The organism is Sporichthya brevicatena (genome assembly GCF_039525035.1).
Taxonomy (GTDB): Bacteria; Actinomycetota; Actinomycetes; order Sporichthyales; family Sporichthyaceae; genus Sporichthya; species Sporichthya brevicatena.
This window is the reverse complement of record NZ_BAAAHE010000008.1, coordinates 136,625-249,840: the sequence shown is the minus strand read 5'-3', so window position 1 is coordinate 249,840 and position 113,216 is coordinate 136,625. Positions and strand designations below refer to the sequence as shown.

Genomic DNA, 113,216 nt, shown 5'->3' with positions numbered 1-113,216 from the left:
AGCCGTTCCTCCGCACTGTCACTGCGGACGTCGAACCCGAAGCTGATGCCCGCGTGGCCCGGCATCGGCGCGACCTGATCCACGGCGGCGGACGGTCCGTAGTGTGCCTGCGCCCAGGAGGTCAGCAAGGCCGCGGTCCTCGTCAGGTCGGTGGCGCCCAGACAGTTGTTCATTCAGCCATCGCACCGCGCTCGGCCCCGGTGGTCAGCGGTAGCCGCTACTGCTGCCCCAGGGCACGGAACCCGTTCGAATGCGGGCATGGAATTTGTGATCATTCGACACGCCGAACCGGCAGCCATGCGTGTGGAGTCCGGCGCCGCGGATCCCGGCCTGACTCCACTGGGGCAGGCGCAGGCCGCGGCGCTGGCCATGTGCGCAGCGCTCGACAACGTTGCCGTCGTCGTGCAGAGCCCGTCCCGCCGCGCCATCGAGACTGCGCGGCCGATTGCCGAACGGTTCGGGCTCGACCCAGTCACCGTGCCTGAGCTGACCGAGTTCGATCACGGCGACGCCGAGTACGTCCCGGTCGAGCACCTGCGCAAGCTCCGGGACGGACGCTGGGACGCGATGGTGCGCGGCGAGGCCTACGGCAACGTCGACGTCCCGGCGTTCCGGGCCCGGGTCACGGAGGCTTTCGCCGTCCTGGCGGCTGCCCATCCCGGGCCACGACGCGTCGTCGTCGTCGCCCACGCAGGCGTGATCAATGCGTACACCGGCGACGTGATCGGCATGGAGAAGCTGCTGTGGTTCGCGCCCGCCTACTCCAGCATCAGCCGGGTGGCGGCCGCCCGCGACGGCCGGCGCGGAATCCTCTCGCTGAACGAGACGCCGCACCTGCTCGGCCTCGACCGCGCGACGACCGCTCTGGAACCCGCGTGAGCTTCCGGTTGGAGGGTCGGACCGCGCTGGTGGTCGGCGGGACAAGCGGTATCGGCCTGGGCATCGCGCGCCGCCTGGAGGCCGCCGGGTCCGAAGTCCATATCACCGGCACCCGGAATGTCGAGGACTACGGCGACGGGGTCACCGGGCTGACGTGTCACCGCCTCGACGTGGTCGACGACGCGGCCGTGGCGGAATTGGCCGGCCAGCTCGAGGTACTGGACATCCTCGTCTACAGCGCGGGCACGGTGGCGTACCGCCGGGCCGAGTACGACATCGCGACCTTCCGCCAGGTGGTCGAGGTGAACCTCATCGGCGCGATGTCGTGCTGCACGGCCTTCCATCGCACTCTCGCGCGGGCGGCCGACGCGGCCGTGCTGCTCGTGGGCTCCACGTCGAGTTTCATCGCCACCCCGGGACAGCCGGCCTACGGCGCCAGCAAGGGCGCTCTGGTTACCCTGGTCAAGTCGCTGGCCAAGGCGTGGGCGCACGACGGGATTCGTGTCAACGGTCTCGCTCCCGGTCTGGTGGACACGAAGCTGACTACCGCCAGTCGCGATAACGCCCGGGCCTACGCCGCCTCGCTGGAGCGGATCCCGCTCGGACGGTGGGGCACCCCGGAGGAGATGGGCGAGGCCGCCACGTTCCTGGTCTCGCCGCTGGCTTCCTACATCACCGGCCAGATGCTGCTGGTCGACGGCGGGACGACGCTGCTCTAGCGCCGTCCCGCCGGAGGTCTAACTGAGCGCCGCAGCGAGTTCTCGGACGCCTTCGCTCTCCTCGGCGCTCTCCGCCACCGGATCGAGCACCTCGATCTGACCAGTGTTGCCGTCGATCCGGATCCGGGCGCCGTCCGGGATCAGCGACAACGCACCTTCCAGCTGCACGGCTGGGAGCCCGTGTTCACGCGCCAGTGACGAGCAGTGCGAGAGCATGCCTCCGGTTTCGGCGACGATCGCGCTGACGAGCGCGAAGATCGGGGTCCACCCCGGGTCGGTGGCGTGGACGATGGCGATCTCGCCGCGATGCACCCGGCCGATTTCCCCCAGCTTCTTCACCAGGCGGGCCGTGCCCTCCATGACACCGCGGCTCGTCGGCATCCCCTGGTACCCGACCCGCCCGTCGCCGAGCTCGAACGAGTTCAACTGCCCGGCCTCGAAGTCGCCGCCGTGCTGCAGGAACTTCGGCAGCGCCACCTCACGGTTGAGGAAGGCCTCCCAGTTGGCGCGCCGGCCCGCCACCTTGGCCCGGATCAGCCTCGGGTTGTGCGTCCCGTCGAGGACCTCGTAGAGCTCCTCCTTGGCGAGGAACCAGAAGTCATCGTCCGCGTCCAGGAGCCCGCGCTCCCGGACCCGTCGGTTCATGTCGAGAAAGGCCCGCCGCAGCGAGTAGGTGCTCTGGTCAATGAACCAGCGCTCGTTGTCGCGGATCTCCAGGAACCGCAGGCTGTAGTCGAGCGCGAGCTTGAAAACCTCGACGCGCAGGAAGCCGAACGACTTCTTCCGCAGGTTCGCCATGATGTCCTCGGCGACCTCGGCGCGGCGGACGTTGTTCGCCTCGAGGTGTTCCATCGGGTCGTCGTCGACCTTGAGATGGACCGCCAGCGAGTCGTAGAGCAGGCGCCAATCGTCGGCGTAGCGCGGCCAGTAGATGTCACGGTCCGCATGGCCCCGGTGGCCGTTCTTGTCCACAAAAATTTGGCACTGCTCGATGAAGGCACGGCCGGACTCCAGCTCCCAGGCCTGCTCGAAGAACCTCTCGCGGCCTGTCTCCTGGAACATCCGCAGCAGGTCCGGCTCGCTCCGCAGCGCGAGAGTGAGCTGACGCAGCTCCACGTTCTCCCGCAGCGCCGCGGTGGGCTTCGGGGTGCCGGTGACGAGCTCGAGGAAGGCGTTGGGGTTGTCACCGTCGTACCAGGTCGCCACCAAATATGCGAGCATCGCCATCACGTCGCGCGAATAGATGAACCAGCCCGGCATGGTTGCGTAAGTGGCGTAGTCGGTCTCGAAGATCGTCAGCTGCTCGACGTAGGCCTTGAGCTCCGCGTCACCGAGCGAGGCAACCTGTTCCTCGGTGAGACCCCGAGCCTCGTCGTTGCGGTTGTCGATGTAGTCCTGCAGGGACTTGAAGTGGCCGAAGAACCCGCTGGCGTTGCCGACGTTACGCCCATCAACCTGCTTGCGGCCCATCATCGCGAACTTGCCGACCATCTTGAGGTACTCCAGCGCGCTCCACGGGCTGGCGAGGACCTCGTCCCAATCCTGTTTCGGGAGCCGGTTGACCACCATCGCCCGGGCCTGCTTCGGGCCGGCCAGGATGATCGCCTTCTCGTGTTCGACGTTGAGGTAGGCCTCGCCCTTGTGGTACTTGATGGCCCGTTGCGAGCGGAGGTCCTCCCGGCCGTAGAACGGCAGACCGTAGTGCCAGGCGGTGTTCCACATGTGGGCGCGGAACGAGTACATGAGCGGGGTGATCGCCCCGGTCCAGCCCTCGTCGGACACGACGCGGGTCCACACGGCGTCCTCGGTCTCGGTGACGGTCTGCCAGGCGTCGACGTCCTCGTCCCAGGCGAAGTTCACACCGGTGATCGGCCGTGACTGCAGCAGGTACAGCTCGCCGTCGGCGATCGCCCACTCGATGTCCTGCGGCAGGTCGTCGTAGTGCTTCTGGACGCGGTAGCCGAGCTCGGCCACCCGGAGCGCGTCGGCGTCGGAGAGCGAGAAGTCGGCCCGCTGCTCCTCGGACACCTCCTGAGCGACGGTGCCGGATCCCGTAACGGGGTCGCGGACGATCTTGTGCTCCTTCGAGCCGACCGTCTTCTCCTTGAGGCGGAGCGTCACCCCGAGCGAGCGGGTGGGCACGAGCGCGTAAGCGGACTGGTTGTTGGCGTAGACCTGCTGGTGCTTGAAGACGAAGTGGTCCGGGGTCACCGAGCCGGACACGACGGCCTCACCCAGACCCCAGCTGGCGTCGATGACCGACTCGGTCGTGTCGGCGGTCAACGGGTTGCCGGTGAAACCGACCCCGGACACGTCCGCCTCGACCATCGTCTGGACGACCACGGCCATGGCCGCTTCGAGGTGGTCGAACCCGCGGGTCTGGCGGTAGACGGCCGCGCGCGGCGTCCACAACGAGGCCCAGCAGTCACGGACGGCCGCTGCGACATTGGCCGGCACGACGTCCAGGAACGTGTCGTGCATACCGGCGAAGGAGGAATCGGCGAGGTCCTCCGCCGTCCCGGAGGAACGCACCGCCACGAATGGCGCGCCGAGTTCCGCCATGGCGGCGGCGAGATCGCGTTCGAGCACCTCGGGGAGCGGGGTGCCACAGATCAGCTGACGGATGTCGGCGGTCGCCCGCTCGACCCCCTCGTGGTCCGTCACGTCGATGTCGGCGACGATCTCGGCGATCTTGTCCCCCAGCGGCCCGGCGAGGAACGCGCGGTAGGCCTCGGTCGTGACCGTGAAACCCGGCGGGACGGGGAACCCGGCGCCGGCCAGCCGGCCGAGGTTCGCCCCCTTGCCTCCGACCAGGGCGTGCTCGGTGCCGCCGCTCTCACGAAACCCAACAATTGCGCTCACTTCAGAGCCTCCACTATCTGACGGACCTTCATTGATGTCGCTCACAGGGCGCTGCATCCGCCATCGACGGTGAGTACCGAACCGGTGGTCCAGCCGCTCTCGTCCGAGGCGAGGTGGACGTAGGCACCGGTGACGTCGTCGACGGTGCCCAGGCCGAGGGGATGGCGGACGGCCATGGCCGTCATCGCGTCGGCGCCGTTGCCGGCGTGGATCGCCGAGGGGAACACCCCCGGGCAGACGCAGTTGACGCGCACGCGCTCCTCGGCGTACTCGACTGCTGCCAGCTTGGTCAGCTGGATCACCGCGGCCTTGCTCACCCCGTACGGCGCGGCGAACGCCCAGGAGGTCAGGCCGGCCACCGATGCGGTGTTGACGATCGAGCCGTTCCGCTGGCGCCGCATGACCCGTAACGCGCTCTCGACGCCGTGCAACGTGCCGAAGAAGTTGATGTCGAGCACCCGCCGCCACTCCTCCGGGGCCTGCCGGTGCAGCCGGGCAGTGGTGCCCAGCACCCCGGCGTTGTTGACCATCACGTCGAGCACGCCGTGTTCGGCCACGGCCAGTTCGACGACAGCGTTCACCGCGTCCCGGTCGGTCACGTCCGCGACGAGCGCAGAGATCTTGGCGCCCGATCCCTGCACGGCGAGGGCGGCGGCCGCCAGCGCGTCCGGGTCGACGTCACTGAGCACGAGTCCAGCGGCGCCTTCGCCGACGAAGCGCCGGGTCAGCGCACGTCCGAGGTCACCGGCCGCCCCGGTGATCACCGCGGTCTTCCCGCTCAGTCGCATGACCTCATTCGAGGTCGTGCCATGCGTCACGGTCAGCGGTAGGCCCTACTGCGGAACAGCACCGCGAAGCGCAAGGGCGCAGGTGTGGTCGCGGGCTCCGGAGGTGCGTAGGGATTGCTGCTGACCCGGTCTCCACCCCTCGGCACGCTCAAGGGCATGTACTCGGTCGAGGTCCTCGATGCCGATCTGCGCCACCTCGCGGAGCCTGCGCACGGGCTCGGCCCGGGCGTCCATTGGCTCATCACCTTCCTGGACGCGACAGACGGCAGCATGGGCTGGATGCCGCGCCGTGCCTATCACCCGGGGGCGACGCGAAGCATCTACCTGCCCGAGGCCGCCACCGGATCGGACTTCGAACTGTCGCCCGCTGCGAAGCGCGCCTACGAAGGCCCGATCGAGCGCCGGAGCGGCCAGGACGGCCTCATGGTGACCGCTCCGGACGACTCCAGCCACCTCGCGGCTACGGCAAGCACGCTGCGTTGGACGGAGAGCGACCTGCTCGACGTCTCGGGGGACGCCGTCGGTCCCGCGTGCCGACTCCGGATGGACGACCCGGCCTTTCCGCTGCTCTACACCACCCGCCCGTACCGGGTGACCGGCTCGGTCCAAGGTGTCCCCGCCGATGGTGCCGTGCTCCTGGTGACCGTCCACCTGCGCGAGGGCGCCGAGCTCTTGACGAGCCCCTTGCTGCGCCGCCTGCAGATCGTGTGGACGGAGTTCGTGAACGTCGGAGCAGACGGGACGGTGGAGAGCGGGCTGCTCGTCTGGGGCCGGGAGGGCCTGGCCGGGATGGCCGTGAGCCGTTCGGACGGATCGGCGTTCGCGACCTCGGACATCGACGTGAGCATCGACAACGACGGCGGCGACCCGGAGTTCGCCCGGCGCATCGTCTTCCGCGGCGCCGGCGAGACGCTGACCTGGGACGCCTTGCCTCGCGGTGGCCGCTGGCCGGCACGCGACGACATCCCGGACGGCTACCGCTTCCGCCAAGGCACGGTCGACCGCGAGGGTGCCGGAGCGCCGGCGCTGTCGTACGCGTTCGCCGAGACCTTCCAGGACCGCATGTGAGCGCCGCGATCCGCATCCACGACTACCTGGAGCACTGGGCCCAGGCGGACCCGGCCCGCCGCTGCCTGACCGACGGGGAGCGGAGCTGGACCTACGCCGAGGTCGACGACTGGGCTAATCGAGTGGCGGCTGCTCTCGCGGACCGCGAGCTCGCCGACGGCGCCCGGGTCGGGATCCTGGCCCGGAACTGCCCGGACTGGGTGGCCCTGTACTACGGGGCCTTCAAGTGCGGGGCCGTGCCCGTGCCGCTGAACTTCCGCCTGCATCCGTCGGAGTGGGCGTATCTGCTCACCGACTCCGGCGCCGCCGCCGTCATCGCGCAGGAGGAGTTCGTCGGTCTGCTGGACGGCCTCGGCGAGGCGTTCCCTGCGGGCGTGACCACCAAGCTCGTGATCGACGGCGACCCTGACGAGGTGGCCGAGGGCTGGCACTCGCTGCCGGCCGTGCTCGCCGACGTCGCACCCCGGCCCCGGCCGTCCGACCGGCGCGCCGGGGACCAGGACCTGTGGCAGATGTACACCAGTGGCACCACCGGGCTCCCGAAAGGGGCAGTGGTCACGCACGCGTCGGTCAACGCCAACCAACTCCAGATGCGGACCTCCGCGCCCGTGCTCCCCTCGGACCATCGGCTCGTCGTGATGCCGCTCTACCACGCCGGGGCCGCGATGAGCATGATCCAGGTGATCGCTGCCGGAGCCTCCCTGCGCACCATGGCGAAGTTCGAGCCTGCGGAGTGCGTCCGGGTCATCGACGACGAGCAGGTCTCCCACCTCTCGCTCGTTCCGGCGATGATCCACGCAATGATCCGTCTACCGGATCTGACACACCGTCGGTTCGCGAGCCTGCGGACCATCTCCTACGGCGCTTCCCCCATCACCGAGGACACCTTGCGCACCGCCCTCGACATCTTCAACTGCGGCTTCCAGCAGGCGTTCGGGCAGACTGAGACCAGCGCCGCTCTGACGATGCTCGACGCCCGCGCCCACGAACGCGCCCTCGCCGGCGAACCGCACCTGCTCCGTTCCTGCGGGCGCGCCCTGGTCGGGACCGAGTTGGCCGTCGTGGACACCGATGGGAAACCGGTCGACGCCGGCGTCGTCGGCGAGGTGGTCGCCCGTGGGCCGCAGATGATGCGTGGGTACTGGAACCTGCCCGACGCCACCGCCGAGACGCTGGTCGACGGATGGTTACGCACCGGCGACGCGGGGTACCTCGACGAGGAGGGGTTCCTCTACCTGTCCGACCGGATGAAGGACCTCATCGTCTCCGGCGGAGAGAACATCTATCCCCGGGAGATCGAGGAGATTCTCGCTCGCATGCCCGGGGTGTCCGAGGCTGCCGTGATCGGCGTGCCCGACGCCCGGTGGGGCGAGAGCGTGAAGGCGTGCGTCGTGCTTGAGACCGGCGGTACCGCGAGCGAGGACGCCGTCATCTCCTGGTGCCGCGAGCATCTTGCCACCTACAAGGCCCCGCGGTCCGTCGACTTTCTCGAGGCCCTGCCCCGCAATCCCAGCGGAAAAGTCCTCAAGCGGGAGCTCCGCGCACCGTACTGGGCCGACCAGGCCCGCCAGGTCGGCTGACCACCATCAAGGAGACCGAGCATGCGCCAGAGCGTCACCCTCCCGCTGTCCAACAATTCCTTCGAGAGCATCGCGACACTCGCGGGCGCTGCCGACGCAGCCGGGTTCGACACGGCCTTCATCTACGAGGTGCTCCGTAACCCCTTCACCGCTCTCGCGCTGGCGGCCCGGGCCACGGACCGGATCCGGCTCGCAACGGGCATCGCCGCTGCCCCGACCCGGACCCCGTTCGGCATGGCCAACTCCGCGGCCGACATCGACGAGATCTCGGGCGGCCGCGCGGTGCTCGGTCTGGGGTCGGCGTCCGGGTTCACCGCCGCCTGCCACGGCACGACCTTCGACAAGCCCGTGACCCGCATGCGCGAGTACGTCACCGCTGTCCGAGCCGGCTGGGACTACCAGTACACGAAGGAACCCGCGACGGTCCCCGGCGAGTTCTACGGTTGTGAGTTCCCCGCGTCGCCCTGGCTCCGCGAGAACCCACGCCGGCAGATCCCGATCTACCTGACCGGCATCGGGCCGAAGATGGTGCAGCTCGGCGGCGAGATCGCCGACGGCGTCCTCGGGGCCTTCAAGACCGTCGAGTACATGAACGACGTCGTGATCCCCAACGTCAGGATCGGTGCGGAGCGGGGCGGCCGGAACCTGGAGGACGTCGACATCGCCTCGATGGTCATCACCTGCGTGCACCCGGACCGCAAGGAGGCGATCCGCCGGGCGCGGATCCAGGTCGGCGTGTACACCTGCTTCCCCCCCTGCGATCCAGTGATCAAGCATCACGGGCTGGAAAGGGAGAAGCAGGCCGTCCTCGACGCCGTCGCCGCCAAGGGCTTCGATGCGTTGCAAGACGTCACGGACGACAAGCTCGTCGATCTGTTCAGCATCGCCGGCACACCGGACGAGTGCCGGGCGAAGGCCAAGGAGTACGCGGACTCGCTCCCGCACATCATCTTCCACACGCCCTACGCGCCGCCGATGCTGCCGGAGGAGAGCGCGGAGAACGTCCTCAACCTCTGCGACACCTTCGGAAGCTGACCATGCCGACTCCCCCACTCCCAGAGCCGGACGAGGTCCGGGAATTGCGCGATTCCCTCGCCGAGGCCGAGCATTCCGTCGGCCGCCACGACCCCGAGACGGCCCAGGTCGCGTGGGCGCTCGGCCGCGCCCTTCGGCGGGCCCACCGGCATCCGGAAGCGCGCGAGCACTTCGAACGCGCCCTGGCGATCCTGACCAACGAACGGGGTCCCGGTCATCCGGAGACCGCTGCTCTGCACCACGACCTGGCAGAGCTTTCGTTCGCCGCGGGTTGGTTCGTCCAGGGCCAGCGCTCGGCGGAGCGCGCCTTGGACGCCTGGGCCGCTGCCGGCCAGGACGACGGGCAGGAGGCCTCCCTCGACCGTCTCCTGCTGGGATCGCTGTTGATCGCGCAGGGCTGCCACGACGAGGCGGAGCCGGTGCTGCGGCGGGCGCTGGACTTCTTCTCCTCGGCGGGCGACGTCGAGTCCGCCGAGGTCGCTGCCGGTCAGCTCCACCTCGCCAAGGTGTTAGGTGCGCAGGGGCGGGTGGACGAGGCGGCCGCCCGCTACCGGCGCGCGATCGAGATTCGACGACGGGTGCTCGGCGCCACCCACCCGGGGGTCGCCAGCGCGCTGCACGACCTCGGCGTGCTCTACGAGGCGGACGGCCGTTCCGCCGAGGCGCAGGACGTGTGGCGAGAAGCATCACGGATTCTGACGGGAGCGTCGTGACCACCTCGACGAACACCGGGGCAGCGCTACCGACGACCTGCGACGTTCTGATCGTCGGAGCCGGCTTCGGCGGGCTCTACATGCTCCACAAGCTGCGACAACTGGGCTTCGACGCACACGTGATCGAGGCTGCCGCCGGCGTTGGCGGAACCTGGTACTGGAACCGTTACCCGGGCGCACGCTGCGACATCGAGAGCATCCAGTACTCCTACTCCTTCGACGATGAGCTCCAGCAGGAGTGGAACTGGTCCGAGCGGTACGCCGCCCAGCCGGAGATCCTCGCCTACGCCGAGCACGTGGCCGACCGGTTCGGCCTGCGGTCGGGCATCACCTTCTCCACGCGGGTCACCGCCACCACGTACGACGCCGCCCGCAATCTCTGGATGATCGACACCGACCGCGGCGCCCAGGTCAACGCGCGGTTCTGCATCGCTGCGGTTGGGTGCCTCTCGACCCCGCAGGTCCCGAGCTGGCCCGGGGTCGAAAACTTCGCAGGCGAGATCTACCACCCCGGCGCATGGCCGCACGAGGGCGTGGACCTGCGCGGCAAGCGCGTGGCGGTGATCGGCACGGGCTCCTCCGGGATCCAGATCATCTCCGCCATCGCGGACGAGGTCGAGCACCTCACGGTCTTCCAACGCACTCCGACCTTCGCCTTCCCCGCCCATAACCGTCCCCTCTCCCCCGAGGACCTCGCTGCGGCCAAGGCCCGGTACAGCGAGATCCGGGAGGCCGCGCGGCGAGCCCCGCAGGGCCGCGCGTTCGCCACCGAGGGCCGCCCACTGCTGGGCGACACACCGGACCAACGCGACGAGGTGCTGCGGCGCTACTGGGCCATGGGCGGGCTCGACTTCACCAAGGCTTACGACGACATCTCCTCGGTTCTTGAAGCTGACGCGGTCGCTGCGGATTTCGTGCGTGACCGGATCAGCGAGGTGGTTCAGGACCCGGCCAAGCGGGAGGTCCTGCTCCCTCGCGGCCACCCGATCAGTGCCAAGCGCCCGTGCCTGGAGATCAACTACTTCGCCAGCTTCAATCGGCCTAACGTGGAGATCGTCGACGTTCGTGCCAACCCCATCGTCGAGGTGACGGCCACCGGTATCCGCACGACGGCCGCGACCCACGACGTCGACGTGATCATCGTCGCGACCGGCTACGACGCCATGACCGGGACGCTGCTACGGCTAGGCGTTGTCGGTCGCGACGGAGTAGCACTCACGGAGGCCTGGGCCGCAGGGCCACGCACCTACCTGGGCGTGCTGGTGGACGGCTTCCCGAACTTCTTCATCGTCGCCGGCCCGGGAAGCCCGTCGGTCTTCTCCAACGTCATCCTCGCCATCGAGCAGCACGTCGACTGGATCTCGGACCTGCTCACCTTCGCCCGGTCCGCCGAGGCCGACCTCGTCGAGGCCGACCCCGCAGCAGCGCAGGAGTGGACCGCACACGTTACCGACATCGGCGAGCGAACCTTCCTTTCACTGGGCAACTCCTGGTACCGGGGAGCCAATATCCCCGGGAAGCCGCAGGTGGTGATGCCCTACGTCGGGGGCACGCACGTGTACCGGGACAAGTGCGACGCAGTCGCCGCCGCCGGATATCCGGGCGTCTCGATCTCGCGGCACCGGGGCGCGACAGTTCTTCCCCAGACGTGACCCAGACGTGACAGCTACTGTCTCCCCGATGGAAGAGTGGCCGCTCGTCGGACGGGCCAGTGAGCTCCGGCGTCTGCAGCAGCTCCTCGCGGACCACACGGCCGCGGGGGTGGTCCTGGCCGGTCCGGTCGGGGCCGGGAAGACCCGCCTAGCCACAGAGATCCTTCGGCTCGCCGAGATGTCCGGCGCCGCGACCGCTCGAGCGACGGCCACACGCTCGGCTTCCACCGTCCCCTTCGGCGCGCTCGCCGCTCTTCTGATCCCGACCGACCAGCTCGCAGCCACGCCGGATCGCAGCCAGCTGCTCGGCCTGTTGACCGCCGAACTGGTACGCCAGTCCGGTGGTCGCCGACTGGTGCTCGTCGTGGACGACGCCCACCTCCTCGACGACGCCTCCGCGACGCTCATCCATCGCGTGGTCGAGACCCGGGCTGCCTTCGTCGTGATGATCGTTCGCTCCGGCGAAGCAGCGCCCGACGCTGTCGTCGCGCTCTGGAAGGACGGGCTCCTCGAACGCATCGAGATCGGGGGGCTCCAGACCGACGCCGTCCACCGCCTGCTCGAAGCCGCGTTCTCCGGCCCGGTCGACGGCGCGGCCGCCGCGTTCTTCGCGGTGCGCTGCGAGGGTAACGCGCTGTTCCTGCGAGAGCTGATCCTCGCCGCGCTGGAAGACGGCGCGCTGCAGAACGAAGAGGGCATCTGGCGCCTCACCCGCGAGCCCGCACCCTCGGACCGACTCATCGAGATCGTGGAGAACGGCCTGCGCGCCCTGCAACCCGCTGAGCGCACCGTGCTGGAGTACCTCGCCTTCGCCGAGCCCCTGGGCTCACTCGAATTGAACACCCTGCTGGACGCCGAGGCGGCCGAGCGACTGGAGAGCGACGGGCTGATCTGCTCCACGCTGGACGGCCGGCGCCTGCAGCTCCGACTGGCGCACCCGATCTACGGCGACGTGCTGCGCAGCCGGATGCCGATGTTGCGCCTGACCAAGATGGCGCGGGCCCTCGCCGACGTCGTCGAGGGCACCGGTGCGCGGCGACGCGAAGACACGCTGCGGGTGGCTACCTGGCGTCTGAGCGGAGGCGGCGGCAGTTCGCCGGAACTCATGCTCGCCGCAGCCGTCGCAGCGCGTCGCAGCTACGATTTCCCGCTCGCCGAACGCCTCGCGAGATTCGCGGCGCAGGCCGGCGCCGGATTCGAGGCCGAGTTGCTCGTGGCCCAACTCGCGGGACTGCTGGGCCGCGGCGAGGACGCCGAGAGCCGGCTGGGCGTCCTGGCCGGACAGGCCGCCGACGACGATCAGCGTTCCCGGGTTACGCTGACCCGCTTGGACAACGCCTACATGCATCTCCAGCCGGCGGTGCACCGCCGCATTGCCGACGACGCGACCGAATCGATCACCGACCCAGATCTGCGGGACATCGTCATCGCGCGACGATCGTGGCTCGCCCTGGTGACCGAGGGCCCCAAGGCCTCCGCAACTGACGCACAGTCAGTTCTCCAGCGTGCTCGAGGCCCGGCCCTGGTCATGGCATCCGTCTCGGCCGCGGTGGCCCTGGGCCGACTCGGGCAGGTCGACCGTGCGGTCGAGGCCGCGGACATCGGCGCGGCCGCCCACGGGGCGCTGTCCGCACCGCTGGAGTGGGACCCATGGGTCCATGTCTTCACCCGGAGCGAAGCGCTCGCGACGGCTGGCCGCTTCGACGAGGCCGAAGCACTGGCCACGGCTGAATACCGAATTGCGCTCGACGAACGGTCACCGCTGCGCCAGGCGTACATGGCCTGGACGCTCGCACGGGTCAACCTGGAGCAGGGCAAGGCGCGCACAGCGGCTCGTTTCGCCTCGGAGGCGGCCGCGCTGTTCCGTCAGATCGATCTCCCGGTCGGTGAACAGCACAGCCTCGTCTACGAGGTGCACGCCCATGCGTTGCGCGGCAACGTCGCTGGGGCCAATCAGGCCCTCCAACGTTTCGACGCACTGCCCACCGTCGACGCTATCCTCGCCGCCGACCTACTGCAGGCGAAGGCGTGGATCGCTGTGGCCGACGGCGACCTGCCTGCAGCCCGCGCCCTTCTGTTGGAGGCCGCGCAGGCCGGAGAGGACCGCGACGACCGCGTCGGCGCGTCCTCCGCCCTGCACGCGCTCGTCCGCCTCGATTACGCCAAGTTGGCGGTCGACCGTCTCGCGGCGCTCGCCGCGCAGATGGAGGGCGACCTCATCGCGATCAAGGCCGACCACGCCGCGGTCGCCCTCGGTGGGGAGCCGGAGGAGCTGGAGCGCATCGTCGCCCGCTTCGAGGCGATCGGCGCTCACCTGCTCGCCGCCGAGGCCGCGGCCGACGCTGCGACGTTGTGGCTCAAGGCCGGCAACAACCGCCGGGCGACCTTGACGCAACGGCGGGCCGTGACGTTGTTCGAGCAGTGCGAGGGGGCCACCAGCCGGCCGGCAGAATCGATCGAGACCCGCGCCCGCCTCACGCCCGCGGAACGTGAGACAGCGCTGCTGGCCAGCAGAGGCCGTTCGAACAAGCAGATCGCCGAGGAGCTGTCCGTCTCGGTGCGGACCGTGGAGAGCCGGTTGCTGCACGTGTACGAGAAGCTCGGCCTCTCCAAGCGCGACGAGCTGGCCGATGCGCTGTGACGGTAGCCGCCTGCGCCGCGCACAGTAGCGATCTCGCTCGTCGCCGCCGCCCGGACGGCGTTTCATGAGTGGCATGAAGACTTCACGGCTTGCCAAGGTCGGGGTCGCCGCGCTCGCCACCGCATTGATGGTGTCGGGATGCGGAAGCCGGGCATCCGACACCGAGATCGCCGAGGCACTACGGGGTCCGGCGAGCACCGCCGTCACCGATTCGACGGGAGCGGTCGCGCCCGGGACCGTCGGTGACGCGGCCGTCCCGGCGCAGGGCGGCACCGCCCCGGCCGCGGCCGACGGGGCGAAGCAGGCTCAACCCTCGACCAGCACGGCCAAGTCCGGGACCGGTTCGTCGGGCGACGCCTCGGCTCCCGGCTCCAAGCCGGGCGGCTCGGCCGGCACCCAGACCGCCGCCGCACCGACGGTGGCCGACAAGTCGCCCGTGAAGATCGGCCAGCTCGGCACGTTCTCGGGTGTGCTCGGCGCCGTGTCCTCCTCGGCCCCCAAGGTGCTCAGCGCCTGGATCTCCTACACCAACGCGCACGGAGGCCTCAACGGGCACCCGCTGCAGCTGGTCGTGGCCGACGACCAGGGCGACCCCTCCACGTCGCTGACCCTGGCCAAGCGCCTCGTCGAGAGCGACAAGGCGCTCATGATGGTCGGAAACTTCATGCCGTTCGGCTTCCCCCAGGTCGAACAGTACGTACGGTCCAAGGGCGTCCCCATGCTCGGCGACGGTGTGGATCCCGGGTGGTTCACCTCCCCGGTAGCCCACACGGTCGTGACGCCGGCAGCGGCTCAGATCGTCAAGGCCCTCCAGACATTCGTCGATGACGGCGCGAGCAAGATCGGCATCCTCTACTGCCTGGAGATCGCCCAGCTGTGCGGCTACCTGAACGACCAGGTCAGGAAGTCCGAGGTCGGCAAGTACGTCGTGGAGTCCTATCAGGTCTCGCTGGTCGCGCCGAGCTACACGAGCCAGTGCCTGCGTATGAAGCAGGCCGGTATCGAGGTTCTCTACCTGTTGTTGGAGAGCGCGGGAGCAGCGCGCGCCGCCAAGGACTGCGCCGCGCAGGGCTTCACCCCGCAACTCGTGCTGCTCAGTCTCGCCGCCACCGCGGACCTGCCCAAGCTTGCTGCCCTCAACGGCGCGGTCCTCCCCAGCGGGACGGTGTCCCCCGCGGCGACCGGGGTACCCGGACTGGAGAAGTACCGCCGGATCCTCGGCACCTACGCAGCCAGCCTCGGCGACAGCGGGATCGGTGTGTACGCCTTCGCCAGCGCCGAGATGCTCGGCGTGATCGGCAAGAACCTTCCGAATAACCCGACGTCTGCCGACTTCCTCGAGGGGATGTCCAAGGTCAAGAACGAGACCCTCGGCGGCCTGACCGTCCCGCTCACCTATCCCAAGGGCAAGGGCGTCTCCGTGAAACCGTGCGCCTTCATTTGGGGCCTGGAGAACGGTAGGTACACCGCGCCCAAGGGCAGCAAACCGATCTGCTGACAGGAGCCCGACCGTGACAAGATTTCTGATCGACGGCGAGCTCACCGGCGCACTGGCGGGGGAAGAGCTCCCGGTCGAAGACCCCTCGACCGGCGAGATCCTCCGGTCCGTGCCGCTGGGCCGCCCGGCCGACGCCGAGCTGGCGATCTCGGCCGCCCGCCGCGCCTTCGACTCGGGCCCGTGGCCGCAACTCTCCCCAGCCCAACGCGGTGCGGCGTTGCATCGCCTCGGGGAGCTGCTGGAGGCGAATCGCGCGGAGTTCGTCGCCTACGGCGAGGACGAGGTGGGCACGGCCCGCCGGCAGGCCGACGCGATCCACTACTCCCGTCCGATGGACGCCTTCCGTGATCTGCTACCCAAGGGGTCCCGCTCCCTCGACGTCGGGCTGCCGCAGTTGACCGGTGCGGTCCCCACCGAGCAACTGGTGACGCGGGAACCGCGCGGGGTGGTCGCTGTCATCACGCCGTGGAACTGCCCGCAGCTCTCCAACATCTGGAAGGTCGTCCCCGCGCTGCTCACCGGGAACACGGTCGTGCTCAAGCCGTCGCCGGAGGCGCCCGGCGCGGCCCTCGCCCTGGGCCGGCTCGCGCTGGAGGCCGGTCTGCCCCCAGGCGTCCTCAACGTCGTCACCGGAGGCGCGGACGTCGGCGAGGTGGTTTCTTCGCATCCCGGCGTCGACATGGTGAGCTTCACCGGCTCTGCCGAGGTGGGCAGGTTGATCATGGCCGCAGGCGCCCCGACCCTGAAGCGCCTCGCCCTCGAACTCGGCGGCAAGTCCGCGCTGCTGGCGTTGCCGGATGCCGACCCTGCCATGGTGGCGGCGCGGGCCCTGCGCGTGACGATGGGCTCGGGCCAGATCTGCGCGCTCGAATCTCGGCTGCTCCTGCCCGAGTCGCTCCACGACGACATCGTCGGACGGATCGTCGCCGCGATGGACGAGGTCGTGGTGGGCTCAGCCCACGACGACGCCACCACCATGGGACCACTGATCACCGCCGCACATCTGAGGCGCGTGCAGGGCTGGATCGAGTCTGGCGTCTCCTCGGGTGCGAAGATCGCCACCGGTGGCGGCGTTCCGTCCCGCATACCTGCTGGCGGGCACTACCTCGAACCCACACTGCTGGTCGACGTCACCAACGACATGCCGGTCGCGCGGGAGGAGATCTTCGGCCCAGTACTCGTGGTGATCCGCTACTCCGGCGACCTCAACGAAGGCGTCGCGATCGCCAACGACAGCCAGTACGGGCTCATCGGCTCGGTGTACGGAAGCCCGGAAAACGCTCTACGTGCCGCCCGGCAGATCCGGTCCGGTCGCGTCGCGGTCAACAACGCTGCTAGCACCAGCGATGGTCCCTTCGGTGGGTTCAAGCAGTCCGGCATCGGCCGCGAGCTCGGGACCTGGGGGCTGGAGGAGTTCACCGAGGTGCGGCACCTCGCGTGGCCGATCTGACGTGGACCGCGAGTTCGCCGCCCTGCTCGAATCGCTTCCATCGATGGATCTGGCTGACGTACCGGCGCTGCGCGCACTCCTGGCCAGGCGACCGCCGCGCGAACTGACCAGCCGACCCAACCTAGACATCCGCCACCTGACAGTGCCCGGCCGCGACGGCCCGCCGGTGCCCATCCGCCTGTACGTGCCACGGGACCGCGGCCACGCGTCCCCCGGTCTCGTGTACTGCCACGGCGGCGGCTTCGTCGTCGGCAACCTCGATAGCGACCACGAGCGTTGCGTGCGCCTGGCCGCGGAGGCCGGCGTCGTGGTCGTGTCTCCCGACTACCGACTGGCCCCCGAGCATCGTTATCCCGCCGCCCTGGACGATTGCACAGCGGCACTGACCTGGCTGGACGCGAGCGCCGCGGACCTGGCCGTGGACCGATCCCGCTTGGCTCTGGGGGGCACGAGTGCCGGCGGAGCGCTCGCCGCCGGTGTCGCGTTGCGTGCCCGCGACGACCAGGGCCCCGAGCTCGCTCTGCTCCTCCTCGCCTGCCCGGTGACCGACAGCAACCTGGCCGGTGCGTCCATCCGGGAGTTCTGGAACAGCCCTGGGTGGAACGGCGCTTCGACGATGCGGATGTGGGCGCACTACCTACCCACCGACGCAACCCCGGTGACGTACGCTGCCCCCGCTCTCGCGGCATCGCTGAGCGGCCTCCCGCCGACCGAGATCGTGGTCGCCGACCTCGATCCGCTGCGAGACGAGGGATTGCTACTCGGCCGGCGATTGGCGGCGGAGGGAGTATCGGTGACAGTGCATCAGTTCGCAGACGTGCCCCACGGGTTCGACACTTTGCTTCCCCGGGCCGAGACTTCGATGCGTTCCGTCGCAACGCAGGTTCGTGCGCTGTCGGCGCTGGCTACTCGAACGTGATCACGCCTCGGATGTTCCGGCCCGCGTGCATGTCGAGGTACGCATCGTTGATCTGATCGAGGGTGTAGGTGCGCGTGATGAGTTCGGACAGCTTGAGCTGTCCGGCCCGGTACATCCGCGTAAGCCGCGGGATGGCCACGTTGGGCGACAGACCGCCGTAGAGCACACCCTGGATGCGCTTCTGGTACATCGAGAGCTCGAACATGCTCGCCGGCGGCAGCGGCTCCGTGACACCGCTGATCCCGGTGACCGCGACCGTCCCGCCCTTACTGATGGCCGCGAAGGCCTGGCCCACGTGCTCGGAGCGTGTCAGCCCGACCGCGACGATGGCGTTGTCCGCGCCCTGCCACTCGGTGAGCTCCTTGGCCAGGTCGGTGGCCTCCCCGATGGAGGCGGCGACATCCGTGGCGCCGAGGGCGAGCGCGACCTCCCGCTTGAACTCGATGGGATCCACCGCGATCACCCGAGACGCACCCGCGTGGGCCGCGCCCTGCACGGCGTTCATCCCGATGCCCCCGAGGCCCATCACGATCGTGACGTCACCGGGCTGAACCCCTGCCGAGGTCACGGCCGACCCCCAACCGGTGGGCACACCGCACGCAAGCAGGCACATCTCCCGCAGCGGAAGATCTCGGTCGATCTTCACGAGATTGTCCCGGCGCACGACGGTGTGCTGCGCGAACGCACCCAGCCAGGCGAACTGCGCGATGTCCTCGTCGCCCGTGTGCATACGGAACGTGCCGTCGAGGAAGGCGTTGTTGGTCGTCAGGTGCGGCCCGACGTTGCACAGTGCCTGCCGCCCCGTGGCACACCACTTGCACCGGCCGCAGCTGGAAACGAACGAGAACACGACGTGGTCGCCCGGTGCGAGGTCATCGACCGCGGGCCCGACCGTCTCGACGACGCCTGCGCCCTCGTGCCCGCCGCACATCGGCAGATGGCGAGCAGGCATGTCGCCGGTCGCCACGTGGTCGTCCGAGTGGCACAGCCCGGTAGCCACCAGTCGCACCAGAACCTCGCCGCCCCGCGGCGGGTCCAGGTCGATCTCGGTGACTTCCCACTTACCGGGCTGGGACCAGAGGACGGCGGCCTGTGTCTTCATGACGACAGTCGACCGTCCAGGCCGAACGACTTCAGCCGTAGCGGCTACTACACCCCGTACGCGGTCAGCGAGAACCTTCTGCGTCGGTCGGCGGCTTCGGAAGCCAGTAGCTCCTACGGTGGGCACGGTCCTGTGCGCGCATGCACAGTCGGAATCGGCGGCTCGCCGGACCAACCGCGGTCGCTCCCCGCTCCCCTGAAAGGAAGTTCAGCAATGACTGAGGTCGTAGTCGCGGGGGTCGGCATGATTCCATTCGCGAAGCCGGGCGCATCCGATCCTTACGACGTGATGGGTGAGGCCGCGGCACGCGCGGCCCTGACCGACTCGGGTCTGGACTACAGCAAGATCCAGCAGGCCTACGTCGGCTACGTCTACGGTGACTCCACGTCAGGTCAGGCAGCACTCTACGGTCTCGGGCTGTCCGGCGTTCCGATCGTCAACGTGAACAACAACTGCTCGACCGGTTCCTCCGCGCTCTGGCTGGCGCGCCAGGCAGTGGCATCAGGGACGGCGGAGTGCGTCATCGCACTGGGCTTCGAGCAGATGCAGCGCGGTGCCTTGACCGCGGTATTCGACGACCGTCCCGACGCGATGGGGCGACTGAACGCCGCGATGGGCAGCCTCCAGCAGCGCACCGATGCCCCCGCCGCCGCGCAGATGTTCGGCGGAGCCGGCGCCGAGTACGCCCAACGCTACGGTGTCGACCCCGCGCTGTTCGCGAAGATCTCCGTCAAGGCCCGCCGACACGCGGCCAACAACCCCTACGCGGTGTTCCGCGACCTCGTCACCGAGGACGAGGTGCTCAACTCCCCTCACATCTACGGGCCGCTGACCCGCCTGCAGTGTTGCCCGCCCACGTGCGGGGCGGCCGCCGCCGTGGTCTGCAGCGCGGAGTTCGCGGCGCGTCACAGCGTCAGCAAACCCGTGCGCATCCGTGCGCAGGCCATGACCACCGACGTGGCCGGCACCTTCGACGACGGGACGTCGATGATGACTCTGGTCGGCTTCGAGATGGCCCGGCGGGCGGCGAACGAGGTCTACGAGGCATCCGGCGTCGACCCCCAGGACCTGCGCGTCGTCGAGCTCCACGACTGCTTCAGCACCAACGAGGTCCTCAGCTACGAGTCGCTGGGTCTCGTCGAGGAGGGCGGTGCCGAGAAGTTCGTCCTGGCCGGCGACAACACCTACGGCGGACGCGTGGTCACGAACCCGTCGGGCGGCTTGCTCTCCAAGGGGCACCCACTCGGTGCGACCGGGCTCGCCCAGTGCACCGAGCTGGTGTGGCAGCTCCGCGGTGAGGCCGGGGCCCGTCAGGTCGAGGGCGATCTCCCCCTCGCGCTTCAGCACAATCTCGGTCTCGGCGGAGCGTGCGTCGTGACGCTCTACGAACGGGCCGCTCGATGAGCTTCGCCCACGCCGTCGGCGCGAGCACTCCGCCGATTGCGATGACCATCGAACGCGGTCGACTGCGATTGTTTGCGCACTCGATCGGCGAGACGAACCCGGTGTACACCGACGTGGATGCGGCGCGCGCTGCCGGTTACCCCGATCTCCTCGTTCCGCCGACGTATTTGTTCGGGGTCGAGCTGGAGGGTGCCGAGCCGACCGGTTGGCTCGATGCTCTCGGCGTCGACCTGCGGGCACTGCTGCACGGCGAGCAGGAATTCACCTACGTGGCGCCCGTCTTCGCGGGGGAACTCGTGCAGGCCCGGAGCACCCTGGTCGACGCCTACGAGAAGAAGGGCGGCGCCCTACAGTTCTTGGTTCGCGAGACCGAGGTCACCCGAGCCGGGGATGTGGTGGCGCGTCTGCGCACGACACTCGTGGTCCGCCAGATCGCGACAGCCGGATCGGCGCCATGACCGCTCTGGAGCTGCCCCCGGGTACAGCACTGCCGTCGCTGTCGGGACCGGCCCTGACCCGGACGGTGCTCGCGCTGTTCGCCGGAGGTTCCGGCGACCTCAATCCGATCCACCTCGATCTTGACGTCGCCCGCTCAGCGGGACTCGACGACGTGTTCGCCCAGGGCATGCTCTCGATGGCCGTCCTCGGACGTCTGCTCACGGGGTGGACCGACCAGCGGAATCTTCGGTCCTTCCGCGTGCGATTCGCCACGATCACTCCAGTCAATGCCCAGCCGCGGTGCACCGGAACGGTGGTATCCGTCGACGAGGTTGACGGCGAACGCCGCGCCACGATCGACCTCACCGTGACGCTGGCCGACGGGACCGTCACTCTCACCGGCGACGCCGTCGTCGCCGTCTCCTGAACGCAAACGGACCAAGGAGCGATACGTGGGAAAGCTCGCCGGCAAGGTTGCCATCGTTTCTGGCTCGGGTCGCGGGATCGGCCGGGAGATCGCGCTGAAGCTTGCGTCTGACGGTGCGTCGGTCGTCGTCAATGACCTCGATGCCGAACCAGCCAAGGAGACGGTTGCCGCCATCGAGGCATCTGGCGGTCAGGCGGCGACGTGTGTGGGCAGCGTGACCGAGGCCGGGTTCGCCGACCGGTTCGTCCGGACCGCGGAGGAGTCGTTCGGCGGTCTGGACATCGTCGTGAACAACGCCGGGTACACCTGGGACTCGGTGATCCAGAAGATGACGGACGAGCAGTGGGACGCGATCCTGAATCTGCACCTCAAGGCGCCGTTCCAGATCCTGCGCGCCGCGCAGCCGGTGATCTCCCGCGCCGTCAAGAGGGCCCAGCAGGCCGGTGAGCAGGTCCCGTGCCGCAAGGTCGTCAACATCTCCTCAGTCGCGGGCCTGGGCGGAAACGTGGGCCAGAGCAACTACGCGGCCGCGAAGGCCGGGGTGGTCGGCCTAACCAAGACCCTGGCCAAGGAATGGGGTCGGTACAACGTGACGGTGAACGCCGTCGCGTTCGGCTTCATCCTGACCCGCCTGACCGAGGTCGCGGCCGGTGGCGCGACGCTGGAAGTCGATGGGCGCGAGCTCAAGGTCGGCGTCAACCCCGAATTCCTGGAGCAGGCCCGCCTGTCTATCCCTCTCGGACGCCCAGGCACCCCCGCCGAAGCAGCTGGGGCCGCCTACCTCTTCTGCCAGCCGGAGTCCGACTACGTCAGCGGCGAGGTTCTCCTCTGCGGCGGGGGCTACAGGATCTGACGAGGTGTGGGCTCGTCCTCTTGTTGCGCCAGAGGCGCCAGCCGACTTGTCCAGGCTAGGTGCCTGCCGTGGGCTCCTGCCGACGCGGCGCCCTCCGGCCGATCGCTCCTGCTCGTCCCCTCCACGCGGCGTGGAGCGGTGCTTCTCAGGTCGGCACCAGGAGCCAGCAGTCCAGGACGAGGCGTAGTCAGCGCCGGTGGGGGCGGCGTGCGCGAGGTCGAGCACGGTCTGCTCCGCGGTCGTGGCCAACGCAGGTCCGAGGTCGGTGCTGAGAGTTCGGCGTCAAGGCGGGTGACCTCGTCCGACGAAGCGCACTCGCGAGGGCGGTCAGCGAAGCGCAGAGGGCGGCGCGAGCCCGGGACCGCGACGAATTCCACCGCGATCGCCCGGGCCACACCCGGTGGACACGGGCAGCGCTGAGGCCGGTGAGCACCGGCACCCGGTCCCGTACAGCGGGGCCGCGATCCTGGCCGCCGCCTCGGCGCTGGGCGTCCACACCCCCGGATCGTGCTCGGGCGGGACCGCGCAGTAGAACCGTGCGCGACGCGGTGCAACAGTCCGCGCCCGCTGAGCGCCGAGCCTCCTGCCGGGGATGCATAGATCGCAGCCAGGCGACCCGGATCGTGCCCAGCGGCGCCCGAGGTCGCCCCGAGAGCGTCACGCCAGTTGGTCAGAGTGAGCGCAACCGCTCGACAGCGCCTGGGCATCCTTAACGTCATCGATGTCGCGAAACGGCGAGGATCGCGCGTTTTCGCAGCTCAGAAGAGCCGGCGGCCGGACTTGAACCGGCAACCTTTCGATTACAAGGCGCCGAGAAGCACCGCACCTCACCCCAGCGCGCCAGAGCCTCGGCTGGAGCCTCACAACCCCCTGGAACCACGCCGATCGCACCCTGCTTAACGTCATTCTTAACGTCATGGTGGCCTCCGATGCCCGGGCCGGCCGGCGCCAGTCGGGGGAGCAGATCAACCGTCCGAGGCGTCTGACGTATCGTCATTTTCTGTGCGGGATAGGGCTTTAGCCCATGCGTTCGCGAGGGCGGCCAGGGCGTCCGCGGCGGTGGTTTCGAGGCGGGTCTGGTGCGCGAGGGCTTGTTGCCAGGCAGCTTCGGTGGGTGGTCCGCCGAGGTCGCGGGGCGACGGCGGGCTGGACGCGGCACCGTAGCGGCGCAGGCACTGCACGGCGGTCGGGGTGATCAGGCTCCGGTGGGCGAGGGCGGCCAGGTCGTAGAGGTCACGGGGCGCGCGCCGGTCGAGCCACGCAACGATCTTGGCCGCAACGAACGCCTCGACGGTGAGCACGCGCAGGCGCGCCGGTGGTGCGTCGGAATAGCGCTGGTGCAACTCGACGATCTCGGTGGGCCAGTCTGGGTAGCCCGTCGAGGAAAGAACCTGGACCTGGATCGAGGTGCCGTCCACGACCTGCAGCAGCGCCGGTTCCGCGTAGCGGGTCCGGGTCAGCGGCGGCGTCCAGGTCGGGCGGCCATGACTGCGGCGCAGAGCGGTCGCCATTGCGCGCTCGATACGGGCGCAGATCTGGGCTCGATTGCCGCGGGCGATCAGGTCGATGTCCTCGCTCAGGCGCCCGTCGAGCAGGTAGGTGCGGGCCAGCGCGGTGCCACCGAAGAACACGATCTCCGCGTCGGGCAGGTGTTGGGAGAGCGCGGCCAGGACGTGGGAGATGAGGTGATCGCGGCGTACCTGAGCCAGGTCCACACCGAATTGGGCGGCGATCGCTTCCCATTCCCCCGGGACCGGAGCGCTCACCGGCGGGCACCGACCTGTTCGCGCACGCGGGCCAGGGTGGCGCGCATCCGCTGTGTGCCGGCGATCTGCTCGAGCACCTCGGCCTCGCAGCGGGCCCACAGCGCATCGATCGCCGCGACGGTGTCGGCGTCGGCGCCGGTGGGATCCGCGTGCGCGAGATCGAGCACCGTCTGCTCCGCGGTCGTGGCCAACGCCAGTCCGAGGTCGGTGCTGAGGAGTTCGGCGTCCAGGCGAGTGACGTCGCGCTCGACGAAGCGCACCACCCCAGGGCGGTCAGCGAAGCGCAACGGCCGGCGCGAACCCGGGACCGCGACGAACCCCACCGCGATCGCCCGCGGCAGCACCCGGTGGACCCGGGCGGCACTGAGGCCGGTGAGCACCGGCACCCGATCCCCGTACAGCGCGGTCGCGATCCCGGCCGCCGCCGCCTCGGTGCTCGGCTTCCACACTGCCGGATCATGCTCGGGCGGAACCGCGCAGTAGAAACCGTGGGCGAGGCGGTGCAACACTCCACGCCGCTCCAACGCCCGCGCCTCCTGCCGCGGATGCGCATAGATCGCAGCCAGATCCGCAACCCGGATCGTGCCCAGCGGCGCCCGCGCCGCCAACTGCCCGGCAGACATGTTCACTCTGCAAATAGTAGACCTCTGAACTACTTTACGCAGGGTAAAGTGCAACGCAGTTCGCCACCCGCCCTCGCCGAGAGGGTCACTCCAGGCGGTCGGAGTGAACCCAACCGCTCGACAGCGGTGGGCATTGTTAACGTCATCGATGTCGCAAAACGGCGAGGACTGCACGTTTCCGCAGGTCAGAAGAGCCGGCGGCCGGACTTGAACCGGCAACCTTTCGATTACAAGGCGACCGAGGACCACCGCACATCGCCCCACCAGCTGGCCGGAGTCGCGGCTGGAGCCTCCCAACCCCCTGGAACCACGCCGATCGCATCCTGCTTAACGTCATCCTTAACGTCACGCGGTTTCAGCGTCGCGCCCTGCGTGCATGCAAGGCCTCATCGCACCTGGGGTCTCGGACAACTCCTCCGATTGCTACCAACGCGTCGCTGACGAGCCGAGGCCGACGTCGGTCACCTGGCCGGTCATTACGCCGTCGAGGTCGCAGGCGTGGAACAGGACGGCCCGGCTGATGTGCTCGGAATCGAGGTACCGACGGCCGTTAAGGCCTGCGTTGTTCTGGACCAACCGGGCCTCGAAGTCTTCGCGCGTCGGGTTCGCGATGTCCGGGCAGAACAGGTCGAAGGTCGGCTGATTCAGGAACAGGTCGGTCCCCACCGCAGCAGGGCAGATCACGTTGATCGTGATTCCGTCGTTGGCAACTTCCAGCGCCGTCCCCTTGACCAGGCCGATGACGCCCCACTTCGCCGCGCCGTACGCCGGCAGGTTCGGATAGCCACCGCGCGCGCCAAATGACGCCGTGCAGACGATCCGCCCGTATCGCTGTGCCTTCATGTGCGGCAAGACTTCCCGCATCACTTTGAAATAGCCCGTCAGGTTGGTCTGAAGGACGGTCTCCCACATCTCGTCGGTGAAGGCGTCGAGCGGTCCGTAGTTCACCACGCCGTGGTTGGCGACGAGGATGTCGATCCGCCCGAAATCGGCGACCGTTCGGTCCACCACGCCTTTCACGCCGGCAGTGTCGCGCATGTCGGCCTGGAGACCGAGCGCTCGCCGGCCTTCCTTCTCCACCAGCGCGACCGTCTCGGCCAGATCGGCGGGTGTGGCGAGCGGGTAGTCGATGGTCGGGACATCGGCGGCGAGATCGGTCACCACCACGTCGGCTCCCTCGCGCGCGAGCGCGATCGCGTGGGCACGCCCCTGCCCGCGGGCGCCACCGGTGATCAGCGCGACCTGACCGTTCAGAAGACCCATGTCTGTCCTTTCTGCCGATGTGAGCGGCGTGCCCATGCCGATGCGCTGATTCGGCCCGCTGCGGTTTGTCCCGTTTCTCAGCCGGCGACGGCGTACTTCGTTGAGGCCTGCGCGAGAATGAACAGCGCGCCTTCCATGGGAGGGAACGTCGTTGGGTCGTAAGACCGCTTGTGGACTTTGGCGATTCGGGGACCGGCGTAGCGCACCAGTCCGAGCAGCGACGTCACCTGCCGATACCGGCTGCGTATCCGGCCGCGAACACGACCGGTCTGAAGGTCGTGCTTGATCATGCGGTTCGAGTTCTTGATGACGTACGTGAAGATGTGGATCAGGGAGTACCACAAGCCGTAGAGCCGGTACCAGTGTTCGTCGTAGAGCACCTTGTACGTCCCATTCACCACGGCGCGGTGCTCGTACTCCTCGGCGACGTGCCAGAGCCAGAGGAACGTCGTTGGCTCGTCCCACTGCTGCATGAGGTGCGGCGAGCGGTCGAAGAAGAACCCCGACAACGCCGGCCCGAGGGTCTCGAAGCCCTCCGAGTAGGCCAGACAGAACTTCGGGCCCTTCTTGGTCAGGAAGCGCTCGTAGTCTGCTCGCAGCTTCGCCTCGGACTCAGTCAGCTCGTAGCCGGCTTCATAGAGCAACTTGTTGAACTGCGCGTGCATCCGGTAGTGCCGCGCCTCCTGCATGTTGAACAGGTCGATGTCGGCCAGCAAGGCGTGCTCCGTCGCGGGGACGCGGGTCTTCGCCTCGCGCATGACCTTTATCAGATAAGGCTCGAGTTCCGGCGCCAGCGACGAGAAGGCGTTGAAGACATGGCTGAACTCGGGCCCGGTCGGATTCCAGTGGATCTTGGCGTCGCTGAAGTCGATGGTCACCTTACGGACCTTCAGCTCCATGTCTGACACGGCGGCCCCTCCTCGTCATCAGACGGGCGAGCTTCGAGCCCGCTGTCACGAAAATACAACACGAGTGTTGACGAGTCCAGAAAAGTACAACACGAGTGTTGACCGACTTCCAAGCGGCCCCGTACGGTCGTCAGAACCGAGCGCCCCCGAGTTCGAGGTGAGCCGTGCGATTCGAGATGCGAGACCCGGGGGTGGCACAGGAGCCAGGCCCCTACTACGCCTCCCTGCGCGAACAATGTCCGGTCGCCCACATCGATGACTACGGCGGGTTCTATCTCCTCAGCACGTACGAAAACGTGTGTGCGGCCGCCAAGAACACCACGGTGTTCAGTTCGACCGGTGGCGTCACGATCCCGAAGCAACCGATGCCTCCGTTGGTGTGCATCGAGCAAGACGAACCTGAGCACAGCCGCTACCGCCGACCGTTGCAGCAATGGCTCTCGCCGCGACGCATGGCGAAGCTTGAGGACTCGGTCCGCGGCATCGTGGACGGACTCATAGACACCTTCGTCCACCGCGGCGAGGCCGACCTCGCCCGGGAGCTTTGTGAGCCGGTACCGCCGCTCGTGATGGCACTGCTGATGGGCCTGCCGGACAGCGACTGGCACATCTTCCGCGACCAGATGAGCCGCATCGTCGGGCACTCTGCGGCCGAGGACCCCGAGGCCGCCACGGTCGCGACGAACGAGTTCGTCGACTACCTCGCTGCGCAACTCGAGGATCGCGCCGCGAGCCCCCGCGATGACCTCATGACCGACATCGCGACCCTCGAGATCGAGGGCGTGCCGCTCACGTTTGCGGAACAGATTTCGATGGCCTTCCTGCTGCTCGGAGCCGGCCACGAGACGACCGTCGGGGGCATCGGCGGTCTGCTGTACTACCTCGCGCGCGACCCTTCGATCGCTGAGCAACTCAAGGCAAACCCTTCGCTCATTCCGGGTGCGGCCGAGGAAGCCGTGCGTCTGATGGCACCGCTGCCCGGGCTCGCCCGGAACACCCTCGCCGAGGCGACCGTCGACGACGTCACGATTCCGGCGGGCTCCAAGGTGCTGTTGCTGTGGGGCAGCGCCAACCGGGACCCAGCAGAGTTCGAGAACCCCGAAGAGTTCATGCTTGGTCGCGACAGCAACCGCCACGTCGGCTTCGGTCAGGGCATCCACCGCTGCGTCGGCGCCCCTCTTGCCCGTCTCGAGCTCAAGGTCGTGCTGGAGCAGGTGCTCGCACGGATGCCCAACCTCCGACTGGCCGGCGAGGGCGCCGCCATCGCCCGTTTCGGCACCAGCCGGAGCTACCAGAAGCTCCTCGCACGATGGGACACCATGTCGTGAACTTCCTTCCCCTGCCGCCGTCCGACATCGCGGAGCAGGCGACGAACACCACCAACCAGACGATCATGGAAATCGCGATCGCCCTCGGCGTGATCGCGGTCTATGTGGCGGCCGTTCGGCTTCGAATGAAGTACGACTCGTGGGTCCCCGTCGCGATTGCGCTCGGCTCCACATTCTGCGCGTTGATCGAACCGTTGCCCGACGTCGTCGCGAACCTCTGGTACTACGCGCCTGATCAGAACACGCTCTACACGTCCTACGAGAATCCGTTCCCGACGTGGACATACTTCAGCTACACCGTCGTCTACGGCGGATTCGGCCTGCTCTTCTGGCGCCTGACCGAAGGCGGATGGCCACGCCGCAAGCTCCTCACGGCCTGCATCCCCGTGGCCGCCTACCTCGCAGCCTCCGAGCTCTTCATGATCAATCTTCTCGATCTGTACACGTACTACGGGCCCGCAGCGTTCAAGGTCGCCAGCTTCCCGGTGTGGATCTGCATCCTCAACACCACCATCGTGGTCAGTATCGGCATCGTCGGCGCACGCATCCGTCGTTCGCTCGCCGGACCTGACGCGATCCTCGCCGCCTTCCTCCTACCGGGGATTTGCATGACCCTCGGCCTCATCTTCATCCCGAGTGTGCTGTGGACGCTGGTGCACAGCGCCGACCCGGATCAGGGTTGGATCTATGCCGCGACGATGCTCGTTATCGCTACCGGCGTCGCGATGATCCACCTGGCCACGCGTTTCGTGCCCGCCAAGGGATTCCCCGTGGCTGACGGCGAAAAGCCGGCCGCCGATCTCGCCGGCACGGCCTAACATGTCGGACCTAACGACACCGGGAGTGCTCGCCGCGGCTGCGGCCGCTCATCCCGACCGGGAGTTCGTCGTCGGCGACGACGGCCGAGCGAGCTACGGCGAGGTCGCCGCCCGCGCAGCCACGCTGGCCGCTCGGCTCCGTGCGCGCGGTGTCGAGCCCGGCGACCGCGTCGGGCTGAAGCTTCCCAACGGAGTCCGATGGGTCGTTGGTCTCCTCGCGACCCACGCCGCCGGAGCCACCGCGCTTCCGCTCAACACGTGGTACAAGCAGTACGAGCTCGATGCGGTCCTCAGGCGCGCGACGCCGACGGTCGTTCTGACCGAGGAGGACGACTTCTCGGCCACTGCCCATGAAAGCGCCGGGGCATGCCAAGCGTTGCGACACGCACCGACGGGCGAGACCGACATCGCGTTGCTCCTGTTCACCAGCGGGTCGTCGGCGGAACCGAAAGCGGTGCCGTTGACCCAGGCAGGAATGATCCTGACCGCGCGAGCGATCGGGGACCGCCAGGGCGTTCGGGAGGCGGACCGGATCTGGTTCGCCCTCCCCTTGTTCTTCGTCTTCGGCTGTTCGAACGCGCTGCCGAACGCCCTCGTGCACGGCGCGACGCTGTGCCTTCAGGAGCGGTTCGAGCCAGGAGCGGCCCTGGAGTTCATCGAACGCGAGCGCTGCACCGTCTACTACGGTGTCGCGCCGATCACCCGCGCCCTCGCAGCCCACCCCGACCTCGCCGCTCGCGACATCTCCGCCCTGAGGACCGGCACCGCCAACGCCACACCGGAGGACCTCCGCATCGCCATCGAGGTCCTCGGCATCTCCGAGGTCTGCAACGCGTACGGCATGACCGAGGGCCACGGCCATTCCACGATCACGGACCACCGCGATCCGCCCGAAATCCGCATGACGACACAGGGCACGGCGCTGCCGACCCAGGAGGTCCGCGTGGTCGCGAACGACGGTGGTCCCGTGGAACACGGAACCACCGGCCACCTGCAGATCCGGGGCATCATCACGCCTGGATACCTCGACGCCCCCGACCGGACAGCGGCCGAGCTCAACGCCGAGGCGTTCGACGCCGACGGCTGGTTCCGCACCGGCGACCTGGCCTGGCTCGACGAGAACGACCGCCTGCACTTCGTCGGCCGCAGTTATGAGCTCATCAAGGCGAAGGGCATCAACATCTCCCCCGCCGAGGTCGAGTCCCTGCTGGTCGGGCATCAAGAGGTCGAAGAAGCCTTCGTCTTCGGTGTGGACACCACCACGGGCGACCAAGAGGTCGGCGCCGTCATCGTCAGCGCGACGGACGACCCTGAGCGACTCACCCAAGACGTCATCGCCTGGGCACGAGAAAGGGTTTCCAGCTACAAGGTGCCACGACACGTCTGGATCCTGACGGCCGATCAGCTTCCACTGACGCCCACAGGCAAGGTATCCAAGCGGCTACTACGCGACCAGGTCCTCAGCTCAAACGCCACTGGGGAAGCGCGAGCAACTCGCCCGTATCCGGGTCGGTGACCTCGGCGAACTCGACCCGTACCTCCGCGCCGACCTGGAGCCGCTCGTGCCAGTCCTCGTCCACGACGTTGCCGAGCACGAGGAGACCTGGGAAGTCCGAGAGCTCGACCAGCACGACGTTGTACGGCAGCACGTCCTTGAGCATGGCGCTGCCGGCGTGGTGCACCACGGAGAAGTTGTCGATCACTCCGGTTCCGGCGGCCGCGCGGTAGTCCAAGTCATGACCCTGGCACCGATGACAGAAGTCAAGGGGCGGGTGTTGCGCCCCCTCACAGCTCGTGCAGACCTGGATGAGCAGCTGAGCTGCGGTGAAGAAGGGCCGGTTCCACGGGGTGATGGCGGGGAGAGTCCACCCCGTGGGAAGGTAGCGGGTGCTCATGACGGCTCCTCGGCAGACAGCAGGACGGCGGAAGACGGCGAGGTGCCGGGACCGGCGGCGAACAGGGACAGGCGGGCGTCGGTGACCTGACGGGTGGACGTGCCCCGGATCTGGCGCACGGCCTCCACCATCAGTTGCAGGCCGTGGATGTACGCCTCGGCCAGATTTCCGCCGCTGGTGTTGATCGGTAGGCCGCCGCCGCCGACGTGGAGGCGGCCGCCGGAGACGAACTTCTCCAGCTCCTCAGGCGGAGCGAAGCCAATGTCCGAGATCGCGATCAGCGTCGTGCCCGTGAAGTTCTCGTAGAACTGCGCAACGTCCACGTCGCCGGGTCCGACCCCGGCCCGCTCCCAGAGTTGGCGTCCCACCGGCACGAAGCGACCCGAGGGATATGCATCGTCGTTGAAACCCCACAAGCCTCCGCGCGGCGGCATTCCGGTCGCGCCCGCCAGCAGATAGGCAGGCTTCTGTCTGCCTACGCGAGCAGCCGAAGCGGAACTGACGATCAACGCGCACGCGCCGTCGCTCTCCTGACAGCAGTCGTACAAATGCAGCGGCTCCGCAATCCACCGCGACGCGTGGTAGGCCTCGCGCGTCAGCGGCTTTCCGTACATGATCGCGCGGGGGTTGTACTGCGCATGCTCGTACGACGCCAGCGCGATGTCCGCGAGCGCGTCCTGGCTGATCCGGTGCTGGTGCAGGAACTTTCGTGTCAGCAGGGCGTTCTTCACCACCGGCATCGCCGCCCCGAAGGGAACGGTGAAGGCATGGTCGTTGTCGGGTCGGGCCGTTGCGTTGTACCGCCCGTAGCGGCCCTCGGTGCCCTGGTTCAACGCACGGAAGACGATGACATTGCGGGCGTACCCGGCGGTGACGGCGGCGTCGGCGAGCTGGACGGCGGCGGCGCCGCTGTTGCCACCACCACCCCAGGCCTTGGCCGCCCAGCGCAGCTCGCCCAGGCCGAGCCACGACCACAGGTGCGCGGAGTCGTGCTGGTCGGGGTGAAAGGTGACTATCCCGTCCACCTCGTCCGGGCTGATGCCCGCGTCCTCGACCGCCGCACGGACGGCCATCGCCGCCATGTGGCGCGCGGTGTAGGGGGAACGACCCGCGCGATAGTACGGGGACTCCCCGATGCCGATGACCGCCGACGAGCCGCGCACGTCAAACCTCGATCTTGTAGAGCTTGGCGGCGTTGTCCTGAACGATCTTGCGCACCACGTCCGGGCTGAGGACTGCCAGCTTCTCCTCCGAGCGCTCCACGGGATTCGGGTAGAGGCTCGTCGGGTGCGGGAAATCCGTCTCCCACAGCACGTTGTCCGCGCCGATCCGGTCGAGCAGGACCAAGGGGCCGGCGTCCTCGAACCAGAAGGTGCCGAAGATTCCCTTCTGGAACATCTCCTTGGCCGGCGGAAGCTCAGGGGGGAGGCCGCCGGGGAACTCCTCCCGGTACTCGTAGTCGATGCGCTCGAGAACGTACGGGATCCAGCCGATGCCCGACTCGACGCTGACCCAGTTCAGCTTCGGGTAGCGGATCAGGACGTCCGACGCGCACAGGTTGGAGATGAAGCGGCTGTTCGAGAGCTCGGTCTGAATCGACCGAACCGGCTTGGCAGCCCGCTCGGGGAGCGAGGGCCAGGCCGCGCCACCCTGCTCGCCCTTCCAGTTGCGAGCGCCGATGTGGATGTTGATCGGCAACTCCAGCTCCGAGAGCACCTCATACAGCGGGTACCAGTGCTCGGTGGCGAGGTCGGGCAGACCACCGAGATGGGGCTCTCCCGCCATCAGCACACCGGTCAGACCAATGTTCTTGGCGCGCCGAGCTTCGGCGATCGACTGCTCGATGTCCCAGAACGGAAGCATCGCCTGCGGCAGCAGACGTTCCGAACCCTCGGCTTGCCATTCACGCATGGCGTCGTTGAAGATCTGGCAGATCAGGTAGGACAGATCGCGATCGAGGCCCTGGACCATCGCCGGCGCCGCGAAGCCCATGATGTTCGGGTACACGATCTGCGCGTAGATGCCCATCTCGTCGAGCAGTTCCACGCGCGGCTTCGCCTCAACGGCAGCGCGGTGGATGTCCTCCTTGGCGGCGCCGATCTTGCCGTCGGCCAGCTCCATGTCGGAGCCGTAGTATGGGACCTTCTCGCCGGCCTTGTTCACGAACGCGATGCTGTTGTTGCGGCTCAGCTGCAGGCCGTCGACGAACCAGTAGCTCTGGCCGTCGGAAGCTGCGCGCGTCCCCGGGACACGGTCGGCGAACTTCGCCGGAGCGCGTGAGGTCCACAAGTCTTCCGGTTCGGTGACATGGGAGTCGGCATCAATCAACCGCAGGCCGGCGAACGGACCCGTCTGACGAGGCGTAAACATGCCCCGAGTCTATGTCAACTCTGATGTTGACGATAGATCCACACCAGTGTTGACGAGAATTCTCGCGTCAACACTGGTGTGGACTTACTCGGCACCAGATCCCTAGGGTTGGCGCTATGCGAATCGAGAGGGTCATCGGCGTCCAATCGGCCTTGGGCGAGGGGCCGCTCTGGGACGTCGAGGATCAGTGCATCTACTGGTTGGACTCCTTCGGTGGCACCGTCATGCGGTGCGGCCCGAGTGGGGCGGAGTTCCGGGCCTGGGAGACGCAGACGAGGATCGGCTCGATGGCCCTCCGTGCCGCCGGCGGCGCCGTCCTGGCCACCGATCAGGGTGTCTTAGCGTTGGACTTCGACACCGGCTCGCTGACCTTGGTGTCGGACGTCGAGGCGTCCGATCCGAACGTGCGCCTGAACGACGGGAAAGTCGATCGCGACGGGCGCTTCGTCTTCGGATCACTCACCCTCGACGGCGAGCCCCGGTCCAACCTGTACACCCTCGAGCTCGACAGGACCGTGTCGGTGATCGAACAAGGGATCTACTGCACCAACGGGCCCTGTTGGAGCCCCGACGGCCGGACCTTCTATCTAACCGAGTCCCTGGGACCCGACCGCGGAGTGTTCGCCTACGACTACGAGGCGGGCAAGCTCGCCAACCGCCGCAAGCTGAACGACCCCGGCGACGACCCGTATGTGCTGAACGACGGCGCGACCGTCGATGCCGAGGGCTTCATCTGGAGCGCCATGTACGGCGGAGCCTCGGTCATCCGTTATCGACCGGACGGAGCCGTCGACCGCGTCGTGGAGCTGCCCATGAAGACAACGTCCAGTGTGATGTTCGGCGGCCCGGATCTGGACATCCTCTACGTGACGTCGTCCGCCGAGAACCTGCTCCCGCGTGAGGACGGCGAGGTCGATGCAGGGCCCTGGGCGGGCGACCTCGTCGCGATCCACGGTCTCGGGGTGCGCGGCCTCCCCGAGACCCGATTCGCCGGATGAGCCCCTCCATGCTGGAGCGCCGTCGGATCGATGTCGCCGGTGTCGGAACGTCCTACGTCGACACGGGGTCCGGCTGCCCCATCGTCCTGTTGCACGGATGCGACATCGGGTGGGGCTCGACGGGCCTGATGGTGTGGCAACGCAACATCGCCGCGCTCGCAGAACATCATCGCGTGATCGCCGTCGACCGTCTCGGCCACGGGTACACCGACAACCCGCTCACACCGGAGCAGTACCGATTGTCCGCGACCAGCGCCCACCTCGTCGCATTCCTCGAACGTCTCAACGTCAGGGAGGCGACCGTGGTCGGCCAGTCGAGGGGCGCCTTCGTCGCCGCCCACCTTCCGTTGCTCGCGCCGGGGCTCGTGCGACGACTGGTCCTCACCAACACGTCGGCCTTCGCCACCGGTTCCGCCGACGCGCGACTCGACACCACCGCTCCGGTCTTCCAGGGTCTCGCCGAGACCGCCGAGGCCGACTTCCACTGGTACTCGGCCGACACTTCCTACCTGACCCCGGAGTGGATCGGCGAGGCGACCGAGATCCTTCGCCAGCCGAAGACCCTTCAAGGCCGCGCAACGTTCGAGGAGCAGCGGGGCGCGTACTTCGCCGAGCTCGCCGAACTGAGGGACGAGATACTTCGCTGGTACCCGGTCAGCAGTCTCGAGACCCTGCTGATCTGGGGCGCTGCTGACCCGTCGACGGAACTCTCACTCGGTGTGGATTTGCGAGCCGCACTCGGGCCTGGCACGGATCTTTACGTGATGGGCGGAGCGGGGCACCTGTGCTTCGCAGAGCGGCCGGTGCTCTACAACAGACTCCTCACCCACTTCGCAGCCGGCTGACGAGAGGTTCACGGATGGAGCGGCGTCACGAAGGACGCGTCGTGCTGATCACCGGAGCCGCTCAAGGCATCGGGCAGGCGATCGCTGAGCGGTTCGCCCGCGACGGAGCGAATGTCATCGCCGGCGACCTGGGCCCGCCGACCGAGACCGCACGGCTCGTGGAGGCGCACGGCGTCCGTTGCGTCGCGGCGACGGTGGACGTCCGTCGCCAATCCTCACTCGACGCGGTGGTCGCCGAGGCGCTGGCGCGGTTCGGGCGCATCGACACGGTGGTCGCCAATGCCGGGATAATCGCGGCCGCGCCACTGTGGGAGATGACCGACGAGACCTTCACCAGCATCCTCGACGTGAATGTCGCCGGTTCCTGGCGGACCCTCAAGGCCGCGACTCCGAGCCTCATCGAACGCGGCTCGGGTTCGGTGATCGTGATCGGGTCCATCCAGTCCCGGGTAGCCCGCAAACGGCTGGCGGCGTACACCACGTCGAAGCATGCCCTGCTCGGCCTGGTGAAGGCAGCTGCGCTGGAGCTGGCCGACCACAACGTCCGCGTCAACGCGGTGCTGCCTGGCGTCATCGCGACGCCGATGGTCGCGAACAGCACCTCCGGGCATGCGACCGACGAGGGGTTCCGGCGCATGGCCGCGCTGCGGAACCGGTCTGCCCTCGACCCGGGTGTCATCGGTGCAGCGATCTCGTGGCTCGCCTCCGACGACGCCGCGGAGATCACCGGCGTCGAACTGCCGGTCGACGCCGGGTCACTCATCCTGCCCGGGGTCAACGAGTTCCCGGTCGTGGAGTGAATCTTCCGCCCGGTCGAAGACAACCGGATACGTGAGGTAGCGCGGAATGTCCTCGACCTCGAACTTCGACATGTCCTTCGCGAGCTCGACGGGCGGGTTGTCAGGGTCGGGACGAACTCCCGCGACCATCAGCTTCCGCAGCAGTTCGACGTGCGCCCCGCCCTTGCCGTCGTTGCCGACGACCACGCGCAGTCCGTAGCACTGGTGGGTTCCGAGGCCGAACCCGACGCCGTACCGCGGGGTACCGTCGGCCGGCGTCGCGCGGTTCGGGTTGAAGCGGTCCGCGTCCTCACCGAAGGTGGCACGGTCCCGGTTCGCCTTGACCCACTCGATGTGCAACTCCTGGCCCGGCTGCAATTCGACGCCGCTGGAGAGCGTGTACGGCTCCATGGCCATGCGGGTGGTGTAAGGCGAGAACGGGGCCCGCAGGCGGACGACCTCCTCCAGCGCGTTGAGCAGGAACGTGGGGTCGGTCCGACGCCCGCGGTCCTGTGGATTGGCCTCCAACCAGGTCGAGACCAGGTCGAGGGTGTGCGCGATCGACTGCGTGCTCGTGCCGACGGAGGCCGCAAAGAGCATCGTCGACTCCACGATCGCGTTGTCCTCGTCCTTCCACTCCGGCGCGGCCTCGGCGGCCACCAGGCGGAGCAAACTGTCCGGCCCGTCATCGGGCGACAGCTCTCCCGCCTCGATCTTCGCCACCTGTTCCCGGTGCCAGGCCAGCGACGGCCGGAAGAACTCTTCGACGTAGCGAGCCTTGGCTTTCAAGGCCCGCCGGTTGACCTCTGCGCGATCCTGGAGGTACGCCGAACTGGTTCCCGCCGCCAGTGGCCCGGCGAGGGACGCCATCAGCGCAATTCGATCGTCGGAGTCGACGCCGATCAGCCCGATCAGCTTCGCGGTGAAGTGGATGAAAACGCGTTCGAGGAACTCCATGAGGTCCAGTCGGTAGACCCCGTCCGCGTCGGTCTTCGCGAGTCGCTGGGCCAGGAGTCGATCCGCCTCCGGCAGCACAACGTCCTCGCGGATACCGTGCAGCGCATCGGCCCGGACGAGCGGGTTGAGCAGTTTGCGGCGGAGCCGGTGCGACTCGCCGTCGTCGTAAATCATCGCGGCACCGAGGAACTCGCGGACGTTGATCTCGCCGTTCACCTCGTCCGCCGCGCGCGCGGCGAAGAAGTCCGGGTTGTGAGTGACCGCCGTGCGCGAGCGCATCAGCTTGCCGATGTCCTCCAGCTTGTCGACGCGGGCGAACGGGCACGGGATTGCACTGTCGGTCACGAGCTCTCCCTACTTCTTCCAGGCAGCCAGCCGGGCTGCGTTGTCAGGGCCGACGCCTTCGCTGTGGAAGAACTCGTGAGCCAGCCCAGCCGTCAGGGGAAGTTCATCGGCCGTTCTCACGAGTCGCTTGTTGGCGGCGTGCGAGAACCAGGAGTTGTCGAGTATCCGGCGGATCAGGTGGTCGAGAGCGGCGTCGAACTCGTCCTCGGGGAATACGAAGTTCGCCAACCCGATCCGCGCGGCTTCCTCACCGGAATACGTGGCCGCCGTGTACATCATCTCGAGCGCGCGCGACTGCCCGACGCGTCGCGGCAGGCGCTGGCTCATCCCCCACAACGGGGTCAGCGCGAACTTGGCGTGCGTGTCCGCGAACCGCGCGCTTCGGCTCGCCACGATGAGATCCGCCACGAGAGCAAGCTCCAAGGCTCCGGTGTAGCAGTGGCCCTCAACGGCCGCGATGACTGGCTGCGGCAATAGGGCGAGCCGCTCGACGACTCGGGCCTCGAACTGCAGATGTTCCTTGCTGTCGCCGGAGGCGATGTCGTCGAGGTCGTGGCCGGCCGAGAAACAGCGATTCGCCCCGCGGAGGACGACGCATCCGATCGTCGTCGACGTCTCCAACTCGGTCACGTGCTCAGCGAGCTCGCGAAAGAGCGCGGAGGTCAGAGCGTTCAAGCGTTCCGGTCGGTTGAGCTCCAGGACCGTGAGCCCGTCGCTGTCGACGCGGCGGACAAGCGCTTCGCTCATCCCTTGGCCGCCGGTAGCGTCTCGACGACGACATTGCCCATCGGGTCGAACCAGGCCGACTGCCCGGGCCGGATCACGATCACCGTGTCGGGGAGCTGGACGAGGAACGGGCCTTCCATCCTGTTCGCCGACCGCTCGCCACCCGAGCCCGACAGGTTGAGAACGGGCGTGTCGTGGAAGCCTCCGATCTCTGGCCACCACACCTTCCTGGTCCCGACCTCGTCCACGATCTGGCCGGCGGTCGAGCCGAACGGAGAAGTCGGCGTCAGCCCGACGCCTCGCACCTGGAACGTGGTGATCTGGATCCCGCCCTCCTTGTAGCCAGAGTTCGCGCCGAAGCGGTGCTCGTAGACTTCGGTGAAGAGCTCGGCCAGAGCATCGGTGTCGGGGCCTTTCAGCTCGGTGACCGGAACCTCCACGTCGTACACCTGCAACTTGTGCTTCATGCGCAGCGAGCGATGCAGCTCAATATCGGCGTCCACGAAGCCTTCCTCGTGGAGTTCCGCTCGGACGCGATCTTCCAGAGCGGCGAACGCCGATTCGATCGGAGCCGTCGGACCGGGCAGGTCGATCATCCGCGCCTCGACGAGAACGTGCGTGACGTCGGCGTTGGCTGCACCGGCCGCGGACCAGACTGACGCCACTTCAGGGAGCGCCACGATCATCTTGGGCACGCGTGCTGCCCGCGCAACCGCCCCCCCGTGAACCGCTCCGCCGCCACCGAAGGCGACCATCGCGCACTGGCGGGGATCGAATCCTCGGTACTCACTCATCCGGCGGATGATGTCGGCCATTTTCGCATCGACGATCGCGTTGATGCCTGCCGCGGTCGCGTAGGGATCGAGACCGATTCTCTCGCCGAGCTCGGCGATCGCTCGGTAGGCGGCGTCGCGGTCCAACGTGACGCGCCCGTGCAGGTAGGCATTCGGATCAATGATGCCCAGAACCACGTCGGCGTCGGTGACGGTCGGTTCGGTGCCGCCGCGGCCCGCGCAGACCGGACCGGGGACCGCGCCCGCGCTCTTCGGCCCGACGTTCACCCGTCCCGAGCCGTCGATCCACGCGATGCTGCCGCCACCGGCTCCGACGGATTCGACGTCGAGGATGGGCAGGGCAAGTTCGAAGCGCTCAAACAGTGCGGTGTCGCGGGCGAGGGGTTCGCCGTTACTGATGATGCTGACGTCGTAGGTCGTGCCGCCCATGTCGGTGGTCAGCAGGAGCTCTTCGCCGAGCTCCCGGGCCAGGAGCGCCGCGTTCATGACGCCCGCGACCGGCCCGGATTGGATCGTCACGATCGGCGTGCGTCGCGCCTGCGTGCCCGAGACCGCGCCGCCTGCGCACTGCGCGAACAGCACGGTGCCCGGATAGCCGAGCCTCGCCGCCCCGTTCTCGATGGCCTGGACGTAAGCATCCATCAACGGTCCGATGTAGGCGTTCATGACGCACGTCATGGTGCGTTCGTACTCTCCGAGGCGGCCGGTCAACTCGGAGCTGCAGGTGACGAAGATGTCGGGTGCCTGTTCGACGACGAGTTCGCGCAGGCGCTGCTCGTGCGACGGGTTCTTGGTCGACCACAGCGTGCTGATCGCAATGGCTTCAACGCCCTGCTCCAACAGCCAGGCGATGGATTGCTTCGCCTCCGCTTCGTCGAGAGCGACGACGACGTCTCCGTCGGAGTCGATGCGCTCGGTCACGCCGACGACGAGGTTGGGCGAGACCAACGGTGCCGGCCGGCCCCCGGCGCCGATGTTCATGACCTCTTCGGGCGAGAGCCCGACAGTGCGCCCGCCGCCCTTCATGATGCGGACGTTGTCCTCGTGCCCGGCTGTGGTGAGCAGACCGACCACCGCGCCAGTACGCGCGACGACCGCATTGGTTCCCGTCGTGGTCCCGTGCACGAGACGGCTGGTCGACTTCATCAACTCTTCGAGCGACAGCCCGAACTTGTGCGCCGCTTCCTCGATCGAGCCGAAGAAGCCGACGGAGCGGTCGGACGGAGTTGTCGGAACCTTCCCGGTCTCGAGGCGGCCGGTGGGGTCGATGACAGCACAGTCGGTGAACGTGCCACCGATGTCGACGCCCACTGCGTACGGGCCGGGCATCAGACACTCTCCTTCGAACGGGCCGCGCCGGCGGCGAGGGTCACGTCAACCGCCGGCGGGTCCTCGGCCAGGCAGAAGTCGATCGTCAGGATGTCGGCGCAACCAGGGCAGTACCACTCCCGCAGCACCACCTCGGCGTCGACGTGGGGGCGGACGTCCGGGTACCGCTCGGCGTCGACGTCGGACGGCGTCGACTGCCACATCGCCGATCCGCCGCGGTAGCCGACCGCTTCCTCGGCGAGGACGTGGTCGCAGTACTCGCACACCCAAACTGCGCCCTCTGCGTACCGGGTCAGCGCGACGGCGGCGGTGACGGGCTGCCGCTCGAGCTCGCGCCCGAGCGGTGCCTTGGCCGGCGATCGGGGCGGTTCCGCCGTTGCCAGTCGTTGCGCTCGACGTCTCGCCCGCTCCTCGCCTGTAGCTGGGCCGTCGACGACGGTGCCGTCCAGGATCACCCCGTAGTCCAGCCGGGCGGCCTCAGCCGACAGAGCCCGGTCGGCGACGTCGCGGGCGACCGCCTCGGGGTCCCGACGCAGGGGATCCCCGTAGCCGCCACCCGCGGTGCGGTGCACGACCAGGACGCCGTCAGCGTTCGGGTCGAAGCGCTCGCCATTGCTGAGGTCGCGCAAGCCACCGCAGGCTGCATCGAGCGCCGTGCGGTCGGCGGGCAGGATGCCGCTGCTGAGCAGAGCCTGGATCGGGGTGTCGGTCGCGCCGAGCCACCGACCCTGGTGCCCCGGGTATCCACCGGCAAGGCCGGGAGTCGTGTTCACGGCGGGGTGACTGCCGCCAAGCTGGGTCCCGAAGGTCTGGGCCTTGTGCCCCAGCAGGGCGTACTCGATCCCGTTGCCGCCGCGGAACTCGCCCGGCCCGCCGCTGTCGCGCTGCGACCGGCGGTACAGGTAGAGGAACGGGATGGTCGACTCCCACTCCTCGACGTTGCCGCTGTTACCGCGTGGCCACCAGTAGGTGCCGCCGTTGTCGGCACCGTCGACCCCCGCCGCCGCACCGAAGCCGCCGGCCATGGTGTCGCCGGTGAGGCCGAAGAAAGGTTGTCCGTCGCGGTCGACACCCCACGTCGTCGAACCTTGATAGCTGGAGGATGCGCCCGTCGCGATCGCTCGTGCGCGCATATGCTCCGGGCCGGCGAGCAGCATCGAGCTGATCAGCTGCCCGGCCTGCGAGACCGAAAGCAGAGGGGTGAACGGCATGCTCACACCGGCCGGGAAGCGTGCGCACGTGATCGTCCCCGGAACCGGCGCGAACTGCAGATGGTTGAGCACCCCGGCCGGACAGAGCAGATGGTCCCAGGCGAGCAGCGTGTTGGCCGCGGCGAGCACCGTCGAGCGGAACGAGTTGTAGGCCCCGTTGCCGCCCCCGGGGACCTGTGGATCGGTGCCTTCGTTCGAGATGAGCAGTTGGTCACCGATCTTGCGGAGGTTCATCTGGACACAGTGGATCTGGCGCCCGCCGCTGCCGTTGACGTAGGTGACGTTGGACCAGCTCCCATCCGGGATCTCCCGCAGCCGTTCACTGACCGAGTGGGAGGTGTCGCGGATGAGCCGTCGCATCACGCCCTTGACCAGGCGGGGCCCGTACTCGTCGAGGAGCTCCAGCATGCGCCGCTTCGCCGAATTGGCCCCGGCAACCTGGGCACGGAGCTGCAGCTCGCACAGCTCGGGGAATCGGCTCTGCCGGCTGAACAGCTCGACGATGTCCTTCTGAAGCTCGCCCTTGCGGAGCAGCGCGACAGCGGGCCACGGAACGGGCTCGCCGTAAATGTCGGTGGCATTGACACCGAAGCTGCCGATGTCCCCGCCGCCAAGGTCACGTTGGTGGGCGGCACTGAACGTCCACGCGAACAGGCGGCCGCCGTGGAAGATGGGCGCGCAGATAGCGGTGTCCATCTGGTGTGTGGACGCGATGTAGGGGTCGTTGATCATGTACATGTCGCCGTCGTGAATGCCCGGGTTCTCGCTGCGGAACTGCAGCGTCCACTTCACGGCCAGGTCGGCAGCACCGATGAAGTACTGGATGGTGGGACCGCCGACGAAGGTGTCCCCGTTCTCGGTGAGCAGGGAGGTATTCAGATCGTCGTTGAAGCACACGATCGGGGTGCCGGACGCTCGCTTAAGCGTCTCGGAGTGTTCGAGGTTCATATTCCAAAGACGCCAGCGGATGACCTCTGAGGTGATCGGATCTGGGTCTGCATCGAATTCGCGGTCGAGCTGGAGAGCGGGTGAAACGGGGACGTCGGCCCGCGGTATGTAGGACAGCTTCACCCCGTTCCACTCGTCCAGGTCGAACGCGTCGAGGTCGACCTCGTTGTGCCGAATGACCCCGTCGGGGGTGGCCGTCGAGTGCATGTTCACCGGTCCCAGGCTGATCGGTTCGAACCAGAAGGGTGACGTGAGCGGAGGATGGCGGCGCGTCGGCCACCATCCTCCACGCAAGCTCGGATCGATCAGACCCACGTACCTTCGGCATCCTTGTCCGCGAAGTTCGGGATCACCTCGGTCGCGAAACGGTGCAAATCCTCTTGGTTCTTCTCGAACGAGCGATAGCCCTGGCCCCACTGGATCCACATCTCGTTGAACCCGAGGCGCTTCTGAGCGGCTTCGATCTGCCGGCAGATGTCGTCCGGAGTGCCGATCAGGTAGTTGGCCAGCCCCTGCCCGAACGGCTTGAACCAGGTGTTGTACTGCCACTCGTACTCTGCACGGATCCTCTCCTCTTCCTCCTTGGAGTCCGCGAGGATGAGGATGCCGCCCCACGCGGCGGCGTCGGCCCGTGAAACCTCGCGTCCGCACTTGGCCGCGGTTTCGATGTACTTGTTCCACAGCGCCTCGCAGAACTCCATCTGGTTGGCGAGCACGATCGGTTTGCCTCCTTCGCGGGCCCACATGGTGATCGTTCGCATGCTGTGCGCGAAGGCGCCGTAGATCGGCGGGTGGGGATCCTGGTAGCACCGGGGCGCGATGCCGATCTCCTCGACCCGTCCATCCGGGCCCACACCCGCTCCGTACGCCTCGTAGGCGGGGTGGCCGGGCAGTCCGCCCTCGGGCGGGAACTGCCACCACTTCCCCTTGTGGGTGAAGGTGGAGTTCATCCATGCCTTCTTCACGACGCTGACCGATTCCTCGAAGATCTCGCGGTTCATCGTGTCGATGTCGTCCCGCGACTTCGCCAACTCGGGCGTCGTCGCCCCGACGCCCTGGATCGAGGCGTATGAACCGACCCAGCGGCCCTGGTACCCACGCGTGAACCCGACGATCAAGCGACCCTGCAACATGTTGTCGAGCGTGGCGATCTCCTCGGCGACGCGGACGGGGTTGTGCGTGGGGAGCACGTAACCGAGGGTCGCGGCCTTGATCCGCTTCGAGTTCTGGCCGATGAAAAGGCTGAACATTCCCGGGTGGTTCGTGACCTCGAAGCCCTCGAGTTGCAGGTGGTGCTCGTTGTGCCCGTAGCTGGCGTAGCCGAGATCGTCAGCCATGCCGACGTACTGGCGGATCTCCTCCAGGTAGCGCAGGTACAGGTCCTTGCGCTGACCCGCCATCCCCTGCTGGATCTCCTCCTTCGACCCGATTGTTCCCGGCTGCACCAGGTGAAACTTCACGGCCTTCAACTCCCGTCAGGAATCCGGCGCCATGTCAACGCCAATGTTGAGGAGCATAGGCCGGCCTGAGAGCCCGGTCAACACTGGTGTTGCCAATTATCAACACTGGTGTTGCCGGGCCTGGGCAAGCGCCTACGCAGGCCATCCCTCCCGCGCTTCTGACGCCAACTCAGCGTCCGCCTACCGGCCGAAGGTCGAACCTCCGTTGAGATGCAGGAACTGGCCCGTGACGAAGCCTGCTCCCTCGGAGACCAGGTACCGCACCGCGCTGGCCATGTCCGAAACCCGGCCGGCGCGGCGTACCGGAATCCGCTCAGCCAGCGCTTCCCGCTGGGCCTCGCCGAAGTCTGCGGTCAGCCCCGTCGCCTCGACATACCCGGGAACGACGCAGTTCACCGTGATCCCGACCGGTGAGAGTTCGCGCGCAAGCGAAAGGGTGAGGCCGTGCACGGCACCTTTCGCAGCGGCGTACGTGGACATCCCAGGCAGGCTGCCACCGGAGACGGCCGCCTCTGAGCTCACGTTCACGATGCGGCCCCCGGGGCGCGTCAGGTGGCGGGCCACCGCGAAGGCCATCATGAACTGGGAGGTGGCGTTCAGCGCCATCTGCTCGTGCCACACTGCCACCGCCTCGCGCAGGTCGGCGTCGGTGTAGAGCATTGGCGGCCGGACGCCAGCCATGTTGACGAGCACGTCAACGCGACCAAAGGTCTCGACGACGTGATCGGCGACCGCCTGCACCTGATCCACGTCCGTCAGATCGGCTGGGAACGCCGAAGCCTGCTCGCCGATCGCGCTCACCGCGTCCTCGAGCACGTCCTTGCGCCGGCCGACCACGACGACGTGATGGTCGGAAGCAAGTTCGGACGCGGTGGCCAGGCCCATCCCGCTTCCACCCCCGGTCACAATGGCGACCGGTTGATCACTGAGTTTGACCACGACAGTTCTCCCTCGTCCGATTGCGCCCAAGGTTCCACCGTCCCGCCAGCTCGTCAACTCTTCTGTTGACATCGGCCCGAGGGGTAGATGACGATCCGTCAGCCAGCGCCCGCTCTGGTGGCGGCACGGACGATCAGATAAAATCAACAAAGTTGTTGACGAATCGCCGCGCGGGAGCGGCTTCACGCTCTGGGACCCGCGGTCGCACCTATGATGGCGCGACTCAGACCCGGACCGAGCACAAGAAATCTGGTAGATGGACAACCGCGGAGGCATCAAGGCGAGGCGGCAGGCCGCCCGCGACGCATCGAGCCGGATCTACCGGGACCGACGCGAGGAGATCATCAGGGGCGCCGCGGCCGCCTTTCGTGAACTGGGATTCGAGAACGCGACTCTGACCGACGTCGCCGAGCGGGTCGGTACCGACCGCGCGTCCCTGTACTACTACGTCAGCAACAAAGAAGAGCTGATGCAGGAGATCGTCCGCATGGCTGTCAAGGACAACTTCCTCGCGGCCCGCCGGATCGACGCACGCAAGGCGGCCCCGGCTCAAAAGATCGAGATGCTCATCCGCGAGATGATTGAGTCGTTTCACCGCAACTACCCGTACTTGTACGTTTACGTCGAGGACATGGCACGCATCTCACGTCTGGACACCGAGTGGTCGCACGACGTGCAGCGCACCTCCCGGCGATTCGAGTCGATCGTCATGCGGATCCTGACGCAAGGCCAGGCGGACGGGACCTTCCGCGCGGACGTCCCGGTCCATCTCGCCAGCCTGAATCTCTTCGGCATGATCAACTGGACGCACCGGTGGTACACGCCCGACTCCGAGTACACGCCAGAAGAAGTCATCCAGTCGATCACCGAGATCTTCTTCCGAGGCCATGGTGGCCCTGCCCTGGCCGACTCCGGAACCAAGAAGTAGTCCGGGGATCGAGCATGCCGAACAGCGGGATCGAAAGCAGGAGACAGGCGGCCATCGAGGAAGGCGGCACTGCCTACATCGCCCGGAGGCAGGAGATTCTGCGTACGGCAGCGCACATCTTCCGCGAGAAGGGCTACGAAGCCACCTTGCGAGACGTCGCGGAGGCGCTCAGCACGGACCGAGCCTCGATCTACTACTACTTCGGCAGCAAGGAGGAAGTGCTGCAGGAGATCGTCCGCGAGGCGCTCGCCCACGACATGGCGGCGGCGCGCGCAATCCAGCGGAGCAACGACTCGACACCTGACAAGATCCGGGCTCTGATCTACTCGATGGTGGTCGGGTTCGCCGAGTTCTACCCGCACATGAATGTCCACGTCGAGGATCTGGGCCGCATCGCCCGTCAGGACAGTGCTTGGGCGGTGGAGATCATCGAGGAGACACGCCAGTACGAGGCGCTCGTCCGAGCGATCCTCCGTCAGGGCCAGGAAGAGGGTGCGCTGCGCGGCGACATCTCGATCAACGTCGCGGCAATGTCGTTGTTCGGCATGATCAATTGGATGTACCGCTGGTACCGCCCGACGTATCCCGTCGCGCCGGAGGAGATCGCCGCATCTTTCGCCGAGCTCTTCCTGGCCGGCATCGTCCCGCCCGCATCCGCCGCCTAGAAGTCCCGTGCGCTAGAACGCAGTCGCGAGCGGCTTGTGCACGTCGCCCCGGGGGAAGAAGTCGTAGTCGTTCGGGGTGAGCAGCGCGTCCATCTTGAGGCCGATCTCGTCGGCGACCGGCCGGAGCTTGTCCAGGTCGAAGCCCCAGAGCTTGGCGGCGTTCTCGCTGAGCATCTTGCGCGCGTCCTCGGGGGAGGCGCCGGCCGCACCGAGGGTGGACCGCAGCCAGTCGAGCGTGCCCGGCCCCGCGCCCCACGTGCCCTCGTGGTGCGGGTAGTCCATGCCGATCTGGATCTTGTCGATGCCGATCTCGTGACGTGCGATCGCCTCGGCGCGGGAGAACAGCGAGCTGCCCATGTGGCACTGGCGCTGGAAGTAGAACGACGGCTTCTCCTTCACGACCTCGCGGACGTCGCGGCGCAGGTAGGACTTCTCCCACGTGTAGTCCATCGACTGCAGGGCGCTGATCACCCAGCCCGAGCCCTGCTCGGTCATCACCAGGTTCAGCCCCGGGAAGCGCTCGAACACCCCGCCCCAGATCATGTGCGTGAGGATCTGCTGGGTCGAGAAGAACGCCTGCGCGGTCATCATCGGCACCGCGCACGCCGGGTGCGGAACCGCCATCAGCGTCCCGGTGGCCATGTGGGTACTGATCGAGGAGATCGCCGTGTGGCTGTTGATCGGCATCTCCAGCTCCTGCAGCACCTCCCAGATCGGGTCGTGCCGGGAGTGGAAGAACGGCGTCGACTCGTCCAGGCTCGGCAGCGCGATGCCGATCAGGCCGTTCTCCTTGGCCCAGCGGATCTCCGCGATCGTGTCGTCGACGTCGGCGAAGCTGACGACGGCGAGCCCGCCGAAGCGGTCGGGGTAGGCGGAGCAGAAGTCCGCGAGCCAGCGGTTGTGCGCCTTGTTCGCGACCTCGACCTTCTCCGGGCTGCGCTTGTAGCCGATCAGCGCGGCCTTGAGCGGCGGGTGCAGCTCCCACGGCAGGCCGAAGTCCGGGAACAGGATCTCCCCGGCGATGCCCTCGTGGTTGAGCTCCTTGATCCGCTTGTGCGGGTCGCCCTGGCCCTCGAGCCGACCGGGCTCGATGACGGTCTCGATCCACTCCTCGACCAGGTACTCATCCATCCGGTTCCGGAGGCTGGCCGGGTCCGTGGTGCGCGCACCGACCTTCTCGAACTCGACGCAGAACTCGGCGAAGTCCTCCTGGTACGCGGCCGGGATGTACTTCGCGTAGTCCTTCATCGGCGCGGTCGCGTGACCGTCCGAGGAGATGATGATCGCCCGCTCACCGGGGCCGGAATTCAGTTCCGCGTTGGTCGGGAAAGTGGAGGACACGTGAGAACTCCCGGGGTCATCAGACAGCTCGAACGCTGCGTCAGGATCGACCGTAGACGCGACTGACGGCCCCGTCAACGAAAGCGTTGAGGATTGTCTACGCCGTCGTTGACAGATGGAACCGGACCCGACGTGTCTCGCTGGATCAAGGTGACCTCTCTTGCAGCAGCGCCGGTTCCGTCCCGGGTCAAGCCCCGCCGCCTCGGTGCTCGGCTTCCACACCGCCGGATCGTGCGCGGGCGGCACCGCGCAGTAGAAACCGTGCGCGAGGCGGTGCAACACTCCACGCCGCTCCAACGCCCGCGCCTCCTGCCGCGGATGCGCATAGATCGCCTCCAGATCCGCAACCCGGATTCGTGCCCAGCGGCGCCCGCGCCGACGAGAGTGACACGCCAGTCGGCCAGAGTGGGCGCAACCACTCGACAGCCGTGGGCATCCTTAACGTAATCGGTGTCGCAAAACGGCGAGGGCCGAACGTTGCCGCAGGTCAGAAGAGCCGGCGGCCGGACTTGAACCGGCAACCTTTCGATTACAAGTCGAGTGCGCTACCAATTGCGCCACGCCGGCGGGAGGTCCCAGGTTACTGGGCGCCGGGGGCGACGCTCAGCGGCCCCAGGCAAGAAAGACGCTTCCGCGGAAACGTCCTCGAACGGATCGATCAGCCCGCCGACGAGATGTAGTCGACGAGGGCTTGGCGTTCGGTCTCGAGTTCGTCCATCCGGTGTTTGACGATGTCGCCGATGCTGACGAGGCCGGCGAGGCGGCCGTCGACGAGGACCGGGATGTGGCGGACGCGGCGTTCGGTCATCACGCGGGTGAGCTCGTCGAGGCTCTCCTCGGGGTGACAGGTGTGGACGTCGCTGGTCGCGATCTCGGAGACCGGGGCGGCGAGGATGTCGGCCCCGCGGTCGTGGAGCGCCCGGGCGATGTCGCGCTCGGAGACGATGCCGGCGACGGTGACGCCGTCGGAGGAGAGGACGCACGCACCGATCCGCCGCTCGACCATCACGGACAGGAACTCCCGCACCGGGGTGTCGGGCCGCACCGTGTAGACATCGGTGCCCTTGTTTCGCAACACGTCGGAGATCCGCATGCCGTCCTCCTTGCTCCCGCGGACTAGCCGGTAAACGCAGGGTAGGCCGAACGGGTTCACGAAGAAATGGCCGCTGAGCTCGGGAAATAGTTCACGAGCTCTGGACTGAAGACCTCTCAGGAACTACGCCGCCGCGCGATCTCGTACAACGCGATGCCTGCGGCGACGCCCGCGTTCAGCGATTCCGTCGCGCCGGGCATCGGGATCCGCACCCGCACGTCGGCCGCCTCGGACACCAGCCGGGAGACGCCCTTGCCCTCCGCACCGACGACGAGCACCAGCGGCTCCGGCGCGAGTTCGAGGTCACCGATCGCGACGTCGCCCTCACCGTCGAGCGCGGCGACCATCAGCCCCGCCTTCTGGTAGGCGACCAGCGCACGGGTCAGGTTCGTGCACCGCGCCACCGGCAGCCGGGCCGCGGCGCCGGCCGCGGTCTTCCACGCCCCCGCCGTCATGCCCGCGGCGCGCCGCTCCGGGATCAGCACCCCGTGCGCGCCGAACGCCTCGGCCGAGCGCAGCACCGCCCCGAGGTTCCGCGGGTCGGTGACGCCGTCGAGCGCCACGACCAGCGGCGCCTGCCGCCCGGCCCGCGCCAGCAGGTCGTCGGCGTGCGCGTACTCGTACGGCGGGACCTGCAGCACCAGACCCTGGTGCAGCGCCCGCTGCGTCATCTTGTCGAGCTCGGCGCGCGGCGCCTCCAGCAGCGGAATGCCGTGCTGCGCGCAGTACTTCAACGCCTCACGGACCCGGTCGTCGGAGTCGATGCGCTCGGCCACGAACAACGCCGACGCCGGGATCCCGGCCTCCAACGCCTCCAGCACCGAGTTGCGCCCGATGACGAGTTCGCCGGAGTCCTTCGGCGCCTTGCCCGACGGCTTGCCGGTGCGCGAGGGCCCCGTCGCCGGACGCCGCCCCGCGGCCTCCCGCTTCGCCGCCGCGGCAGCGCGGCGCGCGGCCGGGTGCCCGGTGCGCTCGGTCGCCTTCGGCGTCGGCCCCTTCGGCGCGAGCGCCCGGCGGGCCTGACCGCCCGACCCGACCGTCGCGCCCTTCTTCGACGCGCCCTTGCGGACCGCGCCCTGTCGCTTGCTGTTGCCCGCCATCAGGCCTCCGGATTGCCGACGGTCCAGCGCGGGCCGTGGGGGGTGTCCTCGATGACCACGCCGGCGGCGCGGAGGCGATCACGGATCGCGTCCGCCGCGGCGTAGTCCTTGCGTTCGCGGGCCGCGGCCCGCTGTTCCAGCGCCAGCGCGACGAGGCCGTCGACGACCGCGTGCAGGTCGCTGCCGGAGGAGTCCGCCCACGCGACCGGGTCCAGCCCGAGCACCCCGAGCATCGCCCGCGCCTCGGCCAGACGGGCCGTCACGGTGTCCTTGTCCCCGGACGCGAGGGCAGTGTTCCCCTCGCGCACCGCGGTGTGCACGGCCGCAAGCGCGAGCGGCGTCCCGAGGTCGTCGTTCATCGCATCCGCGAAGGCGGGGGGGACCTGACCCGGCGTCACGTCACCGACGAGGTCGGTCGCGTTGCGCACGAACGTCTCGATGCGCGCGTAGGCCGTCGCCGCTTCGGCGAGCGACTCCTCGGAGTACTCGACCATCGAGCGGTAGTGCGGCGCCGCGAGGAAGTACCGCAGCTCGACCGGCCGCACCCGCTTCACGATCTCCGAGACCAGCAGGGAGTTGCCGAGCGACTTGCTCATCTTCTCCCCGGACATCGTCACCCAGCCGTTGTGCAGCCAGTACCGGGCGAACTCCTGGCCTGCGGCCTTCGACTGCGCGATCTCGTTCTCGTGGTGCGGAAACACCAGGTCCAGACCGCCGCCGTGGATGTCGAAGCGGTCCCCGAGGTACTTCCCGGCCATCGCCGAGCACTCCAGGTGCCAGCCCGGCCGGCCCGGCCCCCACGGAGTCTCCCAGAACGGCTCCCCCGGCTTCGCCGACTTCCACAGCGCGAAGTCGCGCGGGTCGCGCTTGTGGGTCTCGACGTCGGTGTCGCCGGCCGCCTGCATCGCGTCCGGCTTCTGCCCCGACAGGGCGCCGTAGTCCGCGAACGACCCGACGGAGAAGTAGACGTCACCCCCGGCGGCGTACGCGGCGCCCCGCTCGATGAGCTCGCGCATCAGCACGATCATCTCCGGCACGTGCCCGGTCGCGCGCGGCTCGACCGTCGGACGCAGGCAGCCGAGCACGTCGTACGCCCAGGCGAACGCGTTCTCGTTCGTCTGCGCGACCTGCCACCACGGCACGCCCTGCTCCTCCGCCTTGCGGAGGATCTTGTCGTCGATGTCGGTGACGTTCCGGACGAACGTGACCGTGGAGCCGGTGTGCTCCAGCCACCGCCGCAGGATGTCGAAGTTGACGCCGGAGCGGATGTGCCCGATGTGCGGCGGGGCCTGAACGGTCGCCCCACACAGATAGATCGACGCCCGGCCGGGCTCGGCGGGCACAAAATCCCTGGTCGAACGGGTCGCGGTGTCGTACAAACGCAGCGTCACACGTCCCAGCCTAACGGCGGGCGCCAATCGCAGAATTTCTCTGCAGAAGACTTGTGCAGAAAATTTCTGCGATCCACGATGAGGTCATGACCGACGTGCCGCCGCCCACCCAGAAGCGCCTCGACTCCGAGTCCGTCCGCGCACTCGCGCACCCCCTGCGCAACCGGATTCTCGGGGCGCTGCGCTCGCACGGCCCGGCGACGGCGACCGGGCTCGCGGCCCGCCTCGGCACCAACAGCGGCACGACGAGCTACCACCTGCGCAAGCTCGCCGAGATCGGCATGGTCTCCGAGGTCCCCGACTCCGGCGACGGCCGCGACCGCTGGTGGCGCGCGGTCCACGAGTTCACGTCCTGGTCGAGTTCGGAGTTCCGCGACGACCCCGACGCCCGCGCCGCCGCCGACTGGCTCGTCGGCTACCACCTGCGCACGAACACCGACAAGACGCAGGCCTGGCTCGACGTCCACAACGACTGGCCGCGCCCCTGGCTGGAGATCTCCGACCTCTCCGACTACAGGCTCTACCTGACGGTGGATCAGACGAAGGCGATCCTCGCCGAGTTGCACGAGGTCGTTCTCCGTTACCGCGCGCTGGGCGAGTCCGCCCGTGCCGCCGGCGAACCGGTGATCGACGTCAACGACCCGCCCGCCGACGGCGCCGGGCTCGCCCCGGTGGCCGCGATCCTGCACGTGCATCCCGACGTGTCCGGCTGATGTCCCTCGACGACGCGCGTCGCGTTCGGCGGCGCTTCATCGTGCTGAGCGCGACCCGGTGGTTCCCCGTCGGTCTGCTCATCCCGGTCCTCACGGTCCTGCTGCAGGAACGCGGCATGACGGTCGCGACGATCGGTCTGCTCTCCGGTCTGTCCAGCGCGATGGTCGTGCTCTTCGAACTCCCGACGGGTGGTCTCGCGGACACGATCGGGCGCCGCCCCGTCCTGCTCGTCGCCGGGCTGCTCAGCCTGCTCTCGATGTCGCTGATCTCGTTCTCCGAGGCGACGTGGCTGTTCGTCCTCGCCTGGGCGATCGAGGGCGTCTACCGCGCCCTCGACTCCGGCCCGCTCGAGTCCTGGTTCGTCGACGCCGCCCAGGCTGCCGACGTCGACGCCGACATCGAGTCCGGCCTCGCCGCCGAGAGCGTCGTCATCTCCGCCGCGCTCGGGGGCGGCGCCCTGCTCGGCGGGGTCCTCGCGCTGGTCCCGACCCCGTCGGCCTGGCCGGCGCTCGCGCTGCCGATCGTCGTCGCGATCGTCCTGCGGATCGTGGACCTCGCGTTCCTGTGGCACCTGCTCGACGAGAGCCGGGCGCGGCCCGCCGGCTCCGGGTGGTCCCCGATCCGCGACTCCGCGCGCACGATCCGCGATGCGATCGGGCTGCTGCGCGTGTCCGGCGCGCTGTGCGCCCTCGCGGCGATCGAGCTGTTCTGGGGAGCCGGCATGACCGGCGTCGAGATCCTGTCCGGCCTGCGCATGGTCGACCTCGTCGGCGACACCGAGCAGGGCGTCCTCGCCTACGCGGTCACCGCCGCGGTGGCCTGGGGCGTCAGCGGGGCGGGCGCCGCCGTCGCACCGTGGGTCGCCCGGCGCACCGGCTCGTGGGTCCGCGCGGCGATCGTCGCGCGCATCGCGCAGGGCGTGGGCGTCGCTCTCGCGGTGGTCATCGCCGGGCCGATCGGCCTCGTGCTCGGCTACCTCGGCTTCTACCTGGTGCACGGCACCGCGAACGTCGCCCACTACGGGCTGGTGCACCGCCACACGACCGCCGCCCACCGCGCGACGATGGTGAGCGTCAACAGCCTGACGTCCCGCCTGGGCGGCATGGTCGCCGCGCCCGCGCTCGGCGCGCTCGCCGGCGGTCAGGGTCTGGTCGCGGGGTTCGCGGTCTCCGCCGTCCTGCTCGTGCTGTCCGCACCGCTCTACCTGTTCGCCTCACGCGGTCGCACGGCCGAACCGCTCGGACCAGTCGCGCAGATAGACACGCAACTCGTCGGGCTCGACCACACGAAACTCGGCGCCGAGTGAACCGAGGGCCATCGCCGGCCACTCGAACTGATCCGCCGTCATTTCCACGCGGCACCTCTCGTCGTCGACGGGGGTGACCAGCGCCCACCGGCCGATCCGCACCCGCACGCGGTCGGCGGGCGCCTCGACCTCCGCCACCACCCGCTGCGGCTCCCGCAGCCCGACGATCGAGGACTTCACGTACTCGGCCGCATCGCCACCCGGTGGCGTCCGCGGAGCGAACCGCGCACCCGTGCCGCGCGGATTGCGCAGCCGGTCCAGCCGGAAGCTGCGCCAGTCCGCGCGCTCGACGTCCCACGCGGCGAGGTACCACCGCCGGCCGAGCTTGACGACCCGGTGCGGCTCGACGTGGCGCGCGGTCTCCTCGGCCTCGCGCGCGGTGTAGTCGAACCGCAGCCGTTCACCGTCCCGACAGGCCTGCGCGACGACGACGAGCGCCTCAGTGTCGACGCTCGGCCCACCGCTGCTCGGCCCCCAGGTCGCAGGCACGGTCATCGCGCGCAACGTCTCGACCCGGCGGCGCAGCCGCGGCGGCAGAACCTGCACGACCTTGCCGAGCGCCCGGACCGACACCTCCTCCAGCCCCGGCACCGCGCCGTCGGTCGCGGCCTGCATCCCGACCGCCAGGGCCACCGCCTCCTCGTCGTCGACGACCAGCGGCGGCAGCGCGGACCCGGCCCGCAGCTGGTACCCACCGTCCACACCGGGCGTTGCGTCGACGTCGTAGCCGAGCTCGCGGAGCCGGTCCACGTCGCGCCGCAGCGTCCGCTCCGAGACGCCGAGCCGTTCCGCGAGCTCGCTGCCCCGCCAGTGCCGGTGCGCCTGCAGGAGGGAGAGCAGCCGCAGGGTCCGGGAACTCGTGTTCGCCATGCCGAAAGTCTGCCTGACATTGCGGACAGAAACTGACCGCAATCCTTCTAGCGTGGTTCTCACGAGCCCGAACCGTCACCGACCAGGAGTCCCGAGATGACCACGATCGAGGAGTACAAGGCCATGACCACCCCCGCGCCGGCCACCGACGACCCCGCCGCGATCGAGCGCGCCGACCTGCTCGACCTCCTGACCAAGCACCGCTTCTTCCTGCGCACCACCGTCGCGGGCCTGGACGACGAGGCCGCGACCAAGCGCACCACCGTCAGCGAGCTCACCCTCGGCGGGCTGGTCAAGCACGTCGCCTTCGTCGAGCGCGGGTGGGCCGAGTTCATCCGCCGCGGCCCGGCGGCGATGGAGATGACCGAGGAGTCCTACGCCGCGCACGGCAACTCGTTCCGCCTGTTGCCGGGCGAGACGCTCGCGGGGGTCCTCGCCGACTACGCCGAGGTCGCCGCGCAGACCGACGCACTGCTGGCCGAGGTCGACCTGAACTCCTCGCACCCGCTGCCCGAGGCGCCGTGGTTCCCGCCGGGGGCCCGCTGGACCGCCCGCCGCGTGATCACGCACATCGTGGCCGAGACCGCGCAGCACGCCGGCCACGCGGACATCATCCGAGAGTCGCTCGACGGGCAGAAGACGATGGGGTGAGAGCCCGCGCCGCGTCGTAACGCGCGAGCACGAGGCCGACGAGAGCCGGGTGCACGCCGAGCGGAGCTGACACTACGTCAGCTCCGCAGGCCTGCACCTCCGTCGCGAAGCGGCCCGGGGAGAGCAGGTAGGTCGCGACCGACACCGAGCGACGGCCCATCGCGCGCGCCGCCGTGACCGCGTCCCGCACCGACGGCGTCGTCGCCGAGTTGTAGGCCGGGATCACCGGGCGCCCGAGCTGCTGCTCCAGCAGCACCGCCATCGCGTCGACGTCGGCGTGCGACCGCGGGTCCGACGACCCCGCCGCGGCGAGCACCACCGGCCCCCGTTCACAAAGGGTGACACCCCTTACTGCGCAGTAAGGGGTGTCACCCTTTTTTGACACAGCGGCGGCCGCCGCGGCGGATTCGGTGGCGGACTCGGCGGCGGACTCGGCGGCGGCGAGGCGGTCGGCGAGGGCGAGGGCGAGGAGGGGGTCCGGTCCGAGGGCGGGGGCGCAGGGCGTCCCGGGGCGGTGGAAGTCGGCGACGCCCGCGACGTCGTGCGCGACGTGGTACCCGTTGCCGAGGAGCAGCGGGACGACGACGACCTCCCCTTCGACGGCGCGGAGGACCTCGGGGAGCGAGGGGGCGGCGAGCTCGACGAAGGCCTCGCGGACCTCCAGCCCCGGTCGGGCGGCGCGGACCGCCGCCAGCAGGGCCCGGATGTTCGCCTGGGCAGCCGGATTGCGGCTGCCGTGCGCGACGGCAACCAGCGTGGGAGCGCTCATTCGACGCGCAACCGGTAGCCGCGCTTGACGACGGTCTGGACGCAGGCGCCGTCACCCAGCGCCGCGCGGAGCCGGGTCACCGCCATCTCGACCGCGTGTTCTGAGGCCGCGTCACCCGACGGGAGGCGCGGCACCAGTTGTGCCCGTGACATCACCCGGCCCGGCTGTTCGGCGAGTGCGCGCAGCACGGCCATCGGCGCCGGCGGGAGGTCGACCATGCGCTGGTCGACCAGCACCGCGTGCCCACGGATCTCCAGCCGGTGCCCGCCGACCATCAATCCGTCGGGTCGCCGCCGCGGCAGTTCCTCGGCGATCACACGCACGAGGGCGCCGAGCCGCGGACGGTCCGGCTGCAACGTCTTGACGCCGATGATCTCGAGCGGCTCGGCGGTCACCTGGCCCACGCACGCCGGCACGACATCGCCCCGGAACGCGGCCAGGACCGCCTCGCGGCGACCCACCTGCTCGGCGAGGTCGAGCAGCGCCTGCACCGCCGGCTTGCTGGTGAACGCGACCGCGTCGACGTTCCGCGTCGCCACGAGTTCGACGAGCTTCATCAACGGTCCGACGTCGTCGGGCGCCCGCCAGCGGTAGACCGGCACCGGGATGACGTCGGCCCCGGCGGCCCGCAGACCCTCGATCAGCTCCGGCTCCGGATCGCCGTGCAGCTGCACCGCGATGCGCACGCCGCGGACGTCGCCGGCCCGCAGGTGGTCGAGCACCTCCCGCAGCGACTCCGACACCGGCGACCACGACTCGCGCAGCCCGGCCGCGCGGATCGCGCCCATCGCCTTCGGCCCCCGCGCGAGCACGTTCGCCGAGTCCAGCACCCGTCGCAGGGCGTCGCCGAGTCCCCAGCCGTCGGCGGCCTCCATCCAGCCCCGGAAGCCCACGCCGGTGCTGGCGATCACGATCGCCGGCGGCGCCGCGATACACGCGCGCGTCGCCGCGACCAGATCGGTGTCGTCGGCCAGCGGACGGATCTGCACCGCCGGCGCGGAGATGACCCGAGCGCCCCGGCGCTCCAGCAGACCGGCGAGTTCCTCCCGCCGCCGGCACGCGGTGATGGCCACGCTGAAGCCCGTGAGCACCGTCGCCTGGCTGGGCAACGAGGCGCCCCCGACCTCGCGGTCGCCCAGCACGGTCATCCGGCTGCACGCACCTGAATCACGCCCTCACGCACCCGCGCCTGGTAGCGCGCCAACGCGAGCGAGTCGTCGTCCAGGCACCGCCCGGTGCGCAGGTCGAACACGTGCTTGTACAGCGGCGACGCGACGGTCGGCACGTCCCCGCGGGTGCCGACGATGCCGCGCGCAATCACCGACGCCCCCGTCTTCGGGTCGAGGTTCGACACCGCGTGGAGTTCGCCGTCCCAGGTCCGGAACACCGCGACGGGCGCGTTACCCACGAGGGCCGGAACGCCGATCTCCGTGGAGAGTTCGGCCTCGGGAAGGACGTCCACCCAGGTGTCGACCTCGGTGTACGTCAGCTCGTGGGTGTCCAGGGTGGTCATACCGCACCTACCTTCAGGGTCGGACCGGCGACGATGTGCGGCTCTCCGGACTCGCCGGGCCCGGCGGGTCGGATCTGGCCGCGTTCGTCGACGAACGTGATCGTCGGATCGGGGACGTCGGGAGCGTTGACGAAGGACACGAAGCGCTTGAGCTTCTCCGGGTCCGCGATGGTGGCCGCCCACTCGTCGGCGTACGTGGCGACGTGCCGCGCCATGTCCGCCTCGAGGTCGGCGCAGATGCCGAGGGAGTCCTCGACGATGACCGCCTTGAGGTACTCGATGCCGCCGTCGAGGGCCTCGAGCCACGGCGCCGTGCGCTGCAGCCGGTCGGCGGTGCGGATGTAGAACATCAGGAACCGGTCGATGTAGCGGATCAGCGTCTCGTCGTCGAGGTCGCGGGCGAGTTCGATCGCGTGCTTCGGCGTCATGCCGCCGTTGCCGCCGACGTAGAGGTTCCAGCCCTTCTCCGTCGCGATGATCCCGAAGTCCTTCCCCCGGGCCTCGGCGCACTCACGCGCGCACCCGGAGACCGCGGACTTCAACTTGTGCGGCGCCCGCAGACCGCGGTACCGCAGCTCAAGAGCGATCGCCATCCCGACGGAGTCCTGCACGCCGTACCGGCACCAGGTCGAGCCGACGCACGACTTGATCGTCCGCAGCGACTTCCCGTACGCGTGCCCGGACTCGAACCCGCCGTCGACGAGCCGCTGCCAGATCAGCGGCAGCTGCTCGGCGCGGGCACCGAACAGGTCGATCCGCTGCCCGCCGGTGATCTTCGTGTAGAGCCCGAACTCCTTCGCGACCTCGCCGATGAGGATCAGGCCCTCCGGCGTGATCTCCCCACCGGGGATCCGCGGCACCACCGAGTACGTGCCGTTGCGCTGCATGTTCGCGAGCAGGTGGTCGTTGGTGTCCTGCAGCTTCCCGCGCTCGCCCTCGAGGACGTGCTCGTTGTAGCGGCTCGCGAGGATCGAGGCGATCGCCGGCTTGCAGATGTCGCACCCGCGGCCCGTGCCGTGCGAGGCGAGGATGTCGGAGAAGCTCCGTGCCCCCGTGACGCGGACGATGTCGAAGAGCTCGGCGCGGCTGTAGGCGAAGTGCTCGCAGATCGCCTTGCTCACCGTGACTCCGAGCTTGGTGAGCTCGTGGTCGAGCAGCGTCTTCAGCAGCGGGACGCAGGAGCCGCAGCCGGTGCCGGCCTTCGTGCAGCCCTTGACGTCGGGGATCGTCGTGCACCCGTGGGAGGTGACCGCGCCGACGATCTCGCCCTTCGAGACGTTCTCGCAGGAGCAGATCGTCGCCTCGTCCGGCAGCGCCACCGGGCCGATCCCCCCGCCGGACCCCGAGCGCGGCGGGAGGATCAGGTCTTCCGGGTTGGCGGGGAGCGCGATGTCCGAACCGGCCATCGGACGCAGCGTCAGATACGCCGAGGCGTCCCCGACGAGGATGCCGCCGAGCAGCCGCGTGGCGTCGGCGCTCACGACCAACTTCTTGTAGACGCGGGTGATCGGGTCCGCGTAGGTCAGCTCGAGCGCATCCGGCGTCGTCGCGAACGCGTCGCCGAAGCTGGCGACGTCCACGCCCATCAGCTTCAGCTTCGTCGACAGGTCCGCGCCGGTGAACGGGCGGGACTCCCCGGCGATCGCCGTCGCGGCCGTCTCCGCCATCGAGTAACCCGGGGCGACCAGGCCGTAGACCATGCCCTGCGCGCACGCGACCTCGCCGACCGCGAAGATCGCCGGGTCGGAGGTCCGGCAGTCCTCGTCGACGACGACGCCGCCGCGCGGCCCGATCTCCAGCCCACAGGCCCGGGCGAGCTCGTCGCGCGGCCGGATGCCGGCGGAGAACACCAGCACGCCGATGTCAAGCGGCTCCGCGTCCTTGAGCTTGAGCTGCGCGACCCGGCCCCGCTCGTCGGCCACGATCTCCTCGGTCGTCGCGCCGAGGTGGACGTGCACGCCGAGGTCGCGGATGTGCCGGGCAAGCATCGCGCCGCCGGCGTCGTCGACCTGAAGCGGCATCAGACGCGGCGCCATCTCGACCACGTGCGTGGTGAGTCCGAGGTTGAGCAGCGCGTTCGCCGCCTCCAGCCCGAGCAGGCCCCCGCCGATCACCGCACCGGCACTCGCGTCGACCGCGGCCGCGCGGATCGCGTCCAGGTCGTCGATCGTCCGGTAGACGAAGCAGTTCTCCGCCTCGCGGCCGGGCACGGGCGGCACGAACGGGTACGACCCGGTCGCCAGCACGAGCACGTCGTAGGCGACGACGCGGCCGTCCGCCAGGGTCACGGTGCGCGCCGCCCGGTCGATCCCGGTGACCTGCGCCCGCAGCTCCAGCGTCACCCCCGGGTCGGGGTAGTGACCGTCGGGGAGCAGCGAGAGGTCCTCGGCGCTGCTGCCGGCGAACACCGACGAGAGCGCGACCCGGTCGTACGCGGGCCGGGACTCCTCGCCGAGGACGGTGATCTCGTACTCGGCAGTGAGCCCGCGGTCGAGCGCCGCGGTGACGAACTTGTGGCCGACCATGCCATGGCCGAGGACCACGAGAGAGCGGCGATCGGGGGACAACGCCTGCTCCTTCCACTGGGTCACGTCGTGATGGTGACCCCATGGCAACGCAGTGGCGTTTCCCGGTTGCGTCGGGATTGTTACAAGCGGCGCACCGGTCTCATCACGAGATCTCACAGCGCCGGTGCGCGCGGATTTCCCCAGGTCAGCGGGGTTTGAAGCGGCTCAGGCGGGGAACACGAGCGCGGTTGCGACGGCCGCAATGCCCTCGCCGCGACCCGTCAGGCCCAGTCCGTCGGTCGTCGTGGCGGACACCGACACCGGCGCCCCGGCCGCCGTCGAGAGCGCCTCGGACGCCTCCGCGCGGCGCGGCCCGAGACGCGGCCGGTTGCCGATCACCTGCACCGCGACGTTGCCGATCTCGAACCCGGCCTCGCGGACCCGGCGCGCGGCCTCCGCCAGGAGAGCGGAGCCCGACGCCCCGGCCCACTCGGGTTCGGCGGTGCCGAACTGGGCCCCGAGGTCGGCGAGCCCCGCCGCGGAGAACAGCGCGTCGCAGCAGGCGTGCGCCGCGACGTCCGCGTCCGAGTGCCCGAGCAGCGCATGCTCCCCCGGCCACCGCAGGCCGGCCAGCCAGAGATCGCGCCCCGGCGTCGGCAGCGTCGCGAACGCGTGGACGTCGACCCCGATGCCGACCCTCATCGGGCCCTCATCGGATCCGCTCCGCCCGCCGGCGGGCGAGGATCGCCTCCGCAAAGACCAGGTCGAGCGGCCGAGTGACCTTGAAGGCCTCCTCGCTGCCCGGCACGGTCCGGACGGCGATGCCGATGCGCTCCACCAGCCCGGCGTCGTCGGTCGCGGCGGCGTCGGTCGTGGCGGAGTCGGTCGCGGCGGCGTGGGCCTTCTCCAGCACGGCGCGCGAGAACCCCTGCGGCGTCTGGACCGCGACCAGGCCCGCGCGGTCCGGCGTCGCGACGACGACCCCGTCGTCCACCTGCTTGACGGTGTCGGTCACCGGCAACGCCGGGATGACCGCCTCGGCACCGCCCCGGAGCGCGGCCGCGACGGCGTCCACGAGCTCGACCGGCACCAGCGGACGCGCGGCGTCGTGCACGAGCACGCCGGTGAACTCCGGCGGCAGGCTCGCAACGGCCCGCCGCACCGAGTCCTGGCGCGTGGCGCCGCCGGCGACCACCGTCAGCTCGGCCGGGACGTCGTGGTCCGCCAGCAACGACGCGACCAGGCTCACCCCGTCCGGGGGCGCGGCGACGACCACGAGCTCGACGCTCCGCGACGCTGCGACAGCCCGTACGGCGTGCACCAGGATCGGCACGCCGGACAGCTCACGCAACGCCTTCGGTCCGCCGGGACCCAGGCGTTCACCACGTCCCGCGGCGGGGACGACGGCCGCTATCCGCATGGCGGACAGCTTGCCAGTCAGCTGGCGAGAACCTCGTCGAGGATCGCCTCGGCCTTGTCCTCATTCGTGTTCTCGGCGAGCGCGAGCTCGGAGACCAGGATCTGACGGGCCTTCGCGAGCATCCGCTTCTCACCCGCGGACAGACCGCGGTCACGCTCGCGACGCCACAGGTCGCGGACGACCTCGGCGACCTTGATGACGTCACCGGACGCGAGCTTCTCGAGGTTCGCCTTGTAGCGGCGCGACCAGTTCGTAGGCTCCTCGGTGTGCGGGGCGCGAAGCACCTCGAACACGCGGTCCAGCCCTTCCTGGCCCACCACGTCACGAACGCCGACCAGATCGACGTTGTCGGCAGGTACGCGCACTGTGAGGTCGCCCTGGGCAACCTTCAGGACGAGGTACGTCCGGTCAACGCCCTTGATCTGGCGGGTTTCGATAGCCTCGATGAGCGCTGCGCCATGGTGCGGGTACACCACCGTCTCGCCGACCTTGAACGCCATTGGTGTCGTTCCCCTTCCTTTGGCAATCCAAGGATACCACGCGCCGGAGCGGGCCCCTCGGACGTTTGTGCAGGTCAGAGCCATGGACCGGCCCCGATAGGTACTTGACAACCGAGAAGTGCTCGTACTCCCGCAGGTCAGCCGGACCGTGCAGCGACACGCCAAATCGTTATGACGCGTGGCACATGACCGATTCCGGGACCGATTCAGGGCTCGAATTTGTAGCCCAGTCCGCGGACCGTGACGAGGTGCTTCGGGGCCCCCGGATCGGGCTCGATCTTGGACCGCAGACGCTTGACGTGGACGTCGAGCGTCTTGGTGTCGCCGACGTAGTCGGCACCCCAGACGCGGTCGATCAGCTGCCCGCGGGTGAGTACCCGGCCCGCGTTGCGCAGCAGCAGTTCGAGCAGCTCGAACTCCTTGAGCGGCAGGGCGACCGGGTCGCCGTTCACCGTCACCACGTGCCGGTCCACGTCCATCCGGACCGGGCCGGCGGCGAGGGTGGCGGAGGCGGGCTCCTCGGCGTCGCCCTGCCGGCGCAGCACCGCCCGGATCCGCGCGAGCAGCTCGCGGTGCGAGAACGGCTTGGTCACGTAGTCGTCGGCGCCCATCTCCAGGCCGACGACCTTGTCGATCTCGCTGTCCTTCGCGGTCAGCATGATCACCGGCACGTTCGACTTCTGCCGCAGCGCGCGGCAGACCTCGGTGCCGGGCAGGCCGGGCAGCATCAGGTCGAGCAGGACCAGATCGGCCCCGCTGCGGTCGAACTCCTCCAGCGCGGCGGGCCCGGTGGCGGCGACCGCGACCTCGAACCCCTCCTTGCGGAGCATGTAGGACAGCGCGTCGGAGAACGACTCCTCGTCCTCGACGACCAGCAGACGGGTCACGGCTACTCCTCCTCCGGAAGCCGCCGGCCGGCGCCGGAGGCGGACGTCAGCAGCGGCAGGCGCAGGGTGAACGTGGAGCCGGATCCTTCGGTGCTCCGCACCCGGACGTCGCCGCCGTGGTTCTGCGCGATGTGCTTGACGATCGAGAGCCCGAGCCCGGTCCCGCCCGTGACCCGCGACCGGGCCGGGTCGACGCGGTAGAACCGCTCGAAGATCCGCTCGAGCTCGGCGCCGGAGATCCCGATGCCCTGGTCGGTCACGGTGATCTCGGCGAGGTCGCGGGCCCGACGGACCGTCACCTCGACGCGGGTGCGCTCGGGGCTGTAGTTCACGGCGTTCTCGATGAGGTTGCCGACCGCCATGACGAGTTGGACCTCGCTGCCCCACACCTTGAGCCCGTGCTCACCGCCGGAGCTGATCTCGATGCGCTTCGCGGCCGCGAGTTCGAGCGTGCGGTCGACCGCGGCGTCCACCACCGCGTCGATCCCGACGGCGGCGGCACCCTTGAGCGGGTCGTCGCTCTCCAGCCGGGAGAGGTCGATCAGTTCCTGCACCAGGTGCGACAGACGCAGCGACTCGTGCTGCATCCGGCCGGCGAACCGGACGACGGCCTCGGGGTCGTCGGAGGCGTCCTGCACCGCCTCGGCGAGCAGACGCAGCGCCCCCACCGGGGTCTTGAGTTCGTGGCTGACGTTGGCGACGAAGTCGCGGCGGATCGCGTCGACGCGGCGGGCGTCGGTCTGATCCTCGATCAGGACCAGGACGTGGTCGGCGCCGAGCGGGGCGACCCGCGCGCGAACTGCGAGCGTCCCCTCGCCGACCGGGCCGCGCGGCAACTCGAGCTCGACGTTGCGGATCCGCCCGTCCCGCCGCGTGTTCCCCACGAGGTCGGCGAGGTCGTCGACGACGAGGCGTCCGGCCTTCACGATGCCGAACGCGTAGGCAGCCGGGCTGGCGCGCAGCACCTTGTCCTCGGCGTCGACGACGACCGCGAGCGACTGCAGCACCGAGAGCACCTGGGCGACGCCCTTCGGCAGTCCCGCCTCGGTCTCCGGCACCGGCGCCCGGTACGCGCGCTCACTGAACCGATGGGCCAGGCCGGCGGCGAGCCCGACGACGAGGCCGACAAGGGCACCCAGCGCGATCAGCGAGGCTTCCACCCGGCGGCTCCCGGTCGGGGCGTCATGGCACCGATCGTAGGTGGCCAAAGCGGGCCCGTCGGCGCGCTGAGGCGCCGATCACGGCGGTGACGCCGACTGTTCATCTTCGGGACGGTCGGCGTTCACCGCAGGCACGGCAGCCTGGGACGCATGCGGGACGCCTTTCAGGGAGAGCTGGACCATCTGCGCAACGGGCTGGTCGAGATGACGCAGCTCGTCGGGTTCGCGATGGCCCGCGCGACCAACGCCCTGCTCGAGGCGGACCTGGCGCTCGCCGAGAGCGTCATCTCGCACGACAAGGCGATCGACCAGCGCCGCGACGAGCTGGAGGAGAAGGCCTGCGACCTGTTGGTGCGTCAGCAGCCCGTCGTCGCCACCGACCTGCGCACGGTGATCACCAGCCTGCAGATGACCGCGGACATCGAGCGGATGGGCGACCTCGCGCTGCACGTCGCGAAGGTCGCCCGGATGCGGTACCCCGCCTCGGCGGTGCCGCCGGAGATGGTCGCGCTGCTGATGGAGATGGGTCACCTCGCCCAGCGGATCGTGACCAAGGCCGGCAGCGTTGTCGCCTCGCGCGACGTCTCGGCGGCGCTGGAGCTCGAGGCCAGTGACGACGAGATGGACCACCTGCACGCACGCATGTTCCGCACGCTGATGTCACCGGACTGGCCGCACGGCATCCAGACCGCGGTCGACCTGTCCCAGCTCGCCCGGTTCTACGAACGGTACGCCGACCACGCGGTCTCGGTCGCCCGCCGCGTGGTCTACCTCGTCACCGGGGAGTGGCCGGTCAGCACCTCGGACTGACGACCCGTCAGCGGCCCTGGTTCGCGACGGCGCTGATCGCCGCGGCGGCCGCGTCGGGGTCGAGGTACCGGCCCCCGGTCTGCACCGGGCGCAGGTCGGCGTCGAGCTCGTAGAGCAGCGGGATGCCGGTCGGGATGTTGAGGCCGACCACGGCCTCCTCGCTCATCCCGTCGAGGTGCTTGACCAGGGCCCGCAGCGAGTTGCCGTGCGCCGCGACCGCGACGGTCAGGCCGGCGCGCAGGTCGGGGACGATCGCGTCGTACCAGTACGGCAGCAGCCGCTCGACCACGTCGGCGAGGCACTCGGTCCGCGGGACGATCTCCGGCGCGAGGCCGGCGTAGCGCGGGTCGTGCACCTGCGAGTACTCGTCGTCGTCCGGCAGCGGCGGCGGCGGGGTGTCGTAGGACCGGCGCCAGAGCATGAACTGCTCCTCGCCGTACGCCTCGAGCGTCGCCTTCTTGTCCTTGCCCTGCAGCCCGCCGTAGTGGCGCTCGTTGAGCCGCCAGCTGCGCCGGACCGGGATCCAGTGCCGGTCCGCGGCGTGCAGCGCGATCTCCGACGTCCGGATCGCCCGGCGGAGCAGGGAGGTGTGCACGACGTCCGGCAGGACGCCCGCCTCCGTCAGCAGGCGGCCGCCCTTGGCGGCCTCCGCCTCCCCCTTGGCCGACAGGTCGACGTCGACCCAGCCGGTGAAGAGGTTCTTCGCATTCCACTCGGACTCGCCGTGACGGAGCAGGACGAGTCGGTACGTCGCCTCGGGCATGGCCCGCAGCCTAGGACTCGCTCGGATCCGCGGCGTCGAGGAGGTGGCGGAACGCGTCGAGGTTGTGCGTGGACTCGCCCCGCGAGACCCGCCAGGCGTGCTCCTTGCGGATCGAGGACGCGAAGCCCCGCTCCAGGATCGGGTTGAAGCTGCCGTCGGCGTACTCCAGCACCGAGCCGAGCAGCCGGTCCACCTCGTCGGCGTCGAGCGCCTTCAGCGCGACCCGGCCCGAGAGGTAGATGTCACCGAGCCGGTCGATCATGAACGCGACGCCGTACATGCGGGCGTTGCGCTCCAGCAGCCAGCGGTAGACCTCTTCGTGGTTCTCGTCGGGGCGGCGCGCGACGAACGCGTTGATCGTCAGGGCGTGCGGCCCGACCGCGAGCGCGCAGGTCGTCGAGAGCTTCTTCGTCCCCGGCAGGGTGACGACGAACAGACCCGGGCGTGCCTCGGTCCAGTCGAGCTCCATCGCGTCGAGCTCCCGGCGCAGGAGCCCGCAGACCGCGGCCTGGTCGGTCGAGGAGCCCGTCATCCGCGCGCCCGCAGGGCGGCGGCCGCCGGCGAACCGGTCATCGCGTTGGCGTAGACGCCGAGCAGGCGGGCGGCCGTCGCGGACCAGCCGAACCGGCCGGCGTGCTCGACCGCCCCGTCACCGAGGCGGCGGCGCAGGTCGTGGTCGGTGATCAGGCGGTGCAGGGCGGCGGCGTAGTCGTGCGGGTCGTGGCCCTTCACCAGCAGGCCGGACTCGCCCGCGGACACCGCGGTCCGCAGACCACCGACGGAGGCGGCGACCACGGGCGTCCCACAGGCCTGCGACTCGACGGCCACCAGCCCGAACGACTCGGAGTACGAGGGGACGACGGTGACGTCCGCGGCCTGGTACCAGCGCACGAGTTCGGGCTGGGGCAGGGCGGGGATGAAGCGCACCAGGTCGCTGATCCCCAGCTCGACCGCCATCTTCTGCAGCAGCTCGGGCTCGGCGGTGCCGGACCCGCTCGGCCCGCCGACGACGGCCACCATCGTCCGCTGCCGGCGGGCGAGATCCCCGTCGACCAGCTTGGCGACCGCGGCGAGCAGGACGTCCGGCGCCTTGAGCGGCTGGATGCGGCCCACGAACAGGATCACGTCGTCGGTGTCCGCGATGCCGAGCTCGACGCGCGCGGCGGAGCGGCGGCCGGGAACGAAGACGTCGAGGTCGACGCCGGGCGAGACCACGTCCACCCGGCCGGGGTTCGCGCCGTAGAGGTCGACGAGCTGCTCCGCCTCCTCGGCGGTGTTGGCGACGAGCCGGTCCGCGGCGTCGACGACCTGGGTCTCGCCGATGATCCGGGCCGCCGGCTCCGGAATGTCGCCCTCGGCGAGTGTGGCGTTCTTCACCTTCGCCATCGTGTGCATGGAGTGCACGAGCGGAATTCCCCACCGCTCGGCGGCCAGCCAGCCCACCTGACCGGAGAGCCAGTAGTGGGAGTGGACGAGGTCGTAGTGCCCCGGGTCGCGGGTCGCCTCGGCCCGCAGGACGCCCGTCGTGAAGGCGCACAGCTGGGCCGGCAGGTCCTCCTTCGCGAGCCCTTCGAAGGGCCCGGCGGTGACGTGACGGACCGTGACTCCCGGTGCCATCTCGACCACGGGCGGTAAGTCCGACGAGGTCGTACGCGTGAAGATCTCGACCTCGACGCCCGCCTGGGCGAGCCGTTTGGCGACCTCGACGACGTAGACGTTCATCCCGCCGGCGTCACCCGTCCCCGGTTGGTCCAGGGGCGAGGTGTGCACGGAGAGAGTCGCGACACGGCGCGGCATGACGCCGGCGACCGGCAGGACGCGCACTCGAGAACCTCCCCGATCGATCCGGAACCCCGCTACGGCAACCGCCGCAGATCTTCCCGCATTCCGGTCAACCGAACAGCATCGCAAGGCGTCGTACGTGATGTGGACGAAATCCCACATCTGGTGCAAATCGCACATTCCGCATAGCGTGCCCTTCACCAGAGGTGAACTTCGCTCTGGTTAGCAAGCATCAAGGAGTCGGCAAATGGCCACGAACCGTAAGCGCGCTGCCCTCGTCGGGCTGGCATCGAGCACCCTGCTGGGCGCGACGCTGATCGCCCTCCCCTCGGAGGCGTCGGCCCGCCCGAGCGTCTGCAACAAGGGCCGCGTCATCTGCGTCAACAAGTCGACGCGCCAGCTGGCGTTCGTGGTCAACGGCCGGACGGTCATCTCCATGTCCGCCCGGTTCGGCTCCTCGCGGACGCCGACCCGCAACGGCCTGTTCTCGGTGTACTGGAAGAACCGGAACCACGTGTCGAGCCTCTACGGCAGCGCGATGCCGTTCTCGATGTTCTTCAGCGGCGGCCAGGCGATCCACTACTCGTCGGACTTCGCCCGCCGCGGCTACTCCGGGGCCTCCCACGGCTGCGTGAACACCCGCGACTACGCCGCCACCCGCGCCCTGTTCGACTCGGTGCGCGTCGGCGACAAGGTGTACGTGCACTACTAGGCCGACCCGGGACACCTAGGGACGGTACGGACGCGTACGCGGTGACGGGGGGCCGCGTCGCGTTTACGCCATGTACACACCTAACGCACGGCTGACACGCGGGTGATCGTTAAAACCGGTCCGGGAAAATGGCAATTAAGCCTGAGGGTGTCTCACCTTCTGCCGAACACTTCGGGGTACCGCACGTTCCCCGAAAGGTTCCCCGATGGCGTCGAAGTCCTTCCGCGCGACCATGGCCGGCGCGCTCTGCACCACCCTGCTCGGCGCCGGTCTGGTGACGGCGAGCCCGGCCGAGGCCAAGCGCGCCATGCCGCGCACCTGCTACACCGGCAAGATCATCTGCGTCGACAAGTCGAAGCGCGTGGTCCGGCTGGTGAACAAGGGCAAGATCAGCGTTCGCCTCGACGCGCGGTTCGGGTCCTCGCGCACACCGACCCGCAACGGCATGTTCCGCGTGTACTGGAAGAGCCGGAACCACGTCTCGTCCCTGTACGGCAGCGCAATGCCGTTCTCGCTGTTCTTCAGCGGCGGCCAGGCCATCCACTACTCGTCGGACTTCGCCCGCCGCGGCTACTCCGGCGCCTCCCACGGCTGCGTGAACACCCGCGACTACTCGCGCATGCGCAAGCTGTTCGACCGCACCCCGACCGGGACGCGGGTCTACATCTACTGGTAGCCCCGGCCGGGAAGGCGCCCAGAAATCTCTCAGTAGGAGCCCGCGCGATCGCCACGTAGAATCGGCGTCGGCCGTCCGTTGCACCACCACGGGCGGCCGATGTCGTCTTACGAGGGCGGGGGATTTCGTCTCTTATGCGTCGGGTGCAGGTCCGCCACGTCCGGCTCAGCGCTGTCCTGGCGCTGCTCACCGCCGCGTCGCTGACCGGTGGCCTCGCACAGGCCGGTCCGGCCGCGGCCGACCCGCTCCCGCCGCCGCTCGGTCCGGCGCAGTCCGAGCCCGCGGAGCCCGAGCCCTCGCAGGTCGACACGACCGAGGACAAGCCGATCCGCCCCGGCGAGGGCGACCCGATTCTCGCCGCCGGCGACCGAGGCAAGGCGGTCAAGGTCCTGCAGGTCCGCCTGCAGCGCGTCGGCGTGCGGGACATGCCGACGACCGGTCGCTACGGCAAGGAGACCGTCGCACAGGTGAAGGCCTTCCAGAAGCAGCTGAAGTTCGCCCGCACCGGCGCCGTCGACGAGGCGACGCTGAAGGCGCTCGAGGCCCGCACCGGCAAGGTCGATCAGATCGCCCTCGCCACCGGCGCGGACAAGCCGTACGGCGGCCGGCTGCCGGCGAGCTGCCAGCACGGCAAGGTGGTCTGCGTCGACCAGCGCGCACGGACCGTGCGCTGGGTCGTGAACGGCAAGGTGAAGATGCGCCTCGACGCCCGGTTCGGGTCGGCCGAGACCCCCACCCGGGAGGGCGTCTTCGTCGTCCAGCGCAAGAGCCGGGACCACGTCTCCACGCTGTACCACACGTCGATGCCGTTCGCGCTGTTCTTCGACGGCGGCCAGGCCGTGCACTACTCGCCGGACTTCGCCCGCCGCGGGTACGCCGGCGCCTCGCACGGCTGTGTGAACACCCGGGACTACAACGCGATGAAGACGCTGTTCGGCCGCGCGAAGCTCGGCGACCGCGTCGTCGTCTACACGAGCCGCTCGCCGGAGCAGCTCAAGAAGAGCAAGAAGAAGTAGCTACCAGCCGCCGGTGCCGCGAGGCTTGCGACCGCCGCCCCCGCGGGGCCCGCGGTAGGTCTGCACGGCCGGGCGGACGTCGAGGATGTAGATCAGCGCGATCACGGTCGCCGCGATGACGAACGTGAACGTCACGTTCGAGAGCAGCAGGGTGCAGCCCGACGCGACGCCGGTGAGGATCAGCCAGAACTGCTTGGTCTTCTTCCCGGCCGCGACGAACGCGTTCGTCGGCCGGATCAGGCAGTCGAGGAACGCGTAGAGGTGCAACGCGAACAGGGCCAGGGTCCCGAGGCCGGCCGCCGACTCCGGTGGCAGGAACCAGATCTCCACGCCCACACCCTTCCGGTCCCACCCACTGGCCGCTGCGACTGCAACGCCTTCCCGGGAAGCCTAACGAAACACCCGGTCGGGAGCCGGGTGCGGCTCCCGACCGGGTGTCGGGTCGTACATCTGACCCCTGGTCAGGGGTCGGGAGATCGATCAGACGATCGGTCCAGGAAAGGTCACTCGCCGGCCTTGTCCGCGGCCGCGTTGGCAGCGCTGCGGGCCTTGGTGGCCGTCTTACGGGCCGAGGTGGCGGTGGTCTTGGCCGCGGTGGCGGTCTTCTTGGCGCCCTCGGTGGCGGTGCCACGGACGTTGCGGGCCTTGCTGATCGTGGTCTTGGCCTGCTCGACCAGGTCCTTGGTGGACTTCTGGGTACGAACGCGCTTGAGGATGTCCTCGCCGCGCTTGGCCAGCTCCTCGTAGCGCTCGTCGGCGGCCTTGACCTGCGTGTCGACGCGGTCGGTCAGCTTGTCACCGATCTTGCGGGCCTCCTTGGGGAGGTCGACGAGCTTCTCGGCGAACTGCTTCGGCAGCTTGGTGGCGCGCTCACGCAGACCCGCGTCCTCGGCGGTCGGACGGAGGCTCTTGACCTTCTCGACGGCCAGGTCGCCGACGCCGGCGAAGGCGTAGAGCGGCTTCGGGCCGGTCAGGGTCTTGGCGAGGTCGGTGTAGGTCTTGCGGATCTCGGCGGTGCTGGCCATGACTGGCTCCCTCTCACTTCGGTTCGGCCGGCTCGGCACCGGCTGCGGTGTCGGACTCGGGTCCGGCCGTCAGCTCGTTCTCTCTGCGGAACGAGTCGTACACGTCCAGGAGCACGCTCTTCTGTCGCTCGGACAGGTGCGGATCGGCGAGGACGACCGTGGCGTACTCACTGCTGGAGTCGTCCCGTTCGTCGAGGATCCCCGCGTGCATGTAGAGCTGCTCCGCCGAGATCCGCAGCCCCTTGGCGAGCTGCTGCAGGATCTCCGCGGACGGCTTGCGCAGCCCACGTTCGATCTGGCTGAGGTAGGGGTTGGAGACCCCCGCAACCGCCGCCAGCTGACGGATCGACAGCTTGGCGCTCTTGCGTTGCTCCCTCAGGTACTCCCCGAGGCCGCCGGGAAGCGTTGCCATGACGCCATGCTCGCGCAGGGTGCTAACAATTGCAAGCACGCAGGCAGCACTTCGGCCGTGAGGTGAATCTCAGGCCGCGAACCCGAGGAACCGGCGCGTGTCCGGGCCGGTGATCGGGGGCCGCTGCGCGAGGTGCGCGAGCGTCGCGGCGCGTTCGACGAGCTCGGCGTTGTCGCGCACCGGGCGGCCCTTCGCGAACGTCACGGTGTCCTCCAGCCCCACGCGCAGGTGTCCGCCGGCCGCGAGCGCGGCGAACGCGACGGGCAGCGCGGAGCGGCCGATGCCGGTCGCGGAGAACGTCGCCCCGGCGGGCAGCGCACCGACGACCGCGACCAGCGTCGCCGCGTCGCCCGGCATGCCGCCCGGGACGCCCATCACGAGGTCGGCGTGGACGCGGCCGTTGGGCGGCGGGCCGTAGGTGTCGAGCAGGCGGCGCAGCGTCGCGACGTGACCGAGGTCGAACAGCTCGAACTCCGGCACCACGCCGAGGTCCTGCGCCCTGCGGTAGAGCTCGACGATCAGCGACCACGGGTTCGAGAAGACCTCGTCGCCGAAGTTCACGGTGCCGCAGGTGAGCGAGCAGGAGTCCGGCCGGGCGTCGAGGACGGCCAGGCGCGACTCGAAGGAGTCGGTGACCCCGCCGCCGGTGGAGAGCTGGACCAGCAGGTCGGTCTCGGCGCGGATCGCCGCGACCGCCTCGGAGAGCCGGCCGACGTCGAGACACGAGCGGTCCTGCTCGTCCCGCAGGTGGACGTGGATCATCCCCGCCCCGGCGGCGGCGCACGCCTTCGCGGTGGTCACCAGTTCGTCGAGGGTCGTCGGCAGGTTCGGGTGCTCGGCCTTGGCCAGCTCCGCACCCGTGGGCGCGACGGTGATCAGGGTGCCGTGGGGAATCTGCGCGGACATGTGAACCACAATCGCAGGATGCGAGCAGTGGTGCAGCGAGTCAGCCGGGCGAGTGTCACCGTCGACGGCCGGATCGTCGGCGCGATCGAGACCCCGGGCCTGTGCGCCCTGGTCGGCGTCACCCACGACGACACCCCGGCGATCGCGGACAAACTGGCCGAAAAGCTGTGGGGCCTGCGGATCCTGGACGGCGAGAAATCCTGCTCCGACCTCGACGCCCCGCTGCTCGTCGTCAGCCAGTTCACGCTCTACGGCGACGCCCGGAAGGGCCGCCGTCCCACCTGGATCGCCGCCGCCCCCGGCCCGGTCGCCGAGCCGCTGGTCGACGCCGTCGTCACCGGCCTCCGCTCCCGCGGCGCCACCGTCGCGACCGGCGTCTTCGGCGCCGACATGAAGGTCGAGCTCGTCAACGACGGCCCCTTCACCGTCCTCCTCGACCTCTGACCCCGGGGCCCGCGCACCCGCTCTGTCAACAAAGGGTGACACCCCTTACTGCGCAGTAAGGGGTGTCACCCTTTCTTGACAGTCGTCCCCGCGCCGACGGCGAAGCGGATCTGACGGGTCATCGGGTCGGCGGTGACGAGGCGGGCGTCGACGGGGTCGCCGAGCGGCAGGTCGGGGCCCTCGACCTTCGCCTCGACGTACGGGTCCGCGACGACGAGAGTGCCGGAGCTCCGGTCGTTGTTGGTCGCGACGACGGTGCCCCCGAACGTCTCGCCGACGCGCTGGGCGAGCAGGCCCGCCTCGACGAGGTTGAGCACCTCGGCGGAAAAGGAGTTCACCGCGCGGCCGCCCTCGCGCATCCGGTCCGGCAGGCCGGGCAGGGCGGCGCGGACCCACTCCGGGACCTCGGCACCCGCGCAGACCGCGAGGCAGACCTCGGCGGCGTAGCGGTCCGCCAGTCGGCGGAGCGGGGCGGTGACGTGTGTGTAGGGCGCAGCGATCGCCGCGTGCTCCGCGTCGGCGGGAGCGGCCACGCCGCCCGCGGCGTCGAAGGCGACATAGCCCGCGCCGCGGAACAGCGTCGTGCACGCCCGCAGCATGGCCGGGGCGCGCGGCGCGGCCGGGTCGATCGCGCGGACGAACTCCGGGTACGGCTGGCCGGCCGGCCACTCGAACCCGAGGGCGTGGGCGCGGCGGCGCAGTTCCGCGACCGCGTCGTCCTCCGGCGGCGGGAGGGTCCGCAGCACGCCGATCCCGGCGTCGAGCATGAGGCGCGCGGCGGCGGTGCCGGTCAGCAGCGAGAGCTGGGCGTTCCACGTCTCGACCGGCGTCTGCAGCCGGGCCCGCAGGCGCCACCCGTCCCCGTTCGCGACGTCGACGACCTGTTCGGGCAGCGGGAGGCTCACCCCGCCGCGACGCCGTTCGGCCGCCAGCCGGAGCTCCCCGAGCGCCCGCAGCCGCTCGATCGCCGGGTCGGCAGTCCCGGCGTCCACCTGCGCCTGCACGGTGTCGTAGGCCAGCTTCGCGCGCGATCGGACCATCGCCCGCTCCACCCGCGTCTCGACGAGCTCACCACCCTCGTCGAGATCGAGGGTCCAGAGCACGGCCGGTCGGTCGACGTCCGGCAGCAGGCTCGCCGCGCCCTCGGAGAGCTCCGGCGGGTGCAGCGGCAGCCGCCGGTCCGGGGCGTAACGGGTCTCCACGCGACGCTGGGACTCGAGGTCGACCGGGTCGCCGGCGCGGACGAACGCGGCGACGTCCGCGATCGCGTAGTGCAGCCGGAAACCCGCACCACGCGTCTCGATCGCGAAGGCCTGGTCAAGGTCCAGCGACGTCTCCGGGTCGAGGGTGACGAGCTCGACGTCACGGCGGTCCGCTCGGTCACCGACGTCGGCCGCGCCGGCTCGCTCCGCCGCCGCGAGCACCTCGGACGGGAAGGCCACCGGCGCCTGCAGGTCCGCCGTCAGCTTCTCGAACGCCGGCGGGTACCAGGGCGGCAGAGCCGCGACGGCAATCTTCGGTCGTGGCACCTGACAGCCCGTCAGACCTCAGGCTTCGACGACGACTTCAGCGGCCGCGGCCACTCCGCCGGCCAGCAGGGGCGCGTCGTACGGGGTGTTCCGCTTGATGACGCCGAGCGCGATCGGCCCGAACTCGTAGTGCCGGGCCGAGCTGCCGACGAAACCGATCGCCCGGCCGTCGAGGGTGATCTCGGCACCGTGGGGCGGCAGTTCGAGGTCGCTGCCGTCGAGGTGGAGGAACACCATCCGCCGCGGCGGGCGACCGAGGTTGTGGACCCGGGCCACCGTCTCCTGGCCGCGGTAGCAGCCCTTGTTCAGGTGCACGGCCGGTTCGAGCAGGCCGAGCTCGTGCGGGATTGTCCGGTGATCGGTCTCGAAGCCGAGCCGCGGCACGCGCGCCGCGATGCGCAGGGCCTCGTGCGCCCACACCCCGGCGAGCGGCCCGAGGGCGTCGGCCAGCCGGGCGCGCGGGACGAGCACCTCGCGGCCGGCGTACTCGCCGAGCGCCTCGGCCGGCCGTGCGTGGTGCCAGGCGTGCTCCTTGCCGGGAACGTCCGCGCCACCGGCGGGGACCCACACGGCGGCCCAGTCCGCCGTCACGTCCGCGACCTCGACACGCAGCAGGAACCGCATCCGGTCGAGGAACGCGACGAGTTCCGGCGCCGTGCGGGGTTCGACGGTGATCCACGCGGCCTCGCCGTCGTCGACGAGGTGCAGGTCGTGCTCGATGTGCCCGTGCGGGCTCAGGACCAGCGCCTGGGCCGGCGTGCGCGGGGCGAGGTCGGACAGGTGCTGCGTGGTCAGCGAGTGCAGCCAGGTCAGCCGGTCCGGGCCGGAGACCCGGACGACGCCGCGGTGCGAGAGGTCGACCGCGGCCCTCCCGAGCGCGAGGTCGCGCTGCTCGCCGTAGGGGTCGCCGTAGTGGGCCGCGACACCGGCGTCCGGGCCGTCCGCAGCCACGGCCCCGGGACGGGTGAGCAGGGGCGAGGTGAGAACGTCGGTCGACACGTCCCCCACTGTATGCAGCCCTCGTCCGCGACGCCGGGTCAGAGGTCGCGCGCGAGGATCTGCTCGGTGCGGGTGGCATCGTACGGGAACGGGCCGGGCTCGGACTCGAGCGTGAAACCGTGCCGCTCGTACAGCGCGCGGGAGGCCACCAGCCCGCTGCACGTCCAGAGCAGCATCCGCCGGTAGCCGACCTCGGTCGCGAACTCCAGGCAGGCCCGGATCAGTGCCAGCCCGACGCCGCGACCCCGGGCCTCGGGCTCGGCGAGGAAGAAGCGCAACTGCGCCGTCTCGTCGTCCTTGCGCGCGCACGCGATCGACCCGACCGGTGCGCCGCCGAGCTCGGCGATCCAGACCGCTTCGCGGGCCGGGTCGAAGTTCTCCGCCAGTTCACCGACGGCGTGGGCGACGTACGCCTCGTAGTCGGTGCCCCAGCCGTACTCGGCGAAGTACAGCGCACCGTGGCGGGAGACGATCCAGCCCCAGTCACCGGGCCGCGGCCCGCGCAGCTGCACGTCACTCATGGGGATGATGACCCGTCAGATTCTGGCCGCGACAGTCCCCGCACCGGCCGTAGATCGCGAAGTGCTCGAGGTCGACCTCGAACCCCTGCGTCTCCAGCAGGGTCGCGGTCAGCGAGGTCGCCACCGTCGACTCGACCTGCGACACCGCCCCGCAGTCCCGGCACACCAGGTGCAGGTGGTGCGAGTGCCCGGCCGGGTGGTACGACGGCGCCCCGTGCCCGAGGTGCGCGTGCCGGACGAGGCCGAGCTCCTCGAGCAGCTCCAGCGTCCGGTAGACCGTCGAGATGTTGATCCCGCTCGCGGTCTCCTGCACCCGGGCGCAGACCTGCTCGGGCGTCGCGTGCTCGAGATCGTTGACCGCGGCCAGGACGAGTTCGCGCTGCGGCGTCAGGCGGTAGCCCTTCTCCCGCAGCATCGTGCGCCAGTCCTGGCTCATGTCCTCACTCCGCCGGGACCCGCTTGAGGGCGGCGGAGATGTGCGGCTGGAGCTGCTCGCCCATGGCCTCCATCTCGTAGACCCACATCAGCTCGCCCTTCACCAGGCCGTAGAGCCGGTGGCCGCGCCGGTAGTCCTTCGCGGACTCGACCTTCATCACCCCGGTCGTCGCGAACTCGATCCGCGGCCCGCGGATCTCCCCGATCATCGCCTCCAGGAAGCCGGTCGGGTGGGAGAGCAGCACCTCGAGCGGCGTGCCCTCCTGGTCCTCCCGCTTGTCGTCCGGACGGGGACGCCAGAAACCGGTCTCCATGTTCAGCGGACCGAGCTCGTTGCCGGCCTGGTCGATCTCCCAGGACCGCGAGGTGTAGTGGACGAACGGCTTGCCGTTCTGCTCGAACTCGACGCGCTGGCGGAACAGGCGGCGCTGGATCGTCGGGTACTCGACGACGCCCTCGCCCTCCCAGACACCGAGCAGGAACGCGAGCGGCATGTTAGCCGGATGCAGGTTCGGCGGAATCTCGAACACCGCGCGAGTCTACGGTCGAAGCCCGCTCGATACGTTGACCGTATGGCTCGTTCCCTGGTCGTCAAGGTCACCGCGGGCGCGGACGCCCCCGAACGGTGCGCCCAGGCCTTCACCGTCGCCTCCGTCGCCGCCGCCTCGGGGCTCGACGTCTCGCTCTGGCTCACCGGCGAGAGCTCGTGGTTCGCCCTCCCGGGCAAGGCCGCGGACTTCGACCTGCCCCACTCCGAGCCGCTGGAGACCCTGCTCGCGACCGTGCTGGAGCTCGGCCGCGTCACCCTCTGCACCCAGTGCGCGGCGCGACGGGACATCGGCCCCGACGACGTGCTGGACGGTGTCCGCATCGCCGGGGCCGCTGTCTTCGTCGCCGAGTCCTGCGCCGACGACACTCAGGCCCTCGTCTACTGACCCGCCCCTTCCCCCACGAAAGCGCACATCCGTACGCGATTTTGTCGGATTCGGCGTACGCAACTGCGCTTTCGCGGGTACCGCTGGACGGGTGGGCGCACCGTTATCCACAGATCGCGGGTGGGGGCGAGCGGGCAACGGAGAAATCGGCGACGCTTCCGCGCCATGTGGATCCCTCGTGAACCGGCACCGGAACCCGTCGAGGCCCTCCGACGGAAAGAGGCGCTCGACGCCGGGATGAAGCGGCGTCACCTGGAGGACCGACGGCGGCATCGCCGCGTCGCGCGAGGGTTGTGGGTCCCCAGCGACGTGCCCGACAACCTGTGGCAGCGATGCGGGGCGCTGCGCGCCGGGCTGCCCCGAGATGCGGTGTTCAGCCACTACACGGCCGCGTCGCTGTACCGGGTGCCGGTGCCCGACGAGCCGCTGATCCACGTCTGCACGATGCAGCCCGTCGAGCCGCGGATCGGGGGCGTGGTCGCCCACCGCATTCTCACTCTCGGCGAAGGCGACTCCTGTTGGTTGCGCGGCCTGCGCGTGACGACGCCGGGCCGTACGTTCCTGGACCTGGCCGCCCGTCTCGACCTGCTCTCCCTCGTCATCGCGGGTGACGGACTGGCAGGTCGGGCCCAGAACGGTGTCGCGGACCTGCGGGTGGCGGTCGAAGCCGGAGTCGGCCGCCGCGGCGTCAAGCTCGCGCGCGCCGCGCTCCCGCTGCTCGATCCGGCGTCGAAGTCCCCGATGGAATCGCGGCTGCGCTTCCTCGTCGTCACGGCCCTCCTCGGCCCGGTGCTGGTGAACAAGCCCGTCTTCGACGACGCCGGCGAGATGTTCGCCGAACCGGATCTGCAGTTCGCCGAGTTCAAGATCGCGATCGAGTACGAAGGGGATCACCACCACCTCGACGAGGGGCAGTGGCGTCGCGACATCAAACGCGACGAGCTCTACCGCGTCCACGGGTGGATCCTGATCAAGGTCACGAAGATGGACCTGCTGGTCCGCCCGGCAACCGTGATCGAGCGCATCCGCGACGCGCTCATCAGCCGCGGTTGGCGTCGCCCGTAGACCCGCCGCCCGCGCCCCCGTACCCCACGTCCACCTGAGGACGCACGAAAGCGCAGTCCCGTACGGAAGATTGGCGATTTCGCGTACGCAACTGCGCTTTCGTGGGAGAGCCGGGAGTTTTAGAGGACGACCTCGACCTCCGCGATCTCGCCCCGGGTGGCGACGACCGCGCGGTCGACGGAGGCCCCGGGGGCGAGGGTGCGCAGGGTCCAGTCCCCCGGTCCCGCGAAGAAGCGGAACTGGCCGGTCGCCGAGGTCGGGACCTCGGCGGTGAACTCACCGGTGCGGTCGAGGAGCCGGACGTAGGCGTTCGGGACGCCGATGCCGTCGCGGGTGACGATCCCCTGGATGATCGCCTCCTTGCCGACGTCGACGTTGGCCGGCAGGGCCGGACCGCCCGGGGTCGCGCCGCACATCAGGACACCCCTCCGTCCGGGCCGCCCGGCTCGTCGCCGAGCGCGATCGGGACGCCGACGAGCGCGCCGTACTCGGTCCAGGAGCCGTCGTAGTTGCGGACGCTGGTCTGCCCGAGGAGCTCGTGCAGGACGAACCACGTGTGGGCCGAGCGCTCGCCGATGCGGCAGTAGACGACGGTGTCCTTGCTGAAGTCCAGGCCCGCGTCGCCGTAGAGCGTGCGCAGCTCGTCGTCGGACCGGAAGCTGCCGTCGTCGTTCGCGGTCTTCGACCACGGGACGTTCACCGCCGTCGGGATGTGACCCGGGCGCTGCGAACCCTCCTGGGGCAGGTGCGCCGGGGCGAGGATGCGCCCCGCGTACTCGTCCGGCGACCGGACGTCGATGAGGTTCAGCGTCCCGATCGCGTTCACCGCGTCGTCCCGGTACGCACGGATGGCCGGGTCCTGCTCCTTCGCCCGGTACTGCGTCGCCGGACGGGTCGGCACCTCGGTGACGAGCTCGCGGGAGTCCAGCTCCCACTTCTTGCGCCCACCGTCGAGGAGCTTCACGTCCGCGTGGCCGTAAAGCTTGAAGTACCAGTACGCGTAAGCGGCGAACCAGTTGTTGTTGCCGCCGTACAGGACGACGGTGTGCTCGTTGCCGATGCCCCGCTCGGAGAGCAGCTTCTCGAACTGCTCCTTGTTCACGAAGTCGCGGCGGACCGGGTCCTGGAGGTCGTCCTTCCAGTCGATCCGGACGGCGTTACGGATGTGGCCCTTGTCGTAGGCGGCGGTGTCCTCGTCGACCTCGACGATCACGACGTTGGGGTCGTCGATCCGGGCCTCGACCCAGTCGGCGTCGACGAGCGCGTCAGCGCGGCTCATGGCAGATGTCCTTCCACAGCGGAATGCAGGAAATGTCGCGGCAGCGCGCCAGAGCGAATCGGCGCGCGATGTGGTGAGCGCGAGAAGAGAACGGAGGCGGCGTCAGGCGCAGAGACACAAGCACGTGGCCACGCGGCACAGGTCGACCGCGCGCCGTTTGGTCAGAACTGCAGGCCGGCACACAGGGTCCATGCTACGTACGGACGCGGCCGGGTGCGGACGTGACCTCGCGCACGGGCCCCCAGAGCCCCCAGGCCCCGGTGAAGTCCTCGCTGGAGAGCTGCAGGTCCTCGCCGTCGAAGCTGAACTCGATGCCGGCCTCGGTCGGCTTGATCCGGATGTTCAGACCCTTGGGGATCTCGCGCAGGGGGTAACGGATGTCCGGGATCAGCCCGGACACGGGCGCCGCCACACCGTCGACGCTGACCTGTTCCGGGCGGATCAGCAGTTCGTTGCCGACGATCCGGGGCTTCCCGGTCGCCGACGCGGTGCGCGTCTGCCCGGCGATCCGGACGTCCCCGCTGATCTTCACCAGGTTGTTGCCGCCGTAGGACACCCGGTAGCCACCCGCGGCCTCGGACGCGGCCGCGTACGAGATGCGCCCACCACCCGACAGCGAGTCGACGTGCGCCCCGGAGCCCTTGCGCTGAACGCCCGTCAGGACCGCACTGATGCGCTCGACGCGGATCTGACCGGCGTCGGCGTCGCGGATGTCGACATCGACGTCGTCGAACTTCTGGCTGATCAGCTGCGGCAGGAACGGGAAGCCCTTGATGTCGACCGACGGCTCGTCCGGCGTCGACAGGCTGGACTGAATCTGGCCGGCGACGATCTTCTGCACGACGTACTGCCCGCCGCGGTCCGCGACGAGCAGGAGCACGACGAGGACGACGGCGCTGACGAGCCAGAACCGGGGACGGAACATCGGGCTATCCCACCAGCAGGCGGCCGAGTACGTACGCGGCAGGGGCGGCGAGGACCAACGGGAGCGCGGATCCCATCACCAGGACCGCCTCCCCCGAGCGGCGGGCCTGCCGGGCGGCCTGGCGGCGGGCCTGCCGGCCCGCGGCGCGACCGGTAGCGGCCGGAGCACCGGCGGCGGCGCGCGCGGCCTCGGCGGCGACGTCGTAGGCGGTGAACGTGGCGGCACGCCGGCCCATCACCGCGAGCACCGCGGCCCCGGCGGCGATGCCGAGCGTGTAGCCCGCGTCCATGTCCCCGACGGCGAAGCCGGCGCCCGCCCCCGCTGCGGTTCCGACGGCGAGGGCCAGCGGGTCGGCGACCGCGGCCGCCAGCGGCGACGCGACGACGGCCGACGCCGCGCCCGCGGCCACGATCGCCGTGATCGTCACCGCCTCCCCGTGGGTGGCGGCGCGCTCGGCGACCAGGGCCGCGGCGACCACCGACAGCGTGATCGCCATCAGGATCGCGGTCAGGGACGCGGTGACGCGGCCCTTCTTGTCCTTGCGCGTGAACTGGTGGATCAGGGCCAGGACGAGCGCCGGGCCGAGCACCCCGGCCAGCGGACCGAGCGAGATGTCCGAACCGCGTTCGAGCATCGCGGCGTCCGCCGCCGCGCCCGACCCGATCGCGAGCAGTGCCCCGACCTCCTTGCCGGGGACGTCGACGATCGCGAACCAGCCGACGACCAGCAGGATCTGGGCGAGCAGGACGGCGACCGCGAGCGCGGTCTGGCCGAGCAGCGAGGCGCCGGCGCCGACGGCGGCGACGACGACGGCGAGCAGGGGGCCGGTCACCCGCCGGCGAACGGGGGCAGGACCTCGACGACGCCGCCCTCGGGCAGCTTCACCTCGGCGTGGTCCCGGGTGCCGACGGGGTCGGAGTCCACCACGAACGAGCAGACGCCGATCACCCGCGCGAAGTCCGGCCCGTGGGCCGCGCGGGCGGCGTCGAGCGCCTCCGCCAGCGTCGCCGCGTCGTACGGCTCACTGTCGGTGCCGGCCGCCGCCTTCGCGGCGGCCCAGTAGCGGATCGTCCCCTGTGCCATTTGTCCATCCTGCCTGGCGCGGGCCGCTCCGGCGAGAGCCACCCCACAGACGCAGTACGGCGCAGTTCACACCGACGAAACACGGAGCGTGTTCTCTGGTCTCTTCCAGCGGCAACGGCGCCCCACGGATGTGGGATTCTTGAACTCGGTCACCAGCGCGTAACAGCGCCGCCCCGGAGGAGGCCACTCACCGGTGAGCACCCTGCTGCTGCTGTCGAACTCGATGCAACCCTCCGCCGAGGTCCTGCCCGCCCTGGGCCTGCTGCTGCACAACGTGCGGGTCGCCCCCGCCGAGGTCAGCGCCCTCCTCGACACCCCGCCCGTGGACGCCGTGCTCATCGACGGCCGCCGCGACCTGCCCCAGGTCCGCAGCCTGTGCCGGCTGATCCGGACCACGGGGATCGACTGCCCCCTCCTGCTCGTCGCGACCGAGGGCGGCCTCGCCGCCGCCACCGCCGACTGGGGCGTGGACGACGTCGTGCTGAACACCGCCGGCCCGGCCGAGGTGGAGGCCCGGCTGCGGCTCGCGATCGGCCGCCTCGCCGCCGCCGCGGCCGACGACGGGCCGGACGAGATCCGCAGCGGCGACCTCGTCATCGACGAGGCGACCTACACGGCGAAGGTCCGCAACCGGTTCCTCGACCTCACGTTCAAGGAGTTCGAGCTCCTGAAGTTCCTGGCCCAACACCCGGGCCGCGTGTTCACCCGCGCCCAGTTGCTGCAGGAGGTCTGGGGCTACGACTACTTCGGGGGCACCCGCACCGTCGACGTCCACGTCCGGCGCCTGCGGGCCAAGCTCGGCAGCGAGCACGAGTCGCTGATCGGGACGGTCCGCAACGTCGGGTACCGGTTCGTCGTGCCGAACTCGCCCTCGGGCCGCGGCAACGACATCCCCACCGACCTCGACCTCGACATGGCCGGCGACTCCGACGGCGGGGACGACGACCCCGACCCGGCGCCCGACCGGACCGCGGTGGCCCCGCCCGAGCAGCGTGGGGGCGGCGGGCCCTCCTGAACACCCGGGCTCGCCCGGGCGATCTAGGGTGACGGCCCATGGCCGGAACCACCGAACTCGGACCCCCGGACGCCGCCACCCGCGCCGCGATCGCGGACCTCGCGGCCGCGGCCGGGGCCGTCGACGGGCGTGAGCCGTTCACCGAGCAGACCCGTCTCGTGCTGGCCCAGAGCGCGGACGCCGCCGGCGTCGTGCACGCGGTGCGACGCGACGGGACCGGCCGCGTCGTCGGCTACGCCCAGCGCGACGCCGCGGGCACGACCGAGCTCGCGGTCCACCCCGACGCGCGGCGCGCCGGCCACGGGCACGCGCTGCTGACGGCCCTGCCGGGCGCCCCCGCGCTGCGGGTCTGGGCGCACGGGCCGCATCCCGCCGCGGGGCCCCTGGCCGCCGCGGTCGGCCTCACGCCGGTCCGAGAACTGTGGCGGATGCGCCGTCCGCTCCCGCTCGACCCGGACGCCGACCCGCCCGGCCCCGTGCCGCTGCCCGACGGCGTGCGGGTCCGGACGTTCGAGGTCGGCCGCGACGAGGACGCCTGGCTCGCCCTGAACGCGACCGCGTTCGCCGCCCACGGCGAGCAGGGCCGGCTGACCCGCGCCGACCTCGACGCCCGGATCGCCACCGACTGGTTCTCGGCCGCCGGGTTCTTCCTGGCCGAACGCAGCGAACCCGGTGGCGTCCGGCTCGTCGGCTTCCACTGGACGAAGATCCACCCGGCCGCGGGCGCGGAGCCGGCCGCCGGGGAGATCTACGTCCTCGGCGTCGACCCCGGCGAGCAGGGCAACGGGCTCGGCCGGTCGCTGTCCCGGATCGGGCTGCGCCACCTCGCCGACCAGAGCCTGGGATCGGTCCTGCTGTACGTCGACGCCGACAACACCTCCGCCGTCGCCGTCTACACCCGCCTCGGGTTCCGCACCGAGGCCGTGAGCGTGATGTACGCAGCCGCCGAAACCGTGTGACGCTATGTCCGTGACTGCCGCCTCGGCCTCGGGACCCTCGTCCGGCGCGCTGCGCAGCGTGCCGCCCCCGCCGCCCGACGAGCTCGAACTCGGTCCCGAGGCGTTCCTCGACCGCGAGGCGAGCTGGCTGGAGTTCAACTCCCGGGTCCTGGAGCTCGCGGAGGACCAGACCCTCCCGCTGCTGGAGCGCGTCCGCTTCCTCGCGATCTTCGCCTCGAACCTCGACGAGTTCTTCATGGTCCGCGTCGCCGGGCTCAAGCGCCGCATCGCGGCCGGGGTCGCCGTCACCTCCACCAGCGGGCTCGCGCCGCTGGAGATCCTCGAGCAGATCTGGGCCCGGTCCGGCGAGCTCGCCCAGCGCGCGGCCCGGTGCTTCCGCCGCGACCTGCTGGTTCGCCTGGCCGACGAGAACATCAACATCCTGCGCTGGGACGAGCTCACCGACGAGGAGCAGAACACCCTCCACGGGCTGTTCCGGGACAAGGTGTTCCCGGTCCTGACGCCCCTCGCCGTCGACCCGGCGCACCCGTTCCCCTACATCTCCGGGCTCTCGCTCAACCTCGCGGTCGTGGTGCGCAACCCGGCCACCGACCGCGAGAACTTCGCGCGGGTGAAGGTGCCGCCGCTGCTGCCCCGGTTCGTCGCGGCCTCGGACTCGCGGTTCGTCCCGCTCGAGGACCTGATCTCGGCGCACCTGCAGGAGCTCTTCCCCGGCATGGTCATCGAGGCCCACCACGCGTTCCGGGTGACACGCAACGAGGACTTCGAGGTCGAGGAGGACGACGCCGAGAACCTCCTGCAGGCGATCGAGCGCGAACTGATGCGGCGTCGGTTCGGGCCGCCCGTCCGGCTCGAGGTCGACGCGAGCATCGACGAGGACGCTCTCGACCTGCTCGTGCGCGAGCTCGGCATCAGCCCCTCGGAGGTCGTCGCCTCGCCCGGTCCGCTCGACCTGTCCGGGTTGCACGCGATCGCCGACATCCCCCGCGCCGACCTGCACTTCCCGACGTTCGTGCCGACCACGCACCCGCACCTCGCGGCCGTCGAGAGCGCGAAGGCGGCCGACGTGTTCGCCGCCGTCCGCGCCCGGGACGTCCTGCTGCACCACCCGTACGACTCGTTCTCGACCAGCGTCCAAGCGTTCATCGAGCAGGCAGCCGCGGACCCGCACGTCCTCGCGATCAAGCAGACGCTGTACCGGACCAGTGGTGACTCTCCGATCGTCGACGCCCTGATCGACGCCGCCGAGGCCGGCAAGCAGGTCGTGGTCCTCGTCGAACTCAAGGCACGGTTCGACGAGCAGGCCAACATCACGTGGGCCCGCAAGCTGGAGCAGGCCGGCTGCCACGTCGTCTACGGCCAGGTCGGCCTCAAGACCCACTGCAAGCTCGCGCTCGTGGTGCGCGAGGAGGGCGAGCGGCTGCGCCGCTACTGCCACATCGGGACCGGGAACTACAACCCGAAGACGGCGCGCGGGTACGAGGACTTCGGTCTGCTCACCGCCGACCCCGTGGTGGGCGAGGACGTCGCGAACCTGTTCAACCAACTCTCGGGCTACGCCCGCGGCACGTCGTTCCGGCGACTGCTGGTCGCACCGCACTCGGTGCGCAGCGGGATCGTCGCCCGGATCGAGCACGAGATCGACAACCACCGCGCCGGCCGCGAGGCCCGGATCCGGTTCAAGGTGAACTCGATCGTCGACGAGGCCACGATCGAGGCGCTCTACCGCGCCTCGGCCGCCGGGGTGCCCGTCGACATCTGGACGCGCGGCATCTGTGCGCTGCGTCCCGGCGTCCCCGGGATGTCGGAGACCATCCGTGTCCGCAGCATCCTCGGCCGCTTCCTCGAACACTCCCGGATCTTCTGGTTCGCCAACGGTGGCGAGCCCCAGGTCTGGATCGGCAGCGCGGATCTGATGCACCGTAACCTCGACCGTCGTGTCGAGGCGCTGGTGCGGCTGTCCAGCACCGACCACATCCGCGAACTGACGGACCTGATGGACCTCGCGTTCGCGGACACCACCGCCGCCTGGTGGCTGGACCAGGACGGCACCTGGACCCGGCACCACCGGGCGGCCGACGGGTCGGACCTGACCGACCTGCAGGAACACCTGATCCGGGCCAAGTCGCGCCGTCGCGCCGACACGGACTGAGTGTGACCTCGAACAGTTAACGCAGGGCCCTCCCCGCCGGGCACCTGAGGTTCACCGTGCGTTCACCCCGTCCACGTTCTCTGGGGAGCGGCGCGGGCCTGCCGGCCCGCACCACGCCGCCCGTCCGCCCGCGCGCGGACACGAGGAGAACCAGAGGACTTCGATGATCCTTCGCACGCCGCGCCGGCTGGCCGCGGCCGTCGTCGCCACCGCCCTGTGCGCCGGCCTCGCCGCCTGCGGCGACGACGAGAACACCCTGACCCCGACGGGCAACACCGGCCTGTCCGGCACCGTCTCCGGCGCGGGCGCGAGCTCGCAGGCCGCCGCCATGGAGGCCTGGATCGCCGCCTTCACCGCCCAGCACTCCGGCGTCACGGTCAACTACGAGCCGACCGGCTCCGGCGCCGGTCGCGAGCAGTTCTCCGCCGGCGCGATCCGCTTCGCCGGCAGCGACGCCCCGCTCAAGGCCGACGAACTCGCCAAGGCGAAGAGCGTGTGCGTCGACGTGATCCAGATCCCCGTCTACGTCTCGCCGATCGCCATCGCGTTCAACCTCGACGGCGTCACGGAACTGAACCTTCGGCCGGACACGGTCGCGAAGATCTTCGACCAGAAGATCACCCGGTGGAACGACGCGGCGATCACCGCCGACAACCCCGGCGTGAACCTGCCCGACCTGGAGATCACCCCGGTCAACCGCTCGGACGAGTCGGGCACGACCGAGAACTTCACCGAGTACCTCAAGGCCGCCGCGCCCGACGCCTGGCCGCACGAACCGAGCGGCGACTGGCCCGTCCCCGGCGGCGAGGCCGCCCAGGGCACGTCCGGCGTCGTCGGCGCGATTCAGGCCGGCGACGGGACCATCGGCTACGCCGACGCCAGCCAGGCCGGCAACCTCGGGACGGTCAAGGTCGCCGTCGGCGAGAGCTTCGTCGGTCCGTCCCCCGAGGCCGCCGCCTCGATCCTCGGTGCCTCCGAGCGCATCGCCGATCAGGGCGAGTTCGGCTTCGTCTACGAGCTCGACCGCGCCACCGACGCCGCCGGGACCTACCCGGTCGTCCTCGTCTCGTACGCGCTCGCGTGCACCCGGTACGGCGCCCAGAGCGACGTCGATCTGGTGAGGGCGTTCCTCGGCTGGATCCTCAGCGAGGAGGGTCAGCGGACCGCCCAGGAGGCCGCCGGCTCGGCGCCGCTGTCAGCGGCGCAGCGCACCGAGTTCTCGGCCGCCGTCGACGCGATCCGCCTGAAGTGAGCACCCTTCAGGTGAGCCGGCCCCCGGTTCGCCTCGGCGACCGCGCGTTCCGGGGCGCCGCGACCGCGGCCGGAGTGACGATCCTCGTCGTCCTCGCCGGCGTCGCGCTCTTCCTGATCCTGGAGGCGTGGCCGGCGTTCACCGCCGACCGGGCCGATCTGCCGGACCGGAAGAACCTGCTCGCGTGGATCGCACCGCTCGCCTTCGGCACGGTCCTCGGCGCGACGATCGCGGTGCTCCTCGCCGCGCCGATGGCCGTCGCGATCGCGCTCTACATCACGCACTACGCGCCGCGGCGGCTCGCCGGACCGCTGGGCCTGACGATCGACCTGCTCGCCGCGGTGCCGAGCATCATCTACGGCCTCTGGGGCATTGCCGTCCTGGCGCCGACGTCGGTGGGCCTGTCGCGGTGGCTGGAGAACAACCTCGGATTCCTCCCGTTCTTCGACGGACCTGCGACCTCGACCGGGCGCACGATGCTCGTCGTCGGGATCGTGCTCGGCGTGATGATCCTGCCGGTCGTCACCGCCGTCGCCCGCGAGGTCTTCAAGCAGACCCCGGCGCTGCACCAGGAGGCCGCGCTGGCGCTCGGCGCCACGCGCTGGGAGATAATCCGCATGACGGTGCTGCCGTTCGGCCGCTCCGGCATCGTCAGCGGCGCGATGCTCGGCCTCGGCCGCGCGCTCGGGGAGACGATGGCGGTCGCCATCATCCTGTCGGCCTCCGGCGCGGTCACGTTCGACCTGATCAGCCGGGAGAACTCCGGGACGATCGCCGCGAACATCGCGCTCGACTTCCCCGAGTCCAGCGGCGTCAAGGTTCACGCCCTCATCGCGAGCGGTCTCGTGCTGTTCGCGATCACCCTGGCCGTCAACGTCGTCGCGCGGGCGATCGTCAACCGGCGGCGCGAGTTCTCGGGAGCCGACTGATGACGACGACCCTGCTGCCTCCGGTCCCGATCCCCGTCGCGACGGCGCCGACGGAACCGACGGAACCGACGACGCCGACGCCTCCGGCAGGGCCCGGCCGGAGCATCACCGGGCAACGACTGCCCCGGGCCGCGGGCTGGGCGGTGCCGGCCGGGTTCGCCGCCGGCGGGGCGGCCGCGCTGCCGTCGGGGGTCTCCCCCGGGCTCGTCGTCCTCGCGGTGCTGGTGTCCTCGGCGGCCTTCCTCTACGCCTGGTCACGGTCGGTCGAGGGTCCGCGGTACGCGCTCGACCGCCTCGTCACCGCCGTCGTCACCTCCGCGTTCGGTCTCGCGCTGATCCCCCTCGCCTCGGTGGGCTGGACCGTCGCCAAGAACGGCTCCGACCGGTTCGACGGCGCGTTCTTCACCGACTCGATGCGCGGCGTCGTGGGCGCCGGGGGCGGGGCCGCGCACGCCGTCCAGGGCACGCTGATCATCACTGCGCTCGCGTGCCTGATCTCCATCCCGATCGGGCTGCTGGCCGCCGTCTACCTCGTCGAGTACGGCCGGGGCGACCGGCTCTCGAAGGCCCTGACGTTCTTCGTCGATGTCATGACCGGGATCCCGTCGATCGTCGCCGGTCTGTTCGCCTACTCGCTGTTCGCGATGATCGTCGGCCCCGGCGTACGCATGGGCATCGTGGGCGCCGTGGCCCTGTCGGTGCTGATGATCCCGGTCGTGGTGCGCACGACCGAGGAGATGCTCAAGATCGTCCCCAACGAACTGCGCGAGGCGTCCCTGGCGTTGGGCGTGCCGCCGTGGCGGACGATCCTCAAGGTCGTCCTCCCCACGGCCCTCGGTGGCATCGCAGCCGGCGTCACGCTCGCGATCGCCCGCATCGTCGGGGAGACGGCGCCGCTCCTCATCACCGTCGGCATCACGACCGGTGTGAACCTCAACCCGTTCGACGAGCGCATGGCCACCTTGCCGGTGTTCGCCTACACGCAGTACGCCAACCCGGGCGTCAACCGCGAGGCTTACCTCGACCGCGCGTGGACCGCCGCGCTGATCCTGATCCTGATCGTGCTGACGCTGAACCTGCTGGGCCGGCTGATCGCCCGCGTGTTCGCGCCGAAGACCCCCTGAGAGGACTCCCCGTGGCCAAGCAGATCGACGTGGAACGGCTGAACATCTACTACCGGGACTTCCTCGCCGTGGAGGACGTCTCGATGTCCATCGAGGCGCGCTCGGTCACCGCCTTCATCGGCCCGTCCGGGTGCGGCAAGTCCACGTTCCTGCGGTCGCTGAACCGCATGCACGAGGTCATTCCCGGCGCCCGGGTGCAGGGCCGGGTCGTCATCGACGGCCAGGACCTCTACGCCCCCGAGGTGGACCCCGTCCGCGTCCGCGCGTCGGTCGGCATGGTGTTCCAGAAGCCGAACCCGTTCCCCACGATGTCGATCCGGGAGAACGTCGCCGCGGGTCTGAAGCTCAACGGCAAGCGGATGAATAAGGCCACCGTCGACGACGTCGTCGAGCGGTCGTTGCGCGGGGCGAACCTCTGGAACGAGGTCAAGGACCGTCTGGACAAGCCAGGCGCCGGGCTCTCCGGCGGGCAGCAGCAGCGGCTGTGCATCGCCCGCGCCATCGCCGTGCAGCCCGAGGTGCTGCTCATGGACGAGCCGTGCTCCGCCCTCGACCCGATCTCCACCCTCGCGATCGAGGAGCTCATCTCCGAGCTCAAGGCGAACTACACGATCGTCATCGTCACGCACAACATGCAGCAGGCCGCCCGGGTCAGCGACAGCTGCGCGTTCTTCAACATCGCCGGCACCGGCAAGCCCGGCAAGCTGATCGAGGTCGGCCCGACCACGAAGGTCTTCTCCACCCCGAGCCAGCAGGCCACCGAGGACTACATCTCGGGACGCTTTGGCTAACCCAGGACGGGGTTGAGCAGGTAGTACGAGCAGGCCGCGACGACGCCGGCGGCGGGGATCGTGAAGACCCACGCCAGCACGATGTTCCCGGCGACGCCCCAGCGGACCGCGGAGACCCGCTTGGTCGCGCCGGCGCCCATGACCGCCGAGGTGATGGTGTGCGTCGTCGAGATCGGCGCCGCGTAGACGTACGCGGTCGTGTAGAGCACGCCGGCGGCGACGGTCTCGGAGGCGAAGCCACGGGGCGGGTCGAGGTCGATGATCCGGCGGCCAAGCGTCCGCATGATGCGCCAGCCGCCGGCGTAGGTGCCGAGCGAGATCGCGGCGGCCGAGGACACGGTCACCCAGATCGGGATCCCGCCGTCGGCGTCGACGTGATTCGTCGTCAGCAGGGCCAGGAAGATGACGCCCATCGTCTTCTGGACGTCCTGGATACCGTGCCCGAGCGCCATCGCGGTGGCCGACACCGTCTGGGCGACCCGGAAGCCGCGGTTGAGCGGGTTCGGCTTCCCCTTGCGGAAGATCCAGAGGATCGCGGTCATCAGCGCGAAGGCCGCGAAGAAGCCGAACACCGGCGAGACGACCATCGGGATGAGGATCTTGTCCCGGATCCCGCCCCATTTGACGTCGATCCCGCCGGCGAGGGCCGCGCCGATCAGGCCGCCGAACAGGGCGTGGGACGACGAGCTCGGCAGCCCGAAGTACCAGGTGATCAGGTTCCAGGCGATCGCGCCGACCAACGCCCCGAGCACGACGACGAGGCCGTGCTGGCCCTCGGGCGTGGCGATGATGCCCTTGCCGACGGTGCTCGCCACCTGCGTCCCGAGGAACGCACCGAGAAAGTTCATGGTCGCGGCCATGAGCAGGGCGACGCGCGGGGTGAGGGCGCGCGTGGAGATCGAGGTCGCGATCGCGTTCGCGGAGTCGTGGAACCCGTTGGTGTAGCCGAAGCCCAGCGCGAACAGGACGACGCAGACCGTCGTGACGTCCTCCACCGGGTCAGGACTCCTTGACGGCGATGCTCTCGACGGTGTTGGCCACGTTCTCGAACGCGTCCGCGGCCGCCTCGAGCTGGTCGACGACCTCCTTGAGCTTGAGGACCATCAGTGCGTCGTACTCACCGCTGTAGAGCTTCGCGAGCAGCCGGCGGTAGATCGCGTCACCCGTGTTCTCCAGGCGGTTGATCTCGATCCAGTACTCACGCAGGTTCTTCATCACCTTGAGGCGGGGCATCGCCTCGGCCGTCACCTCGGCCGCGCGCTCCAGCATCTCGACCTGGTCGGCCAGGCCGGCCGGCAGCTCGACGATGTTGTAGAGCACCACGAGGTCGACGGCCGCCTCCATGGCGTCCATGACGTCGTCGAGGCTGGAGGCGAGGCGGTAGATGTCCTCGCGGTCGAACGGCGTGATGAACGAGGAGTTGACCTCGTTCATGATCGCGTGGGTGATCTCGTCGCTCGCGTGCTCGGCGACCTTCATGCGATCACCGATCGCGGCCCGCTCCTCCGGGCTGGAGCCCAGGAGCTCGGTCAGGATCTTCACGCCGACCAGCAGGTTCGCCGCCGAGGCCGCGAACATGTCGTAGAACGCGTTCGCCCGGGGGGTGACGCGAAACTTCACGGGGAACTCCGGTCCGGATCGAGAAGGGGACCTGCCGCCGGAATGCTACGCACCCCGGGTTACCGAACGGTGCGGCGGCTCCGGCGCTCACGCTCACGTTGTGGCGAGGCTCTCGCGTTCACGGGGCGCCCCCGGGCGCGCGGTCGGGCGTGTCTCTTAGTGAATCCACAGCCTGCGCCGCGTGACGCCCGCCCGATATCGACGTTGATGTTCGTAGAGCACGGATGTGTCCCGAACCCCCAGGGCGCCTCGTGCTCACGAACAGTCACCGTGCGGTTACAGAATCGGCCTTCCCGCTACGGTGTGAAACGTCCCCGCAATTCGGGCCGATAGTGCGATCAGGTCCTACATCCCCACGCACGGATCACACCCGCAGGAGTTCTCCAGTGCCCAAGTCCCTTCGCAGCAGCCTTGTCCCGGGTCTCGCTGTCGCCGCCACGCTCGCTCTGACGGGTGGGGTGCTCGCTACCCCCGCCGCCGCGGCGGAAACGGCCAAGAAGCCCAAGTTCGACATCAACCAGATCGGCTACAACCAGGCGATGCGCTCCGGCGCCATCGAGTGGTACGCCGAGATCCCCCGCCAGCTCCCGCAGAACCTGGGTTACGCCCGTGTGGCGCTGGTCAAGGACATCCAGGAGCAGTCTCCGCGCTGCATCGCGGACGGCGCGGGCTACTGGCTGGACGACATTCTCGAAGAGGGCGTCCTCAAGGGCGGTGCCGCGCCGATCGGCGAGGGCCAGACCGCCACCGACGCCAGCCCGTACGACAACCCGACCATCCACCGTGAGTTCCGCCCGGCCGGCGAGGCCGCGGGTGGGGCGTCGTCCGACCGGAAGCCGCAGTTCCCGGCGAACGGCAACGGCCCGCTGTGGACCTCGAAGTGCAACCCGGACTTCTTCGGCGGCTCCGGCACCGGCGACACGATCAACGCCTCCGGCGTCCGGATCGCGGGCAGCTCGGTGACCTCGCAGGTCGACCCGGCGACGGGCATCTACACGAGCACCGGCCGCGCCTACATCACCGGCATCAACGGCGCGTTCGACACGATCACCTCGCTGATGCAGGTCACGCACGTGCCCAGCCAGGAGCCGAAGGTCACCTACCGGATGTCCTTCTTCGACTCCTCGGCGAGCAACAGCGCCTTCGCGAGCGACGGCGTGACGTTCTTCGGCTCCGCGGTCCCGGCGAGCGAGCTCGTCGACCAGTTCAACAGCCAGTCGGCCTCGTTCTCGCAGTCGGCCTCGGCCCTCGGCCCGGCGGGCCTGCAGATCCTGTCCCCGCAGGTCTACGCGGACCAGGACAACGGCCTGACGACGATCACCGCCCCCGCGGCGGCCGGCAACCTGGGCTTCGCCGCCCGCGCCGGCACGATCGGCCAGAACTTCGGCGCCCGCTTCGCCACCATCACCTGGTGGGGCGACAACGTCAACGCCGACGCCCTGTAGATCAGCCAGCACTCGGTCACCGGCGCGGTCCCCTCCTCCGGGGGGCCGCGCCGGTCCGCGTTTCGGCAAGCGGCGAGCGGCGGGCGGCCGTGGGCGCGCCGGTCGAGGCGACGGAGGGAGCGAGCGCTCCGGACCGGAAGCCCCGCCGACGTCAGGCGCTCGCGACCGGAGGAGCCGAGACCAAGCGGCCCACGCCCGCCCCCGCGAACGCGACGCGCGCGGAGCGCGCCAATGTCTCAGTACCGGATGTCGCCGAAGGTGTCGAACTTGACCCGGGAGACGGAGATGCCGCGGGCGAGGAGGCGGTCGATGGTGCCGCGGACCATGTCCGGAGAGCCGGCGACGAAGACGTCGTGGTCGGTCCAGTCGCCGTGGGCGAGGGCGACGTCGCCGATCAGGCCCTGCTCGCCGTCGTACCGGTCGTCGTGGGAGACGGCGGGGACGACGTTGAGCCAGCTGTTCTCGGCGGCGAGGGCCTGCATGGCGGGGAGGTCGTAGAGCCCCTCGGGGCGGCGGGCGCCGAAGAAGAGGTGGACGCGGCGGTACCAGTTCCACCGGGCCATGTCCTCGATGATCGCCTTCATCGGGGCGAGGCCGGTGCCGCCGGCGATGCAGACGAGGTCACGCGTGGAGGTCCGGTCGGCGACCATCGTGCCGGTCGAGTGGCCGAGCCGGACGACGTCGCCGAGGCGGGCCTTGTTGACCAGGGCCTGGCTGACCCACCCGGCGTCGACGCCGTGGACGTGGAGCTCGATCAGGCCGTCCTTGCGGGGCGCGTTGGCCATCGAGTAGTTGCGCCAGACGCGGGGCCACCACGGGGTCTCGACCGAGACGTACTGGCCGGCCTCGTACGGGTAGGGCTGGTCGGGCTTGAGCCACAGAACGGCGACGTCGCTCGAGCGCTGCTCGTGGGCGACGATCTCGGCGAGCCACCAGTCCGGGGTGTCGAGCGCGGCGCGACGGGAGGCCTCGATCATCGCCTCGGCGGCGACGCTGTAGGCGGCGACCCAGGCGGCCTCGACCTCGGGGGTCCAGGCGTCACCGGCGTAGCGCTTGAGCGCGGCGATCAGGGCGCGGCCGACGGCCTCGTAGTGGGCCGGCTTCGCACCGAACTTGCGGTGGTCGCGGCCGAGCTGCTCGAGGAAGTTGGTGAGGAACTCGGGCCGGTCGATGCCCTGGACGATGCGGATGATCGCGCCGAGGAGGCGGTCGCGCTGGATGTCCATGTAGGGCGGGAACATCTCGCGGACGCCGGGGTTCTCGATGAACAGGCGCGCGTAGAAGTACCCGGCGACCTTGTCGGCGACCGGCTCGACCGCTTCGAAGCTTTCCTTGATCAGCCGCGGATCCAGCACGGATCGACGATACCCCTCGGATTTGTCGTAGCGATCACGAACGAGCCATTCAGGGCAACCCCGAATGGCGGTGTCCGTGCGATCTGATGGGTCGTAACCCGGACAAACCCGCTGCAATCACACCGCGCGGGCGGCGGTTCGGTCGATCGCGTCGAGTAGGACAGGCCACAGTTCGCGCGGCATGTCGTGGCCCATGCCCGGAATGAGCACGAGCTCGGCGCCCGGGATCGCGCGGGCGGTGGCCTTCCCACCGGACACGTGCACCAGCGGGTCGGCGGTGCCGTGGATGACGGTGGTGGGGACGCGGATCCGGGCCAGGTCGGCGGTCCGGTCGGGGGCGGAGACGATCGCGGCGAACTGACGCATCGTCCCGGCCGGATTGAGGCCGTAGGCGTAGGTCCGGCGCGCACGGGCGGTCTGACGCTCGAGGTTGGACCGGTAGTACGCGGGCGAGCCGATGCGCCTGAATCCCTCCAGGTTGCGCGCGACGTACGCGTCCTCCCCCTCGGGGATCGTGCGGAACATGGAGACCAGCACCTTGGCCGAGATGCGGCCGACCTTGCGGGAGCCCGTCGTCGACATCATCGACACGAGCGAGCGGACGAGCTCCGGGTGCCGGATTGCGAGCACCTGGGCGATCATCCCGCCCATCGAGACGCCGACGACGTGCGCGCGCTCGACGCCGAGGTGGCGGAGCAGGCCGGCCGCGTCGGCGGCCATGTCCTCCAGCGTGTACTCCGGGGCGACGCGGCGCAGGTAGGCGGGGACGAGCCGGGCCGGCGCGGTGCCGCCGGTGGAGCGCCCGCAGTCCCGGTTGTCGAAGCGGACGACGCGGAAGCCGCGCCCGGCCAGATCGGCGCAGAAGTCGTCCTCCCACCAGAACATCGGGCCGCCCAGCCCCATGATCAGCAGGACGGTCGGATCGGTGGGCTTCCCGAACTCCTCGTAACAGAGCTCGATCCCGTTGACACGCGCTGTAGTCGGCGCCACGGACAAACTCCCCCTTCCGGACACTCTGCTCCCCAGAGGCCCCACAAGTTTCCCCGAAAAATGCTCGCTTCCCGGCGCCGATTCACGCTCGGTGACCTAGCCTCCAAATTACGGGAACGTGTCCGTTCTCTCCCGCGTCTCAGCTCCACCACGCACCGCCCCGGCACCACCGCCCGACCGCAAGGAGGCCGCGATGAAGTTCGTGAGCCGTATCCCGACCGGCTTCGGCACGCTCCTGTGCCCCGAAGGCTTCGCCGGCCCGCGCGGCACCCGCGCCCTGCTGGACGAGCGCCGCACGGTCGCCGAGGGCCGCACCCTGCTGCGTGACCCGATCTGGACCGACCCGGGCACGCCGCACGGCGAGCACCGCCCGGTTCTGCTGCTCCCCGGCTTCATGAGCGGCGACTACTCGATGAGCCTGCTCTCCCGCTGGCTGCGCCGCGCGGGCTACGCCCCGCTGCGCTCGCAGGTCCGGCTGAACGTGGAGTGCTCGCGGAACACCCTGGACCGCCTGACGCGCCGGGTGGAGATCGCCGCCCTGCACGAGAACCGCCCGATCACCCTGATCGGTCACAGCCTCGGCGGCATCTACGCGAAGACGATCGCGATGCGCCGGCCCGAGCTGGTCAACGGCGTCGTCACGCTGGGCAGCCCGCTGCTCGCCCCGACGGCCAGTCACAAGCTGCTGCTCGCGGACGTCGCGCTGCTGTCCGCACTGAACCGCGCCGGCCTGAAGAAGCTGATGAACGCGGACTGCGTCCACGGCGAGTGCGCGGCCGACTCCCGCGCGGAACTGGCCGGGCCGTTCCCGGCGCACATCCCGTTCCTGTCGGTGTACTCCCGCTCCGACGGAATCATCGACTTCAAGGCGGCGCAGGACCCGGCCGCCCAGCACGTCGAGGTCGACGGCAGCCACTGCGGCATGACGGTCAACCCGGGCGTGTACCGGGCGCTGGCCGAGCACCTGCCGTCGCTCACCGGGCTCCGCCCCGCGCAGCCGGGGGCCGCTGCCTAGTTGCGTGCGCCGGGCGCGGCGGGGTACTACGACATCAGCTCGTTCCACACCGGGCGGGCGATTTAACCGGAATGCCCCCGGGAGCCGTCATCATGGTCCAGGATGAGCCCAGTCCAGGCCGGGGGGCTGCGATGACCAGGGGACGGTTCCGCACCGCATCGTGGGCGCTGTTGGGCGCCCTGGTGGTCACCACCGCCGGAGCGGGGCTGGGGTCAGCCTCCTCCGCGTCCGGATCCACGACCTTGGGCCCGGCGGAGCAGCTCCGCTCGGACACCGTCACCGCCGCCGTCGATGCGCTTCGTGCGCACGGCGGCGGTCTTGGTTTCGGGCGGGGTGGCGACCAGGACCTCGGGCCCGCGCACGGCGTGATCGTCACCGACGTCGTGACGGAGGCGTCCGGCGCGAGCCACGTCCGTCTGCACCGCACGTACGCCGGCCTGCCCGTCCTGGGCGGCGACCTCGTCGTCCACCGCACCGCCGACGGCGCGTGGAACGGCGCCAGTGCGACCTTCCGGTCCCCGATCTCTCTCGACCTGACGCCCGCGGTCAGCCCGGCGACGGCGACCGCGACCGTCCTCGCCACCACCCGCGGGATCGCCGGCCTGGTCCCGGTGACCGCACCGACGCTGGTCGTCGACGCGGTGACGACACGGGCCGCGTCGCGCTCCGGAACTGACGCCACCTCACCCGCGCTCGCGTGGGACGTCCTCACCGCCGGCACCCAGGCGGACGGCACGCCCTCGTTGCGCCACACCTACGTCGACGCGGCGACCGGGAAGGTCCGCCTCGTCGACGAGGAGATCCACACCGCCGACGGCGTCGGGTCCTCGCTCTACTCCGGCCGGGTGCCGCTGAGCACCGTCCTGAACACGGACGCCTACGAGCTGCGCGACCTGACCCGCGGCGGCAACTACGTCGGGGACGTCGACAACCGCACCGACGACTGCCTGCCGATCCTGCTGCCGCTGTGCACCTCGACCGCACCCGGCAAGACGTTCACCGACGCGGACAACGACTGGGGCAACGGCAGCGTCCTGGACCGCCAGACCGTCGCGGTCGACGCGCAGTACGGCGCCGCGACCACGTGGGACTACTTCGCGAAGGTGCACAACCGCCTCGGCAACGCCAACGACGGCGTCGGGGTCTACAGCCGGGTGCACTACGGCAACAACTACGCGAACGCGTTCTGGAACGACAACTGCCGGTGCATGACCTTCGGTGACGGCGACGGCAAGGAACTGGGCGCCCTGGTCTCGCTCGACATCGCCGGCCACGAGATCACCCACGGCCTGACCTCGCGGACGGCCGCGCTGATGAACAGCGGCGAGGCCGGTGGTCTCAACGAGGCGACCAGCGACATCTTCGGCACGATGATCGAGTTCTACGCGCGGAACTCGAAGGACGTCGGCGACTACCTCGTGGGCGAGATGCCGCAGCGGCGGACCACCCCGCAGGCGATCCGCTACATGTACCGGCCGAGCCTCGACAAGTCGTCACCTGACTGCTGGTCAGCCAAGGTGCAGAACCTCGGCGTCCACGACGCCGCCGGGATCGGGAACCACTTCTTCTACCTGCTCGCCGAGGGCAGCAAGGCCAAGAGCATCCTCGGCGTCGAGTACCGCAGCCCGACGTGCAACGACGAGCGCTTGGCCGGCATCGGCCGCGAGAAGGCCGCCGAGATCTGGTACCGCGCGCTCACGCTCTACTTCACCAGCGCGACGGACTACTTCGACGCCCGCACCGCGACCCTCAAGGCCGCCGAGGACCTCCACGGCCCCCGCAGCGCCGAGGCCACCGCGGTCGCGGCGACCTGGGACGCCGTCAACGTCGTCCCGAGCATCCGCCGGTAGGACCGCCCGGCCGGGTCAGGCGTCGACGGCGAGGGACTCGCGGTGGATCGCGCCCTCGACCTGGCGGAGCTCTTTGCCCGTGCCGCCCCAGCGCTTACTGATCATCTCGGCGGCGATGGAGATCGCAGTCTCTTCCGGGGTCCGGGCGCCGATGTCCAGCCCGATCGGGGAGTACAGCCGGGCGATCTCGTCCTCGGTGACCCCCTCGGCGCGCAGCCGCGCGAGCCGGTCCTCGTGGGTCCGGCGTGAGCCCATCGCACCGATGTAGGCGGCGTCGGTCCGCAGCGCGAGCTTGAGGACGGGGACGTCGAACTTCGGGTCGTGCGTGAGGACGCAGATGACGGTCCGCTCGTCGACCTTGCCGGCGGCGAGTTGCGCCTCCAGGTACCGATGGGGCCACTCGACGACGACCTCGTCGGCCTCCTTGAACCGCTTCGCGGTGGCGAACACGGGCCGGGCGTCACACACGGTCACGTGGTAGCCGAGGAACTTGCCGGCGCGGGTGACCGCGGCGGCGAAGTCGATCGCACCGAAGACCAGCATCCGCGGAGCCGGGGAGAACGACTGCACGAAGACCGCGAGCTCGATGCCGAGCCGCTCGCCGTCCGCGCCGTAGCGGAGCAGACCCGAACGACCCTGCGAGAGCTGGCCGCGGCCGTCGTCGAGGACGGCGGCGTCGAGGCGCTCGGAGCCGAGCGAGCCGCTGTGGCGGTCCGGCCAGATGATCATCCGGGCGCCGACCTGGCCGGGGCCGTAGACGACGGTGGCCACCGCGATCGGTTCGTCCGCGTCGATGGCGGCGACGACCTCGGGGAACTCCGGGTACTCGGTGGGCGAGACCCGCTCGACGAACATGTCGATGATCCCGCCGCAGGTCAGACCGACCGCGAACGCGTCGTCGTCGGAGTAGCCGTAGGTCTGGAAGGCCGGCGTGCCCGAGCCCAGGATCTCCTGGCCGAGCTCGTACACGGCGCCCTCGACGCACCCGCCGGACACACTGCCGACGGCCTCGCCACCGGCCGAGATCGCCATCGCGGCGCCGGGTTGGCGCGGGGCGCTCTTGGAGATGTTCACGACCGTGGCCAGGGCAAATGACTCACCGGCGTCGTACCAGCGCCGGATCTCGTCGAGGACGTCCCGCATGAAAACTGAGGTTACCTAAGTAACACGCCGAATGATTTGGCCGCGCGGACAGGGTGTCCCGGGGATCTCCCAGGAAACGTTCAGTTCCACCACATGAGATGGATCCTGCAGTCGATCGCGGAAGGGAAACCATGAGCGACGAGGACGGCCCGCAGCGTTTGCTGGTGGTGGACGACGAGGAGAACATCGTCGAGCTCCTGAGCACGTCGCTGCGCTACGCCGGGTTCGAGGTCGCGACCGCCCGGAACGGCGAGGAGGCTCTCGAGGCCGTCGGCACCTTCGACCCCGACCTGCTCGTCCTCGACGTGATGATGCCGGACATCTCCGGCTTCGGCGTCGTGAAGAAGCTGCGGGCACAGGGCTCGACGGTGCCGGTCGTCTTCCTGACCGCCCGGGACGCGACCGAGGACCGGATCTCCGGCCTCACGCTCGGCGGCGACGACTACGTGACCAAGCCGTTCAGCCTCGACGAGGTCATCGCCCGCATCCGGGCCGTGCTGCGCCGGACCGCACGCCCGGAGCCGGCGGCGCCGCCGCGGCTGGTCTTCGCCGACCTCGAGCTCGACACCGAGACCCACGAGGTGTGGCGGGCCGGGCAGAGCGTCATGCTGTCGCCCACGGAGTTCAAGCTCCTGCGCTACTTCATGACCAACCCGCGCCGGGTGCTGTCGAAGGCCCAGATCCTGGACCACGTGTGGAACTACGACTTCAACGGCGAAGTGAACATCGTGGAGTCCTACGTGTCGTACCTGCGTCGCAAGATCGACACCGTGGAACCGCGCCTGCTGCACACGTTGCGCGGCGTGGGTTACGTCCTGCGCCTGCCCCCGTCGTGAGCGAGCGCAGCGAGCTCACCATCGGCACTGAGCCCGGCTCCGTGAGGACGACGTCCGTGGCGGAGACGAGGTGAGTCCCCGGGCCCGGCTGCGCGGCCTGTCCGCGCAGGTACCGCTCCGGGTCAAGCTGATGGCCGCGCTGCTGGTCCTCACCACGGCGGCCGTCGGCATCACCGGCGCGACCGCGACCGCGGTCCTCCGGGACTACCTCGTCGACCGGCTCGACAACCGGCTCGAGCTCTACACGAACACGGCGATGCCGTACATGAGCCAGCCGGTGCCGGCGCCCGCCACCTCGGCGCTGACGTTGCCCCGCCTGCCCAACCCGTACTTCCTCATCACCTGGGACGCCGAGGGCAACGAGCTGCGCCGCGAGAACGCCCAGTTCGAGGCGCCCGGCGCGGCCCCCCGGCTGAAGCCGGTCCGCCTGGCCGAGGCCGAGGCCAAGGCCGGGGCACCCTTCGACGTCGAAGCCCTCGGCGGCAATCAACCCGACTGGCGCGCGCTGCTGACCCCGCTGCCCGACGGCACGGGCAGCCTGATGGTCGCCGTCAGCCTCAACGAGGTCGACATCACCGTGTCCCGGCTGACGCGCATCCTGATCGCGGTCGGGCTCTCCGTGCTCACCCTCGTCGCGGTGCTGGCGTACGCGATCGTGCGCAGCAGCCTGCGCCCGCTCCGCGAGGTCGAGACCACGGCGCTGGCGATCGCCGCCGGCGACCTCTCCCGCCGTGTCCCCGACCACCCCCACCGCACCGAGGTCGGCCAGCTCTCGGCCGCGGTCAACGGCATGCTCACGCAGATCGAGTCCGCGGTCCGCGAGCGCGAGAGCGCAGCCGCCGAGGCGCGCACGTCGGAGAAGCGGATGCGGCAGTTCGTCACCGACGCGAGCCACGAGCTCCGGACGCCGCTGACGTCGATCCGGGGCTTCGCCGAGCTCTACCGCCAGGGGGCGGCCGGGCCGGAGCAGATGCCCTCGCTGCTGCGCCGGATCGAGGACGAGGCGACCCGTATGGGCCTGCTCGTCGAGGATCTCCTGCTGCTCGCCCGCCTCGACCAGCAGCGGCCGCTGCGCCAGGAGCCGGTCGATCTCGTGACGGTCGCGACCGACGCCGTCCACGCGGCCCGCGCCGCGGACCCGGACCGCCCGATCGAGGTCGGCATGCTCAACGGCGACGAGCCGCCCGGGGTGATCGGCGACGAGGGCCGGCTGCGGCAGATCGCGGACAACCTCGTCTCCAACGCCTGCACCCACACCCCGCCCGGCACCCCGGTCCGGGTCGGGGTCGGCGCCGAGGTGATCGACGGCCGGCACTGGGCGGTCCTCGAGGTCGCCGACTCCGGGCCCGGGCTCTCCGAGGAGGAGCGGGACCGGGTCTTCGAGCGCTTCTACCGGACCGACTCCTCCCGTGCGCGGAGCACGGGAGGAACCGGTCTCGGTCTGTCCATCGTCGCCGCGCTCGTCGCCGCGCACGGTGGCGACGTCACCGTCGACTCCGCCCCCGGCCGGGGCGCGACGTTCCGGGTCCGGATCCCCGCCCTGTCCTGACCCGACGGTCCGTCAGAACGCCGGCGGGACCGACGAGGAGTTGCTTCGCCGACCGAGCGCCATGCCGCCGATGCCCCCGGCGATCAGCGCGAGGACGATGCCCGCGATCGCGAGCCCGATCGCGGCGTTGACCTGACCGTTGGACGGACCGTCCTCGACCTCGCTCGCCGCAGTTCGGGCCTCGAGCGCGACCGTCTTGGCCTCCTCGGCGGTGGCCTTGACCTCGTCGATCTTGGCGGTGTCGCCCGCCGCGGCGCCGGTGGAGCCGGCCGGGGTCAGGGTGAGGACGGGCGCGGGCTTCTCCGGCTCCTCCGTGGAGCCCTCGGCGGCCTCCTCGATCCAACGGACGACCTCGCCGCCCTCGTAGGTCTGCAGCGCCTTGAACACCATCTTGTCGGCGGTCGGGAGCGGGCCGACGCTGATCGGGAAGACGTCGAACTCGCCGGGGGCGATGCGGGTGCCCTGCGCGGCGGTCCAGGTCACCTTCGCGACGCGCTCGGAGACCTCCTCACCGTGCACCGACAGCGGCTGGTCCGTCGCGGCCTTCTCGACCGCCACCGTCCAGCCCGGCTTCGGCTGGTACGACACGCTCGCCAGGGGCTGGTCGGCGGGGAACTCGACCTCGAGCTTGGTCGTGCCGGCGTTGTCCCGCTCGTTCGGCACCTTGAAGGTCAGCGTCGCGTAGCCGCCCTGCTGGGCCGTGCCCGGCTGGACGGAGACGTGCGCGGCGGCGGGGAGCGCGGCCGCGGCGAAGCCGGCGAGGGCGAGGGCGGCGGTGGTGAGGACTCGTCGCATCGTGGGTTCTCTTTCTGCAGTGGTGCGTGATCAGGCGGGGGCCAGCGGAATCTCCACCGAGCCGACGCCGGCGTCGGTCTCGGTGGTGCGAACGGTGACGGTGATCTTCCAGGTTCCGGCCAGGAGCATCGGCGTCGCGTCCACGGTGAAGCGACCGGGCTCCGCCCGGACGGGCGAGAGGGTGATGGGGGCGATGCCCCCGGACGGCAGGGCGGCGGTGACGTTGACCTCGGGCGGGTCGACGAGCTCGCCGTCCAGCGAGCGGACGGTGAGCGTGAGGACCGCGGAGCCCGCGCGCGCCGGGTCGGCGACCACCTCCACGCGGACGTCGTTGGGGAGTTCGATCGAGGCGGACACCGGACCCGCCACCGGGGATTCGGAGCCCTGCGCTCCGTGGCCTGCCGGGTCGTGGTCCCCGTGGGCCCCGACGACGTGGTTGGTGAAGTGGTCCTCGCCGTGCTCCGCGTGCCCGCCGCCGGGAGTGGTGACGACGAGCGCGGAGGTCGCGGCGAGGACGGCGCCGGCGAGACCGAGCTCAAGGGCGACGGAGCGGCGCAGCGTCCGGACGTCCGCGTCGGGACGCTCGGCGAGCGCGGCCCCGAGGGAGGCGCTGACGAGCGGGGCCGGAGCGGCGGCCGCCATCGCCCGGACCCGGCGCCGCCCGTACTCGGCGGCGAGGAGGAGCAGCACGAGCCCCGCGGCCTTGGCCAGCACCCAGCGGCCGTACTCGGTGTCGTAGAGGGCCTCGACCGACCGCAGCTCGCGCCAGGCCTGGATGCTGCCGGCGACCGCGAGCACGCCGACCGCGTTCATCGCCACCGGCGACCAGCGGGCCAGGACGGCCGCGCAGTCCGCGGGCGGGCGGGGCAGCAGATGGACGGCGAGCACGAGCAGGCCGCCGACCCAGAGGGCGACGGCACCGAAGTGCACGGCGTCGAGCGTCGTCGTCGCCCACGGGTACTCCCCGACCGCCGGGTGACCGGAGCGGGCGTAGGTGAGCAACACCCCGAACCCGGCGAGGCCCGCGACGGCCAGGGCGACGGGCGAACGGCGCGCGAGCAGCAGACCGGCACCCGCGACGACGAGGAGCGCGAGGCGGGCGAGCGCCGCCTCGCCGTAGGTGGTGTCGAGGACGGTGTCGATCTCGTCGAACCCGTCGGCCAGCCCACCGCCGACGCTGCGGGCCGACTGCAGCGGCAGGCTCGCGAGCGTGGTGAGCAGGATCAGCCCGCCACCGGTGGCCGTCAGGCCCCGCAGGACGGGGTCGCTCGCACTCTCGCGCCGGCAGAGCACGACGAAGGCGGGCACGCCCAGCAGCAGGATCACCCCGGCGTACCCGGCCCAGCGGTTGACGCCGGCCAGGGCGGAGACGACGGAGTCCCCGCCGCCGCCCACGGCCTCCGCGACGCGGTCGGCGGACGCGGCCGTCGCGGTCTCGCCGAGGGTGAAGGTGATCGCACCCGCGATGGGGTGGGAGTCCGCCGAGATGACGCGGTAGACGAAGACGTAACCGGCGTCGGGCAAGGGACCCGGGACCGGGACACGGAGGGTGTTCCCCTCGACGACGGTCCGTCCGAGGGGCGCCTCGGTGCCGTCGGCGGCGATCAGCTTCATCGCGCCCGGCACCTGGGTGATCGACTCGGTGAAGCGCAGCGTGAGCTCCTCGGGCGCGGTGTCGAGCGCCGCTCCGGAGGCGGGACTGGAGGACGCGAGCTCGGCGTGCGCCGCGGCCGGGCCGGCGGCCCCCACGCCGATCGAGAACCACGTCAGCAGAAAAAGCAACAGGGCGGCGAGGCGCCGGTTGCGCCTGCCGCCCGCCCCGAGTGGGGCCGGTCTCATGCCGCCCGCCGGACCCGGGCCGGACGTCCGTCCGCTCCGACGGTGTCGGCCGACCGTGGGCCGGGGTGGTCCGCGGTCCGCTCGAGGCGGGAGATCGCCACGAGCACAACCACCCCGGCCAGCACGAGGCCGTGCGGCCACTCGTCCGAGAGCTGGGCGACGCCGTCCAGGAGGTGACGAGTCGTCACCAGTGCGGTCAGCAGGCCGGCGATGCCCAGCATCGGCACCAGCGCGGCCGCCCGCGCCGGCTTCATCGCGACCGAGAGGAAGCCGGCCCCGACCGCGATGCTCCACGTACCGAGCTCGCTGCCGGTGTGCCAGCGCCCGAGCAGGTCCGGCGAGGCCAGACCGATCTCGACCGCCGCGATGACGACCAGCACCCAACGCAGCAGGAGCGTCGGGGAGACCCGCCGGCGGCGGGGGTCGGCGGCCGCGGCGGCCAGGATCGAGGAGGTGAGATCCGGAACGTCGTCGGCCGGTCGCAGCCGGAGACTCCGGTGGAGTGCGGCCAACGCTTCGGCGTGGTCGCAGCACGCCGAGCACGTGGCCAGGTGGGCGTCGAGCAGCGCCTCGTCCACCCCGAGCGACTCGGAGTCGAGCCGCGCCGAGAGGGCGGTGCGCCAGCGCTCGCAGTCCATGTCGAAGGAGTCGCCGGCCCGACCGGGCCAGTTCCCGGAGCCGCCCGGGAAATTTCGGCGCAGCGGCCCCTCAGGGCATAATCTCGACCAACTAACTTTGGAAACAAATCGCGACACTCTGGAAACCGAGCGCTTACATGCGCCGAATAGGGTCGGCAACGTACGCAGCTCAGGAGGCCCCCACTCATGCGCGACGACGAGATCACCGCCCACGCCCTCTCGGCGGGCCGCGGCGACGCCGACGCGATCACGGCCTTCGTCCGCGCGACCCAGGCGGACGTCTGGCGGTACGTGGCCTACCTCGTCGACCGCGAGCACGCCGACGACCTGACGCAGGAGACGTTCCTGCGCGCCCTGCGCGGTGTCCGCACCTACCGCGGCGACGTCCCCGCCCGCGTGTGGCTGCTCTCGATCGCCCGCCGCGCCGCCGTCGACCACTTCCGCAAGCAGGGCCGCAGCCCGGCCGTCGCCGCGAGTCTCGACGCCGACACCACCGTCGCCGACCGCATCGCCCCTGCGTCCCCGGACCCGGCCAACGCCGTCAGCCTGCAGACCCTCGTCGCCGGTCTCGACCCCGACCGCCGCGCGGCCTTCGTCCTCACCCAAATCAACGGCCTGTCCTACGAGGAGGCCGCCGTCGCCTGCGGCGTCCCGATCGGCACGATCCGCTCCCGCGTCGCCCGCGCTCGCGAGGACCTCCTCGCCGCCATGCAGGCCGACTCCCCCGCCGCCGCCCCGGCCGCCAAGCCCGCGCGCCGCCTCCGCCGCTCCCGCTGACCTCCGCGCACCGGAGATGACATCTCTAGTGCACGGCTGCCTGCACTAGAGATGTCTTCTCCAGTGCAGAGCGCTACTCGGAGAACAGCAGCGAGAGTCCGCCGATCGTGTAGGCGACCATCAGGACCATCATCGGGATCTGCCCCATCACCGCGGCGCGGGTGGGGAACAGGCGGACCGAGCGGTCGTGGGCGGCGAAGACGCCGAGGACGTGGCCGACGACGATCGCGAGCACCTGGATCGTGGCGATCTGACCCACCGTCACGACCTCGTAGTTCACGGTCCAGTTCGCGGTGCCGAACAGGTTCGAGCCGTCGACCATCGGGTCCGAGGCGTAGATGACGGTCTGCTGGCCGACGAAGACCAGCAACGAGAAGTAGTGCGCGATCAGATAGCCGACCGCGATCGGGATCAGCGAGTGGGAGAACGCGGTGGCGATGCCGTGCGGGCCCCGGCGGGACAGGACACCCGCGAGCCAGGAGGCGATGCCGAACGCGAGGGTGACGCCACCGATGGAGATCGCGAGCGCGATGGTCGAGAGCGTCTGCGGCGACATGTTCGACTCAAAGGTCCGGTCGTACCACCAGGTCGTCGAGGTGAACGAGTCGAAGGCGGTGGACCCGAGCATGACGCCGAGGACGGCGACGAGGCCGCGGTCCTCGGGGGTCGAGTCGAGGTTGTTCAACGGGTTCCGCAGGACGATCGCGCCGTCCTCACGCCGGCCGAGCGGGGCGAGGCGGCCGATCAGGGCGGAGAACACCTCGAACCCGTCGCACTTGGCGAACCACTGCTGGCCGTAGGCCATGGCGCCGAGCAGGTTCGCACCGGCGTAGAGCGAGAAGTACGTCGTCAGCGTGCCCGTGGAGTCGCGGTCGTTGGCGCACAGCTCGAGCCAGACGAACGACGCGAGGCCGAGAGCGGCGGGCCAGTACCCGACCCAGCGCGGCATCGTGAAGGGCGGGTCGCGGGGGTCGAGGCGAAGCGCCAGACAGACGAGCAGGTGGACCGTCCGCAGCGGGTTCAGCAGCCGCCAGACCGGGCCGAACAGCAGCGACGCCGGCACCAGGCCGACCCAGAAGAGGACGTAGACGAACCCGGCGGTCGGGTTCTTCGCGAGGTCCGGCCCCGCGATCGCGCACCAGGCGACGAAGCCGGTGATCGCGAGGCCGAGCAGCCGCAGGGCCCACCGCAGCTCACTGGAGTCCGCGAACTCCCCGAGCGATCCGGGGAGCTCGCGGCCGGACGCCGCCCCGGTGAGTTTCGACTGCCGCCAGCGCAACGCGAGCACGCCGAACGACACCGCGAGCGCGAGCACGGCTCCGGTGAGGGCGTACCCGAAGGGCAGCGGCAGATCCTGGCGCGATCCGACGCCGTGCGCGAGCAGCACGTCGGTCGCGCCCCCCGGGGCGGGCGTTCCCATGCCGACTTACTTGACCTGCAGCTTGAACAGCAGCACCGAGCCGTCGTGGACCTCGACCTCGTACGAACCGGCCGCGATGTCGACGGTGAAGGTCTTGGTCACGGTCTCCCCGGCCCCGACCTTGATGTACTCGTCGAGGCCGTGGACGTGGATCTCCTGCGCCTTGTCCGAGGTGATGACGAGGGTGAGCTTCTCGCCCTTCGCGACCGAGACCGTCGGCCCGACCTTCTCGGTCGGCTTGCCGTCCACGAGGTTGATCTCGATCCGCTGACCCTCCTCGGCGTCCGCGGACGCACTCGGGCTCGCGGAGTCGCTGGGGCTCGCGGAGGCGTCCGCCGACGGGGAGGCCGACGGCGTCACGGTCGCAGCCGGGGTGGGCGTCGGGTCCTGGGCCGCGTCGTCGTCATCGTCGCCGCAGGCGGCGAGCACGAGCAGCAGCGACGCGGCGAGGGCGGCCGCGGCGGTCCGGTACGCGGGGCGGTTCATGGGGTCGTCCTTCCACAGATCTGGGGGCGGCGGGCGTGCGCGACGGCGGAATGCAGGCACTCCCGTCCGACCGGTCGTCGGGCGACGTCGTCGAGTTCCGGCCCGATCATGTCGGGACGGTCACAGTCCCCAGACCTCGCCCCGGGCCATGCCGGACATGCCGGTCCAGAGCAGTTGCATCAGATGGCGCGCGGTCAGCTCGGGCGTCAGGTCGGGACGCCGGGCCCGCCAGCGCGTGATGCGCTCGCCGGCGCCGCTGATCGCCGCCGCGACGAGCTCCACCTCGAGCATGTCCGCGTGACCGGGCGGGGCCTGCGCCAGGATCAGCGCCGCGATCAGCTCGGTGTGCTCGGAGCGGATCGACTCGATCTCCTCGGCCGCCGGGCCGAACTCGAGCAGCCCCTCGTCGACCATCATCGTCCAGAGCGCGGGGTGCGCGTCGATGAAGCGGAACCAGTGCACCAGGCCCAGGTAGAGCTGCTCGTCCGGGCGTGATCCGCCACCGACGCCCTCGAGGATCGCGGCACGCATCCCGTCCCGCGCCCGCCGCAGGCAGGCAAGGAACAGCCGCTCCTTCGAGCCGTAGTAGTGGTAGAGCATCGGCTTCGAGACGCCCGCCCGCGCGGCGATCTCGTCCATCGACGAGGCCTGGTAGCCCTGCTCGCCGAAGATCTGCTCCGCGACGTCGAGCATGAGGGCCTCGCGCTCGGCCCGCGGCATCCGCCGCCGCGGCGCGGGGCCGTCCGGACCGGGGTGGTGGCTGGCGCTCACGCAGACCTACCTCCCTGCGGAGCGGGGCACGAAACCTACAGACCCAACTTACCCCAGGTAAGGACGCCGCTGCGAAGAAAGGGTGACACCCCTTACTGCGCAGTAAGGGGTGTCACCCTTTATTGACCACCTGGGGGGTGGGTCAGGCCTTCGGGGTCGCGGCCGGGGTCGCGGCCGGGGAAGCGGCCGGCGAGGGGGTCGGCGACGCGGCCGGCAGGTTGACGGTGACGTCCTTCGCCTTCTCGGACGGACCGTAGTTCGGGTGACCGGCGAAGACGACCCGCCAGGAACCGGACTTGCTCGCGGTCACCTTGTCGAAGCTGACCACACCCTTGTCGTTGGTCGTCCCGGTCGTGACCGGCTTGTAGGCCTGGGTCCCGGCCGCCGCGAACTCCAGCGCGATCTCCCGCGCGGTGAACGGCTCCCACTTGCCCGACCGGAACCGCTCGAGCAACGCGCTCGCGGTCATGGCGCCGGTCTTCGAGTCGACGGTGATCTTGAAGCTCGACAGCCGCGTCTTGTTGACCACGCGGAAGTTCGTGTACACGAGGTCCGGGTTGGTCGAGTTGCTCGACAGATCGGTCGCGAACGCGCGCACGGCGTACATGCCGGTCTTGGCGTTGTTCGGCAACGACAGCGACCCCGTCCACACGCCGGAGGCGGCGGTGCCCGAACTGCGGGAGAGCCGGTAGGCGCGGCCGTTCTTGTCGCTCGGGTCGTAGAGACCGATCGTGATGCGGTCGACGCCGGTGTCGTCGTTCGCCCGCACCGTCACCTTGAACGAGGTCTTGCCCCCGCTCTTCACCGCGAGGATCAGCGGCGAGGGGCTGATCGCCATCGAGGAGATCACCGGCGCCGTCTTGTCGGCCGGCTTCTTGGCCTTCGCGTCCGCCGCGGACGTGGAGACGACCAGGACGAGCCCGGTCGCGGCCGCGACCGGGACGACCAGGGCCGCGGGATGGGACAGGAAACGGGGCAAAGACGGACGCATGTGACGGACCTCCGGGGCGTGGGCCGGGCGGGGCCGGACTCACGTGCTGTATCAGTATGCAACTCCATTCACTTTGACCCCAGCAGACCACTTCTGCAACTGATCCAGAGAATCCGCAGCAAGATCGCGCCGGTGTCCACCTCACCGCGGGCGGATTGGAAGAATGCCTGCCGTGTCGACCCCACCGAGCCACATCGCCAACCGCTACCGCTTCGTCGAGACGCTCGGTCGCGGCGGGATGGGTGAGGTCTGGAAGGCGTTCGACGAGCGCCTGAACCGCTTCTGCGCGATCAAGGTCCTGCGCCAGACCCAGGACGCGGCGACCGTCGAGCGGTTCTCCCGCGAGGCCCGCACGCTGGCCTCGATCCGGCACCCCGGCGTCGTCATCGTCTACGACTACGGCGTCGACAACGACCGGCCGTACCTGGTCATGGAGTTGCTGCCCGGGCCGTCGCTCGCCGAGCTCCTGCGCGCGGACGGCCCGCTCCCGATCGAGAGCGTCCGCCGCTACGGCACCCAGGCCGCGTCCGCGCTCCAGGCCGTCCACGACGCCGGCGTGGTGCACCGCGACATCAAGCCCGCGAACCTCGTCATCGACTCCTCCGGCAACTGCCGGCTCGTCGACTTCGGCATCGCGCTCGGGTCGGTCGCCGACCACACGCTGACCGAGCACGGCGCGATCATCGGCAGCGCCGCCTACCTCGCGCCGGAGCAGGCCACCGGCGGCCGCGCGGACACCCGCTCGGACCTGTACGGCTTCGGCTGCCTGCTGATGACGCTGCTGACGGGCCGTCCGCCGTTCGACGACGACTCCCCCGTCGAGATCCTCACCCGGCACCTCAACGACGCCCCGGCCCGGCCCTCGGACCGCCGGCCCGAGGTGCCGCCGGACCTCGACGACCTCGTGATGCAGTTGCTGTCCAAGCAGCCCGAACTGCGGCCGGCGAGTGCGGCCGAGGTCGCCGACCGGCTCGGCGGTGCCACCGGTACGCGACCGCTCCCCGGCCCGGTGCCGCTGCCGCCGCGCGGGGGCTACGCGCCCCCGCCCCCGATCTACGCGGAGGCCGGTCCCACGGCGGCCATGCCGGTGTACAGCCACGCCGCCGAGCGCAACCGGGTCAAGCCGCTGCTGATCGTGCTCGCGGTGGTCGCCCTGCTCGCCGCCGGCGGTGTCGGCTGGGCGGTCATGCAGGAGAGCGACGACTCCCCCGGCACCCGCATCCCGTTCGTGCCGGACACCCCGACGCCCACGCCCTCACCGACGCCGGAGGCGACGATCGAGCCGTCGACGACGCCGACGCTCGGCCCGCCGCCGACCCCGAACCCGCTGACGACGCCGGAACCGACCCCGACGCCCACGCCGACCCCGGCGCCGATCATCGTGCTGCCGACCCCGACCCCGGACCCGACCCCGGTCCCGACGCCGGACCCGACCCCGGTCCCGACGCCCGATCCGACCCCCGCCGAGACGCCCGCCCCCTGACGGACCGTCAGGGGGATCGTCGGAGGATCAGTGCCCCCGGGCGATCCACTCGTCGAGGTGCGGGGCCTCTCCCCCGATCGTGGTGACCTCGCCGTGGCCGGTGTGGACCTTGACGTCGCCCGGCAGGACGAGCAGCTGGTCGCGGATCGAGGTGATGATCGTGCCGAAGTCGCTGTACGAGCGGCCGGTCGCACCGGGGCCGCCCTGGAACAGCGTGTCGCCGGAGAACAGCGCGCCGAGCTCCGGCGCGTAGAGGCACACGGCCCCGGGCGCGTGGCCCGGGGTGTGCATGACTTCGAGCACGGTGTCGGCGACGGTGATCACGTCGCCGCCGTGCAGCGTGCGGTCGGGCTTGCGGTCGGCGTAGACCATCCGCCAGAGCACGTCGTCGTCCGGGTGCAGAAGGATCGGCGCCCCGGTGTTGTCGGCGAGTTCGGCTGCCGCGTTGACGTGGTCGTTGTGCGCGTGGGTGCAGACGATCCCGACCAGGCGCCGGCCGGCCACGGCCTCCTCGATAGCCGCCGCGTCGTGCGCCGCGTCGATCACCACCACCTCGCGGTCGTCACCGACGAGCCAGACGTTGTTGTCCACGTCCCAGGTCCCGCCGTCGAGCGTGAACTGACCGGAGGTGACGAGGCGTTCGATGCGAGCGGCCATCAGAAGGATCCCTTAGTCGGAGTGGCGAGGCAGACGGTGCGTCAGAAAACTACGACCGAGCGGAGCACGTCGCCGTGGTGCATGCGCTCGAAGGCCTTCTCCACGTCGTCGATGCCGATGGTCTCGGACACGAAGGCGTCGAGGTCCAGGCGCTTCTGCAGGTACAGGTCGATGAGCATCGGGAAGTCGCGCGAAGGCAGGCAGTCGCCGTACCAGGACGACTTGAGCGAACCGCCGCGGCCGAACACCTCGATCATCGGCAGGTCCAGGACCATGTCCGGCGTCGGGACGCCGACGAGCACGACGGTGCCGGCGAGGTCGCGGCCGAAGAAGGCCTGCTTGTAGGTCTCGGGCCGGCCGACGGCCTCGATGACGACGTCCGCGCCGTTGCCCTCGGTCGCCGCGCGGATGCCCTCGACCGCGTCGGTGCTCTTCGAGTTCACCGTGTGCGTGGCACCGAGCTTGACGGCCATGTCGAGCTTCCGGTCGTCGATGTCGACGGCGATGATCTTGCGCGCACCGGCGAGGCGGGCACCCGCGATCGCCGCGTTGCCGACACCGCCGCACCCGATGACCGCGACCGAGTCCCCGCGCGTGACGTTGCCGGTGTTGATGGCCGCACCGATGCCGGCCATGACGCCGCAGCCGAGCAGGCCCGCCGCGGTGGCCGGAGCCGCCGGGTCGACCTTCGTGCACTGCCCCGCCGCGACCAGCGTCTTCTCCGCGAACGCGCCGATGCCGAGCGCCGGCGAGAGCGCGGTGCCGTCGGCCAGCGTCATCTTCTGCTTGGCGTTGTGCGTGGCGAAGCAGTACCAGGGCCGGCCGCGCTTGCAGGAGCGGCACTCGCCGCACACCGCACGCCAGTTCAGGATGACGAAGTCACCCGGCGCCAGGTCGGTGACGCCGGCGCCGACGGCCTCGACCCGGCCGGCGGCCTCGTGGCCGAGCAGGAACGGGAAGTCGTCGTTGATGCCGCCCTCGCGGTAGTGCAGGTCGGTGTGGCAGACCCCGCAGGCCTCGACCTTCACCAGCGCCTCACCGGGGCCGGGGTCGGGAACCAGGATCGTCTCGACCGAGACCGGAGCACCCTTGCTCTTGGCGACGACCGCGCGTACTTCGTGCATATCTGGACTCCTCGTCGAGCCGGACGGACCTGTCTGGATTTCTACCTGATCAAGCTGGGTCGACACGCGCGACCCGAACGGCGGCTTTTGCTCGACCCACGGTGCGCACGTTCGTAGCGTCACCCACTCGGGGGGACGCAGGGGGCCAACGGGGGTCCTGTCGTCGGCCTCACCGTGCGTGGCACTCGGCCCGCACCCGGGCACGCGCCGGACGGCGCTGCCCGGCCACTGCACAGAAGGAAACACACATGCACCGAGCACGAACCGGCCGCGCCCTGATCGGGTTCGCCGCCGGGGTCCTCGCCCTCACCGGGCTGACTTCCCTGAACTCGACCGCCGCCACCGCCGCGGCGCCGGGCTACCTGCCGATGACCGCGCTGCTCAACGGCAGCACGGTCTCGACCAATGTCGGCATCACCAAGAACGGGACGCCGATCAGCCTCGAGCAGTACGCCGCCGAGCGCGCCGGCTTCAACGTCACCGTCGTCGACGGCGAGACCTGGGCGGGCACGAGCGCCGCCCACTTCGCGCGGTACCAACTCCTGATCGTCGGGGACAACGAGTGCGGCGAGGCGGGCCCGGCCCTCGACGAGTCGGTCGGCAACGTGGACACCTGGGCACCGGTCGTGCTCGGCGCCACGCCGGCCAACGACGTCCCGGGCAACCGCGTCCTGTCCGGCCTCGACCCGTCGTGGCACTACGCCCAGAACAAGGGCCCGACCGAGCCGGGGAACCCGTCGACCGCCCCCACCGCGCGCTTCGTCGAGGCCGCGATCCGCTTCGCCGGCGCGAAGGCGGGCGCCACCGGCCTGTACTTCGGCCCGGCCTGCTTCACCGAGTCCGAGGCGTGGACGGCGATCGCGAACAAGCTCAGCACCGCCGGAACGGGCTTCACCGTGCAGAGCCACCTCGCGGCCACCAGCAACGACGTTCATCTGGTCCGCACCCCCGGCGCGAGCTTCCCGGGCCTGGCCCCGGCCGACCTGCCGGGCTGGGGCGCCACGGCCCACGCCTATTTCGACACCTTCCCCGCCGACTACCGGCCGCTGGCGATCGCCACCGACGCCGAGAGCGTGTCCACCCTCGACGTCAAGGCCGCCGGCGACCCCGGGCCGCGGAACGGCGGGACCGGCCAGAAGTCCTCGGACCGCGTCTCGGCCATGTCCGACAACACGACCTGTGGGCAGCAGGCGCTCGACGGTGCGAACGTCTGCGGTGAGGCCGTGGCGGTCTTCGCCGGTGCCGACCCGGTCGGGCCGAAGCCGCCGGTCGCGACGGCGACCTGCCGCGGGGAGAAGGCCACGATCGTCGGCACCCCGGGTGACGACGTCCTCATCGGGACGGCCGGCCGCGACGTCATCGTCGGCCTCGGCGGCAACGACGTCATCCGCGGTCGCGGTGGTGACGACCTGATCTGCGCCGGCGCCGGCAACGACAACGTCCGCGGCGGCGGGGGCAACGACCGCATCCACGGCGGCGCCGGCGACGACGTCCTGTACGGCGGAGCGGGCAGCGACCGCCTGTTCGGCCAGCGCGGCAACGACACGCTGCGCGGCGGCAACGGGGCAGACCGCCTCAGCGGTGGGCGCGGCAACGACAAGCTCTACGGCAACCGCGGCCACGACCACCTCGCCGGCGGCCGCGGCACGGACACGGGCTTCGGTGGCCCCGGTCTCGACACCTACGTCGGCGTCGAGACCCACACCGTGCCGTAGCGGCCGTTCCCAAACCTGCGGGATGACGTCCCG

Annotated in this window: 112 protein-coding genes, 1 tRNA gene and 1 pseudogene (1 of these 114 cut by a window edge); 49 read left to right on the top strand and 65 right to left on the bottom strand. The window is 70.1% G+C overall.

The window, feature by feature from the left end; genetic code table 11:
- On the bottom strand, positions 1-128 hold the 5' end (the start) of the coding sequence (locus ABD401_RS06410; RefSeq protein WP_344602784.1) for a phosphotransferase family protein. Its footprint begins 844 nt before the window's first position; the window shows 128 of its 972 coding nt (coding positions 1-128); its start codon is at positions 126-128; its stop codon lies off the left edge, out of view.
- Between the two features lie 130 nt (positions 129-258).
- Between ABD401_RS06410 and ABD401_RS06405 the strand changes: the two genes are divergently transcribed.
- Both ABD401_RS06405 and ABD401_RS06400 read left to right on the top strand, forming a co-directional pair.
- On the top strand, positions 259-879 hold the full coding sequence (locus tag ABD401_RS06405) for a histidine phosphatase family protein (RefSeq protein ID WP_344602782.1): 621 nt from the start codon (positions 259-261) through the stop codon (positions 877-879).
- Positions 876-1,598 carry an SDR family NAD(P)-dependent oxidoreductase gene (locus tag ABD401_RS06400; protein ID WP_344602780.1) on the top strand — a complete coding sequence of 241 codons (723 nt, stop codon included), beginning with the start codon at positions 876-878 and terminating at the stop codon, positions 1,596-1,598. The genes ABD401_RS06405 and ABD401_RS06400 overlap by 4 nt, the downstream gene beginning before the upstream one ends.
- A gap of 18 nt (positions 1,599-1,616) precedes the next feature.
- Here the strand turns inward: ABD401_RS06400 and ABD401_RS06395 are convergent, their stop codons facing one another.
- A complete protein-coding gene (locus ABD401_RS06395; RefSeq protein ID WP_344602778.1) occupies positions 1,617-4,460 on the bottom strand; it encodes a PEP/pyruvate-binding domain-containing protein in 2,844 nt (947 codons plus the stop codon).
- A gap of 41 nt (positions 4,461-4,501) precedes the next feature.
- Entirely contained in the window at positions 4,502-5,248 is a 747-nt protein-coding gene (locus ABD401_RS06390) for an SDR family NAD(P)-dependent oxidoreductase (protein WP_344602776.1), read from the bottom strand.
- 114 nt (positions 5,249-5,362) lie between these two features.
- Between ABD401_RS06390 and ABD401_RS06385 the strand changes: the two genes are divergently transcribed.
- The 9 genes from ABD401_RS06385 (at position 5,363) to ABD401_RS06345 (ending at position 17,804) form a co-directional block, all read left to right on the top strand.
- Positions 5,363-6,316, top strand: coding sequence for a hypothetical protein (locus ABD401_RS06385; RefSeq protein WP_344602774.1), 954 nt, complete (start codon positions 5,363-5,365; stop codon positions 6,314-6,316).
- Positions 6,313-7,896, top strand: coding sequence for a class I adenylate-forming enzyme family protein (locus ABD401_RS06380; protein WP_344602772.1), 1,584 nt, complete (start codon positions 6,313-6,315; stop codon positions 7,894-7,896). Before ABD401_RS06385 ends, ABD401_RS06380 begins: the two co-directional genes overlap by 4 nt.
- Before the next feature lie 21 nt (positions 7,897-7,917).
- The gene (locus ABD401_RS06375) at positions 7,918-8,931 is read left to right on the top strand and encodes an LLM class flavin-dependent oxidoreductase (protein ID WP_344602770.1); all 1,014 of its coding nucleotides are present in this window, start codon (positions 7,918-7,920) and stop codon (positions 8,929-8,931) included.
- Between the two features lie 44 nt (positions 8,932-8,975).
- Positions 8,976-9,644: a tetratricopeptide repeat protein gene (locus tag ABD401_RS06370; RefSeq protein WP_344602768.1), complete on the top strand. Its 669-nt coding sequence runs from the start codon at positions 8,976-8,978 to the stop codon at positions 9,642-9,644.
- Positions 9,641-11,296 carry a flavin-containing monooxygenase gene (locus ABD401_RS06365; RefSeq protein ID WP_344602766.1) on the top strand — a complete coding sequence of 552 codons (1,656 nt, stop codon included), beginning with the start codon at positions 9,641-9,643 and terminating at the stop codon, positions 11,294-11,296. The genes ABD401_RS06370 and ABD401_RS06365 overlap by 4 nt, the downstream gene beginning before the upstream one ends.
- Before the next feature lie 28 nt (positions 11,297-11,324).
- Positions 11,325-13,937: an AAA family ATPase gene (locus ABD401_RS06360; protein ID WP_344602764.1), complete on the top strand. Its 2,613-nt coding sequence runs from the start codon at positions 11,325-11,327 to the stop codon at positions 13,935-13,937.
- Positions 13,938-14,010: 73 nt separating this feature from the next.
- The gene (locus tag ABD401_RS06355) at positions 14,011-15,435 is read left to right on the top strand and encodes an ABC transporter substrate-binding protein (protein ID WP_344602762.1); all 1,425 of its coding nucleotides are present in this window, start codon (positions 14,011-14,013) and stop codon (positions 15,433-15,435) included.
- A gap of 13 nt (positions 15,436-15,448) precedes the next feature.
- Positions 15,449-16,885 (top strand): aldehyde dehydrogenase family protein, encoded by a 1,437-nt coding sequence (locus ABD401_RS06350; protein WP_344602761.1) that lies wholly within the window; start codon positions 15,449-15,451, stop codon positions 16,883-16,885.
- A gap of 1 nt (position 16,886) precedes the next feature.
- Positions 16,887-17,804, top strand: a complete 918-nt coding sequence (locus tag ABD401_RS06345) for an alpha/beta hydrolase (RefSeq protein WP_344602759.1) — start codon at positions 16,887-16,889, stop codon at positions 17,802-17,804.
- On the opposite strand, the gene ABD401_RS06340 is transcribed toward ABD401_RS06345, so the two are convergent.
- Positions 17,791-18,906 (bottom strand): NDMA-dependent alcohol dehydrogenase, encoded by a 1,116-nt coding sequence (locus ABD401_RS06340; protein WP_344602757.1) that lies wholly within the window; start codon positions 18,904-18,906, stop codon positions 17,791-17,793. The genes ABD401_RS06345 and ABD401_RS06340 overlap by 14 nt on opposite strands.
- Before the next feature lie 213 nt (positions 18,907-19,119).
- Between ABD401_RS06340 and ABD401_RS06335 the strand changes: the two genes are divergently transcribed.
- From ABD401_RS06335 to ABD401_RS06315, 5 genes are all read left to right on the top strand, one after another.
- Positions 19,120-20,310, top strand: coding sequence for a lipid-transfer protein (locus ABD401_RS06335; RefSeq protein ID WP_344602755.1), 1,191 nt, complete (start codon positions 19,120-19,122; stop codon positions 20,308-20,310).
- Positions 20,307-20,768 (top strand): MaoC family dehydratase N-terminal domain-containing protein, encoded by a 462-nt coding sequence (locus ABD401_RS06330; RefSeq protein ID WP_344602753.1) that lies wholly within the window; start codon positions 20,307-20,309, stop codon positions 20,766-20,768. Before ABD401_RS06335 ends, ABD401_RS06330 begins: the two co-directional genes overlap by 4 nt.
- Positions 20,765-21,175: a MaoC/PaaZ C-terminal domain-containing protein gene (locus tag ABD401_RS06325; RefSeq protein ID WP_344602751.1), complete on the top strand. Its 411-nt coding sequence runs from the start codon at positions 20,765-20,767 to the stop codon at positions 21,173-21,175. Before ABD401_RS06330 ends, ABD401_RS06325 begins: the two co-directional genes overlap by 4 nt.
- Before the next feature lie 25 nt (positions 21,176-21,200).
- Entirely contained in the window at positions 21,201-22,028 is an 828-nt protein-coding gene (locus tag ABD401_RS06320) for an SDR family NAD(P)-dependent oxidoreductase (protein ID WP_344602750.1), read from the top strand.
- Between the two features lie 400 nt (positions 22,029-22,428).
- Positions 22,429-22,560, top strand: coding sequence for a hypothetical protein (locus ABD401_RS06315; protein WP_344602749.1), 132 nt, complete (start codon positions 22,429-22,431; stop codon positions 22,558-22,560).
- Between the two features lie 433 nt (positions 22,561-22,993).
- Here the strand turns inward: ABD401_RS06315 and ABD401_RS06310 are convergent, their stop codons facing one another.
- The 4 genes from ABD401_RS06310 to ABD401_RS06295 form a co-directional block, all read right to left on the bottom strand.
- A complete protein-coding gene (locus ABD401_RS06310; protein WP_344602747.1) occupies positions 22,994-23,794 on the bottom strand; it encodes a nucleotidyl transferase AbiEii/AbiGii toxin family protein in 801 nt (266 codons plus the stop codon).
- Positions 23,791-24,417 (bottom strand): type IV toxin-antitoxin system AbiEi family antitoxin domain-containing protein, encoded by a 627-nt coding sequence (locus ABD401_RS06305; RefSeq protein WP_344602745.1) that lies wholly within the window; start codon positions 24,415-24,417, stop codon positions 23,791-23,793. The genes ABD401_RS06310 and ABD401_RS06305 overlap by 4 nt, the downstream gene beginning before the upstream one ends.
- Before the next feature lie 423 nt (positions 24,418-24,840).
- The gene (locus ABD401_RS06300; RefSeq protein WP_344602743.1) at positions 24,841-25,680 is read right to left on the bottom strand and encodes a mycofactocin-coupled SDR family oxidoreductase; all 840 of its coding nucleotides are present in this window, start codon (positions 25,678-25,680) and stop codon (positions 24,841-24,843) included.
- Between the two features lie 77 nt (positions 25,681-25,757).
- The gene (locus tag ABD401_RS06295; protein ID WP_344602741.1) at positions 25,758-26,558 is read right to left on the bottom strand and encodes a metal-dependent hydrolase; all 801 of its coding nucleotides are present in this window, start codon (positions 26,556-26,558) and stop codon (positions 25,758-25,760) included.
- A gap of 194 nt (positions 26,559-26,752) precedes the next feature.
- On the opposite strand from ABD401_RS06295, the gene ABD401_RS06290 reads away from it, so the two are divergent.
- The 3 genes from ABD401_RS06290 to ABD401_RS06280 are packed head-to-tail and all read left to right on the top strand — an operon-like array spanning position 26,753 to position 30,250.
- The gene (locus tag ABD401_RS06290; RefSeq protein ID WP_344602739.1) at positions 26,753-27,916 is read left to right on the top strand and encodes a cytochrome P450; all 1,164 of its coding nucleotides are present in this window, start codon (positions 26,753-26,755) and stop codon (positions 27,914-27,916) included.
- Entirely contained in the window at positions 27,913-28,734 is an 822-nt protein-coding gene (locus ABD401_RS06285; RefSeq protein WP_344602737.1) for a hypothetical protein, read from the top strand. Before ABD401_RS06290 ends, ABD401_RS06285 begins: the two co-directional genes overlap by 4 nt.
- Positions 28,735-28,759: 25 nt before the next feature.
- Positions 28,760-30,250, top strand: coding sequence for a class I adenylate-forming enzyme family protein (locus ABD401_RS06280; RefSeq protein WP_344602735.1), 1,491 nt, complete (start codon positions 28,760-28,762; stop codon positions 30,248-30,250).
- On the opposite strand, the gene ABD401_RS06275 is transcribed toward ABD401_RS06280, so the two are convergent.
- The 4 genes and pseudogenes from ABD401_RS06275 to ABD401_RS06265 all read right to left on the bottom strand — a co-directional run bounded on the left by ABD401_RS06275 (position 30,195) and on the right by ABD401_RS06265 (position 32,999).
- Positions 30,195-30,467 (bottom strand): Zn-ribbon domain-containing OB-fold protein, encoded by a 273-nt coding sequence (locus tag ABD401_RS06275; RefSeq protein WP_344602733.1) that lies wholly within the window; start codon positions 30,465-30,467, stop codon positions 30,195-30,197. The two genes, ABD401_RS06280 and ABD401_RS06275, sit on opposite strands and share 56 nt — an antisense overlap.
- 6 nt (positions 30,468-30,473) lie before the next feature.
- Positions 30,474-30,629, bottom strand: a pseudogene (locus tag ABD401_RS25075) (zinc ribbon domain-containing protein); the annotation flags it as partial.
- Positions 30,626-31,792, bottom strand: coding sequence for a thiolase C-terminal domain-containing protein (locus tag ABD401_RS06270; protein ID WP_344602731.1), 1,167 nt, complete (start codon positions 31,790-31,792; stop codon positions 30,626-30,628). The gene ABD401_RS06270 and the pseudogene ABD401_RS25075, both read right to left, overlap by 4 nt.
- Before the next feature lies 1 nt (position 31,793).
- Positions 31,794-32,999: an amidohydrolase family protein gene (locus ABD401_RS06265; protein WP_344602729.1), complete on the bottom strand. Its 1,206-nt coding sequence runs from the start codon at positions 32,997-32,999 to the stop codon at positions 31,794-31,796.
- 116 nt (positions 33,000-33,115) lie between these two features.
- Between ABD401_RS06265 and ABD401_RS06260 the strand changes: the two genes are divergently transcribed.
- From ABD401_RS06260 to ABD401_RS06250, 3 genes are read left to right on the top strand one after another with little or no spacing between them, the layout of a single operon-like run.
- Positions 33,116-33,997, top strand: a complete 882-nt coding sequence (locus tag ABD401_RS06260; RefSeq protein WP_344602727.1) for an SMP-30/gluconolactonase/LRE family protein — start codon at positions 33,116-33,118, stop codon at positions 33,995-33,997.
- Positions 33,994-34,842, top strand: coding sequence for an alpha/beta fold hydrolase (locus ABD401_RS06255; RefSeq protein WP_344602725.1), 849 nt, complete (start codon positions 33,994-33,996; stop codon positions 34,840-34,842). Before ABD401_RS06260 ends, ABD401_RS06255 begins: the two co-directional genes overlap by 4 nt.
- Before the next feature lie 41 nt (positions 34,843-34,883).
- The gene (locus ABD401_RS06250) at positions 34,884-35,642 is read left to right on the top strand and encodes an SDR family oxidoreductase (RefSeq protein ID WP_344602723.1); all 759 of its coding nucleotides are present in this window, start codon (positions 34,884-34,886) and stop codon (positions 35,640-35,642) included.
- On the opposite strand, the gene ABD401_RS06245 is transcribed toward ABD401_RS06250, so the two are convergent.
- From ABD401_RS06245 to ABD401_RS06220, 6 genes are all read right to left on the bottom strand, one after another.
- The gene (locus ABD401_RS06245; protein WP_344602721.1) at positions 35,598-36,923 is read right to left on the bottom strand and encodes a cytochrome P450; all 1,326 of its coding nucleotides are present in this window, start codon (positions 36,921-36,923) and stop codon (positions 35,598-35,600) included. The genes ABD401_RS06250 and ABD401_RS06245 overlap by 45 nt on opposite strands.
- A gap of 9 nt (positions 36,924-36,932) precedes the next feature.
- Positions 36,933-37,670 carry an enoyl-CoA hydratase/isomerase family protein gene (locus ABD401_RS06240; protein ID WP_344602719.1) on the bottom strand — a complete coding sequence of 246 codons (738 nt, stop codon included), beginning with the start codon at positions 37,668-37,670 and terminating at the stop codon, positions 36,933-36,935.
- Positions 37,667-39,772 carry a hydantoinase/oxoprolinase family protein gene (locus tag ABD401_RS06235; protein WP_344602717.1) on the bottom strand — a complete coding sequence of 702 codons (2,106 nt, stop codon included), beginning with the start codon at positions 39,770-39,772 and terminating at the stop codon, positions 37,667-37,669. The genes ABD401_RS06240 and ABD401_RS06235 overlap by 4 nt, the downstream gene beginning before the upstream one ends.
- Entirely contained in the window at positions 39,772-42,138 is a 2,367-nt protein-coding gene (locus tag ABD401_RS06230; RefSeq protein WP_344602924.1) for a hydantoinase B/oxoprolinase family protein, read from the bottom strand. The genes ABD401_RS06235 and ABD401_RS06230 overlap by 1 nt, the downstream gene beginning before the upstream one ends.
- 98 nt (positions 42,139-42,236) lie before the next feature.
- On the bottom strand, positions 42,237-43,391 hold the full coding sequence (locus tag ABD401_RS06225; RefSeq protein ID WP_344602715.1) for an LLM class flavin-dependent oxidoreductase: 1,155 nt from the start codon (positions 43,389-43,391) through the stop codon (positions 42,237-42,239).
- Positions 43,392-43,571: 180 nt separating this feature from the next.
- On the bottom strand, positions 43,572-44,330 hold the full coding sequence (locus ABD401_RS06220) for an SDR family NAD(P)-dependent oxidoreductase (RefSeq protein WP_344602713.1): 759 nt from the start codon (positions 44,328-44,330) through the stop codon (positions 43,572-43,574).
- 256 nt (positions 44,331-44,586) lie between these two features.
- Between ABD401_RS06220 and ABD401_RS06215 the strand changes: the two genes are divergently transcribed.
- Entirely contained in the window at positions 44,587-45,258 is a 672-nt protein-coding gene (locus tag ABD401_RS06215) for a TetR/AcrR family transcriptional regulator (RefSeq protein ID WP_344602711.1), read from the top strand.
- Between the two features lie 14 nt (positions 45,259-45,272).
- Positions 45,273-45,923, top strand: a complete 651-nt coding sequence (locus tag ABD401_RS06210; RefSeq protein ID WP_344602709.1) for a TetR/AcrR family transcriptional regulator — start codon at positions 45,273-45,275, stop codon at positions 45,921-45,923.
- 12 nt (positions 45,924-45,935) lie between these two features.
- Here ABD401_RS06210 and ABD401_RS06205 read toward each other — a convergent pair whose 3' ends face one another.
- The 5 genes from ABD401_RS06205 to cysS form a co-directional block, all read right to left on the bottom strand.
- Positions 45,936-47,264: an amidohydrolase family protein gene (locus ABD401_RS06205; RefSeq protein WP_019873840.1), complete on the bottom strand. Its 1,329-nt coding sequence runs from the start codon at positions 47,262-47,264 to the stop codon at positions 45,936-45,938.
- 494 nt (positions 47,265-47,758) lie between these two features.
- Positions 47,759-47,831: transfer RNA gene (locus ABD401_RS06200), tRNA-Thr, on the bottom strand.
- 91 nt (positions 47,832-47,922) lie between these two features.
- Complete coding sequence (locus ABD401_RS06195; protein WP_344602706.1) at positions 47,923-48,357, bottom strand: CBS domain-containing protein; 435 nt, start codon at positions 48,355-48,357, stop codon at positions 47,923-47,925.
- A gap of 116 nt (positions 48,358-48,473) precedes the next feature.
- Complete coding sequence (gene rlmB / locus ABD401_RS06190) at positions 48,474-49,457, bottom strand: 23S rRNA (guanosine(2251)-2'-O)-methyltransferase RlmB (RefSeq protein WP_344602704.1); 984 nt, start codon at positions 49,455-49,457, stop codon at positions 48,474-48,476.
- Positions 49,457-50,848: a cysteine--tRNA ligase gene (gene cysS / locus ABD401_RS06185; protein WP_344602702.1), complete on the bottom strand. Its 1,392-nt coding sequence runs from the start codon at positions 50,846-50,848 to the stop codon at positions 49,457-49,459. The genes rlmB and cysS overlap by 1 nt, the downstream gene beginning before the upstream one ends.
- 86 nt (positions 50,849-50,934) lie before the next feature.
- Between cysS and ABD401_RS06180 the strand changes: the two genes are divergently transcribed.
- Positions 50,935-51,561, top strand: coding sequence for a winged helix-turn-helix domain-containing protein (locus ABD401_RS06180; protein WP_344602700.1), 627 nt, complete (start codon positions 50,935-50,937; stop codon positions 51,559-51,561).
- The gene (locus ABD401_RS06175) at positions 51,561-52,868 is read left to right on the top strand and encodes an MFS transporter (protein ID WP_344602698.1); all 1,308 of its coding nucleotides are present in this window, start codon (positions 51,561-51,563) and stop codon (positions 52,866-52,868) included. Before ABD401_RS06180 ends, ABD401_RS06175 begins: the two co-directional genes overlap by 1 nt.
- On the opposite strand, the gene ABD401_RS06170 is transcribed toward ABD401_RS06175, so the two are convergent.
- A complete protein-coding gene (locus tag ABD401_RS06170) occupies positions 52,776-53,738 on the bottom strand; it encodes a helix-turn-helix transcriptional regulator (protein ID WP_344602696.1) in 963 nt (320 codons plus the stop codon). The genes ABD401_RS06175 and ABD401_RS06170 overlap by 93 nt on opposite strands.
- A gap of 96 nt (positions 53,739-53,834) precedes the next feature.
- Between ABD401_RS06170 and ABD401_RS06165 the strand changes: the two genes are divergently transcribed.
- Positions 53,835-54,389: a DinB family protein gene (locus tag ABD401_RS06165; RefSeq protein ID WP_425566073.1), complete on the top strand. Its 555-nt coding sequence runs from the start codon at positions 53,835-53,837 to the stop codon at positions 54,387-54,389.
- Here ABD401_RS06165 and ABD401_RS06160 read toward each other — a convergent pair.
- The 9 genes from ABD401_RS06160 to ABD401_RS06120 all read right to left on the bottom strand — a co-directional run bounded on the left by ABD401_RS06160 (position 54,349) and on the right by ABD401_RS06120 (position 63,145).
- The gene (locus tag ABD401_RS06160; RefSeq protein ID WP_344602694.1) at positions 54,349-55,158 is read right to left on the bottom strand and encodes a sirohydrochlorin chelatase; all 810 of its coding nucleotides are present in this window, start codon (positions 55,156-55,158) and stop codon (positions 54,349-54,351) included. The genes ABD401_RS06165 and ABD401_RS06160 overlap by 41 nt on opposite strands.
- Positions 55,155-56,306, bottom strand: a complete 1,152-nt coding sequence (locus ABD401_RS06155; RefSeq protein WP_344602692.1) for a uroporphyrinogen-III synthase — start codon at positions 56,304-56,306, stop codon at positions 55,155-55,157. Before ABD401_RS06155 ends, ABD401_RS06160 begins: the two co-directional genes overlap by 4 nt.
- The gene (nirD, locus tag ABD401_RS06150; protein WP_344602690.1) at positions 56,303-56,671 is read right to left on the bottom strand and encodes a nitrite reductase small subunit NirD; all 369 of its coding nucleotides are present in this window, start codon (positions 56,669-56,671) and stop codon (positions 56,303-56,305) included. The genes ABD401_RS06155 and nirD overlap by 4 nt, the downstream gene beginning before the upstream one ends.
- Positions 56,668-59,262 carry a nitrite reductase large subunit NirB gene (gene nirB / locus ABD401_RS06145; RefSeq protein WP_344602688.1) on the bottom strand — a complete coding sequence of 865 codons (2,595 nt, stop codon included), beginning with the start codon at positions 59,260-59,262 and terminating at the stop codon, positions 56,668-56,670. Before nirB ends, nirD begins: the two co-directional genes overlap by 4 nt.
- A 141-nt stretch (positions 59,263-59,403) precedes the next feature.
- Positions 59,404-59,880, bottom strand: a complete 477-nt coding sequence (gene ispF / locus ABD401_RS06140; RefSeq protein ID WP_344602686.1) for a 2-C-methyl-D-erythritol 2,4-cyclodiphosphate synthase — start codon at positions 59,878-59,880, stop codon at positions 59,404-59,406.
- A 7-nt stretch (positions 59,881-59,887) separates the two neighbouring features.
- Complete coding sequence (gene ispD / locus ABD401_RS06135) at positions 59,888-60,598, bottom strand: 2-C-methyl-D-erythritol 4-phosphate cytidylyltransferase (protein WP_344602684.1); 711 nt, start codon at positions 60,596-60,598, stop codon at positions 59,888-59,890.
- 17 nt (positions 60,599-60,615) lie between these two features.
- The gene (locus ABD401_RS06130; RefSeq protein WP_019874780.1) at positions 60,616-61,098 is read right to left on the bottom strand and encodes a CarD family transcriptional regulator; all 483 of its coding nucleotides are present in this window, start codon (positions 61,096-61,098) and stop codon (positions 60,616-60,618) included.
- A gap of 206 nt (positions 61,099-61,304) precedes the next feature.
- Entirely contained in the window at positions 61,305-61,976 is a 672-nt protein-coding gene (locus tag ABD401_RS06125; protein WP_486387613.1) for a response regulator, read from the bottom strand.
- 11 nt (positions 61,977-61,987) lie between these two features.
- Positions 61,988-63,145: a sensor histidine kinase gene (locus ABD401_RS06120; protein WP_344602679.1), complete on the bottom strand. Its 1,158-nt coding sequence runs from the start codon at positions 63,143-63,145 to the stop codon at positions 61,988-61,990.
- A gap of 150 nt (positions 63,146-63,295) precedes the next feature.
- Here ABD401_RS06120 and phoU point away from each other — a divergent pair, with 150 nt between their 5' ends.
- Positions 63,296-63,955 (top strand): phosphate signaling complex protein PhoU, encoded by a 660-nt coding sequence (phoU, locus tag ABD401_RS06115; RefSeq protein ID WP_344602677.1) that lies wholly within the window; start codon positions 63,296-63,298, stop codon positions 63,953-63,955.
- A gap of 7 nt (positions 63,956-63,962) precedes the next feature.
- Here the strand turns inward: phoU and ABD401_RS06110 are convergent, their stop codons facing one another.
- Genes ABD401_RS06110 through mshA form a run of 3 tightly spaced genes read right to left on the bottom strand, consistent with a single transcriptional unit; the run spans position 63,963 to position 66,515 of the window.
- Positions 63,963-64,718 (bottom strand): phosphoglyceromutase, encoded by a 756-nt coding sequence (locus ABD401_RS06110; RefSeq protein ID WP_344602675.1) that lies wholly within the window; start codon positions 64,716-64,718, stop codon positions 63,963-63,965.
- Positions 64,719-64,728: 10 nt separating this feature from the next.
- Positions 64,729-65,250, bottom strand: coding sequence for a type III secretion system chaperone family protein (locus ABD401_RS06105; RefSeq protein ID WP_344602673.1), 522 nt, complete (start codon positions 65,248-65,250; stop codon positions 64,729-64,731).
- On the bottom strand, positions 65,247-66,515 hold the full coding sequence (gene mshA / locus ABD401_RS06100) for a D-inositol-3-phosphate glycosyltransferase (RefSeq protein ID WP_344602920.1): 1,269 nt from the start codon (positions 66,513-66,515) through the stop codon (positions 65,247-65,249). Before mshA ends, ABD401_RS06105 begins: the two co-directional genes overlap by 4 nt.
- A 232-nt stretch (positions 66,516-66,747) precedes the next feature.
- Here mshA and ABD401_RS06095 point away from each other — a divergent pair, with 232 nt between their 5' ends.
- From ABD401_RS06095 to ABD401_RS06085, 3 genes are all read left to right on the top strand, one after another.
- A complete protein-coding gene (locus tag ABD401_RS06095; protein ID WP_344602671.1) occupies positions 66,748-67,212 on the top strand; it encodes a L,D-transpeptidase in 465 nt (154 codons plus the stop codon).
- A gap of 205 nt (positions 67,213-67,417) precedes the next feature.
- Positions 67,418-67,888: a L,D-transpeptidase gene (locus ABD401_RS06090; RefSeq protein WP_344602669.1), complete on the top strand. Its 471-nt coding sequence runs from the start codon at positions 67,418-67,420 to the stop codon at positions 67,886-67,888.
- Positions 67,889-68,031: 143 nt separating this feature from the next.
- Positions 68,032-68,904, top strand: coding sequence for a L,D-transpeptidase family protein (locus ABD401_RS06085; RefSeq protein WP_344602667.1), 873 nt, complete (start codon positions 68,032-68,034; stop codon positions 68,902-68,904).
- On the opposite strand, the gene ABD401_RS06080 is transcribed toward ABD401_RS06085, so the two are convergent.
- The 4 genes from ABD401_RS06080 to ABD401_RS06065 form a co-directional block, all read right to left on the bottom strand.
- Positions 68,905-69,234, bottom strand: coding sequence for a DUF2516 family protein (locus ABD401_RS06080; RefSeq protein ID WP_344602665.1), 330 nt, complete (start codon positions 69,232-69,234; stop codon positions 68,905-68,907).
- 173 nt (positions 69,235-69,407) lie between these two features.
- Positions 69,408-69,929 (bottom strand): hypothetical protein, encoded by a 522-nt coding sequence (locus ABD401_RS06075; protein WP_344602663.1) that lies wholly within the window; start codon positions 69,927-69,929, stop codon positions 69,408-69,410.
- A 13-nt stretch (positions 69,930-69,942) separates the two neighbouring features.
- The gene (locus ABD401_RS06070) at positions 69,943-70,341 is read right to left on the bottom strand and encodes a helix-turn-helix domain-containing protein (RefSeq protein ID WP_019874768.1); all 399 of its coding nucleotides are present in this window, start codon (positions 70,339-70,341) and stop codon (positions 69,943-69,945) included.
- A gap of 69 nt (positions 70,342-70,410) precedes the next feature.
- On the bottom strand, positions 70,411-71,247 hold the full coding sequence (locus ABD401_RS06065) for a beta-keto acid cleavage family enzyme (RefSeq protein WP_344602660.1): 837 nt from the start codon (positions 71,245-71,247) through the stop codon (positions 70,411-70,413).
- An 18-nt stretch (positions 71,248-71,265) separates the two neighbouring features.
- Here ABD401_RS06065 and dtd point away from each other — a divergent pair, with 18 nt between their 5' ends.
- Positions 71,266-71,691: a D-aminoacyl-tRNA deacylase gene (dtd, locus tag ABD401_RS06060; RefSeq protein ID WP_344602658.1), complete on the top strand. Its 426-nt coding sequence runs from the start codon at positions 71,266-71,268 to the stop codon at positions 71,689-71,691.
- A 65-nt stretch (positions 71,692-71,756) separates the two neighbouring features.
- Here dtd and ABD401_RS06055 read toward each other — a convergent pair whose 3' ends face one another.
- Genes ABD401_RS06055 through ABD401_RS06035 form a run of 5 tightly spaced genes read right to left on the bottom strand, consistent with a single transcriptional unit; the run spans position 71,757 to position 75,705 of the window.
- Positions 71,757-73,220 carry an RNB domain-containing ribonuclease gene (locus tag ABD401_RS06055; RefSeq protein WP_344602656.1) on the bottom strand — a complete coding sequence of 488 codons (1,464 nt, stop codon included), beginning with the start codon at positions 73,218-73,220 and terminating at the stop codon, positions 71,757-71,759.
- 18 nt (positions 73,221-73,238) lie between these two features.
- A complete protein-coding gene (gene ygfZ / locus ABD401_RS06050; protein WP_344602654.1) occupies positions 73,239-74,219 on the bottom strand; it encodes a CAF17-like 4Fe-4S cluster assembly/insertion protein YgfZ in 981 nt (326 codons plus the stop codon).
- 38 nt (positions 74,220-74,257) lie between these two features.
- Positions 74,258-74,740 carry a GNAT family N-acetyltransferase gene (locus ABD401_RS06045; protein WP_344602652.1) on the bottom strand — a complete coding sequence of 161 codons (483 nt, stop codon included), beginning with the start codon at positions 74,738-74,740 and terminating at the stop codon, positions 74,258-74,260.
- Positions 74,733-75,176 (bottom strand): Fur family transcriptional regulator, encoded by a 444-nt coding sequence (locus ABD401_RS06040; RefSeq protein ID WP_344602650.1) that lies wholly within the window; start codon positions 75,174-75,176, stop codon positions 74,733-74,735. Before ABD401_RS06040 ends, ABD401_RS06045 begins: the two co-directional genes overlap by 8 nt.
- 4 nt (positions 75,177-75,180) lie before the next feature.
- On the bottom strand, positions 75,181-75,705 hold the full coding sequence (locus tag ABD401_RS06035) for a heme-binding beta-barrel domain-containing protein (protein ID WP_344602648.1): 525 nt from the start codon (positions 75,703-75,705) through the stop codon (positions 75,181-75,183).
- Between the two features lie 42 nt (positions 75,706-75,747).
- Between ABD401_RS06035 and ABD401_RS06030 the strand changes: the two genes are divergently transcribed.
- Together ABD401_RS06030 and ABD401_RS06025 are read left to right on the top strand one after the other, a co-directional pair.
- Positions 75,748-76,110: a DsrE family protein gene (locus tag ABD401_RS06030; protein WP_344602646.1), complete on the top strand. Its 363-nt coding sequence runs from the start codon at positions 75,748-75,750 to the stop codon at positions 76,108-76,110.
- A 309-nt stretch (positions 76,111-76,419) separates the two neighbouring features.
- Positions 76,420-77,175 carry a hypothetical protein gene (locus tag ABD401_RS06025; RefSeq protein ID WP_344602644.1) on the top strand — a complete coding sequence of 252 codons (756 nt, stop codon included), beginning with the start codon at positions 76,420-76,422 and terminating at the stop codon, positions 77,173-77,175.
- Positions 77,176-77,294: 119 nt separating this feature from the next.
- On the opposite strand, the gene ABD401_RS06020 is transcribed toward ABD401_RS06025, so the two are convergent.
- The 6 genes from ABD401_RS06020 to ABD401_RS06000 form a co-directional block, all read right to left on the bottom strand.
- Positions 77,295-77,591: a DUF1416 domain-containing protein gene (locus ABD401_RS06020; RefSeq protein ID WP_344602642.1), complete on the bottom strand. Its 297-nt coding sequence runs from the start codon at positions 77,589-77,591 to the stop codon at positions 77,295-77,297.
- Positions 77,591-78,454, bottom strand: a complete 864-nt coding sequence (locus ABD401_RS06015; RefSeq protein WP_344602640.1) for a sulfurtransferase — start codon at positions 78,452-78,454, stop codon at positions 77,591-77,593. The genes ABD401_RS06020 and ABD401_RS06015 overlap by 1 nt, the downstream gene beginning before the upstream one ends.
- A 102-nt stretch (positions 78,455-78,556) precedes the next feature.
- A complete protein-coding gene (locus ABD401_RS25070; RefSeq protein ID WP_425566070.1) occupies positions 78,557-78,646 on the bottom strand; it encodes a putative leader peptide in 90 nt (29 codons plus the stop codon).
- Between the two features lies 1 nt (position 78,647).
- Positions 78,648-79,379 (bottom strand): LmeA family phospholipid-binding protein, encoded by a 732-nt coding sequence (locus ABD401_RS06010; RefSeq protein ID WP_344602638.1) that lies wholly within the window; start codon positions 79,377-79,379, stop codon positions 78,648-78,650.
- A 4-nt stretch (positions 79,380-79,383) separates the two neighbouring features.
- On the bottom strand, positions 79,384-80,211 hold the full coding sequence (locus ABD401_RS06005; protein ID WP_344602636.1) for a hypothetical protein: 828 nt from the start codon (positions 80,209-80,211) through the stop codon (positions 79,384-79,386).
- Positions 80,208-80,462, bottom strand: coding sequence for a MoaD/ThiS family protein (locus tag ABD401_RS06000; RefSeq protein WP_019874754.1), 255 nt, complete (start codon positions 80,460-80,462; stop codon positions 80,208-80,210). The genes ABD401_RS06005 and ABD401_RS06000 overlap by 4 nt, the downstream gene beginning before the upstream one ends.
- A 193-nt stretch (positions 80,463-80,655) precedes the next feature.
- On the opposite strand from ABD401_RS06000, the gene ABD401_RS05995 reads away from it, so the two are divergent.
- The 7 genes from ABD401_RS05995 (at position 80,656) to pstB (ending at position 88,684) form a co-directional block, all read left to right on the top strand.
- On the top strand, positions 80,656-81,477 hold the full coding sequence (locus ABD401_RS05995; RefSeq protein WP_344602634.1) for a winged helix-turn-helix transcriptional regulator: 822 nt from the start codon (positions 80,656-80,658) through the stop codon (positions 81,475-81,477).
- 38 nt (positions 81,478-81,515) lie between these two features.
- Positions 81,516-82,436 (top strand): mycothiol synthase, encoded by a 921-nt coding sequence (gene mshD, locus ABD401_RS05990; protein WP_344602632.1) that lies wholly within the window; start codon positions 81,516-81,518, stop codon positions 82,434-82,436.
- Between the two features lie 4 nt (positions 82,437-82,440).
- Positions 82,441-84,588: an RNA degradosome polyphosphate kinase gene (locus tag ABD401_RS05985; protein ID WP_344602630.1), complete on the top strand. Its 2,148-nt coding sequence runs from the start codon at positions 82,441-82,443 to the stop codon at positions 84,586-84,588.
- A 163-nt stretch (positions 84,589-84,751) separates the two neighbouring features.
- Positions 84,752-85,840 carry a phosphate ABC transporter substrate-binding protein PstS gene (gene pstS, locus ABD401_RS05980; RefSeq protein WP_344602628.1) on the top strand — a complete coding sequence of 363 codons (1,089 nt, stop codon included), beginning with the start codon at positions 84,752-84,754 and terminating at the stop codon, positions 85,838-85,840.
- Positions 85,837-86,769, top strand: coding sequence for a phosphate ABC transporter permease subunit PstC (gene pstC, locus ABD401_RS05975; RefSeq protein ID WP_344602626.1), 933 nt, complete (start codon positions 85,837-85,839; stop codon positions 86,767-86,769). The genes pstS and pstC overlap by 4 nt, the downstream gene beginning before the upstream one ends.
- Positions 86,769-87,893 carry a phosphate ABC transporter permease PstA gene (pstA, locus tag ABD401_RS05970; RefSeq protein ID WP_425566069.1) on the top strand — a complete coding sequence of 375 codons (1,125 nt, stop codon included), beginning with the start codon at positions 86,769-86,771 and terminating at the stop codon, positions 87,891-87,893. The genes pstC and pstA overlap by 1 nt, the downstream gene beginning before the upstream one ends.
- Positions 87,894-87,904: 11 nt before the next feature.
- The gene (gene pstB / locus ABD401_RS05965) at positions 87,905-88,684 is read left to right on the top strand and encodes a phosphate ABC transporter ATP-binding protein PstB (protein WP_344602624.1); all 780 of its coding nucleotides are present in this window, start codon (positions 87,905-87,907) and stop codon (positions 88,682-88,684) included.
- Here pstB and ABD401_RS05960 read toward each other — a convergent pair.
- Positions 88,681-89,679, bottom strand: coding sequence for an inorganic phosphate transporter (locus tag ABD401_RS05960; protein WP_344602622.1), 999 nt, complete (start codon positions 89,677-89,679; stop codon positions 88,681-88,683). The two genes, pstB and ABD401_RS05960, sit on opposite strands and share 4 nt — an antisense overlap.
- 4 nt (positions 89,680-89,683) lie before the next feature.
- On the bottom strand, positions 89,684-90,304 hold the full coding sequence (locus ABD401_RS05955; protein ID WP_344602620.1) for a DUF47 domain-containing protein: 621 nt from the start codon (positions 90,302-90,304) through the stop codon (positions 89,684-89,686).
- A gap of 386 nt (positions 90,305-90,690) precedes the next feature.
- Here ABD401_RS05955 and ABD401_RS05950 point away from each other — a divergent pair, with 386 nt between their 5' ends.
- Positions 90,691-91,749 (top strand): hypothetical protein, encoded by a 1,059-nt coding sequence (locus ABD401_RS05950; protein WP_344602618.1) that lies wholly within the window; start codon positions 90,691-90,693, stop codon positions 91,747-91,749.
- A gap of 236 nt (positions 91,750-91,985) precedes the next feature.
- Here the strand turns inward: ABD401_RS05950 and ABD401_RS05945 are convergent, their stop codons facing one another.
- Together ABD401_RS05945 and ABD401_RS05940 are read right to left on the bottom strand one after the other, a co-directional pair.
- Positions 91,986-93,104, bottom strand: a complete 1,119-nt coding sequence (locus ABD401_RS05945; protein ID WP_344602616.1) for a globin domain-containing protein — start codon at positions 93,102-93,104, stop codon at positions 91,986-91,988.
- A gap of 117 nt (positions 93,105-93,221) precedes the next feature.
- A complete protein-coding gene (locus ABD401_RS05940; RefSeq protein ID WP_344602614.1) occupies positions 93,222-94,094 on the bottom strand; it encodes an alpha/beta fold hydrolase in 873 nt (290 codons plus the stop codon).
- 193 nt (positions 94,095-94,287) lie between these two features.
- Here ABD401_RS05940 and ABD401_RS05935 point away from each other — a divergent pair, with 193 nt between their 5' ends.
- Positions 94,288-95,109: a PGAP1-like alpha/beta domain-containing protein gene (locus tag ABD401_RS05935; protein WP_344602612.1), complete on the top strand. Its 822-nt coding sequence runs from the start codon at positions 94,288-94,290 to the stop codon at positions 95,107-95,109.
- A gap of 131 nt (positions 95,110-95,240) precedes the next feature.
- A complete protein-coding gene (locus ABD401_RS05930; protein ID WP_344602610.1) occupies positions 95,241-96,959 on the top strand; it encodes a M4 family metallopeptidase in 1,719 nt (572 codons plus the stop codon).
- A 15-nt stretch (positions 96,960-96,974) separates the two neighbouring features.
- Here ABD401_RS05930 and ABD401_RS05925 read toward each other — a convergent pair whose 3' ends face one another.
- The gene (locus tag ABD401_RS05925) at positions 96,975-98,102 is read right to left on the bottom strand and encodes an XdhC family protein (RefSeq protein WP_344602607.1); all 1,128 of its coding nucleotides are present in this window, start codon (positions 98,100-98,102) and stop codon (positions 96,975-96,977) included.
- 131 nt (positions 98,103-98,233) lie between these two features.
- On the opposite strand from ABD401_RS05925, the gene ABD401_RS05920 reads away from it, so the two are divergent.
- Together ABD401_RS05920 and ABD401_RS05915 are read left to right on the top strand one after the other, a co-directional pair.
- Positions 98,234-98,938, top strand: a complete 705-nt coding sequence (locus ABD401_RS05920; RefSeq protein ID WP_344602605.1) for a response regulator transcription factor — start codon at positions 98,234-98,236, stop codon at positions 98,936-98,938.
- Positions 98,939-99,008: 70 nt separating this feature from the next.
- A complete protein-coding gene (locus ABD401_RS05915) occupies positions 99,009-100,487 on the top strand; it encodes a sensor histidine kinase (RefSeq protein WP_425566068.1) in 1,479 nt (492 codons plus the stop codon).
- Positions 100,488-100,499: 12 nt separating this feature from the next.
- Here ABD401_RS05915 and ABD401_RS05910 read toward each other — a convergent pair whose 3' ends face one another.
- From ABD401_RS05910 to ABD401_RS05900, 3 genes are read right to left on the bottom strand one after another with little or no spacing between them, the layout of a single operon-like run.
- A complete protein-coding gene (locus ABD401_RS05910) occupies positions 100,500-101,282 on the bottom strand; it encodes a YcnI family protein (protein ID WP_344602603.1) in 783 nt (260 codons plus the stop codon).
- 30 nt (positions 101,283-101,312) lie between these two features.
- Positions 101,313-103,121 carry a copper resistance CopC/CopD family protein gene (locus tag ABD401_RS05905; protein WP_344602601.1) on the bottom strand — a complete coding sequence of 603 codons (1,809 nt, stop codon included), beginning with the start codon at positions 103,119-103,121 and terminating at the stop codon, positions 101,313-101,315.
- Entirely contained in the window at positions 103,118-103,759 is a 642-nt protein-coding gene (locus tag ABD401_RS05900) for a zf-HC2 domain-containing protein (RefSeq protein WP_344602599.1), read from the bottom strand. Before ABD401_RS05900 ends, ABD401_RS05905 begins: the two co-directional genes overlap by 4 nt.
- 186 nt (positions 103,760-103,945) lie before the next feature.
- Between ABD401_RS05900 and ABD401_RS05895 the strand changes: the two genes are divergently transcribed.
- Positions 103,946-104,536 (top strand): sigma-70 family RNA polymerase sigma factor, encoded by a 591-nt coding sequence (locus ABD401_RS05895; RefSeq protein WP_344602596.1) that lies wholly within the window; start codon positions 103,946-103,948, stop codon positions 104,534-104,536.
- A gap of 73 nt (positions 104,537-104,609) precedes the next feature.
- Here the strand turns inward: ABD401_RS05895 and ABD401_RS05890 are convergent, their stop codons facing one another.
- The 4 genes from ABD401_RS05890 to ABD401_RS05875 form a co-directional block, all read right to left on the bottom strand.
- On the bottom strand, positions 104,610-105,956 hold the full coding sequence (locus ABD401_RS05890; protein ID WP_344602594.1) for a hypothetical protein: 1,347 nt from the start codon (positions 105,954-105,956) through the stop codon (positions 104,610-104,612).
- A gap of 6 nt (positions 105,957-105,962) precedes the next feature.
- Complete coding sequence (locus ABD401_RS05885) at positions 105,963-106,442, bottom strand: hypothetical protein (protein ID WP_344602592.1); 480 nt, start codon at positions 106,440-106,442, stop codon at positions 105,963-105,965.
- Between the two features lie 120 nt (positions 106,443-106,562).
- A complete protein-coding gene (locus tag ABD401_RS05880) occupies positions 106,563-107,213 on the bottom strand; it encodes a TetR/AcrR family transcriptional regulator (protein ID WP_344602590.1) in 651 nt (216 codons plus the stop codon).
- A 142-nt stretch (positions 107,214-107,355) separates the two neighbouring features.
- Complete coding sequence (locus tag ABD401_RS05875) at positions 107,356-108,204, bottom strand: hypothetical protein (protein ID WP_344602588.1); 849 nt, start codon at positions 108,202-108,204, stop codon at positions 107,356-107,358.
- A gap of 172 nt (positions 108,205-108,376) precedes the next feature.
- On the opposite strand from ABD401_RS05875, the gene ABD401_RS05870 reads away from it, so the two are divergent.
- Positions 108,377-109,687: a serine/threonine-protein kinase gene (locus ABD401_RS05870; RefSeq protein ID WP_344602586.1), complete on the top strand. Its 1,311-nt coding sequence runs from the start codon at positions 108,377-108,379 to the stop codon at positions 109,685-109,687.
- A gap of 27 nt (positions 109,688-109,714) precedes the next feature.
- Here ABD401_RS05870 and ABD401_RS05865 read toward each other — a convergent pair whose 3' ends face one another.
- Both ABD401_RS05865 and ABD401_RS05860 read right to left on the bottom strand, forming a co-directional pair.
- Entirely contained in the window at positions 109,715-110,344 is a 630-nt protein-coding gene (locus ABD401_RS05865) for an MBL fold metallo-hydrolase (RefSeq protein ID WP_344602584.1), read from the bottom strand.
- A 41-nt stretch (positions 110,345-110,385) separates the two neighbouring features.
- On the bottom strand, positions 110,386-111,468 hold the full coding sequence (locus ABD401_RS05860) for an S-(hydroxymethyl)mycothiol dehydrogenase (RefSeq protein WP_344602582.1): 1,083 nt from the start codon (positions 111,466-111,468) through the stop codon (positions 110,386-110,388).
- Between the two features lie 248 nt (positions 111,469-111,716).
- Between ABD401_RS05860 and ABD401_RS05855 the strand changes: the two genes are divergently transcribed.
- Positions 111,717-113,183, top strand: a complete 1,467-nt coding sequence (locus tag ABD401_RS05855) for a calcium-binding protein (RefSeq protein ID WP_344602580.1) — start codon at positions 111,717-111,719, stop codon at positions 113,181-113,183.
- Positions 113,184-113,216: the final 33 nt, after the last annotated feature.

Coding starts and splice junctions, on each gene's coding strand:
- ABD401_RS06330 (WP_344602753.1), top strand. CDS start 20,307: ATGAGCTTCGCCCACGCCGTCGGCGCGAGCACTCCGCCGATTGCGATG.
- ABD401_RS25070 (WP_425566070.1), bottom strand. CDS start 78,646: ATGGACCCTGTGTGCCGGCCTGCAGTTCTGACCAAACGGCGCGCGGTC.
- ABD401_RS06340 (WP_344602757.1), bottom strand. CDS start 18,906: ATGAAGACACAGGCCGCCGTCCTCTGGTCCCAGCCCGGTAAGTGGGAA.
- ABD401_RS06065 (WP_344602660.1), bottom strand. CDS start 71,247: ATGTCCGCGCAGATTCCCCACGGCACCCTGATCACCGTCGCGCCCACG.
- ispD (WP_344602684.1), bottom strand. CDS start 60,598: ATGCGGATAGCGGCCGTCGTCCCCGCCGCGGGACGTGGTGAACGCCTG.
- ABD401_RS06355 (WP_344602762.1), top strand. CDS start 14,011: ATGAAGACTTCACGGCTTGCCAAGGTCGGGGTCGCCGCGCTCGCCACC.
- ABD401_RS06240 (WP_344602719.1), bottom strand. CDS start 37,670: ATGAGCGAAGCGCTTGTCCGCCGCGTCGACAGCGACGGGCTCACGGTC.
- ABD401_RS05905 (WP_344602601.1), bottom strand. CDS start 103,121: ATGAGACCGGCCCCACTCGGGGCGGGCGGCAGGCGCAACCGGCGCCTC.
- ABD401_RS06255 (WP_344602725.1), top strand. CDS start 33,994: ATGAGCCCCTCCATGCTGGAGCGCCGTCGGATCGATGTCGCCGGTGTC.
- ABD401_RS05865 (WP_344602584.1), bottom strand. CDS start 110,344: ATGGCCGCTCGCATCGAACGCCTCGTCACCTCCGGTCAGTTCACGCTC.
- pstA (WP_425566069.1), top strand. CDS start 86,769: ATGACGACGACCCTGCTGCCTCCGGTCCCGATCCCCGTCGCGACGGCG.
- ABD401_RS06090 (WP_344602669.1), top strand. CDS start 67,418: ATGGCGTCGAAGTCCTTCCGCGCGACCATGGCCGGCGCGCTCTGCACC.
- ABD401_RS06045 (WP_344602652.1), bottom strand. CDS start 74,740: ATGAGTGACGTGCAGCTGCGCGGGCCGCGGCCCGGTGACTGGGGCTGG.
- ABD401_RS06170 (WP_344602696.1), bottom strand. CDS start 53,738: ATGGCGAACACGAGTTCCCGGACCCTGCGGCTGCTCTCCCTCCTGCAG.
- ABD401_RS06160 (WP_344602694.1), bottom strand. CDS start 55,158: ATGAGCGCTCCCACGCTGGTTGCCGTCGCGCACGGCAGCCGCAATCCG.
- ABD401_RS05900 (WP_344602599.1), bottom strand. CDS start 103,759: ATGGACTGCGAGCGCTGGCGCACCGCCCTCTCGGCGCGGCTCGACTCC.
- ABD401_RS06110 (WP_344602675.1), bottom strand. CDS start 64,718: ATGCCCGAGGCGACGTACCGACTCGTCCTGCTCCGTCACGGCGAGTCC.
- ABD401_RS06325 (WP_344602751.1), top strand. CDS start 20,765: ATGACCGCTCTGGAGCTGCCCCCGGGTACAGCACTGCCGTCGCTGTCG.
- ABD401_RS06195 (WP_344602706.1), bottom strand. CDS start 48,357: ATGCGGATCTCCGACGTGTTGCGAAACAAGGGCACCGATGTCTACACG.
- ABD401_RS06235 (WP_344602717.1), bottom strand. CDS start 39,772: ATGCCCGGCCCGTACGCAGTGGGCGTCGACATCGGTGGCACGTTCACC.
- ABD401_RS06010 (WP_344602638.1), bottom strand. CDS start 79,379: ATGTTCCGTCCCCGGTTCTGGCTCGTCAGCGCCGTCGTCCTCGTCGTG.
- ABD401_RS06390 (WP_344602776.1), bottom strand. CDS start 5,248: ATGCGACTGAGCGGGAAGACCGCGGTGATCACCGGGGCGGCCGGTGAC.
- ABD401_RS06210 (WP_344602709.1), top strand. CDS start 45,273: ATGCCGAACAGCGGGATCGAAAGCAGGAGACAGGCGGCCATCGAGGAA.
- ABD401_RS05890 (WP_344602594.1), bottom strand. CDS start 105,956: ATGGGAACGCCCGCCCCGGGGGGCGCGACCGACGTGCTGCTCGCGCAC.
- ispF (WP_344602686.1), bottom strand. CDS start 59,880: ATGAGGGTCGGCATCGGGGTCGACGTCCACGCGTTCGCGACGCTGCCG.
- ABD401_RS06335 (WP_344602755.1), top strand. CDS start 19,120: ATGACTGAGGTCGTAGTCGCGGGGGTCGGCATGATTCCATTCGCGAAG.
- ABD401_RS06030 (WP_344602646.1), top strand. CDS start 75,748: ATGGCTCGTTCCCTGGTCGTCAAGGTCACCGCGGGCGCGGACGCCCCC.
- ABD401_RS06105 (WP_344602673.1), bottom strand. CDS start 65,250: ATGACGGGCTCCTCGACCGACCAGGCCGCGGTCTGCGGGCTCCTGCGC.
- ABD401_RS06300 (WP_344602743.1), bottom strand. CDS start 25,680: ATGGGTCTTCTGAACGGTCAGGTCGCGCTGATCACCGGTGGCGCCCGC.
- ABD401_RS06020 (WP_344602642.1), bottom strand. CDS start 77,591: ATGTGCGGCGCGACCCCGGGCGGTCCGGCCCTGCCGGCCAACGTCGAC.
- ABD401_RS05875 (WP_344602588.1), bottom strand. CDS start 108,204: ATGCGTCCGTCTTTGCCCCGTTTCCTGTCCCATCCCGCGGCCCTGGTC.
- ABD401_RS05985 (WP_344602630.1), top strand. CDS start 82,441: ATGTCCGTGACTGCCGCCTCGGCCTCGGGACCCTCGTCCGGCGCGCTG.
- ABD401_RS06230 (WP_344602924.1), bottom strand. CDS start 42,138: ATGCACTCGACGGCCACCCCCGACGGGGTCATTCGGCACAACGAGGTC.
- dtd (WP_344602658.1), top strand. CDS start 71,266: ATGCGAGCAGTGGTGCAGCGAGTCAGCCGGGCGAGTGTCACCGTCGAC.
- ABD401_RS06405 (WP_344602782.1), top strand. CDS start 259: ATGGAATTTGTGATCATTCGACACGCCGAACCGGCAGCCATGCGTGTG.
- ABD401_RS05935 (WP_344602612.1), top strand. CDS start 94,288: ATGAAGTTCGTGAGCCGTATCCCGACCGGCTTCGGCACGCTCCTGTGC.
- ABD401_RS06375 (WP_344602770.1), top strand. CDS start 7,918: ATGCGCCAGAGCGTCACCCTCCCGCTGTCCAACAATTCCTTCGAGAGC.
- rlmB (WP_344602704.1), bottom strand. CDS start 49,457: ATGGCGGGCAACAGCAAGCGACAGGGCGCGGTCCGCAAGGGCGCGTCG.
- mshA (WP_344602920.1), bottom strand. CDS start 66,515: ATGCCGCGCCGTGTCGCGACTCTCTCCGTGCACACCTCGCCCCTGGAC.
- ABD401_RS06360 (WP_344602764.1), top strand. CDS start 11,325: ATGGAAGAGTGGCCGCTCGTCGGACGGGCCAGTGAGCTCCGGCGTCTG.
- ABD401_RS06075 (WP_344602663.1), bottom strand. CDS start 69,929: ATGGCCAGCACCGCCGAGATCCGCAAGACCTACACCGACCTCGCCAAG.
- pstS (WP_344602628.1), top strand. CDS start 84,752: ATGATCCTTCGCACGCCGCGCCGGCTGGCCGCGGCCGTCGTCGCCACC.
- ABD401_RS05910 (WP_344602603.1), bottom strand. CDS start 101,282: ATGCGACGAGTCCTCACCACCGCCGCCCTCGCCCTCGCCGGCTTCGCC.
- ABD401_RS06265 (WP_344602729.1), bottom strand. CDS start 32,999: ATGTTTACGCCTCGTCAGACGGGTCCGTTCGCCGGCCTGCGGTTGATT.
- mshD (WP_344602632.1), top strand. CDS start 81,516: ATGGCCGGAACCACCGAACTCGGACCCCCGGACGCCGCCACCCGCGCC.
- ABD401_RS05895 (WP_344602596.1), top strand. CDS start 103,946: ATGCGCGACGACGAGATCACCGCCCACGCCCTCTCGGCGGGCCGCGGC.
- ABD401_RS05920 (WP_344602605.1), top strand. CDS start 98,234: ATGAGCGACGAGGACGGCCCGCAGCGTTTGCTGGTGGTGGACGACGAG.
- ABD401_RS05860 (WP_344602582.1), bottom strand. CDS start 111,468: ATGCACGAAGTACGCGCGGTCGTCGCCAAGAGCAAGGGTGCTCCGGTC.
- ABD401_RS06130 (WP_019874780.1), bottom strand. CDS start 61,098: ATGGCGTTCAAGGTCGGCGAGACGGTGGTGTACCCGCACCATGGCGCA.
- ABD401_RS06215 (WP_344602711.1), top strand. CDS start 44,587: ATGGACAACCGCGGAGGCATCAAGGCGAGGCGGCAGGCCGCCCGCGAC.
- ABD401_RS06155 (WP_344602692.1), bottom strand. CDS start 56,306: ATGACCGTGCTGGGCGACCGCGAGGTCGGGGGCGCCTCGTTGCCCAGC.
- ABD401_RS06070 (WP_019874768.1), bottom strand. CDS start 70,341: ATGGCAACGCTTCCCGGCGGCCTCGGGGAGTACCTGAGGGAGCAACGC.
- ABD401_RS06180 (WP_344602700.1), top strand. CDS start 50,935: ATGACCGACGTGCCGCCGCCCACCCAGAAGCGCCTCGACTCCGAGTCC.
- phoU (WP_344602677.1), top strand. CDS start 63,296: ATGCGGGACGCCTTTCAGGGAGAGCTGGACCATCTGCGCAACGGGCTG.
- ABD401_RS06000 (WP_019874754.1), bottom strand. CDS start 80,462: ATGGCACAGGGGACGATCCGCTACTGGGCCGCCGCGAAGGCGGCGGCC.
- ABD401_RS05885 (WP_344602592.1), bottom strand. CDS start 106,442: ATGAACCGCCCCGCGTACCGGACCGCCGCGGCCGCCCTCGCCGCGTCG.
- ABD401_RS05925 (WP_344602607.1), bottom strand. CDS start 98,102: ATGCGGGACGTCCTCGACGAGATCCGGCGCTGGTACGACGCCGGTGAG.
- ABD401_RS06015 (WP_344602640.1), bottom strand. CDS start 78,454: ATGAGCCGCGCTGACGCGCTCGTCGACGCCGACTGGGTCGAGGCCCGG.
- ABD401_RS05930 (WP_344602610.1), top strand. CDS start 95,241: ATGACCAGGGGACGGTTCCGCACCGCATCGTGGGCGCTGTTGGGCGCC.
- ABD401_RS06040 (WP_344602650.1), bottom strand. CDS start 75,176: ATGAGCCAGGACTGGCGCACGATGCTGCGGGAGAAGGGCTACCGCCTG.
- ABD401_RS05855 (WP_344602580.1), top strand. CDS start 111,717: ATGCACCGAGCACGAACCGGCCGCGCCCTGATCGGGTTCGCCGCCGGG.
- ABD401_RS06260 (WP_344602727.1), top strand. CDS start 33,116: ATGCGAATCGAGAGGGTCATCGGCGTCCAATCGGCCTTGGGCGAGGGG.
- ABD401_RS06305 (WP_344602745.1), bottom strand. CDS start 24,417: ATGTCTGCCGGGCAGTTGGCGGCGCGGGCGCCGCTGGGCACGATCCGG.
- ABD401_RS06095 (WP_344602671.1), top strand. CDS start 66,748: ATGGCCACGAACCGTAAGCGCGCTGCCCTCGTCGGGCTGGCATCGAGC.
- nirD (WP_344602690.1), bottom strand. CDS start 56,671: ATGACCACCCTGGACACCCACGAGCTGACGTACACCGAGGTCGACACC.
- ABD401_RS06165 (WP_425566073.1), top strand. CDS start 53,835: ATGACCACGATCGAGGAGTACAAGGCCATGACCACCCCCGCGCCGGCC.
- ABD401_RS06175 (WP_344602698.1), top strand. CDS start 51,561: ATGTCCCTCGACGACGCGCGTCGCGTTCGGCGGCGCTTCATCGTGCTG.